The sequence below is a fragment of the Salmonella sp. SJTUF15581 genome, from assembly GCF_043356775.1.
Classification (GTDB): Bacteria; Pseudomonadota; Gammaproteobacteria; order Enterobacterales; family Enterobacteriaceae; genus Salmonella; species Salmonella enterica.
Window position 1 is genome coordinate 56,630 of record NZ_JBEUJY010000009.1, and the last position, 115,343, is coordinate 171,972.

104 protein-coding genes, 1 other RNA gene, 1 pseudogene and 1 other annotated feature (2 of these 107 running past the window's edge) are annotated in these 115,343 nt (G+C 52.9%); of the genes and pseudogenes, 59 read left to right on the forward strand and 47 right to left on the reverse strand.

Going from position 1 to position 115,343, the window contains the following annotated elements:
- The 4 genes from phnU to phnR all read right to left on the reverse strand — a co-directional run.
- Positions 1-503, reverse strand: partial view of a 2-aminoethylphosphonate ABC transporter permease subunit gene (gene phnU / locus ABVN36_RS16115; RefSeq protein ID WP_000052716.1) — the 5' portion only. 358 nt of this gene lie to the left of the window's left edge; 503 of the gene's 861 nt are visible here — the first part of the coding sequence; the start codon lies at positions 501-503; its stop codon lies off the left edge, out of view.
- Between the two features lie 2 nt (positions 504-505).
- Complete coding sequence (phnT, locus tag ABVN36_RS16120) at positions 506-1,615, reverse strand: 2-aminoethylphosphonate ABC transport system ATP-binding subunit PhnT (protein ID WP_023137932.1); 1,110 nt, start codon at positions 1,613-1,615, stop codon at positions 506-508.
- A 5-nt stretch (positions 1,616-1,620) separates the two neighbouring features.
- On the reverse strand, positions 1,621-2,634 hold the full coding sequence (gene phnS, locus ABVN36_RS16125) for a 2-aminoethylphosphonate ABC transporter substrate-binding protein (RefSeq protein ID WP_000778008.1): 1,014 nt from the start codon (positions 2,632-2,634) through the stop codon (positions 1,621-1,623).
- A gap of 197 nt (positions 2,635-2,831) precedes the next feature.
- On the reverse strand, positions 2,832-3,551 hold the full coding sequence (phnR, locus tag ABVN36_RS16130; RefSeq protein ID WP_000836268.1) for a phosphonate utilization transcriptional regulator PhnR: 720 nt from the start codon (positions 3,549-3,551) through the stop codon (positions 2,832-2,834).
- Between the two features lie 139 nt (positions 3,552-3,690).
- Between phnR and phnW the strand changes: the two genes are divergently transcribed.
- Both phnW and phnX read left to right on the forward strand, forming a co-directional pair.
- Complete coding sequence (gene phnW / locus ABVN36_RS16135) at positions 3,691-4,794, forward strand: 2-aminoethylphosphonate--pyruvate transaminase (protein ID WP_000203966.1); 1,104 nt, start codon at positions 3,691-3,693, stop codon at positions 4,792-4,794.
- Between the two features lie 9 nt (positions 4,795-4,803).
- Complete coding sequence (gene phnX, locus ABVN36_RS16140; RefSeq protein ID WP_023137933.1) at positions 4,804-5,613, forward strand: phosphonoacetaldehyde hydrolase; 810 nt, start codon at positions 4,804-4,806, stop codon at positions 5,611-5,613.
- Positions 5,614-5,709: 96 nt separating this feature from the next.
- Here the strand turns inward: phnX and yajL are convergent, their stop codons facing one another.
- Positions 5,710-6,300, reverse strand: coding sequence for a protein deglycase YajL (yajL, locus tag ABVN36_RS16145; RefSeq protein WP_001275809.1), 591 nt, complete (start codon positions 6,298-6,300; stop codon positions 5,710-5,712).
- The gene (gene panE / locus ABVN36_RS16150) at positions 6,263-7,174 is read right to left on the reverse strand and encodes a 2-dehydropantoate 2-reductase (protein ID WP_000705816.1); all 912 of its coding nucleotides are present in this window, start codon (positions 7,172-7,174) and stop codon (positions 6,263-6,265) included. The genes yajL and panE overlap by 38 nt, the downstream gene beginning before the upstream one ends.
- Before the next feature lie 125 nt (positions 7,175-7,299).
- On the opposite strand from panE, the gene ABVN36_RS16155 reads away from it, so the two are divergent.
- On the forward strand, positions 7,300-7,791 hold the full coding sequence (locus ABVN36_RS16155) for a YajQ family cyclic di-GMP-binding protein (RefSeq protein WP_001138913.1): 492 nt from the start codon (positions 7,300-7,302) through the stop codon (positions 7,789-7,791).
- Positions 7,792-7,837: 46 nt separating this feature from the next.
- Here the strand turns inward: ABVN36_RS16155 and ABVN36_RS16160 are convergent, their stop codons facing one another.
- Together ABVN36_RS16160 and ABVN36_RS16165 are read right to left on the reverse strand one after the other, a co-directional pair.
- Complete coding sequence (locus tag ABVN36_RS16160) at positions 7,838-9,202, reverse strand: MFS transporter (RefSeq protein WP_001000938.1); 1,365 nt, start codon at positions 9,200-9,202, stop codon at positions 7,838-7,840.
- 230 nt (positions 9,203-9,432) lie between these two features.
- A pseudogene (locus ABVN36_RS16165) lies at positions 9,433-9,564 on the reverse strand (IS5/IS1182 family transposase); the annotation flags it as partial.
- A 174-nt stretch (positions 9,565-9,738) separates the two neighbouring features.
- On the opposite strand from ABVN36_RS16165, the gene ABVN36_RS16170 reads away from it, so the two are divergent.
- Both ABVN36_RS16170 and ABVN36_RS16175 read left to right on the forward strand, forming a co-directional pair.
- Complete coding sequence (locus ABVN36_RS16170; RefSeq protein ID WP_023137934.1) at positions 9,739-11,250, forward strand: tetratricopeptide repeat protein; 1,512 nt, start codon at positions 9,739-9,741, stop codon at positions 11,248-11,250.
- A gap of 11 nt (positions 11,251-11,261) precedes the next feature.
- Complete coding sequence (locus ABVN36_RS16175) at positions 11,262-12,731, forward strand: tetratricopeptide repeat protein (RefSeq protein WP_023137935.1); 1,470 nt, start codon at positions 11,262-11,264, stop codon at positions 12,729-12,731.
- 47 nt (positions 12,732-12,778) lie between these two features.
- On the opposite strand, the gene cyoE is transcribed toward ABVN36_RS16175, so the two are convergent.
- From cyoE to ABVN36_RS16210, 7 genes are all read right to left on the reverse strand, one after another.
- On the reverse strand, positions 12,779-13,669 hold the full coding sequence (cyoE, locus tag ABVN36_RS16180) for a heme o synthase (protein ID WP_000971352.1): 891 nt from the start codon (positions 13,667-13,669) through the stop codon (positions 12,779-12,781).
- A gap of 11 nt (positions 13,670-13,680) precedes the next feature.
- Positions 13,681-14,010, reverse strand: a complete 330-nt coding sequence (locus tag ABVN36_RS16185) for a cytochrome o ubiquinol oxidase subunit IV (RefSeq protein ID WP_000019878.1) — start codon at positions 14,008-14,010, stop codon at positions 13,681-13,683.
- Positions 14,010-14,624 carry a cytochrome o ubiquinol oxidase subunit III gene (locus ABVN36_RS16190; RefSeq protein WP_000179833.1) on the reverse strand — a complete coding sequence of 205 codons (615 nt, stop codon included), beginning with the start codon at positions 14,622-14,624 and terminating at the stop codon, positions 14,010-14,012. Before ABVN36_RS16190 ends, ABVN36_RS16185 begins: the two co-directional genes overlap by 1 nt.
- Positions 14,614-16,605 carry a cytochrome o ubiquinol oxidase subunit I gene (gene cyoB, locus ABVN36_RS16195; RefSeq protein WP_000467158.1) on the reverse strand — a complete coding sequence of 664 codons (1,992 nt, stop codon included), beginning with the start codon at positions 16,603-16,605 and terminating at the stop codon, positions 14,614-14,616. The genes ABVN36_RS16190 and cyoB overlap by 11 nt, the downstream gene beginning before the upstream one ends.
- A gap of 10 nt (positions 16,606-16,615) precedes the next feature.
- Entirely contained in the window at positions 16,616-17,572 is a 957-nt protein-coding gene (cyoA, locus tag ABVN36_RS16200; RefSeq protein ID WP_001239448.1) for a cytochrome o ubiquinol oxidase subunit II, read from the reverse strand.
- A gap of 452 nt (positions 17,573-18,024) precedes the next feature.
- Positions 18,025-19,500, reverse strand: a complete 1,476-nt coding sequence (gene ampG, locus ABVN36_RS16205) for a muropeptide MFS transporter AmpG (RefSeq protein ID WP_023137937.1) — start codon at positions 19,498-19,500, stop codon at positions 18,025-18,027.
- 43 nt (positions 19,501-19,543) lie between these two features.
- On the reverse strand, positions 19,544-20,122 hold the full coding sequence (locus ABVN36_RS16210) for a lipoprotein (protein ID WP_001537832.1): 579 nt from the start codon (positions 20,120-20,122) through the stop codon (positions 19,544-19,546).
- A gap of 303 nt (positions 20,123-20,425) precedes the next feature.
- On the opposite strand from ABVN36_RS16210, the gene bolA reads away from it, so the two are divergent.
- The 9 genes from bolA to fadM all read left to right on the forward strand — a co-directional run bounded on the left by bolA (position 20,426) and on the right by fadM (position 30,990).
- Positions 20,426-20,743 carry a transcriptional regulator BolA gene (bolA, locus tag ABVN36_RS16215; RefSeq protein WP_000973433.1) on the forward strand — a complete coding sequence of 106 codons (318 nt, stop codon included), beginning with the start codon at positions 20,426-20,428 and terminating at the stop codon, positions 20,741-20,743.
- Between the two features lie 346 nt (positions 20,744-21,089).
- A complete protein-coding gene (gene tig, locus ABVN36_RS16220; protein ID WP_001198406.1) occupies positions 21,090-22,388 on the forward strand; it encodes a trigger factor in 1,299 nt (432 codons plus the stop codon).
- Between the two features lie 246 nt (positions 22,389-22,634).
- Positions 22,635-23,258 carry an ATP-dependent Clp endopeptidase proteolytic subunit ClpP gene (gene clpP, locus ABVN36_RS16225; protein WP_000122257.1) on the forward strand — a complete coding sequence of 208 codons (624 nt, stop codon included), beginning with the start codon at positions 22,635-22,637 and terminating at the stop codon, positions 23,256-23,258.
- 251 nt (positions 23,259-23,509) lie between these two features.
- Positions 23,510-24,781, forward strand: coding sequence for an ATP-dependent protease ATP-binding subunit ClpX (gene clpX, locus ABVN36_RS16230; protein ID WP_000130314.1), 1,272 nt, complete (start codon positions 23,510-23,512; stop codon positions 24,779-24,781).
- A gap of 185 nt (positions 24,782-24,966) precedes the next feature.
- A complete protein-coding gene (gene lon / locus ABVN36_RS16235; RefSeq protein ID WP_001067723.1) occupies positions 24,967-27,321 on the forward strand; it encodes an endopeptidase La in 2,355 nt (784 codons plus the stop codon).
- Positions 27,322-27,511: 190 nt separating this feature from the next.
- Positions 27,512-27,802, forward strand: a complete 291-nt coding sequence (hupB, locus tag ABVN36_RS16240) for a nucleoid-associated protein HU-beta (RefSeq protein ID WP_254888479.1) — start codon at positions 27,512-27,514, stop codon at positions 27,800-27,802.
- A 290-nt stretch (positions 27,803-28,092) separates the two neighbouring features.
- A complete protein-coding gene (gene ppiD, locus ABVN36_RS16245; RefSeq protein ID WP_000969432.1) occupies positions 28,093-29,964 on the forward strand; it encodes a peptidylprolyl isomerase in 1,872 nt (623 codons plus the stop codon).
- 149 nt (positions 29,965-30,113) lie between these two features.
- Positions 30,114-30,488 carry a helix-hairpin-helix domain-containing protein gene (locus ABVN36_RS16250; RefSeq protein ID WP_000680322.1) on the forward strand — a complete coding sequence of 125 codons (375 nt, stop codon included), beginning with the start codon at positions 30,114-30,116 and terminating at the stop codon, positions 30,486-30,488.
- A gap of 103 nt (positions 30,489-30,591) precedes the next feature.
- The gene (gene fadM, locus ABVN36_RS16255; RefSeq protein WP_001194543.1) at positions 30,592-30,990 is read left to right on the forward strand and encodes a long-chain acyl-CoA thioesterase FadM; all 399 of its coding nucleotides are present in this window, start codon (positions 30,592-30,594) and stop codon (positions 30,988-30,990) included.
- Between the two features lie 105 nt (positions 30,991-31,095).
- Here the strand turns inward: fadM and queC are convergent, their stop codons facing one another.
- Both queC and ABVN36_RS16265 read right to left on the reverse strand, forming a co-directional pair.
- A complete protein-coding gene (queC, locus tag ABVN36_RS16260) occupies positions 31,096-31,791 on the reverse strand; it encodes a 7-cyano-7-deazaguanine synthase QueC (protein ID WP_000817201.1) in 696 nt (231 codons plus the stop codon).
- Positions 31,792-31,855: 64 nt separating this feature from the next.
- Positions 31,856-33,556 carry an SgrR family transcriptional regulator gene (locus tag ABVN36_RS16265; protein ID WP_001238174.1) on the reverse strand — a complete coding sequence of 567 codons (1,701 nt, stop codon included), beginning with the start codon at positions 33,554-33,556 and terminating at the stop codon, positions 31,856-31,858.
- A 100-nt stretch (positions 33,557-33,656) separates the two neighbouring features.
- On the opposite strand from ABVN36_RS16265, the gene cof reads away from it, so the two are divergent.
- Positions 33,657-34,475, forward strand: coding sequence for an HMP-PP phosphatase (gene cof / locus ABVN36_RS16270; RefSeq protein ID WP_000113040.1), 819 nt, complete (start codon positions 33,657-33,659; stop codon positions 34,473-34,475).
- Between the two features lie 49 nt (positions 34,476-34,524).
- Here cof and cdsH read toward each other — a convergent pair whose 3' ends face one another.
- Positions 34,525-35,580, reverse strand: a complete 1,056-nt coding sequence (cdsH, locus tag ABVN36_RS16275) for a cysteine desulfhydrase (RefSeq protein WP_077908592.1) — start codon at positions 35,578-35,580, stop codon at positions 34,525-34,527.
- A 112-nt stretch (positions 35,581-35,692) separates the two neighbouring features.
- Here cdsH and decR point away from each other — a divergent pair, with 112 nt between their 5' ends.
- From decR to amtB, 5 genes are all read left to right on the forward strand, one after another.
- The gene (decR, locus tag ABVN36_RS16280; protein ID WP_000884593.1) at positions 35,693-36,151 is read left to right on the forward strand and encodes a DNA-binding transcriptional regulator DecR; all 459 of its coding nucleotides are present in this window, start codon (positions 35,693-35,695) and stop codon (positions 36,149-36,151) included.
- Positions 36,152-36,191: 40 nt separating this feature from the next.
- Positions 36,192-37,964 carry a SmdA family multidrug ABC transporter permease/ATP-binding protein gene (locus ABVN36_RS16285; RefSeq protein WP_001235559.1) on the forward strand — a complete coding sequence of 591 codons (1,773 nt, stop codon included), beginning with the start codon at positions 36,192-36,194 and terminating at the stop codon, positions 37,962-37,964.
- A complete protein-coding gene (locus tag ABVN36_RS16290; RefSeq protein ID WP_023137939.1) occupies positions 37,957-39,738 on the forward strand; it encodes a SmdB family multidrug efflux ABC transporter permease/ATP-binding protein in 1,782 nt (593 codons plus the stop codon). The genes ABVN36_RS16285 and ABVN36_RS16290 overlap by 8 nt, the downstream gene beginning before the upstream one ends.
- Positions 39,739-39,950: 212 nt before the next feature.
- Positions 39,951-40,289 (forward strand): P-II family nitrogen regulator, encoded by a 339-nt coding sequence (gene glnK, locus ABVN36_RS16295; protein ID WP_000780341.1) that lies wholly within the window; start codon positions 39,951-39,953, stop codon positions 40,287-40,289.
- Positions 40,290-40,320: 31 nt separating this feature from the next.
- Positions 40,321-41,607, forward strand: a complete 1,287-nt coding sequence (gene amtB, locus ABVN36_RS16300) for an ammonium transporter AmtB (RefSeq protein ID WP_023137940.1) — start codon at positions 40,321-40,323, stop codon at positions 41,605-41,607.
- 99 nt (positions 41,608-41,706) lie between these two features.
- On the opposite strand, the gene tesB is transcribed toward amtB, so the two are convergent.
- Positions 41,707-42,567, reverse strand: a complete 861-nt coding sequence (gene tesB / locus ABVN36_RS16305) for an acyl-CoA thioesterase II (RefSeq protein WP_000084176.1) — start codon at positions 42,565-42,567, stop codon at positions 41,707-41,709.
- Between the two features lie 214 nt (positions 42,568-42,781).
- Between tesB and ABVN36_RS16310 the strand changes: the two genes are divergently transcribed.
- A complete protein-coding gene (locus ABVN36_RS16310) occupies positions 42,782-43,351 on the forward strand; it encodes a YbaY family lipoprotein (RefSeq protein WP_000779802.1) in 570 nt (189 codons plus the stop codon).
- Between the two features lie 32 nt (positions 43,352-43,383).
- Here ABVN36_RS16310 and ABVN36_RS16315 read toward each other — a convergent pair whose 3' ends face one another.
- Complete coding sequence (locus ABVN36_RS16315) at positions 43,384-43,773, reverse strand: MGMT family protein (protein WP_000961285.1); 390 nt, start codon at positions 43,771-43,773, stop codon at positions 43,384-43,386.
- 84 nt (positions 43,774-43,857) lie between these two features.
- On the opposite strand from ABVN36_RS16315, the gene ffs reads away from it, so the two are divergent.
- Positions 43,858-43,954, forward strand: an RNA gene (gene ffs, locus ABVN36_RS16320) — signal recognition particle sRNA small type.
- Positions 43,955-44,003: 49 nt separating this feature from the next.
- On the opposite strand, the gene ABVN36_RS16325 is transcribed toward ffs, so the two are convergent.
- Complete coding sequence (locus ABVN36_RS16325) at positions 44,004-45,554, reverse strand: EAL domain-containing protein (protein WP_000213144.1); 1,551 nt, start codon at positions 45,552-45,554, stop codon at positions 44,004-44,006.
- A gap of 224 nt (positions 45,555-45,778) precedes the next feature.
- On the opposite strand from ABVN36_RS16325, the gene ABVN36_RS16330 reads away from it, so the two are divergent.
- The gene (locus ABVN36_RS16330) at positions 45,779-46,039 is read left to right on the forward strand and encodes a type B 50S ribosomal protein L31 (RefSeq protein WP_000801421.1); all 261 of its coding nucleotides are present in this window, start codon (positions 45,779-45,781) and stop codon (positions 46,037-46,039) included.
- Between the two features lie 5 nt (positions 46,040-46,044).
- Positions 46,045-46,185: a type B 50S ribosomal protein L36 gene (gene ykgO / locus ABVN36_RS16335; RefSeq protein ID WP_001197749.1), complete on the forward strand. Its 141-nt coding sequence runs from the start codon at positions 46,045-46,047 to the stop codon at positions 46,183-46,185.
- A gap of 54 nt (positions 46,186-46,239) precedes the next feature.
- Here ykgO and ABVN36_RS16340 read toward each other — a convergent pair whose 3' ends face one another.
- The 6 genes from ABVN36_RS16340 to acrA form a co-directional block, all read right to left on the reverse strand.
- A complete protein-coding gene (locus ABVN36_RS16340; RefSeq protein ID WP_000136183.1) occupies positions 46,240-46,710 on the reverse strand; it encodes a YlaC family protein in 471 nt (156 codons plus the stop codon).
- Between the two features lie 117 nt (positions 46,711-46,827).
- The gene (gene maa, locus ABVN36_RS16345; RefSeq protein ID WP_001278793.1) at positions 46,828-47,379 is read right to left on the reverse strand and encodes a maltose O-acetyltransferase; all 552 of its coding nucleotides are present in this window, start codon (positions 47,377-47,379) and stop codon (positions 46,828-46,830) included.
- Positions 47,380-47,557: 178 nt separating this feature from the next.
- Positions 47,558-47,776: an HHA domain-containing protein gene (locus tag ABVN36_RS16350; protein ID WP_001280991.1), complete on the reverse strand. Its 219-nt coding sequence runs from the start codon at positions 47,774-47,776 to the stop codon at positions 47,558-47,560.
- A 27-nt stretch (positions 47,777-47,803) separates the two neighbouring features.
- Complete coding sequence (tomB, locus tag ABVN36_RS16355) at positions 47,804-48,178, reverse strand: Hha toxicity modulator TomB (RefSeq protein WP_000344807.1); 375 nt, start codon at positions 48,176-48,178, stop codon at positions 47,804-47,806.
- 495 nt (positions 48,179-48,673) lie between these two features.
- Positions 48,674-51,823 carry an efflux RND transporter permease AcrB gene (gene acrB / locus ABVN36_RS16360; protein ID WP_001132508.1) on the reverse strand — a complete coding sequence of 1,050 codons (3,150 nt, stop codon included), beginning with the start codon at positions 51,821-51,823 and terminating at the stop codon, positions 48,674-48,676.
- Positions 51,824-51,845: 22 nt separating this feature from the next.
- Positions 51,846-53,039, reverse strand: a complete 1,194-nt coding sequence (gene acrA, locus ABVN36_RS16365) for a multidrug efflux RND transporter periplasmic adaptor subunit AcrA (protein ID WP_001039202.1) — start codon at positions 53,037-53,039, stop codon at positions 51,846-51,848.
- Between the two features lie 141 nt (positions 53,040-53,180).
- On the opposite strand from acrA, the gene acrR reads away from it, so the two are divergent.
- Both acrR and mscK read left to right on the forward strand, forming a co-directional pair.
- On the forward strand, positions 53,181-53,834 hold the full coding sequence (gene acrR / locus ABVN36_RS16370; protein WP_000101755.1) for a multidrug efflux transporter transcriptional repressor AcrR: 654 nt from the start codon (positions 53,181-53,183) through the stop codon (positions 53,832-53,834).
- A gap of 118 nt (positions 53,835-53,952) precedes the next feature.
- Positions 53,953-57,315, forward strand: coding sequence for a mechanosensitive channel MscK (gene mscK, locus ABVN36_RS16375; protein ID WP_000178232.1), 3,363 nt, complete (start codon positions 53,953-53,955; stop codon positions 57,313-57,315).
- Positions 57,316-57,356: 41 nt separating this feature from the next.
- On the opposite strand, the gene ABVN36_RS16380 is transcribed toward mscK, so the two are convergent.
- The 3 genes from ABVN36_RS16380 to priC all read right to left on the reverse strand — a co-directional run bounded on the left by ABVN36_RS16380 (position 57,357) and on the right by priC (position 59,058).
- Positions 57,357-58,280: an Rpn family recombination-promoting nuclease/putative transposase gene (locus tag ABVN36_RS16380; protein WP_023137942.1), complete on the reverse strand. Its 924-nt coding sequence runs from the start codon at positions 58,278-58,280 to the stop codon at positions 57,357-57,359.
- 69 nt (positions 58,281-58,349) lie between these two features.
- Entirely contained in the window at positions 58,350-58,517 is a 168-nt protein-coding gene (gene rsmS, locus ABVN36_RS16385) for a pleiotropic regulatory protein RsmS (RefSeq protein ID WP_000051161.1), read from the reverse strand.
- 13 nt (positions 58,518-58,530) lie between these two features.
- Positions 58,531-59,058 carry a primosomal replication protein N'' gene (priC, locus tag ABVN36_RS16390; protein WP_001519637.1) on the reverse strand — a complete coding sequence of 176 codons (528 nt, stop codon included), beginning with the start codon at positions 59,056-59,058 and terminating at the stop codon, positions 58,531-58,533.
- Positions 59,059-59,126: 68 nt separating this feature from the next.
- On the opposite strand from priC, the gene ABVN36_RS16395 reads away from it, so the two are divergent.
- From ABVN36_RS16395 to hemH, 8 genes are all read left to right on the forward strand, one after another.
- A complete protein-coding gene (locus ABVN36_RS16395; protein WP_001189860.1) occupies positions 59,127-59,504 on the forward strand; it encodes a DUF454 family protein in 378 nt (125 codons plus the stop codon).
- A 152-nt stretch (positions 59,505-59,656) separates the two neighbouring features.
- Complete coding sequence (gene apt / locus ABVN36_RS16400; RefSeq protein ID WP_000127350.1) at positions 59,657-60,208, forward strand: adenine phosphoribosyltransferase; 552 nt, start codon at positions 59,657-59,659, stop codon at positions 60,206-60,208.
- A 113-nt stretch (positions 60,209-60,321) separates the two neighbouring features.
- The gene (gene dnaX, locus ABVN36_RS16405; protein ID WP_000121967.1) at positions 60,322-62,250 is read left to right on the forward strand and encodes a DNA polymerase III subunit gamma/tau; all 1,929 of its coding nucleotides are present in this window, start codon (positions 60,322-60,324) and stop codon (positions 62,248-62,250) included.
- Positions 61,583-61,647: a sequence feature (DnaX frameshifting element), on the forward strand. (Overlaps the previous gene by 65 nt.)
- Positions 62,251-62,295: 45 nt before the next feature.
- Positions 62,296-62,625: a YbaB/EbfC family nucleoid-associated protein gene (locus ABVN36_RS16410; protein WP_000467098.1), complete on the forward strand. Its 330-nt coding sequence runs from the start codon at positions 62,296-62,298 to the stop codon at positions 62,623-62,625.
- Positions 62,625-63,230, forward strand: coding sequence for a recombination mediator RecR (gene recR, locus ABVN36_RS16415; protein ID WP_001195023.1), 606 nt, complete (start codon positions 62,625-62,627; stop codon positions 63,228-63,230). The genes ABVN36_RS16410 and recR overlap by 1 nt, the downstream gene beginning before the upstream one ends.
- Positions 63,231-63,340: 110 nt before the next feature.
- The gene (gene htpG / locus ABVN36_RS16420; protein WP_001523272.1) at positions 63,341-65,215 is read left to right on the forward strand and encodes a molecular chaperone HtpG; all 1,875 of its coding nucleotides are present in this window, start codon (positions 63,341-63,343) and stop codon (positions 65,213-65,215) included.
- Between the two features lie 357 nt (positions 65,216-65,572).
- Positions 65,573-66,217, forward strand: a complete 645-nt coding sequence (gene adk / locus ABVN36_RS16425) for an adenylate kinase (RefSeq protein ID WP_001220237.1) — start codon at positions 65,573-65,575, stop codon at positions 66,215-66,217.
- A gap of 228 nt (positions 66,218-66,445) precedes the next feature.
- Entirely contained in the window at positions 66,446-67,408 is a 963-nt protein-coding gene (gene hemH, locus ABVN36_RS16430; protein WP_241371386.1) for a ferrochelatase, read from the forward strand.
- Here the strand turns inward: hemH and aes are convergent.
- Positions 67,405-68,376, reverse strand: a complete 972-nt coding sequence (gene aes, locus ABVN36_RS16435; protein ID WP_112324581.1) for an acetyl esterase — start codon at positions 68,374-68,376, stop codon at positions 67,405-67,407. The genes hemH and aes overlap by 4 nt on opposite strands.
- Positions 68,377-68,528: 152 nt before the next feature.
- On the opposite strand from aes, the gene gsk reads away from it, so the two are divergent.
- Positions 68,529-69,833, forward strand: coding sequence for an inosine/guanosine kinase (gene gsk / locus ABVN36_RS16440; protein WP_000671592.1), 1,305 nt, complete (start codon positions 68,529-68,531; stop codon positions 69,831-69,833).
- A 122-nt stretch (positions 69,834-69,955) separates the two neighbouring features.
- On the opposite strand, the gene ybaL is transcribed toward gsk, so the two are convergent.
- On the reverse strand, positions 69,956-71,632 hold the full coding sequence (gene ybaL / locus ABVN36_RS16445) for a YbaL family putative K(+) efflux transporter (RefSeq protein ID WP_000546202.1): 1,677 nt from the start codon (positions 71,630-71,632) through the stop codon (positions 69,956-69,958).
- 214 nt (positions 71,633-71,846) lie between these two features.
- Positions 71,847-73,067 carry an MFS transporter gene (locus ABVN36_RS16450; protein ID WP_001251593.1) on the reverse strand — a complete coding sequence of 407 codons (1,221 nt, stop codon included), beginning with the start codon at positions 73,065-73,067 and terminating at the stop codon, positions 71,847-71,849.
- A 172-nt stretch (positions 73,068-73,239) separates the two neighbouring features.
- Here ABVN36_RS16450 and ushA point away from each other — a divergent pair, with 172 nt between their 5' ends.
- Positions 73,240-74,892: a bifunctional UDP-sugar hydrolase/5'-nucleotidase UshA gene (gene ushA, locus ABVN36_RS16455; RefSeq protein ID WP_000670398.1), complete on the forward strand. Its 1,653-nt coding sequence runs from the start codon at positions 73,240-73,242 to the stop codon at positions 74,890-74,892.
- 116 nt (positions 74,893-75,008) lie between these two features.
- On the opposite strand, the gene ybaK is transcribed toward ushA, so the two are convergent.
- The 4 genes from ybaK to copA all read right to left on the reverse strand — a co-directional run bounded on the left by ybaK (position 75,009) and on the right by copA (position 80,053).
- The gene (gene ybaK, locus ABVN36_RS16460; protein WP_000186618.1) at positions 75,009-75,488 is read right to left on the reverse strand and encodes a Cys-tRNA(Pro)/Cys-tRNA(Cys) deacylase YbaK; all 480 of its coding nucleotides are present in this window, start codon (positions 75,486-75,488) and stop codon (positions 75,009-75,011) included.
- Positions 75,489-75,689: 201 nt separating this feature from the next.
- Positions 75,690-76,484 carry a TraB/GumN family protein gene (locus ABVN36_RS16465; RefSeq protein ID WP_000421861.1) on the reverse strand — a complete coding sequence of 265 codons (795 nt, stop codon included), beginning with the start codon at positions 76,482-76,484 and terminating at the stop codon, positions 75,690-75,692.
- An 85-nt stretch (positions 76,485-76,569) separates the two neighbouring features.
- Complete coding sequence (locus ABVN36_RS16470; protein ID WP_050901218.1) at positions 76,570-77,397, reverse strand: lysozyme inhibitor LprI family protein; 828 nt, start codon at positions 77,395-77,397, stop codon at positions 76,570-76,572.
- Between the two features lie 154 nt (positions 77,398-77,551).
- Positions 77,552-80,053: a copper-exporting P-type ATPase CopA gene (copA, locus tag ABVN36_RS16475; protein ID WP_023137943.1), complete on the reverse strand. Its 2,502-nt coding sequence runs from the start codon at positions 80,051-80,053 to the stop codon at positions 77,552-77,554.
- Between the two features lie 109 nt (positions 80,054-80,162).
- On the opposite strand from copA, the gene cueR reads away from it, so the two are divergent.
- Complete coding sequence (cueR, locus tag ABVN36_RS16480) at positions 80,163-80,579, forward strand: Cu(I)-responsive transcriptional regulator (RefSeq protein WP_001026760.1); 417 nt, start codon at positions 80,163-80,165, stop codon at positions 80,577-80,579.
- Here cueR and ABVN36_RS16485 read toward each other — a convergent pair whose 3' ends face one another.
- Together ABVN36_RS16485 and ABVN36_RS16490 are read right to left on the reverse strand one after the other, a co-directional pair.
- Positions 80,580-81,032 carry an NfeD family protein gene (locus tag ABVN36_RS16485; RefSeq protein WP_000561177.1) on the reverse strand — a complete coding sequence of 151 codons (453 nt, stop codon included), beginning with the start codon at positions 81,030-81,032 and terminating at the stop codon, positions 80,580-80,582.
- Positions 81,029-81,946: an SPFH domain-containing protein gene (locus ABVN36_RS16490; RefSeq protein WP_000906146.1), complete on the reverse strand. Its 918-nt coding sequence runs from the start codon at positions 81,944-81,946 to the stop codon at positions 81,029-81,031. Before ABVN36_RS16490 ends, ABVN36_RS16485 begins: the two co-directional genes overlap by 4 nt.
- 146 nt (positions 81,947-82,092) lie before the next feature.
- Between ABVN36_RS16490 and fetA the strand changes: the two genes are divergently transcribed.
- A complete protein-coding gene (fetA, locus tag ABVN36_RS16495) occupies positions 82,093-82,770 on the forward strand; it encodes an iron efflux ABC transporter ATP-binding subunit FetA (RefSeq protein WP_023137944.1) in 678 nt (225 codons plus the stop codon).
- On the forward strand, positions 82,757-83,536 hold the full coding sequence (gene fetB / locus ABVN36_RS16500) for an iron efflux ABC transporter permease subunit FetB (RefSeq protein WP_001002130.1): 780 nt from the start codon (positions 82,757-82,759) through the stop codon (positions 83,534-83,536). The genes fetA and fetB overlap by 14 nt, the downstream gene beginning before the upstream one ends.
- An 85-nt stretch (positions 83,537-83,621) precedes the next feature.
- Here fetB and cnoX read toward each other — a convergent pair whose 3' ends face one another.
- The 3 genes from cnoX to tesA form a co-directional block, all read right to left on the reverse strand.
- Positions 83,622-84,476, reverse strand: coding sequence for a chaperedoxin (cnoX, locus tag ABVN36_RS16505; RefSeq protein ID WP_000116056.1), 855 nt, complete (start codon positions 84,474-84,476; stop codon positions 83,622-83,624).
- A 59-nt stretch (positions 84,477-84,535) separates the two neighbouring features.
- On the reverse strand, positions 84,536-85,306 hold the full coding sequence (locus tag ABVN36_RS16510) for an SDR family oxidoreductase (RefSeq protein WP_001172804.1): 771 nt from the start codon (positions 85,304-85,306) through the stop codon (positions 84,536-84,538).
- Between the two features lie 154 nt (positions 85,307-85,460).
- Positions 85,461-86,075 carry a multifunctional acyl-CoA thioesterase I/protease I/lysophospholipase L1 gene (gene tesA, locus ABVN36_RS16515; RefSeq protein ID WP_001010574.1) on the reverse strand — a complete coding sequence of 205 codons (615 nt, stop codon included), beginning with the start codon at positions 86,073-86,075 and terminating at the stop codon, positions 85,461-85,463.
- Between tesA and ybbA the strand changes: the two genes are divergently transcribed.
- The 6 genes from ybbA (at position 86,046) to ABVN36_RS16545 (ending at position 93,254) form a co-directional block, all read left to right on the forward strand.
- A complete protein-coding gene (ybbA, locus tag ABVN36_RS16520; protein ID WP_001110598.1) occupies positions 86,046-86,732 on the forward strand; it encodes a putative ABC transporter ATP-binding protein YbbA in 687 nt (228 codons plus the stop codon). The two genes, tesA and ybbA, sit on opposite strands and share 30 nt — an antisense overlap.
- Entirely contained in the window at positions 86,729-89,143 is a 2,415-nt protein-coding gene (ybbP, locus tag ABVN36_RS16525) for a putative ABC transporter permease subunit YbbP (protein WP_023137945.1), read from the forward strand. Before ybbA ends, ybbP begins: the two co-directional genes overlap by 4 nt.
- Before the next feature lie 185 nt (positions 89,144-89,328).
- Positions 89,329-90,462 (forward strand): porin, encoded by a 1,134-nt coding sequence (locus tag ABVN36_RS16530; RefSeq protein ID WP_000152869.1) that lies wholly within the window; start codon positions 89,329-89,331, stop codon positions 90,460-90,462.
- A 256-nt stretch (positions 90,463-90,718) separates the two neighbouring features.
- Positions 90,719-91,549: a MetQ/NlpA family ABC transporter substrate-binding protein gene (locus ABVN36_RS16535; RefSeq protein ID WP_000524311.1), complete on the forward strand. Its 831-nt coding sequence runs from the start codon at positions 90,719-90,721 to the stop codon at positions 91,547-91,549.
- 36 nt (positions 91,550-91,585) lie between these two features.
- On the forward strand, positions 91,586-92,602 hold the full coding sequence (gene sfbB / locus ABVN36_RS16540; RefSeq protein WP_000569660.1) for a virulence-associated ABC transporter ATP-binding protein SfbB: 1,017 nt from the start codon (positions 91,586-91,588) through the stop codon (positions 92,600-92,602).
- Positions 92,595-93,254, forward strand: a complete 660-nt coding sequence (locus tag ABVN36_RS16545) for a methionine ABC transporter permease (RefSeq protein ID WP_000342247.1) — start codon at positions 92,595-92,597, stop codon at positions 93,252-93,254. Before sfbB ends, ABVN36_RS16545 begins: the two co-directional genes overlap by 8 nt.
- A 38-nt stretch (positions 93,255-93,292) precedes the next feature.
- Here ABVN36_RS16545 and mnmH read toward each other — a convergent pair whose 3' ends face one another.
- Together mnmH and allS are read right to left on the reverse strand one after the other, a co-directional pair.
- Positions 93,293-94,387, reverse strand: a complete 1,095-nt coding sequence (mnmH, locus tag ABVN36_RS16550) for a tRNA 2-selenouridine(34) synthase MnmH (protein ID WP_001154075.1) — start codon at positions 94,385-94,387, stop codon at positions 93,293-93,295.
- 69 nt (positions 94,388-94,456) lie between these two features.
- Positions 94,457-95,383 (reverse strand): HTH-type transcriptional activator AllS, encoded by a 927-nt coding sequence (allS, locus tag ABVN36_RS16555; RefSeq protein WP_000460169.1) that lies wholly within the window; start codon positions 95,381-95,383, stop codon positions 94,457-94,459.
- Positions 95,384-95,609: 226 nt separating this feature from the next.
- Here allS and allA point away from each other — a divergent pair, with 226 nt between their 5' ends.
- The 10 genes from allA (at position 95,610) to glxK (ending at position 107,453) form a co-directional block, all read left to right on the forward strand.
- Positions 95,610-96,092 (forward strand): ureidoglycolate lyase, encoded by a 483-nt coding sequence (gene allA, locus ABVN36_RS16560; RefSeq protein WP_000764659.1) that lies wholly within the window; start codon positions 95,610-95,612, stop codon positions 96,090-96,092.
- Positions 96,093-96,170: 78 nt separating this feature from the next.
- A complete protein-coding gene (gene allR / locus ABVN36_RS16565; protein ID WP_000141265.1) occupies positions 96,171-96,989 on the forward strand; it encodes an HTH-type transcriptional repressor AllR in 819 nt (272 codons plus the stop codon).
- A gap of 84 nt (positions 96,990-97,073) precedes the next feature.
- The gene (gene gcl / locus ABVN36_RS16570) at positions 97,074-98,855 is read left to right on the forward strand and encodes a glyoxylate carboligase (protein ID WP_001096868.1); all 1,782 of its coding nucleotides are present in this window, start codon (positions 97,074-97,076) and stop codon (positions 98,853-98,855) included.
- Positions 98,856-98,867: 12 nt separating this feature from the next.
- Entirely contained in the window at positions 98,868-99,644 is a 777-nt protein-coding gene (hyi, locus tag ABVN36_RS16575) for a hydroxypyruvate isomerase (RefSeq protein ID WP_000943591.1), read from the forward strand.
- Positions 99,645-99,743: 99 nt separating this feature from the next.
- A complete protein-coding gene (glxR, locus tag ABVN36_RS16580; protein WP_000765815.1) occupies positions 99,744-100,622 on the forward strand; it encodes a 2-hydroxy-3-oxopropionate reductase in 879 nt (292 codons plus the stop codon).
- A gap of 65 nt (positions 100,623-100,687) precedes the next feature.
- The gene (locus ABVN36_RS16585) at positions 100,688-101,935 is read left to right on the forward strand and encodes an MFS transporter (RefSeq protein ID WP_000005070.1); all 1,248 of its coding nucleotides are present in this window, start codon (positions 100,688-100,690) and stop codon (positions 101,933-101,935) included.
- Between the two features lie 95 nt (positions 101,936-102,030).
- Entirely contained in the window at positions 102,031-103,485 is a 1,455-nt protein-coding gene (locus ABVN36_RS16590) for a putative allantoin permease (RefSeq protein WP_000401063.1), read from the forward strand.
- A 78-nt stretch (positions 103,486-103,563) separates the two neighbouring features.
- The gene (gene allB, locus ABVN36_RS16595) at positions 103,564-104,925 is read left to right on the forward strand and encodes an allantoinase AllB (protein WP_000006865.1); all 1,362 of its coding nucleotides are present in this window, start codon (positions 103,564-103,566) and stop codon (positions 104,923-104,925) included.
- 58 nt (positions 104,926-104,983) lie between these two features.
- The gene (locus ABVN36_RS16600; protein ID WP_023138421.1) at positions 104,984-106,282 is read left to right on the forward strand and encodes a uracil/xanthine transporter; all 1,299 of its coding nucleotides are present in this window, start codon (positions 104,984-104,986) and stop codon (positions 106,280-106,282) included.
- Between the two features lie 22 nt (positions 106,283-106,304).
- Positions 106,305-107,453 carry a glycerate 3-kinase gene (gene glxK, locus ABVN36_RS16605; protein ID WP_023138422.1) on the forward strand — a complete coding sequence of 383 codons (1,149 nt, stop codon included), beginning with the start codon at positions 106,305-106,307 and terminating at the stop codon, positions 107,451-107,453.
- Between the two features lie 79 nt (positions 107,454-107,532).
- Here the strand turns inward: glxK and allE are convergent, their stop codons facing one another.
- From allE to allD, 3 genes are read right to left on the reverse strand one after another with little or no spacing between them, the layout of a single operon-like run.
- Positions 107,533-108,318, reverse strand: coding sequence for a (S)-ureidoglycine aminohydrolase (gene allE / locus ABVN36_RS16610; protein WP_000540985.1), 786 nt, complete (start codon positions 108,316-108,318; stop codon positions 107,533-107,535).
- 10 nt (positions 108,319-108,328) lie between these two features.
- Positions 108,329-109,564 (reverse strand): allantoate deiminase, encoded by a 1,236-nt coding sequence (gene allC / locus ABVN36_RS16615; RefSeq protein ID WP_000589769.1) that lies wholly within the window; start codon positions 109,562-109,564, stop codon positions 108,329-108,331.
- A 21-nt stretch (positions 109,565-109,585) separates the two neighbouring features.
- The gene (gene allD / locus ABVN36_RS16620) at positions 109,586-110,635 is read right to left on the reverse strand and encodes an ureidoglycolate dehydrogenase (protein WP_000703936.1); all 1,050 of its coding nucleotides are present in this window, start codon (positions 110,633-110,635) and stop codon (positions 109,586-109,588) included.
- Between the two features lie 315 nt (positions 110,636-110,950).
- Between allD and ABVN36_RS16625 the strand changes: the two genes are divergently transcribed.
- The 4 genes in view from ABVN36_RS16625 to ABVN36_RS16640 are tightly spaced (at most 11 nt apart) and all read left to right on the forward strand, a layout consistent with a single transcriptional unit that may run on beyond the window.
- Positions 110,951-112,615 carry an acyl-CoA synthetase FdrA gene (locus ABVN36_RS16625; protein ID WP_017441721.1) on the forward strand — a complete coding sequence of 555 codons (1,665 nt, stop codon included), beginning with the start codon at positions 110,951-110,953 and terminating at the stop codon, positions 112,613-112,615.
- 9 nt (positions 112,616-112,624) lie between these two features.
- Positions 112,625-113,884, forward strand: a complete 1,260-nt coding sequence (locus tag ABVN36_RS16630; protein WP_000495330.1) for a DUF1116 domain-containing protein — start codon at positions 112,625-112,627, stop codon at positions 113,882-113,884.
- 11 nt (positions 113,885-113,895) lie between these two features.
- Positions 113,896-114,705 carry a DUF2877 domain-containing protein gene (locus ABVN36_RS16635; protein ID WP_023138423.1) on the forward strand — a complete coding sequence of 270 codons (810 nt, stop codon included), beginning with the start codon at positions 113,896-113,898 and terminating at the stop codon, positions 114,703-114,705.
- Positions 114,706-114,708: 3 nt separating this feature from the next.
- Positions 114,709-115,343, forward strand: partial view of a carbamate kinase gene (locus ABVN36_RS16640; protein WP_000855337.1) — the 5' portion only. Its footprint extends 259 nt past the window's final position; 635 of the gene's 894 nt are visible here — the first part of the coding sequence; the start codon lies at positions 114,709-114,711; its stop codon lies off the right edge, out of view.

Consider the following 115,343-nt stretch of genomic DNA (forward strand, 5'->3'; position numbering starts at 1 on the left):
AGCGGAGTGAACACCGTGATCTCCGCCAGAATGACGCCCTGCATCGAGTAGAGAAAATCTACCGGCGGTAGCTCAAAGGCAAACAGGCTCATCAGCGTACCGTTGAGCAGACCCGCTGACCCATAAATAAAGGTGAACGCCAGCGTAATCAGGAAGGTCGGCAGCGCAATAAAAGTATCGACGACCCGACCAATCAACTCGCTGCCGGGGAAAGGAATAAACACCAGAATCAGCGACATCACGCTGCCCAGCAGCAGGCAACCGGCGGTGGCGAAAAAGGCGATTTGCAACGTGTTCAGTAACGCGCCGACAAAGCGTTTCGAGTCGACCACCTGGCGGAAGGTCTCGAGCCCGATCTCGCCATTGGCACCGCGTAGCGCCTGTTCAACGATGAGCGACAGTGGCCAGAAAAACAGCGTCGCCAGCACCAGCAACGGGAGCAGCAGCCACAGCAGCGGGCGTAGGTTAAGCGCCGGTTTTTCCAGAGGTAAAATGAGTGACATGGTTATACCTCAATCAGGACCGCATCATCCGGTTCGAACCACAGCGCCAGCTTGTCGCCCACGCGCGGCAGCGGATTGACATGCGTCAACACCATCCGCACCGTTTCGCCAGCAATGTCACACAGCAGATGGGTTAAATCGCCCTGCCAGTGCACCGATTGCAGTGTGGCGTTGAAGCGGTTGCTGTAGGCCGAACGCGGCGTCAGGCTGAGGTGCTGAGGACGAATGCACAGCAGTTTGTTGTAACCGTGGTGGCTGCCCCGGCTGAACGCGCGAATCACCGCACCGCCGCAGCTGACGTCCACCAGCCCCGGAACCTCCGTTATCCCCAGCGCGATGGCGGAGAGAATATTGGCGCGGCCTAAGAATTCGGCGGCAAAACGATTGGGCGGATGCTGATATAGCGCGCGGGTTTCGCCGTGAGCAATCAGCGAGCCATCCTTCATAATGCCGATTTTATCGGCCAGGGTGAGCGCTTCCGTTTGATCGTGGGTGACGTAGAGAATAGTGAGTTCCGGCAGCTCACGGTGAAGACGGGCGATTTCTTCCACCATATTATGACGAATCTGTGCGTCCAGCGCTGACAGTGGTTCATCCAGCAACAGCACGCGTGGGCGCACGGCAATCGCGCGGGCGATGGCCACGCGTTGCTGCTGGCCGCCGGAAAGTTGATGCGGATAACGGGTGGCGTAATCACTCATGCCAACCGTTTTCAGCGCCTGCGTTACACGCTCATTAATTAGCGCCTTTGGCTGCTTCTGCGCACGCAGGCCAAAAGCGACGTTGTCTTCCACTTTCAGATGCGGGAACAAGGCGTAGTTCTGCACCACCATCGCCAACCCGCGTTTATAGGGTGGCAGATGGGTGACGTCCGTATCGCCAATCAGAATACGACCGCCTGCAGGTTGCACAAAGCCCGCAACCGCACGCAGCACCGTCGTTTTTCCAGATCCTGATGGGCCAATCAGCGCCAGCACTTCGCCAGGTTCAATCGTCAAAGAGAGCGGTTTAAGCACCACGTTGCCGTGATACGCAACGCGCAGCGAGTCGAGGACTATCCCCGATGTCCCCTGCGATGCAGGGGCGTGAACGGCAGTCGTTTTCATCAGCATCAGGCTTACTCGCTTTCGGTCACTTTGTGCCAACGGCTAATATCTGCCGACAGCGAAACGGCTACGTCATCCCAATTTGGCTGCCAGCTCTGCACGCCTTCTAACGCGGCAGTGGCGGCCTTGTAATGTTCGTCGCTCGGCGTCACGTCGCTGCGTACCGGCATTCCCCAGGAGAGTTCGCTGACGCGAGTCTGCGCTTCTTTACTCAGCAGGAAGTTAATCAGCTTTTTACCATTTTCACTCTGCGGCGCCCCCTGGACCAGGCCAATGACATAAGGGATGGCCAGCGCGCTGCGCTCGCCTTTGTCGTTGGCCGGCCAGAAGATTTTCACGTTCGGGTTACGTTCCATCTGCGCGAGGTTCATTTGCAGGTCGCCGTTAGCGACGTAGATTTCACCTTTATTAACCAGCGCGGTTAGCTTGCCGGTAGAGGCAGATGGCCCGACGTTATTGGCCTGCAGCTTGCCGAGATACGCAAAACCGGCATCTTTACTGCCGAAGCTGTGGAAAGCCTGCAGCATCACCGCCGTGCCGTCAGCGGCCTGACCTGGCGTGGAATACTGGAGTTTATTTTTGAATTTACCGTCAAGCAGATCCTGCCAGCTCGCCGGGGCAGTTTTCAGCAGCTTGCTGTTGTAGATAAAGCTCAGATAGTTCTTTACCAGCGGCGAATAAAGGTTGTTGGCATCGGGGATAGCCGATGCGGCGTCGGTGTTAAAGTTCGCCAGCAGCTTTTCGGCGGCGGCGCGCTGAATGAATGGCGGCGCGGTTACCAGCACGTCGGCCTGCGGATTCGTACGCTCTTTTGCCAGACGTTCCACTACCACGCCACCACCGCCTTCAACATAGCGTACGGTAATGCCGGTCGCTTTGGTGAACGCGTCAAACTGCACCTGGTACCAGCTGTTATCGCCATCGTGCAGCCCGTCGATGGAGTACACCGTGACCACCGATTCCGCCCATGACGGGGCGCTGGCGAGAGCGAAGACAGACAGCAGAGCAAGTCGGGAAAGTTTCATCGTAATAGCCTCATAGCGTACGTTGCATTTTCTGGCCTATACCAGGTTTGCTTTTTACGCTAAACGGCTTATATGACAAAACGATGAAAGAGAAATAAATCAGTCCACGCCGGATGATGCTGCGCTTATCCGGATAGCCGTGAGACGATACGATTGGTAGGCCGGATAAGTCCCGCAGCCAACATCCGGCGCATCCGCTAGTGGGTATCTACCTCAATACGCAGGCTGTCGTGACGCCAGTATTCGATATCCAGATCCAGCACTCGCCCGTGTTGATCGTAGTTCAGACGGCGCAGCAACAGCGCCGGGCGTCCTTCCATAACTCCCAGCGCCTGTGCGGCCTGCGCAGGCATGGCGGTGGGGTAGAACGACAGATGCATGCTGGTATAGACGAGGTTGTAGTGCGACTCGTATACCTCGGTCAGGCTGCCGTTGAGATCGTACTGCAGCAGCTCAGGCACGCGGGCGGGCAAACAATGGTTTTCGCAGTAGCACACGGCGCGGCCATCGGCGTAACGCAGACGGGTCAGCAGATAGATTTGATCAAACGGCTGGAGCTGGAGGGGCTCCATGACCTCGACAGGCACGGTGGTTAACACGCCGCTCAGTAGCGCGGTTTTTGGCTCCCGCCCCTGCTCGCGGCAAAGCTTATGGAAGTTGGTATTCTGGGTCGGATCCAGCCACAGGCGTTCCGGCGTAACGAACCAACCGCGACGATCGGCGCGCCAGATAAGCCCACTGGACTCCAGCTGCGCCAGGCTTTCGCGAATAGTAATGCGCGTGGTGTTGAAGATCGCGCACAGTTCGCGTTCAGACGGCAGTTTATCACCGCTTTTCAACGCACCGCTCTGAATACGCGCCTGAAGCTGCGCCTTGATCAACAGGTACTGCGGGATATCACCCGGGATAGATTTCATGCTTACTCGTTTCCGTTTTGCCTGCCGCCATTATACAAGCAGAGATGAATTTTTTGTTGCAGCGCGATTTTCTCTTTGACCCATCGCGGCAAAGATCGTCATGATAAATGCAATCTGGTATAGACCAAAGGTAAATAACATGACTTCGCGTAACTATCTGCTGCTGACTCCTGGCCCGCTCACCACCTCTCGTACCGTGAAAGAAGCGATGTTGTTCGATAGCTGTACCTGGGATGATGATTACAATATCGGCGTGGTGGAACAGATCCGCCAGCAGCTAACCGCACTGGCAACGGCCTCCGAAGGCTACACCTCCGTACTGCTGCAAGGCAGCGGCAGCTATGCTGTGGAAGCCGTACTGGGCAGCGCATTGGGGCCGCAGGATAAGGTGCTGATCGTCAGCAACGGTGCATACGGCGCACGAATGGTCGAGATGTCCGGCCTTATGGGTATCGCCCATCACGCTTACGACTGCGGCGAAGTTGCGCGCCCGGACGTGCAGGCGATCGACGCGATCCTCAACGCCGACCCGACGATCAGCCATATCGCCATGGTGCATAGCGAAACGACCACCGGGATGCTCAACCCCATTGATGAGGTGGGCGCTCTGGCGCATCGCTATGGCAAAACCTACATCGTTGACGCCATGAGCAGCTTCGGCGGCATCCCCATGGATATTGCAACATTACACATCGACTATCTGATCAGCTCCGCCAATAAATGCATTCAGGGCGTGCCGGGTTTTGCCTTCGTGATTGCCCGCGAGCAAAAACTGGCCGCGTGCAAAGGGCGTTCCCGCTCGCTGTCGTTAGATCTCTACGCCCAGTGGCGTTGCATGGAGGATAACCACGGCAAATGGCGTTTTACTTCGCCCACACATACCGTCCTGGCGTTTGCACAGGCGCTGAAAGAGCTGGCGAAAGAAGGTGGCGTGGCGGCACGTCATCAACGCTATCAGCAAAATCAGCGCAGCCTGGTGGCCGGAATGCGGGCGCTGGGCTTTAACACGCTGCTGGATGACGAACTTCACTCGCCCATTATCACCGCCTTTTATTCACCGGAAGACCCGCAGTATCGCTTTAGCGAATTTTATCGCCGCCTCAAAGAGCAGGGCTTTGTTATCTATCCAGGCAAAGTGTCGCAAAGCGACTGCTTCCGCATCGGCAACATTGGCGAAGTATATGCCGCCGATATCACGGCCCTGCTGACCGCCATTCGTACCGCCATGTACTGGATGAAATAAGGAACCATGATGAACCGTATTCACGCTGTTATTCTCGACTGGGCGGGCACCACCGTCGATTTTGGCTCCTTCGCGCCGACGCAAATTTTCGTCGAGGCGTTCCGTCAGGCATTTGATGTGGAGATCACCCTCGCCGAAGCACGCGTGCCAATGGGGCTGGGTAAATGGCAACACATTGAAGCGCTGGGAAAATTACCTGCTGTTGACGCGCGCTGGCAGGCAAAGTTTGGCCGCTCCATGAACGCAGCAGATATTGATGCCATCTATTCCGCCTTCATGCCGTTACAGATTGCTAAAGTTGTCGATTTTTCTTCTCCTATTGCCGGAGTTATCGACACGATCGCGGCGCTACGAGCCGAGGGTATCAAGATAGGCTCCTGCTCCGGTTACCCACGAGCGGTGATGGAGCGCCTGGTCCCTGCCGCCGCTGAGCATGGTTATCGTCCGGATCATTGGGTGGCAACGGACGACCTGGCCGCGGGTGGCCGCCCGGGGCCGTGGATGGCGCTGCAAAACGTGATTGCGCTGGGCATTGATGCGGTCGCGCACTGTGTGAAGGTAGATGATGCCGCGCCGGGCATTAGCGAGGGGCTTAACGCGGGGATGTGGACGGTGGGGTTGGCGGTATCGGGTAACGAATTCGGCGCAACATGGGACGCCTATCAGACAATGTCGAAAGAGGACGTTGCGGTCCGCCGCGAGCACGCGGCCAGCAAGCTGTACGCCGCCGGGGCGCATTACGTGGTGGATTCACTGGCGGATTTACCTGGGGTGATTGCGCATATTAATGCGCGTCTGGCGCAGGGCGAACGTCCGTAAAATAACTGCCGGATGGCGCTGCCGCTTATTCGGCCTACAGACTGTACCGTTTTGTAGGCCGAATAAGGTGTTTACGCCGCCATCCGGCAATCATTCTTATTCGTAGTAGTTATAAATCCCCGCCGCCATCACCAGTTGCGAAGCCACTTCATGCGCTTTTTCACGACCAACCAACAGGTCGATGATTTTCAAACCAAAATCGATAGCGGTACCCGGTCCCTGGCTGGTTAATAATTTTACCCGCGCATCCCACACCACACGCTTATCCTGCCACTGTTCGGCGGGGATCTTATCTTTCAGCGCCGGAAAACCGGTCATATTGCCGATAGGGAAGATATCGTGCGGCACGAGCACTGTGGCGGCTGCGGCACAAATGGCTGCGACAATGCGCCCGGAGCGGTGAAACTGTTTTACGGTTTCGACCAGCAGCGGGCTGTCGCGAAAGCACTCGGCGCCTTTAATTCCGCCGGGCAACACGATGATGTCATAATCGCCGTCGGCAACTTCAACCAGCGGCGCATCCGCCAGCAGCTTTACACCGCGCGAGCAGACAATCGTCAGGTTGCCATCGCTGGCGACGCTGGCGGTAGTGACGTGGATTCCGCCGCGAACCAGCAGATCGATAGTGGTGACCGCTTCGGTCTCTTCACTACCAGGGGCGAGGCATACCAGTGCCTGAGCGCTCATACTCACTCTCCTTTCGCTTTACCATTTCAAACAGGCGGCTATTTTCCGGAACGGCGAGACCGTGCACGCGGGCGCGCTTGAGTAAATAACCGGTAATGTAGTCAATTTCGGTATGGCGCATGGCACGCACGTCCTGCAACATGGATGAGATGTTTTCTGCCGTACTGTCAATCACTTGCTCAACATAATAGCGTAAATCGTCTGCCGATGTGTGGTAGCCTTCACGTTCAATCACGGCGGCGACCTCTTCGCAAATCGCGTTAATTTCATCAGTATGATGGCGCAGCTCGCCGTTCGGGCAGTTCCAAAGCGCGGTGAGCGGGTTGATAACACAGTTGACCGCCAGTTTGCGCCACATCTCTGCGCGGATATTGTTATGCCAGGCGACATCGGGCAGTACCCCCTGCAGGATATCGGCGAGATAACTGTAATCGCCGTCTTGCTCGCGTGCCGGGCCAATATGCGTAGTACCGTTAGCGACATGAATAATGATATTACCGTCGCGGCGCGCAGCATGGGTGATAGTCCCCATCAACATCGGCTGTTGGATATTTTGCAGTTCTTCTATGGTTCCCATTCCATTATGAATGAGCAGAATAGGCGACGTCACCGGTAGGGTTGACGCCAGGGTTCGTACTGCGTCGGAAACCTGCCACGCTTTCAGCGTGACTAACAACAGTTCGCTCTTCGCCAAAAAATCCGGATCGTTTGCCGTCAGTGATTCGTTGAAAAAGGAACCATCGGTATCGATCAGATTTACGCTGCAATAAGGTTGTGGCACCCGTAGCCAGCCCTGTACGTCATGTCCGTGTTTGCACAGTGCCGAAAGCCAAAGTTGTCCTAAGGCTCCGCATCCCAGTACAGTAATTTTCATTGTTCCTCCTCACCTGCAACAGCGCCAGGTGTTATGGCGCTAATTATAGCGTCATCAGCTAAGCTTCTCGTTAAGCCTCGTTGCAGGTATTATGCAACGCAACGAAAATGAAGGGAGAAGAAAAGATGCCATCTTTCGATATTGTTTCTGAAGTTGATCTGCAGGAAGCGCGTAACGGCGTGGATAACGCGGTTCGCGAGGTTGAGTCTCGTTTTGACTTTCGTGGCGTAGAGGCGACTATTGAACTGAACGATGCCAATAAAACCATCAAGGTGCTGAGCGAGTCTGATTTCCAGGTCAATCAGTTGCTCGATATTCTGCGCGCCAAGCTGCTTAAACGCGGTATTGAAGGCGCTTCGCTGGATGTACCGGACGAGTTCGTGCATAGCGGTAAAACCTGGTATGTGGAAGCGAAGCTGAAGCAGGGCATTGAAAGCGCCGTGCAGAAGAAAATCGTCAAGCTGATTAAAGACAGCAAACTGAAGGTGCAGGCGCAAATTCAGGGGGAAGAGATTCGCGTGACGGGCAAATCACGTGACGATCTGCAATCGGTAATGGCGCTGGTTCGCGGCGGCGATTTGGGCCAGCCGTTCCAGTTCAAAAACTTCCGCGATTAAGTTGTTATGCCGGATAGAGCCTCGCCGCCATCCGGCAATGCAGCATTCATCCTTTGCTGATAAGCTGTTCAACTTCAAAGCGATTGGTCACTTTGCTGTCGATTTTGACGTAAGCGGAATGCTCTTCCGCCACGATCAGCGCTTCGCTTACGCCTTTCATTGCCAACAGCCGCTGTTTTAGCCTGTCGTCAGCAACGATATCCGCTGGAATTTCCACGCGCAGGCTGCTGACATAGGGCGGCTCTTTCATGGTACTTGCCACTGCCAGCCATACCATCGCCAGTACGGCCCCGGCAAGGAAAACGGTTTGCCCATCAAACGTGCCGTCTATCCAGCCGCCCAGCGAGCCGCCAAGCGCCACGCCAAGAAACTGACTGGTAGAATAGACGCCCATCGCCGTTCCTTTATACCCCGCGGGCGACTCTTTGCTAATAAGCGAAGGCAGCAGCGCCTCCATCAGATTAAAGGCGAGGAAAAAGAGTTGTACGCCAATCACCAGCTCCCAGAAATGTTGGCCCGCTCCCCACAACACGATTTCTGCGACGACAATGAGCCCCACGCAGAACAGGAATACCTGCTTCATCCGCCGTTTGACTTCAGCATAGATAATAAAAGGCACGACGGCGGCAAAGGCGATCACCATGGTTGCCAGATACACCTTCCAGTGTTCGGCGGCAGGGAAACCGGCATCGGCAAGCTGGCCGGGCAGGGCGACAAAGGTGGACATCAATAAAATATGCAGACACATAATGCCGAAATTGAGCTTGAGCAGCCTCGGCTCCGCCAGCACTTTACTGAAGCTGCCTTTGACCATCCCGGATTCGCGATTCAGCACATGGTTGGTACTGTTGGGAACCACCCAGATCGTCAGAAGAATGCCCAGGGTGGCGAGGGCGGCGATCATCCAGAACAACGCGTTCAATCCCAGACTATGGGTAACGATCGGCCCTAATACCATCGCAATCGCGAAAGTGATACCAAAGCTGACGCCGATAAACGCCATCGCTTTGGTACGGTTTTGTTCTCGGGTGAGATCAGACAGGAGCGCCATGACGGCGGCGGCAATAGCGCCGGACCCTTGTAGCGCTCGCCCCAGAATAATGCCCCAGATTGAGTGAGAGAGCGCGGCAATGACGCTGCCCGCGACAAATACCGCCAGTCCGCCGACAATCAGCGGCTTACGGCCAATGCGGTCGGACAGCAGCCCAAAGGGAATTTGAAAGATAGCCTGCGCCAGCCCGTAAATGCCGATCGCAATGCCGATTAATGCTTCGCTGGCGCCCTGTAGCGCCATACCGTATGTGGTCAGTACTGGTAGAACCATAAACATACCCAGCATACGCAACGAAAAGACGGTCCCTAAACCCCATGTGGCGCGCAGCTCCCCTGGCGTCATTTTATAATCGTTCATTGCCACCTCTGTATAAAAGCTGGGAGTAGTGTAGTGCGGGGAGTGTGCCGGGTAAATAGAGGGTTAATTAGCAAATATTATGTTTTTGAAACAGTTGAGCTAAAAAAGAGATAAATTGTTAACACGATAGGGGCGATCGGGAGAGTCAGCATAGCCTTGTGCTCATTCATATTCCGATCTCCTTGAGCTGTAGTGGCTATCTGAGCCATATCAGTATAGTGTAGCGGTTAGCCACGGCCTTCAGGCGGTGTGCGCTGTTGCTCCATATCGCAATAGCAGAACTCGTCAAGCCAGACTGTCAGCGAACCGCGCTGCCTGAGTGTGGCTGGCCGGTGGGTGACTTTAAACTTTTGCTTTGCCATAGGAAGCCGATTCTGAAACGACTGCGATGATCAGAACCGCCCATCTTCTGAAAATTTGATTTATTCAACAACGCCGAGACTGATAGCAAACTTTCTGCGTGATGGCGCGCGTTTATCAGGCAGAAGATTCGTCAGCAGTCGCATTTATTATATTATTCAAGGAGTGAATTCGTTATGGAAATTAAATATTTATCATTATGTATTTTGGCGGGTATTTTATTTGTTAGCCAGGTAAATGCATCAGAGAACAACGGTAAAGATGATGTAAAATATGCTGCGCTTACCCAGAAGGATCTTGATGCTTTGCCTGTGGAAAAAAGAGCTTCGGTTCTGGATGAACTGGGGTTTATTCATGAATACGGCCTTGGTGTGCCGATGAATCGCGAACAGGCGTTGCAGTATTACAAGCAGGCCTGTGAACTTGGCGGTAACTATGGTTGCTATAATGTGAAGTATGCTTATCAGTATGGCGACGGAGTGGCGAAAGATAGTGCTCAGGCCAATAAGTATGCTAAAAAAATGAATCTGGATAATTTATTGATTGAGCAAGACTATATCGATAAGTTTTCGCAAGAAATTTTCACGGCAAAAGTATTGGCCGATACGGATAAATCGCAGCGACCAGAATTTATTAATGCACTATTTAATCGTCTAAATAATAGGCCAGAGAGCGATGCGCTTTTTTTTAGTCGTATCGGATTTAATCAGGAAAAAACGTTCCGACTTGCTACGCTATGGGTACAGGACGGCGATCCACAAATGGATTATCAACTGGGGTTACTCACCCTTAATGATTTCTCTGGTCATTATGTGGATGAGCCTTATAAGGCCAGGCCAGCCTCGTTGAAATGGTTTCGCGCCGCCGCGGAAAAAGGCGTCGTTGAGGCCCAATCTCTCTTGGGGGGTATTTATTCGGGGGGAGAGGGCGATGAGTGGGGGATTAAGCCAGACATTCAGGAAGCACAAAAATGGTATGGGCAGGCGGCTGAGCAGGGTGACAGCGATGCACAGATTGCGCTAGGTAAAATCTATTATTCTGGCGCAACAGGGCGCACTGATTACGCTAAAGCGCTGGCATTATTTACGCAGGTTGAAAATGATGGTACTAATTCGCGCTCAACGATGCCGTTGAGTTGGATGTATTATAACGGTTTAGGTACTGCACCTGACTGTGATAAAGCCTGGTCGTATTACAAGAAAGCATCTCGATATGTAGGTAAGAAAGTTGAGGAAAAAATATTTTTGAGTAAATGCGAAGCGGATATTCAGAGTCGAAAAAACAACGCGGATGCTTTACCCAAAGTAACCCTAAAAAAAGAGAGTATTTTCTCTCGCGGGATAACGGCTAAACCGAAAGAATGCGCACTAATTTTTCAGATTGGCACAGATAAAATCCGTAACATGGCGAATTTGCATATTACGCTTGAGCTGAAAAATGATGATGGAATGGCAACTGAGGAAACGTTAATGATTCCGCCATTCGGTTTGAATACCCTGGGGATAGATATGCAAAATCATGATGTTGATCCTCTCATTACCACATACGATCTCCCGCTGTATACGCAAGATTTTTGTCACGGGATCGGCGATATCCATTTTACGCTGAAATCCGCTACGGCAACGATTAACGGTAAGAATGTCGATTTACTGAAAGCTGACAGTGTGCGCTTTTTAGATAAAGAATAAGGGAATGAAAAATGATAAAACGGAAATGGAATCTTTTGCTTCTGCTTGGGCTTTCTTTCGCATCGGTATGCCAGGCAGGTGATGATATTGACGCGTTGTATAGCCGTATTGCGCAGAAAGATATTCAGGCGCTAAATGAGCTAAAAGCGTTAGCTAAGGATAATAATGCCCAAGCGCTGGCAGAACTGGGGTTTATTTATGAGTACGGCGTTGCTGTGCCGAAAGATACGATACAGGCTATCAAGTATTATGAGCAGGCTTGTCATGTTGAAGAACCCTATGGCTGCTACAACGCTCGTTATTTTTATCTGCATGGCCTGGGGGTGATGCAGGATGACGTTTTGGCAAAAGAGCTTGCGGATAAAACCAGTAAAGCAGACATCGATACTGATGCGCAGACGGTGACGCGCCTGATAGCCGACGAAATAGATACGGCAAAGCAAGCCGCGGAAAGCGATATTACTCAGCGTTCCCGGTTTATTGAAACATTACGCCAGTATGCCGGCGGCGGGAGCGCGATGGCCGCGCGCATCACGCGCCTGGGTTATTCAAAGGCGGATATCCTGCACCTTGCGGAGCTGTGGGCGCAGGAGAGAGACCCTGAACTTAACTTTATCGTTGGTAGCCTCTATGACTCTGGTTTTGTTGAGGTCGACGATAAAGAGGCGCGTTCGTTGCAATGGTTCCGCAAGGCTGCTGAATTGGGCCAGGCTGATGCGCAGAATATACTCGGTTACTTCTACTTGAATGGAAAACGAGGGATTAAGCGCGATCTGCAGAAGGGGGTGCAGTGGTACGAGTTGGCGGCTGCGCAGGGGAATGCCGATGCGCTCATAAATCTTGGTGAGAGCTATTACTCCGGGACGCAGGTTCCGCTTGATTACGCTCGGGCGTTTGAATTCTTTGAACGGGCGGCGAAGATGGGCAAGTCTCGCGCTTTAAACTATCTTGCCTGGATGTATACCAACGGTCAGTTTGTCGACACGGACTGCCGGAAGGCAGCGGAGTTGTTTGCTCAGGGGCGAACAAGTTTTGCAGACGATCCCCATTTTCAGGTGACCTGCGAAAAAGACCGACAGGCCCGCGCTGAGGCTGTGGCAATGCGTGAAAAGAATTTGCCGAAGTTAACCTTCAATCGTGATCGTGTTTTCGGTGCGAGCCAGGGCAGCGGCTATGCATGCGAGCTGGAGTTTGTCGTCAAAACGGACAGAATCAGCAGTATAGAGAATTTACGCGTCTCACTGGCGCTGAAAAATAAGGCCGGGGCGATGTCACAGCAGGTTATCGCATTTGAGCCTTTTGGGCTAAATACGCAGAACCGCAATTTACAAGGGTATAAGTCTGATACGCTCCGTGAATCGACATTACAACCTGTCTATCAGCCGGAATTTTGCGATGTTGATAGCTATAGCGTGACTGCTGTGACGGGAATGGTTAACGGTAAAGAGATGGATATGCTTAAGGCAGGCATTTTTCTGTAACTGCGAGCGAAAATAATGGCGTATCAAGCGATACGCCATCAAAAGTCTTACCAGACGTAAGTCAGCAGATTCTGCGAATTCGGCACCATAAAATCAACGGACATCATGATACTCAGCGCGGTAATCGCAATGATAGAGAAGCCGAACAGCTTGCGCGCCCAGACCTTATCATCTTCCACTTTGTAACCGCGTAGCGCCATGCCGAGCCACCAAACGCTGACCGCCGCGGCGACCACCAGGTATTTGTAACCGGCATAACCGCCCAACGTGAGCATTAGCGTTGCAACGGCAAACGCAATGATATACAGCGTGATGTGGTTTTTAGCGACTGAGATTCCTTTTACCACCGGCAGAACCGGGATATTGGCCGCCTGATAGTCCTTAAAGCGGAAAATGGCGATGGCGTAAGAGTGCGGCATCTGCCAGAGGCTGAAAATAGCCAACAGGATCGCCGCGCCGCTGTCAAAGTCGCCCGTTACGGCGCAGTAGCCAATCACCGGCGGCGCTGCGCCGGAGAGAGAACCAATCAGCGTTCCGTAAACGGAGTGACGCTTCATGTACAAGCTGTACACGCCAACGTAGACCACGAAGCCCATTACCCCCAGCCAGCAGGCCAGAGGATTGGCGCCAAACCACAACAGCATAAAGCCAGCAATACCCAGCAGGGTGGCGTATACCAGCGAGACGCCAGGAGAAATCAGGCCTTTGACCAGCACCCGATTCTTGGTCCTTTCCATCTTCCTGTCGATATCCCTGTCGATGTAGTTGTTAAATACACAACCCGACGCCACAACCAGTGACACCCCGACCAGCGTATAAATGAACAGGGGATAGTCAATGCTGCCCTTTGAGGCCAGCAGAAATCCCCCGATCACCGAGATCAGGTTGCCAAAGATGATGCCTGGTTTCGTTACTTGCAGGTATTGCTTAAACATCATACTCGCCGCTCTTAGTGCATCATCATGTTGTAGTTGAGGTTCCACATAATCCAGATGGAGCCCACAACCAGGATGGCGATGATCAGCACGGTAAAGATGAAGGCCGTCATGTTCCAGCCTTCATCAGATTTGGTGTTCATGTGCAGGAAACACACCAGATGCACCAAAATCTGCACCACTGCCATTGCCAGGATAGATCCCAGAATAACGGCCGGAGAGGCAGCGCCGGTCATCACCATCCAGAATGGAATAACCGTCAGGATGACCGACAGGATAAAGCCGGTCATGTACGTTTTTACGCTGCCGTGGGATGCGCCGCCGCTCTCGGTAGAATGACTCATTACATCGCCCCCATCAGATAAACAACAGTGAATACGCAAATCCAAATCACATCCAGGAAGTGCCAGAACAGGCTCAGGCACATGATGCGGGTACGGTTAGTGCTGGTCAGACCGCGACGGGCAACTTGCACCATCAGCACCGCCATCCAGATCAAACCGGAAGTGACGTGCAGACCGTGCGTGCCGACCAGCGCGAAGAACGCAGACAGGAAGCCGCTGCGATCCGGGCCCATACCGTTAACAATCAGGTGATGGAATTCATAGAGTTCCATCCCGATAAATCCGGCACCGAACAAGAAGGTCAACGCCAGCCAGGAGATAACCTGGCTCTTGTTGTTCTTGTGCATGGCGATCGCCGCCATGCCGTAGGTAATGGAGCTAAATAACAGCAGGAAGGTTTCAACCAGAACGAACGGCAGTTCGAAAATGTCCTTACCTGTCGGGCCGCCAGCGGTGCCGTTCACCAGAACGGCATAGGTAGCAAACAGAATAGAGAACAGAATGCAGTCGCTCATCAGGTAGACCCAAAATCCGAAGATTTTGTTCTGGCCTGCGTCATGGTGCCCGTGTTCGTGCGCGTGGGCAGTCGCGTGCGTTAAAGTATCAGTTGCCATTTTTCAGCCCTGCCTTAGTAATCTCATCGAAATGCTGGTTTTCCAGTTTTTCGACTTCCGGGACCGGCACGTAGTAATCCACATCTTCATCAAAGCTTTTTACAATCCAGCTGATGATCATGCCTGCGAAACCCACTATCGCCAGCCACCAGATATGCCAGATCATGGCGAAGCCAAATACCGTCGCGAAGGCGGCGATAACAATACCGGCACCGCTATTTTTCGGCATATGAATCTCTTCATACTGTCCAGGCTGTTGGTACGCTTCGCCTTTTTCTTTCATTTCCCAGAAGGCGTCACGTTCGTGAACGTGCGGCACAACGGCAAAGTTATAGAACGGCGGCGGAGACGAGGTTGACCACTCCAGCGTACGGCCACCCCATGGGTCGCCGGTCAGATCGCGGTTCTGATCGCGGTCGCGAATAGAAACGAAGATCTGAATCAGTTGGCACAGGATACCCAGCGCAATCAGCGCGGCACCGGCAGCGGCAACCATCAGCATCGTATGGAACTGCGGATCAATTTGCTGGCTGAGGCGACGGGTCATGCCCATGAAGCCCAGTACGTACAGCGGCATAAAGGCTACAAAGAAACCGATAATCCAGAACCAGAAGGCGCGTTTACCCCAGGTTTCGTTCAGCTTGAAGCCAAACGCCTTCGGCCACCAGTAGGTCATACCCGCGAAGCAGCCAAACACCACGCCGCCGATGATCACGTTATGGAAGTGCGCAATCAGGAACAGACTGTTGTGCAGGACGAAGTCCGCGCCCGGTACCGCCAGCAGCACGCCGGTCATACCGCCGACCGAGAAGGTCACGATAAAGCCGATGGTCCACATCATTGCGGAATGGAAGACGATACGGCCCTGATACATGGTGAACAACCAGTTGAAGATCTTCACCCCGGTCGGGATGGCGATAATCATGGTGGTGATACCGAAGAAGGCGTTAACGTTCGCGCCTGCGCCCATCGTGAAGAAGTGGTGCAGCCAAACGATAAACGACAGTACGGTAATACAGACGGTCGCCCAAACCAGCGAGGTATAGCCGAACAGACGTTTACGCGAGAAGGTCGCTGCGATTTCGGAGAATACCCCGAAGACCGGCAGAATCAGAATGTACACTTCCGGATGGCCCCAGGCCCAAATCAGGTTGATGTACATCATCATGTTGCCGCCCATATCGTTGGTAAAGAAATGGGTGCCCAGATAGCGATCCAGGGTCAGCAACGCGACGGTAACCGTCAGAATCGGGAAAGAGGCGATGATCAGTACGTTGGCGCACAAAGAGGCCCAGGTAAAGACCGGCATCTTGAACATTGTCATACCCGGCGCACGCATCTTCAGGATCGTCACGAAGAAGTTGATACCGGTTAACGTCGTACCAATACCCGAGAGTTGCAACGCCCATATCCAGTAATCGACCCCGACGCTGGGACTGTACTCTATTCCCGATAGCGGCGGATAAGCCAGCCACCCTGTCTGCGCGAATTCACCCACGCCCAGCGAGAGGTTAACCAGGATAACGCCGACAACGGTGAACCAGAAGCTCAGGTTGTTCAGGAAAGGGAAAGCAACGTCGCGCGCGCCGATCTGCAGCGGAACCACCAGGTTCATCAGACCGATAACGAAGGGCATCGCCACGAAGAAGATCATGATTACGCCGTGAGCGGTAAAGATCTGATCGTAGTGGTGCGGCGGTAGAAAACCCGCTTCGCCTGCGGAGGCAAGCGCCTGCTGGCTACGCATCATGATGGCATCGGCGAAACCACGTAACAGCATCACAATCGCGACGATGATATACATGATGCCGAGGCGTTTATGGTCAACTGACGTTAACCACTCTTTCCATAGGTAGGTCCACTTACCGAAGTAAGTAATCGCTGCCAGTATCGCCAGTCCCCCGACGATAATTGCAGCGATCGTTACCATGACGATAGGTTCATGGAACGGTACTGCATCCAGTGATAATTTTCCGAACATCTTATCTTCCTCAACCCTTGGAGTTGGCGGATTCCGCGTGGCTCATGTCCATACCTTCCATTCCTTCATGCGAGCTGTGCTCACCTTCAGGTTGGGTCATGTCCATGCTCTTACCGTGGTCCATGAATTTGTTAATAACGTCCTTGAACAAATCTGGTTTCACGCTGGAGAAATATTCCACCTTGTTGTACTCGCTTGGCATAGCCACTTTCTCGAACGCCGCCATATCATTCATGGTGTTCGGAGACTGCTTCGCTTTTGCGACCCATTGGTCGAATTCTGCGCGGTCTTTGGTGGCGATAGCTTTAAACTTCATACCAGAGAAGCCCGGGCCGCTATAGCTGGCGGAGATGCCATCGTAGGTTCCGGGTTCGTTGGCGATCAGATGCAAACGTGTTTGCATACCGGCCATGGCATAAATCTGGCTACCCAGACGCGGGATAAAGAAGGAGTTCATCACGGAGTTGGAGGTCACTTTGAAATAAACCGGCGTGTTCGCCGGGAAGGCGATCTCGTTGACGGTGGCGATACCCTGCTCCGGATAGATGAAGAACCATTTCCAGTCCATGGAAACCACTTCGATGGTGATCGGTTTTTCGTCATGCGCCAGCGGCTTGCTTGGTTCAAGCGCGTGCGTGGTTTTCCAGGTCAGTACGGCAAGGAAAATGATGATTAAGATAGGCACCGTCCAGACCACGGCTTCCACTTTATTGGAGTGTGACCAGTTCGGGCTATACTTCGCATCCTTATTACTCGCACGATACTTCCAGGCGAAACCAACAGCCATCAAGATGGCGGGAATAACGACGATCAACATCAGGCCAAATGCCGTCAGTATCAGCGAACGTTGCTCCAGTCCAATCTGTCCTTTGGGATCCAGCAGCGCAGAATTACAGCCACTGAGTAATGCAGTGCCTGCAATTAATGACAACCATCCCAAACTTTTATTGTATTTCCTGAGTCTCATTTAACGACCTCAATTCCACGGGACCTGGTGGCGTTTAAAGTGTAGGGGCATTTTACGGTAAGGTTACATTACTGTAAACATGATTGGTTCTGTGTTACCAAGTTCTGCCGCGCATGTCACATATGTTGCCAAGTATGTCGAAATAACTTTAAGACACTGTTGAAACTTTGCGTTATAACGGATGAGGTCTGTAAGTGGGATGTTGAGGGATAATTGGTATAACCAATGTAAAAATAAAACAATTACTTAACAATTTATTATCAATAAAAGGACAATCAACGGCAGAAATTTAAATTTAATCGGCTGAATCGTGTAAAGAAAATAGGTAGCGTAGAAATTACCAATAATTTCCAAAATTCTGTTGCGCACAAAAAGACAAATATATTTTTTATCAATTGATGGTTATTTAGCCGTTATAATTCCGGGTCGTTATTACAACGGCAAATAATGTTTTAGAGCAGGCGTGTTTTTCGTAGCGCCAGGTAGTCCAGCAACCCGCCAAAGACAATGCCGCACACGGCAATCGCTACCGCAGTTTCAAGCAATCCGGACAGGAATGAGAAGTTAGTGTAATCCAACGCGTTCATGGTCAGCAGGAGTACCCAGACCGCCAGCAAAGCGACGCCCGCGAGCAGGATTGAAAGCGCGAAATTGTAGGCGCCACGGTATTGCGTGCGGGGAATGAAACGCTCGTTCTGCCAGCTATATTCCAGCGTTTGCCGACAGACCAGCAACAGTAACAGCCCGGGAACGGCGGCGACAACCGAGAAGAGGTAGAATGTCGGCCAGCCGTGCGCTTCAACGAACCAGCCCGCTACAGGACCAACATAAACCCGGCCTACTGCGGAGAGGGCCGACAGTAGGGCAAACTGTGTTGCGGAAAACGACTTATTACATAGCGTCATTAATAAGGCGACAAAGGCGGCAGTACCCATCCCGCCGCACAGATTTTCGAAAAAGACCGCCGCGCCCATGCTGAGCATGTTTTTATCGGTAATGGAGAGCAACCAGTAACCGGCGTTGGACGCGCCTTGCAAAATGCCGAAAATCAGCAGCGCGCGAAACAGCGAAAGACGCTGCATTAATATGCCGCCGTATAACGCGCCGACGATCGTCGCCAGCAGGCCCAGCGTTTTATTGACCACGCCGACTTCGCCGGCGTCAAAGCCGACGCCGCGAATCAAAAAGGTGGTGGTCAGGCTCATAGCGAAGGCATCACCCAGTTTATAAAGCACAATGAGCAGTAAAATCAGCCAGGCGTTATTACGGCCAAAGAAATCGCGTAGCGGCGCGACGACGGCCTGTTCCAGCGATTTCGGGGAGGGGATAGTATCGGTCGGTTCCGGCGCCAGTAAGGTGGCGATAATGCAGGGGATCAGCAATGCCGCCATCAGCCAGTACATGCCCTGCCAGCCGAGCCAGCGATCGGCCAGCCATAGCGCCAGTCCGCCGGAAACCAGCATTCCCAACCGGTAGCCAAGCACGCTGATTGCCGCGCCAGCGCCGCGTTCTTCTGCGGGTAAAACATCGGTTTTCCAGGCGTCGAACACGATATCCTGCGAGGCGGAGCAAAAAGCAATCACCACCGCCAGCGCCGCCATCCAGCGTAGCTGCGTGCCGGGTTCAAGAAAGCCCATCGCCGCAATCGCCGCCAGTAACAACAGTTGGGTGGCGAGTAACCAACCGCGACGACGACCTAAAAAAGGCGGCGTGTAGCGGTCCATCAGCGGGGACCAGAGAAACTTAAACACATAGGCCTGACCAACCAGCGAGAAGAAGCCAATCGTTTTAAGATCGATATTCTCGACGGTCATCCACGCCTGTAGCGTACCGGAAGTGAGCGCCAGCGGGAGACCGGAGGCAAAACCCAATATCAGCAGAATGGCTGAGCGCGGTTGCTGGAAAATACGTAAATATTGACTTGACATAGGCATCTAAAGACCCGGCTTCTGCCGGGTCTTGTTGTTGCTATTAACGGGCGTTTTGCTTGATAAAATCGTGAATACTGGTGTCCTGAGACATATCAGCAATGGTATCGGTCAGAACGCTGTTCACCGCGTCGGCAATATTCTGGTTAGAGGCCTGGAACGCCCCTTCAATAGAGTAGTTGGCGCGATAGTTTTTGGTCATCTTGCTGCCATTTGCCGCGGTCGCAATAATCGCGATATCCGCTTTGGTCGCGATGTTGTAGCGCACGCTGCCCTGGGAAACATCAGCATACAGTTGGTTAACAATAATCTGCAGATTAACCGCGCCGTTAGGCCCGATCATATAGCCCCGCGCCGTCATCTGTTTTTCCAGGACTTCTTGTAACAGGAAGCGTAAATCGCGGGAGGCGGTTAACGTTACCAGCTGGTTGTTACGCGTGACTTTCGCTAACGCTTGATCCTGGCGTTGGTCCGCGCCGGTAATGCTAACGGTGACGCCCATCAGGCTCGGGTCCTGCTGTGGCAAGGTGATCTTCGGCGCGACGTCAATGGTCGTCGGCGGTGTGGCGCATCCTGCCAGCATAAACAGAGCGACTAACGGAAAGAGAAGTTTTTTTAACATATTCAGGCTCTCAATGACGCTTAAAACGTGATAGGTAAAAATTCCCGCCATCATAACACCGCTAACGGCGAGGGGAAGTGGTCAACGCAGGTAAATTCGTTGTAATGTCCGATTTGGTATTGATAACGGCGCGAGCGGGGATTTTGAGCGCTAAAAGAATGATTAAGGCAGTAAACTTCATACGTTTGGCTGAAATAATCAGACGAAAGCTAAATTTTTGTTGTCATGCTGTAATGGAAACGGTAAAAGCGGCTAGTATTTAAAGGGATGGGTGACATCACAGCGTTGTCGGAGGAGATTTTCATGATGATACGTGAGCAAATAGAAGAAAAATTAAGGACAGCGTTCGACCCCGTGTTTCTCGAAGTTGTGGATGAAAGCTATCGTCACAATGTTCCTGCAGGATCGGAAAGCCATTTTAAGGTCGTGCTGGTGAGCGATCGCTTTACAGGCGAACGTTTTCTTAATCGTCATCGGATGATTTACGGTACGTTAACGGCGGAACTCTCCACAACCGTACATGCGCTGGCACTGCATACTTATACCCTCAAAGAGTGGGAAGGGTTGCAGGATACTATCTTCGCGTCGCCTCCTTGTCGCGGCGCGGGAAGCATCGCGTAGCAAAACGGATTTGCAACTACCTCCGCTTTTCCAGTATGTTGCTACAGAATTATGTGAAAACGGCCTGCGGGCCGTTTTGTTTTGTCTGAATTTTGAGCGTGTCGTACAGTATTCAGACAAAAATTAGCCGAGAATTGTGAAAACCGCCGCAGCATCGCACAATCACCGTTCTCGACTCACAAAAGTGATGCCGCTATAATGCGCCGTCTTATATATGAACGTCTTCGGGATGATTCTGACGACAGGGAATGTGATTGATTATGAGAACATCCCGGTTCCGCGAAGCAAATAGCACGTGCTTGCGGAGTAGAGTTGACCGAGCACTGTGATTTTTTGAGGTAACAAGATGCAAGTTTCAGTTGAAACCACTCAGGGCCTTGGCCGCCGTGTAACGATTACAATCGCTGCTGACAGCATCGAGACCGCTGTAAAAAGCGAGCTGGTCAACGTAGCGAAAAAAGTACGTATTGACGGCTTCCGTAAAGGCAAAGTACCGATGAATATCGTCGCTCAGCGTTATGGCGCTTCTGTTCGCCAGGACGTGCTGGGCGATCTGATGAGCCGCAACTTCGTTGACGCGATCATCAAAGAAAAAATTAACCCGGCAGGCGCGCCGAACTATGTTCCGGGCGAATACAAAGTGGGTGAAGACTTCACTTACTCCGTCGAGTTTGAAGTCTATCCGGAAGTTGAGCTGACTGGCCTCGAGTCCATCGAAGTTGAAAAGCCGGTTGTTGAAGTCACCGACGCTGACGTTGATGTGATGCTGGACACCCTGCGTAAGCAGCAGGCGACCTGGAAAGAAAAAGACGGCGCTGCTGATGCGGAAGACCGCGTGACCATCGATTTCACCGGCTCTGTAGACGGCGAAGAGTTCGAAGGCGGCAAAGCGACCGATTTCGTTCTGGCGATGGGCCAGGGTCGTATGATTCCGGGCTTTGAAGACGGCGTTAAAGGCCACAAAGCTGGCGAAGAGTTCACTATCGATGTGACCTTCCCGGAAGAGTACCACGCTGAAAACCTGAAAGGTAAAGCGGCTAAGTTCGTTATCAACCTTAAGAAAGTTGAAGAACGCGAACTGCCGGAACTGACCGAAGAATTCATCAAACGTTTCGGCGTTGAAGATGGTTCCGTAGCCGGTCTGCGCGCTGAAGTACGTAAAAACATGGAACGCGAGCTGAAAGGCGCGGTGCGTAACCGCGTTAAGTCTCAGGCGATCGAAGGTCTGGTAAAAGCTAACGACATCGACGTACCGTCTGCGCTGATCGACAGCGAAATCGACGTTCTGCGTCGTCAGGCTGCGCAGCGTTTTGGTGGTAACGAGAAACAGGCTCTGGAGCTGCCGCGCGAACTGTTCGAAGAACAGGCTAAGCGTCGTGTAGTTGTCGGTCTGCTGCTCGGCGAAGTCATTCGTACCAACGAGCTGAAAGCGGACGAAGAACGCGTTAAAGGCCTGATCGAAGAGATGGCGTCTGCTTACGAAGATCCGAAAGAAGTGATTGAGTTCTACAGCAAAAATAAAGAGCTGATGGACAATATGCGTAACGTCGCTCTGGAAGAACAGGCTGTTGAAGCGGTTCTGGCAAAAGCGAAAGTGTCTGAAAAAGCCACTTCCTTCAATGAGCTGATGAACCAGCAGGCGTAATTTTTCGCGTTAAAAGCACGAAATTTGCACAAAAACCCGTCACCTTTCAGTGACGGGTTTTTTTTGTCACGCATTTTGCATGGTAAGGGTGCGAAAACCGCGTTTCAGTGTTAGCGTTAGAGCAAAAGATTGTTATGCTTGAATTATGGCGATGCCGTACCCATTACAGAGGGACTGGCTGATAATCCGTCCATCAGGTTACAATCAGTACAGCAGATTTTTTCAATTTTTATCCAGGAGACGGAAATGTCATACAGCGGAGAACGAGATAATTTGGCCCCTCATATGGCGCTGGTGCCGATGGTCATTGAACAGACCTCACGCGGTGAGCGCTCTTTTGATATCTATTCTCGTCTACTTAAGGAACGCGTCATATTTCTGACCGGCCAGGTCGAAGACCATATGGCTAACCTGATCGTGGCGCAGATGCTGTTCCTGGAAGCGGAAAACCCGGAAAAAGATATCTATCTGTACATTAATTCTCCTGGCGGCGTAATTACTGCGGGGATGTCCATCTATGACACCATGCAGTTTATTAAGCCAGACGTCAGCACCATTTGTATGGGACAGGCGGCCTCTATGGGGGCGTTTCTGCTGACTGCCGGGGCGAAAGGCAAACGTTTCTGCTTGCCGAACTCTCGCGTCATGATCCACCAGCCGCTGGGCGGCTACCAGGGCCAGGCGACGGATATTGAAATTCACGCCCGCGAAATTTTGAAAGTAAAAGGGCGCATGAATGAACTTATGGCGCATCATACGGGTCAATCTCTTGAGCAGATTGAACGTGATACTGAGCGCGATCGCTTCCTCTCCGCGCCTGAAGCGGTAGAGTACGGTTTGGTTGACTCAATTTTGACCCATCGTAATTGATGCCCTGGACGCAAGTGTGCCGCTATACACTTCATCCTTCACACTACCTCGGTGTTGGCTGCCAGCGCGCCTCCCGGTGACTTACTTATGTAAGCGCCTGCGGAGTCGCCGAGTTGCCGCCTTGATGTAGCTCGAATGATTTTGTGTATATACTAATGAAGGGCGGCACAACGCTGATTAGCGGCTTGCGCCTGAGAATGGCATTTGCGTCGTCGTGTGCGGCACAAAGAACAAAGAAGAGGTTTTGACTCATGACAGATAAACGCAAAGATGGCTCGGGCAAATTGTTGTACTGCTCTTTTTGCGGCAAAAGCCAGCATGAAGTGCGCAAGCTGATTGCCGGTCCATCCGTGTATATCTGCGACGAATGCGTCGATTTATGTAACGACATTATTCGCGAAGAAATTAAAGAAGTTGCTCCGCACCGTGAACGTAGTGCGCTGCCGACGCCGCATGAAATTCGTACCCACCTGGACGATTACGTTATCGGCCAGGAGCAGGCGAAAAAAGTGCTGGCAGTGGCGGTCTATAACCACTACAAGCGTCTGCGTAACGGCGATACCAGCAATGGCGTCGAGTTAGGCAAAAGCAACATTCTGCTGATTGGACCGACCGGTTCCGGTAAAACGCTGCTGGCGGAAACGCTGGCGCGCTTGCTGGATGTGCCGTTCACTATGGCGGATGCGACCACGCTAACCGAAGCTGGTTACGTGGGGGAAGACGTCGAGAATATCATTCAGAAACTGTTGCAGAAATGCGACTACGACGTGCAAAAAGCGCAGCGTGGGATTGTCTACATTGATGAAATCGATAAGATTTCGCGTAAATCAGACAATCCGTCCATTACCCGCGATGTTTCCGGCGAAGGCGTACAGCAGGCGTTGCTGAAACTGATCGAAGGTACTGTCGCCGCGGTTCCACCGCAGGGCGGTCGCAAACATCCGCAGCAGGAGTTCTTACAGGTAGATACCTCTAAGATTCTGTTTATCTGCGGCGGCGCGTTTGCCGGTCTGGATAAAGTGATCGCTAACCGTGTTGAAACCGGCTCCGGCATTGGTTTTGGCGCGACGGTGAAAGCGAAGTCCGACAAAGCCAGCGAAGGCGAGCTGTTGTCGCAGGTTGAACCGGAAGATTTGATCAAATTTGGTCTGATTCCTGAGTTTATCGGTCGTCTGCCAGTGGTGGCGACGCTGAACGAACTCAGCGAAGAAGCGCTGATTCAAATCCTGAAAGAGCCGAAAAACGCCCTGACCAAGCAGTATCAGGCGCTGTTTAACCTGGAAGGCGTCGATCTGGAATTCCGTGACGAAGCGCTGGACGCTATCGCCAGGAAAGCAATGGCGCGTAAAACCGGTGCCCGTGGCCTGCGTTCTATCGTCGAAGCGGCGCTGCTGGATACCATGTACGATTTGCCATCTATGGAAGACGTCGAAAAAGTGGTGATCGACGAGTCCGTTATTGCCGGTCAGAGTAAGCCGTTGCTGATTTACGGCAAACCGGAAGCGCAGGCTTCTGGCGAATAATTAAACATTCATACAATCAGTTAGCCAAAAAAGGGGGGATTTTATCTCCCCTTTCGTTTTTCCTGTAAACACGCCGTTGAATGTGTGGGAAACATCCCCATATACTGACGTACATGTTATAGGTGGTATGGAGCACAGCTATACTATCTGATTACCTGGCGGACACTAAACTAAGAGAGAGCTCTATGAATCCTGAGCGTTCTGAACGCATTGAAATCCCCGTATTGCCCTTGCGCGATGTGGTGGTTTATCCGCACATGGTCATACCCTTATTTGTAGGGCGGGAAAAATCTATCCGTTGTCTGGAAGCGGCTATGGACCATGATAAAAAAATCATGCTGGTCGCCCAGAAGGAAGCATCAACGGATGAGCCGGGTGTAAACGATCTTTTCACCGTCGGGACCGTGGCCTCTATTTTGCAGATGCTGAAACTGCCTGACGGCACCGTAAAAGTGCTGGTCGAGGGGTTACAGCGCGCGCGTATTTCCGCGCTGTCTGACAACGGCGAACATTTCTCCGCGAAGGCGGAGTACCTTGATTCGCCAGCCATTGATGAGCGTGAACAAGAAGTGCTGGTGCGTACCGCTATCAGCCAGTTCGAAGGCTACATCAAGCTGAACAAAAAAATTCCGCCGGAAGTGCTGACGTCACTCAATAGCATTGACGACCCTGCACGTCTGGCTGACACCATCGCCGCGCATATGCCGCTGAAACTGGCGGATAAACAGTCCGTACTGGAGATGTCCGACGTTAACGAACGTCTGGAATATCTGATGGCGATGATGGAATCTGAAATCGATCTGCTGCAGGTTGAGAAACGCATTCGCAACCGCGTGAAAAAGCAGATGGAGAAATCCCAGCGCGAGTACTATCTGAACGAGCAAATGAAAGCGATTCAGAAAGAACTTGGCGAGATGGACGACGCGCCGGACGAAAACGAAGCGCTGAAGCGTAAGATCGACGCGGCGAAAATGCCGAAAGAGGCGAAAGAGAAAGCGGAAGCGGAACTGCAGAAGCTGAAAATGATGTCTCCGATGTCGGCGGAAGCGACCGTGGTGCGCGGCTACATCGACTGGATGGTGCAGGTGCCGTGGAATGCGCGTAGCAAGGTCAAAAAAGACCTGCGTCAGGCGCAGGAAATCCTCGATACTGACCATTATGGTCTGGAGCGCGTGAAAGACCGCATCCTTGAGTATCTCGCGGTTCAAAGCCGTGTAAATAAAATCAAGGGGCCGATCCTGTGTCTGGTGGGGCCGCCGGGGGTAGGTAAAACCTCGTTGGGCCAGTCCATCGCTAAAGCAACAGGGCGTAAATACATCCGTATGGCGCTGGGCGGCGTGCGTGATGAAGCGGAAATCCGCGGTCATCGCCGGACTTACATTGGCTCTATGCCGGGTAAACTGATCCAAAAAATGGCCAAAGTGGGGGTTAAAAACCCACTGTTCCTGCTCGATGAGATCGACAAAATGTCTTCTGACATGCGCGGCGATCCGGCTTCCGCACTGCTGGAAGTGCTGGATCCGGAGCAGAACGTGGCGTTCAGCGATCATTACCTGGAAGTGGATTACGATCTCAGCGATGTGATGTTTGTCGCCACTTCCAACTCCATGAACATTCCGGCGCCGCTGCTGGATCGTATGGAAGTGATCCGTCTGTCCGGTTATACCGAAGATGAGAAGCTGAATATTGCTAAACGTCACCTGCTGCCGAAGCAGATCGAGCGTAACGCGCTGAAGAAAGGCGAACTGACGGTCGACGATAGCGCGATTATCGGTATTATCCGCTATTACACGCGTGAAGCGGGCGTGCGTAGTCTGGAGCGTGAAATCTCCAAACTGTGCCGCAAAGCGGTTAAACAACTGTTGCTCGATAAGTCGTTAAAACATATCGAAATTAACGGTGATAATCTGCACGACTACCTCGGTGTCCAGCGCTTTGATTATGGCCGCGCGGATAGCGAAAACCGCGTAGGTCAGGTGACGGGGCTGGCGTGGACGGAAGTGGGCGGCGATCTGTTGACCATCGAAACCGCCTGCGTCCCGGGCAAAGGCAAGTTGACCTACACCGGCTCGCTCGGTGAAGTGATGCAGGAATCCATTCAGGCGGCGCTGACCGTGGTGCGCGCGCGCGCGGAAAAACTGGGTATTAATCCGGACTTTTACGAAAAACGCGATATCCACGTTCACGTGCCGGAAGGCGCAACGCCGAAAGACGGTCCAAGCGCCGGTATCGCGATGTGTACCGCGCTGGTTTCCTGCCTGACCGGTAATCCGGTGCGCGCAGATGTGGCAATGACCGGCGAGATCACGCTGCGTGGTCAGGTATTGCCGATCGGCGGCCTGAAAGAAAAACTGTTGGCGGCGCATCGCGGCGGGATTAAAACGGTCTTAATTCCGTTCGAAAATAAACGTGACCTGGAGGAGATTCCGGACAACGTGATTGCCGATCTGGATATTCACCCGGTTAAGCGCATTGAGGAAGTTCTGACGCTTGCTCTGCAAAACGAACCGTCTGGAATGCAGGTTGTAACCGCAAAATAGTGACCTCGCGCAAATAGCGCTAATAAAAACAGGGCTGGCAGGCTATTTCGGACTTGCCAGCCTTTTTTTGTATAGCTAATTTAGATGGTTGATTGGGTCTGCCACCATTAACGGGTGTTGTAAGGGCGTGGCAGGCCTGATATAACTGCTGCGCGGTCGTACTTCGAAGGATTCAGGTGCGATATAAATTATAAAGAGGAAGAGAAGAGTGAATAAATCTCAACTGATCGAAAAAATTGCTGCAGGGGCTGATATCTCTAAGGCTGCGGCTGGACGTGCGTTAGATGCGATTATTGCTTCTGTTACCGAATCTCTGAAAGAAGGGGATGACGTTGCACTGGTAGGCTTTGGTACTTTTGCTGTTAAAGAGCGTGCTGCCCGTACTGGTCGCAACCCGCAAACAGGTAAAGAGATCACCATCGCCGCTGCCAAAGTGCCGAGTTTCCGTGCAGGTAAAGCGCTGAAAGACGCGGTAAACTAAGCGTGATCCCCTCGGGGGATGTGACAAAGTACAAGGGCGCATCAACTGATGTGCCTTTTTTATTGGCGATTCGGGACTTTCTGTGCGTTGCGGGCTGACAATTGCCCTCGTTTCTTGTCACAATAGGCTTTTGTGCGCCGCGTTCAGAAAATGCGATGCGCGTGAAGTCTCTATACGCAAATCATTCAGGTTGCGTCGACGCGGCGACTGAGCGAATCACTCGGTAGCCAGCAGAGAAGCCGCCTGAAAGATAAAGTGTAAAGTCACCTACAGCGGAGTGTGGTTACACCATGATGGACAGCTTACGCACGGCTGCAAACAGTCTCGTGCTCAAGATTATTTTCGTTATCATTATCGTGTCGTTCATTTTGACCGGCGTTAGTGGTTACCTGATTGGCGGAAGCAATAACTACGCCGCAAAAGTGAATGGCCAGGAAATCAGCCGGGCACAGTTTGAGAATGCGTTTAATAACGAACGTAACCGTATGCAGCAGCAGTTGGGTGACAGGTATTCTGAACTGGCGGCCAACGAAGGTTACATGAAAAGCCTGCGCCAGCAGGTGCTGAATCGTCTGATAGATGAAGCGCTGTTGGATCAATATTCCCGCGAACTGAAACTGGGCATCAGCGATGAGCAGGTAAAGCAGGCGATTTTCGCCACTCCCGCTTTTCAGGTGGACGGTAAGTTTGACAACAACCGCTATAACGCGATTGTGAATCAGATGGGAATGACCGCCGATCAGTACGCTCAGGCGCTGCGTAACCAGCTTACCACTCAGCAACTGATCAACGGCGTGGCCGGTACTGATTTTATGCTGAAAGGGGAAACCGACGAACTGGCGGCATTAGTCTCTCAACAGCGCGTGGTGCGTGAAGCCGTTATTGATGTCAACGCGCTGGCGGCGAAGCAGCAGGTGACCGATCAGGAAGTGTCCAGCTACTACGATCAGAATAAAGTCCGCTTTATGACGCCGGAACAGTTCCGCGTAAGCTATATCAAGCTGGATGCCGCGACGATGCAGGCACCGGTCAGCGATGCGGATATTCAGGCCTATTATGACCAGCATGTAGATCAGTTTACTCAGCCGGAGCGTATTCGTTACAGCATTATTCAGACCAAAACGGAAGATGATGCGAAAGCGGTACTGGATGCGCTGAACAAGGGCGAAGATTTCGCCACGCTGGCGAAAGAGAAATCTACCGATATCATCTCTGCGCGTAATGGCGGCGATATGGGCTGGCTGGAAGAGTCTGCCACGGTGCCGGAACTGAAAAACGCCGGATTAAAAGAAAAAGGCCAGATATCTGGCGTGATTAAGTCGTCTGTCGGTTTTCTGGTGGCGCGTCTGGATGATATTCAGCCTGCCAAAGTGAAACCGTTAAGCGAGGTTCGCGACGACATTGCCGCGAAAGTGAAACAAGAAAAAGCGCTGGATGCTTACTATGCGTTGCAGCAGAAGGTGAGCGATGCGGCAAGCAACGACAATGAGTCGTTAGCAGGCGCTGAACAGGTCGCTGGCGTAAAAGCCGTTGAAACCGGCTGGTTTAGTCATGACACCTTACCGGAAGAGCTGAACTTCAAACCGGTAGCCGATGCTATCTTTAATGGCGGCCTGGTAGGCGAAAACGGTACGCCGGGGCCGAATTCAGACATTATCACCGTAGATGGCGACCGGGCTTTTGTTGTGCGCGTGAGCGAACATAAACCTGAAGCCGTGAAGCCGTTGGCAGAAGTGAAAGAACAGGTCACTGCCCTGGTGAAGCATAACAAAGCGGAACAACAGGCGAAGCTGGATGCGGAAAAACTGCTGGTCGAGCTGAAAGCGGGCAAAGGCGCGGAAGCGATGAAAGCGGCGGGTCTGAGTTTTGGCGAGCCTAAAACGTTAAGTCGTACCAGTCAGGATCCGGTGAGTCAGGCGGCCTTTGCGTTAAGCCTTCCGACGAAAGATAAGCCAGTTTATGGCGTGGCGAACGATATGCAGGGTAACGTCGTTCTGCTGGCGTTTGACGAGGTGAAAGCGGGCGCCATGCCGGAAGCGCAGAAAAAAGCGATGGTGCAGGGCATCACGCAGAACAATGCGCAAATTGTCTTTGAGGCGCTGATGAGCAATCTGCGTAAAGAGGCGAAAATCAAAATCGGCGACGCTCTGGAACAGCAGTAATCGTCGAGGCGCTTCGCAAAAAATTGCAAAACGTTGTATCCCACAAAGGCCGCTTTCGCGGCCTTTTCCATTTCTGAGAATTGCCGTTTGTTCGTTTTTCTCCGCCCCGCTATCGTGGCTGCACTGTTAACAAACAAGGAGAAAACAGTATGAAACACGGAATTAAAGCACTGCTTATTACACTTTCTTTAACCTGCGCGGGCATGGCCCATAGCGCGCTGGCGGCGACGCCTGTCGCAAAAAATGCAGCGGTGGAAACAAAAGCGGATACGCCTTCTTCATCCTCCGCCAAAGCGGCATTACCTGCTAAAGCCAGCGATGATGAAGGTACCAGGGTGAGCATTAATACCGCGTCTGCGGAGGATCTGGCGCGGGTGATGAACGGCGTTGGGCTGAAAAAAGCGCAGGCTATTGTGAGCTATCGGGAGGAGTATGGTCCTTTTAAAACGGTGGATGATTTAAAACAGGTGCCGGGAATGGGAAGCGCGCTGGTGGAGCGTAATCTGGCAGTTTTAACATTGTAATCACTTGCACAGTGGCAAAAATTTGCCAGACTGTAGAGGTCATACCAGTTATGACCTCTGTACTTGTCGTTTACTTATAACAACAACGTAAGGTTATTGCGCTATGCAAACACAAATCAAAGTTCGTGGATATCATCTTGATGTTTATCAACATGTTAATAATGCCCGCTATCTGGAATTTCTGGAAGAGGCCCGTTGGGATGGGCTGGAAAACAGCGACAGCTTTCAGTGGATGACGGCCCGCAATATTGCCTTTGTGGTGGTAAACATCAATATAAATTACCGTCGCCCGGCGGTATTGAGCGATCTACTGACCGTGACCAGCCAGGTACAACAGCTTAACGGTAAAAGCGGCGTATTAAGCCAGACGATTACGCTGGAGCCAGAAGGGCAGGTGGTGGCCGATGCGCTCATCACGTTTGTTTGTATTGATTTAAAAACGCAAAAAGCGCTGCCGCTGGAAGGCGAATTGCGTGAAAAGCTGGAACAGATGGTGCAATAACGCTTCGCAGTCTGATGGCGTTGAACTTGTCCGGCCTGGCGATATTGACCATGGTGCATATCGCCAGGCCGGATAAGGTGCATGCGCCGCCATCCGGCAAAACAATCACCTTAACCCGGTTTTTTGCTTCATCGCCGCCATCACCGCCGCTTTATTCGACAGATAATGATTCAAGCCGTTAGCGCGCAGATTACAGGCTGCGCAATGACCACAGCCATCGCCTTTAATGCCGTTATAGCAGGTCAGCGTCTCTTCGCGAACTAAATCCAGTTGGCCCCAATAATCGGCCAGCGCCCAGGTTTCAGCTTTATCAATCCACATTAAGGGCGTTTCGAAACGGATATCTTTCGCCATGCCCAGATTCACCGCGTGATTCAGCGCTTTGACGAACTCATCGCGACAGTCTGGATAGCCGGAAAAATCGGTCTCGCAAACGCCGGTGATCACCGCTTCGGCTTTGACCTGATAAGCGTAAATCGCCGCCAGCGTCAGAAAGAGAATATTGCGTCCCGGTACGAAAGTATTGGGGATACCGTCAGCGTTCGGTTCATAGTCCGGCACCGGAATGCTATCCCGCGTCAGGCTACTGACCGCCAGTTCGTTCAGCAAAGTGACATCCAGCACTTTATGCGCGCGTGCGCCAAGTTTTAACGCCAGTGCGCGCGCGACATCAATCTCTGCGCGGTGGCGCTGACCATAATCAAACGTGACACAATGCACTTCATCATACTGATGCCGCGCTTGCGCCAGACAAGTGGTGGAGTCCTGACCTCCACTAAATACAACAACGGCGCGTTTCATAGTTATCCTGATCAATGACGAAAGCCAATATGGTAACGCGTACGGATAATCCCGACCAGCTTCTTCACGGCGAAGGCGGCGGAAGCCAGGCTTCGCTAAATTCAAACCAGCCGCGAGGGGTCAGTCGAACACCGTTAACGCCCGGTGGGGCGCTGATGCGATAGTGATAATTAAACAGCGGCGTAAGTGTGGCGTCATCCATCAGGTTGGCAAAAACTTGTTGTAGCGCGGCGCGGCGATCTTTTTCATTGGGCTGAATTTGCAGAGCGTCAAGCGTAGCCTGCAGATGGGAAAACGCAGGCGCGTCAAGGACATGCGGCCAGATCTGATCGCAACGTAGCCACTGCTCCAGCGTATATTCCGGCGCTTCGCCGATCAGCCTGTCGCCCATCATCAGATCCGCTTGCGCCAACGCAGGGCAGTTATCCCAGTTTTTGGCATTATGAAAAATCAACGTTAACTCACAGCCGAGCGTCGCCAGGTAATGTCGAAGCTGTTCCGCCATCGTATGCAGCTCTACGGGAAGGTGATACGCCAGGGTAAGTTTTTTCGGCAATGGCGTTTCATCAACGTCCTGCCATTGCGGGATTGTCCAGCCGGGTAGCAGCCCCTGACTTGGCATAATCAAGTTCTCATCTACCGGTAAGGTTTTCAGCAGCGAAGTATGATGGATAATATGTATCAGACGCCGCGCCTGCTGTACGTTGAGCCGTGAGCCCTTTTTGAGGGTTAAATAACAAAAGCCAAGACTGATACCACTACTTACCTGACTCAGCGTCGCCAGCTCTTCCGGTTTGCCGATGGCAATCTGCACCGGATGGCGGCAACTGGTGCCCAGATCCTGGGCAAACAGTTGCGGGGTGATCCAGAATTCAATCGCTTTCAGCAGCGGATGGCTGAGGTGATAATGGTCATGACTTTCCAGACGCACCAGTTCCGGCGTGAACAACGCCAGGCGAAAAGGACCGGTGCCGATAAGCGGCAGGTCAGGATGCGCCAGACCGCTACAATAGCTCGCCAGACGATGCGCCAGCCAGTAATCAGGTCGGTGAAGGAGAAAGGTCAGGCACTGAGGATGCGTTACTTCGATCCGTGCGACGCTAATAAACAATTTGCTTAGCGCCGGTAGGGTAAGCAGCCTTTCCAGGCGTTCGTGTAGCTGCGCGGTATCCACCGCATCGCCATTATGCCAGTGCAGCGTGGAGCGAATATAAAAATCCCAGCGTAAACCGTCGGCGGAAACCTTCCAGTGATGCGCCAAATCCCCGCAAGGATATTGGCTATCGCGGTCGAAGCGCGTTAACCCGGAAAAAACTTGCCCTGCGAGATGCTGTTCCGCGCGGCCTGGCAGGAAACCCGGCTGCAGCGGATCAAGCGGACGATAGTAGGGAATACGCAATGTCGGCGTATCGTTTTGCCATTGGCCGCCCATAAAAGGCTGGAGCATCGCCCGTAACTCGCCCGGCGCCAGCTGCGCCAGTTCCAGTACGTTGAGCTGCTGCCCTTTTTCCAGCGCCTGTTCCATCATGGCGGTGCGGAGCGATTCCGGCGTGACCAGAAACTGGAGCCGTCCACGTTTCCCGCGCCCGGACTGCGCCTCCCATCTTAGCCAACCCGCCTGCTGGGCCTGACGCAGCAGCGTTCGCAGATGGCGCTCGCTACAAAAACAGCGTTCGGCCAGTTCGCTAACGGTGACATGTTGCGTTTCCCCGGCGGAAGGCTGCCAGAGGCGTTGATATTGATTAAGCCGATTCAGTAGCCTCATAGAAACCCGGAACACTTCCTTTTATCTGTTCACTATTACTTCCGTATATCTCAGGTAATACTGAACAACAAGTTAACCGCGTCACAGTGTGGAGAAAGAGATGGCCCGTCTGGCAGCATTTGATATGGATGGCACGTTATTAATGCCCGATCACCATTTGGGTAGAGAAACGATCGCCACGCTGTCGCGTCTGCGCGAACGCGATATCACTCTGACATTCGCTACGGGTCGTCACGTGCTGGAGATGCGGCATATTCTGGGGACGCTTTCACTGGATGCTTATCTTATTACCGGTAACGGGACGCGAATTCACTCGCTGGAAGGCGACGTGCTGCATCGTCAGGATCTCGATCCTCAGGTTGCCGATACGGTGATGCATCATGCCTGGGATACCCGAGCCAGTATGCATGTGTTTAATGACAACGGCTGGTTTACAGGCCAGGAGATCCCCGCGCTACTCCAGGCGCACGTCTACAGCGGCTTTCGTTATCAGGTTATCGATATAAAAAGTATTCCGGCCCATCAGGTGACGAAGATCTGTTTTTGCGGCGATCATGACGATCTGATCCGTTTGCGCATTCAGCTCAATGAGGCGCTGGAAGAACGCGCGCACCTCTGTTTCTCTGCCGTCGACTGCCTGGAAGTGCTACCGCTGGGGTGCAATAAAGGATCGGCGCTGGCGGTATTGAGCAACCATTTAGGGCTTTCACTGGCAGATTGCATGGCGTTTGGCGACGCGATGAACGATCGGGAAATGCTGGGCAGCGTCGGGCGGGGGCTCATTATGGGCAATGCCATGCCGCAGCTTATCGCCGCGCTGCCACACCTTTCGGTTATCGGACATTGTGGTAATCAAGCGGTATCACACTTTTTGACGCATTGGCTGGACAATCCGCATCTACCTTATTCCCCCGAATGAGAGATCTCTTCCAGCAAGCCAGACATTCAGTCTGGCTTTTTTTTGGTTTTTAGTCGCCGGTAAGTAATTTTGCGATGGCCGCTGACCACGGCGTCAAATCGCCGATATGGTCGCTAACCCAGGACGGATGGTAATAGGTATCCAGATAGCGATCGCCGCTATCGCACAATAACGTCACGATAGCGCCGGTTTCTCCAGCCTCGCGCATCCGGGCCGCAAGCTGCAGCGCTCCCCACATATTCGTGCCGGTAGAGGCGCCGACTTTACGGCCTAGCTGCGTTTCCAGCCAGTGTGCGGTGGCAACGCTGGCGGCGTCCGGCACGCGCAGCATCTCATCCACGACATCCGGAATAAAAGAAGGCTCTACTCGCGGACGACCAATTCCTTCAATTTTACTGCCCGCCGGGCTGCGTAATGAAGCGTCGCGATCCTGCCAGTAAGGTAAAAAGACGGAATTTTCCGGATCCACCACCATGAGCTGAGTATCATAGCCCTGGCAGCGAATATAGCGCCCAATCGTCGCAGAGGTTCCGCCCGTTCCGGCGCTCATGACGATAAATCGCGGTACTGGATGGGGTTCGTTGCGCATCTGGCGGAAAATACTGTCGGCAATATTATTGTTGCCCCGCCAGTCGGTAGCTCGTTCTGCGTAGGTAAACTGGTCCATATAGTGACCGTTCAGTTCATGCGCCAGCCGCTCGGAGGCGGCATAAATTTCGCAGGCGCTCTCCACAAAATGACAGTGGCCGCCGTAAAATTGAATCTGTTCGATTTTACGTTTTGCGGTACAGGCGGGCATGACGGCGATGAACGGCAGTCCCAGTAAACGCGCGAACCAGGCTTCGGAAATCGCCGTTGAGCCTGATGACGCTTCAATAATCGGAGTGCCTTCTTTAATCCAGCCATTGCACAACCCATAAAGGAACAGCGAGCGCGCCAGACGATGCTTGAGGCTACCGGTGGGATGCGTGCTTTCGTCTTTCAGGTAAAGCTGGATACCTGGAAATGCCGACAGGGGCAAACGAATAAGATGCGTATCCGCCGAGCGCTGGTGGTCAGCGTTAATTTCATTAATGGCATTTTTAACCCAATTGCTACTCATCATTAATATCCATTTATCATTTTGTGCCAAGAGTAGCGAAAAGTACGGAAAAAATTGTTGCTATTTGACCTTTAAATTACAATGTAAGGAGAAAAATATTCTCTATGGAGTGGGTATGTTAGATAAAATTGACCGTAAACTGCTTTGCTTATTGCAGCAGGACTGTACCCTCTCTTTGCAGGCGCTGGCGGATGCCGTTAATCTGACGACAACGCCTTGCTGGAAGCGGCTTAAACGCCTGGAAGATGACGGTATCCTGCTTGGCAGGGTCGCGCTGCTGGACCCGGAAAAACTGGGGCTGGGATTAACCGCTTTTGTGTTGATAAAAACGCAGCACCACAGCAGTGAATGGTACTGTCGGTTCGTGACCGTCGTCTCTGAGATGCCGGAAGTGCTTGGCTTCTGGCGGATGGCGGGGGAATACGACTATCTGATGCGAGTTCAGGTGGCCGACATGAAGCGGTATGACGACTTCTATAAACGTCTGGTCAATAGCGTCCCAGGACTGTCAGACGTCACCTCCAGTTTTGCGATGGAACAGATTAAGTACACCACCTCTCTGCCCATTGAATAATTCTCCCGGTATTGCCGGAAATCATATCAGGAAATAACGCGTGCGATTATTTGCTCAATTAAGCTGGTACTTTCGCCGGGAATGGCGTCGCTATCTTGGCGCGGTGGCCCTGCTTATGCTTATTGCGATGCTTCAGCTGATCCCGCCCAAAGTGGTGGGGATTGTCGTGGATGGCGTAACCGCACAGCATTTTACTCCAGGCCGAATAGCGATGTGGATTGGCACCATTGCCCTGATCGCCGTAGTGGTCTATTTGTTGCGCTATGTCTGGCGCGTGCTGCTGTTTGGCGCTTCTTATCAATTAGCCGTCGAACTGCGTGAAGATTATTATCGCCAGCTGAGTCGTCAGCATCCCGAATTTTATCAGCGCCATCGGACGGGCGATCTGATCGCGCGTGCGACGAATGATGTGGATCGCGTCGTATTTGCGGCGGGCGAGGGCGTTCTGACGCTGGTTGACTCGCTGGTAATGGGCTGCGCGGTACTGATTGTCATGTCGACGCAAATTAGCTGGCAGCTAACGCTATTAGCGCTGTTGCCGATGCCGATTATGGCGCTGATGATCAAACGTTACGGCGATCGGCTGCATGATTATTTCAAACTGGCGCAGGCCGCCTTCTCCAGCCTGAACGACCGCACGCAGGAGAGTCTGACCAGCATCCGCATGATCAAAGCGTTTGGTCTGGAGGACCGCCAGTCTTCGCTGTTTGCGGCGGATGCCGAAGATACCGGCAAGAAAAATATGCGCGTGGCGCGTATTGACGCGCGTTTTGATCCAACCATTTACATCGCCATTGGCATGGCGAACCTGCTCGCGATTAGCGGCGGAAGCTGGATGGTGGTTAACGGCAGCCTGACGCTGGGCGAACTCACCAGCTTTATGATGTATCTGGGGTTGATGATTTGGCCGATGCTGGCGCTGGCCTGGATGTTTAATATCGTGGAGCGGGGTAGCGCCGCTTACAGCCGCATCCGCGCCATGCTGGCGGAAGCGCCGGTAGTTAAGGATGGCGAAGAGCCGGTCCCGGCGGGGCGCGGCGAACTGACGGCGGCCATTCGTGAGTTTTGCTATCCGCAAACGACGCATCCGGCGCTGGAGAATGTGAACTTTCGTCTTAAACCGGGTCAGATGCTGGGGATATGCGGTCCGACCGGCGCGGGGAAAAGCACAATATTGTCGCTTATCCAGCGCCATTTTGATGTGACGCAGGGAGAAATCCGTTTCCATGACATGCCGTTGACGCATCTGCAACTGGATAGCTGGCGTAGCCGACTGGCGGTCGTCAGCCAGACGCCGTTTTTGTTCTCGGACTCTATTGCCAATAATATTGCGCTCGGACGCCCGGAGGCGACTCAGGAGGAGATTGAACAGGTGGCGCGTTTAGCCAGCGTACATGAGGATATTCTCCGTTTGCCTCAGGGCTACGACACGCAGGTAGGTGAACGTGGCGTCATGTTATCGGGAGGGCAAAAACAGCGTATCTCGATTGCCAGAGCGCTGCTGTTAAATGCGGAAATTCTGCTTCTCGATGATGCGCTTTCAGCAGTAGATGGTCGTACGGAGCATCAGATTTTGCATAATTTGCGCCAGTGGGGCGAAGGGCGTACGGTCATCATCAGCGCGCATCGTTTATCCGCGCTGACCGACGCCAATGAAATTATCGTTATGCAACATGGTCATGTTGTTCAGCGCGGCGATCACGATCAACTGGCGCAGCAGATTGGCTGGTATCGCGATATGTATCGCTATCAGCAACTGGAGGCCGCTCTGGATGACGCGCCGGAACGCGGCGAGGAGGCGGCGAATGCGTAGTTTTGGACAGCTATGGCCGACGCTGAAACGGTTGCTGGCGTATGGCTCGCCATGGCGAAAACCGCTCTCTGTCGCGGTGATGATGCTGTGGATTGCGGCAGCGGCGGAGGTTAGCGGTCCGCTGCTGATCAGCTATTTCATTGATAACATGGTGGCCCGCCACCATTTACCGTTGGGCAAGGTCGCGGGGCTGACGGCCGCCTATGTGGGGCTACAGTTTCTGGCGGCGGGTCTGCATTACGCCCAGTCTTTATTATTTAACCGGGCGGCCGTTGGCGTGGTTCAGTCCTTGCGCACGGACGTCATGGATGCCGCCTTGCGCCAGCCGCTAAGCGCCTTCGACACGCAGCCTGTCGGACAATTAATTTCACGTGTGACCAACGATACGGAAGTCATCCGCGATCTGTACGTCACGGTCGTCGCAACGGTATTACGTAGCGCGGCGTTGATCGGCGCCATGCTGGTCGCTATGTTCAGCCTTGACTGGCGGATGGCGCTGGTGGCGATTTTGATTTTTCCGGCGGTATTGACCGTGATGGTCATTTATCAGCGCTACAGCACGCCGATTGTACGCCGCGTGCGGGCATACCTGGCGGATATTAACGACGGCTTTAACGAAATCATCAACGGGATGAGCGTAATCCAGCAGTTTCGCCAGCAGGCGCGCTTCGGCGAACGCATGGGCGAGGCCAGCCGCTCGCACTACATGGCGCGGATGCAGACACTACGCTTAGACGGCTTTTTATTGCGTCCGCTGCTTAGCCTCTTTTCTGCGCTCATTTTGTGCGGTCTGTTGATGCTTTTCAGCTTTACGTCTGCCGGCACGATTGAGGTCGGGGTGCTGTATGCGTTCATTAGCTATTTGTCACGTCTGAACGAGCCGCTCATTGAACTGACCACCCAGCAATCCATGCTACAGCAGGCGGTTGTGGCGGGAGAGCGTGTTTTTGAACTGATGGATCGCCCGCGCCAGCGCTATGGCAGCGACGACAGGCCGTTGCAAAGCGGGGCGATTGATATTGATCATCTGTCGTTTGCTTACCGCGACGATAATCTTGTTTTACAGGATATTACGCTATCAGTACCGTCCCGTAGCTTTGTGGCGCTGGTGGGGCACACCGGCAGCGGGAAGAGCACGCTCGCCAGCTTATTAATGGGGTATTACCCCCTGACACAAGGCGAAATTCGGCTGGATGGGCGAGAGATCGCCTCTCTTAATCATCGCGTTTTACGCCAGGGCGTGGCGATGGTTCAACAGGACCCGGTAGTGATGGCGGATACCTTTCTGGCTAATGTGACGCTGGGGCGCGATGTCTCCGAGGCGCAGGTGTGGCAGGCGCTGGAAACGGTACAACTGGCAGATCTGGCGCGCGGCCTGAGCGACGGGCTGCATACGCATCTCGGCGAGCAGGGAAATACGCTGTCCGTCGGGCAAAAACAGCTATTGGCGCTGGCGCGCGTGCTGGTTGACGCCCCGCAAATATTAATTCTTGATGAAGCGACGGCCAGCATCGATTCCGGCACTGAGCAGGCGATACAGCAGGCGCTGGCGGCGATTCGCGAGCGCACCACGCTGGTGGTTATTGCCCATCGGCTATCGACAATCGTGGAGGCGGATACCATTCTGGTTCTCCATCGCGGCCAGGCGGTGGAGCGCGGGACGCATCAACAATTGCTGGCGGCGCAAGGGCGCTACTGGCAAATGTATCAATTACAGTTAGTTGGCGAGGAGTTAGCCGCCAGCGTACACGAAGAATCCGGCCCTGCGGCGTAAGGTTTGGCGCCACAGAGCAAAACCTCGCCCATCATGCACCGTCATGGTGCGTTTTTCTTTCCCTGCTTCGATTTTGGGGCGCGTCAATATAAAGACGCGCCGCTAACCGCGCTTTTCCTCGCTCGCCAGCTTCTGGCACATCCTTTGCAATATCCATCCTGAAGAGTCCATGCGCGGCGGCAGCCGTTACCTAATTCTGACTGGAGGGTTCTATGAAGCTGGTTACCGTGATTATCAAACCGTTCAAGCTGGAGGACGTGCGGGAGGCGCTTTCTTCCATTGGCATTCAGGGACTGACCGTCACCGAAGTGAAAGGGTTTGGCCGTCAGAAAGGACACGCCGAACTGTATCGCGGCGCGGAGTACAGCGTGAATTTCCTGCCGAAGGTCAAAATTGATGTGGCTATCGCCGACGACCAACTGGAAGAGGTGATCGATATCATCAGTAAAGCGGCTTACACCGGAAAAATTGGCGACGGCAAAATTTTCGTCGCGGAGCTCATGCGCGTTATTCGGATTCGTACCGGCGAAGCTGACGAAGCAGCGCTGTAAGACCCGCCACACAGCAACAGGAAATGAAAAAATGAAGATAGCGATGATAAAAACCACACTGGCTTCACTGGCGCTGCTGCCTGGGTTAACGATAGCCGCGCCAGCGGTTGCCGATAAAGCGGATAGTGCTTTTATGATGATTTGCACCGCGCTGGTGCTGTTCATGACGATACCGGGTATCGCGCTGTTTTACGGCGGATTAATTCGCGCCAAGAACGTGCTGTCAATGTTAACGCAAGTGACCGTCACCTTTGCGCTGGTCTGTATTTTATGGGTGGTGTACGGCTATTCGCTGGCTTTTGGCGAAGGGAATCATTTCTTCGGTAATGCCGATGGGGCGATGTTGAAGAATATCGCGTTGACGGCGGTAACGGGTACGATTTATCAGTATATTCATGTCGCGTTTCAGGGATCTTTCGCCTGTATTACCGTCGGGCTGATTGTCGGCGCGCTGGCGGAGCGTATTCGTTTTTCGGCGGTACTGATTTTTGTCGTGGTGTGGTTCACGCTCTCTTATGTTCCGATTGCGCACATGGTGTGGGGCGGCGGCCTGCTGGCTGCTCACGGCGCGCTGGATTTTGCCGGTGGTACGGTGGTGCATATTAACGCCGCTATCGCCGGGCTGGTGGGGGCTTATTTAATTGGCAAACGCGTCGGCTTTGGGAAAGAAGCATTTAAACCCCATAACCTGCCGATGGTCTTTACCGGTACTGCGATTCTGTATATCGGCTGGTTTGGATTTAACGCGGGTTCTGCGGGGAGCGCAAACGAGATAGCAGCGCTGGCCTTTGTGAACACCGTGGTGGCGACCGCCGCCGCGATTCTGGGGTGGATTATCGGCGAGTGGACGCTACGCGGTAAGCCTTCCCTGCTGGGAGCCTGTTCCGGCGCGATTGCCGGTCTGGTCGGCGTGACGCCAGCCTGTGGCTATGTTGGCGTTGGCGGCGCGCTGGTTATCGGCGTTATTGCGGGTCTGGCGGGATTGTGGGGAGTCACCATGCTTAAACGTCTGCTACGGGTAGATGATCCGTGCGACGTATTTGGCGTTCACGGCGTTTGCGGAATAGTCGGCTGTATCCTGACCGGCGTTTTTGCCGCCAGTTCGCTGGGCGGCGTTGGCTTTGTCGACGGCGTTACGATGGGACATCAGGTGATGGTACAGCTGGAAAGTATTGCTATTACGGTCGTCTGGTCCGGCGTTGTCGCGTTTGTTGGTTACAAACTGGCGGATATCCTTGTTGGACTGCGTGTACCGGAAGAGCAGGAGCGCGAGGGGCTGGATGTGAACAGTCACGGCGAGAATGCGTATAACGCGTGATTGCGCAACATGCCTGATGGCGCTGCGCTTATCCAGTTTACCGTAGGCCGGATAAGCGCAGCGTCATCAGGCCATTAACGCCGCATAGCGGCATGTTTTTTAATTGTGATTACGCATTACCCCTTCCTGCACGGTTGAAGCGACCAGCGCGCCATCCTGAGTATAAAACTCGCCGCGAACAAAGCCCCGGGCGCTGGAGGCGGAAGTGCTCTCCACGCTATAAAGTAGCCATTCATTAAAATTGAACGGGCGATGGAACCACATAGAGTGATCGATAGTGGCGATCTGAATGCCCTTTTCCAGAAAACCGATGCCGTGAGGCTGAAGCGCGACGGGAAGGAAATTCAGGTCAGAGGCATATCCCAGTAAATATTGATGGACGCGAATGTCATCCGGAACGGTGCCGTTGGCGCGAATCCATACCTGACGCACAGGCGCGGCGACGTGACCTTTCAACGGATTGTGAAATTCGACGGGACGAATTTCCAGCGGGCGATCGCAGAGAAACTTTTCTTTCAGAATCGGCGGCAGTAAATGCGCCAGCGATTGCGCGATTTCCGTTTCTGACGGTAGTCCTTCCGGCCCGACTGCCGTCGGCATGGTTTTTTGATGTTCAAAACCCGGTTCCGGCGCCTGGAATGAGGCGGTCATGTAAAAGATGGGTTTCCCGTTCTGAATAGCGGCAACGCGGCGGGCGCTGAAGCTATTCCCATCGCGCAGCACTTCTACGTCATAGATAATGGGTTTTTGGCTGTCGCCTGGCCGCAGAAAATAACTGTGGAATGAATGCACCAGTCGTGCTTCCGGCACCGTTTCTTTGGCGGCATAGAGTGCCTGGCCCACCACCTGACCGCCAAATACCTGGCGCAGCCCTAAGTCTTCACTTTGGCCCCGAAAGAGTCCTTCTTCAATTTTTTCCAGATTCAATAATGTCAGCAAATTATTCAGTGTCTGACTCATACATACTCTCCAGGTGACAACGATGCCGAAGCGAGGTAGGGCAGAGTATAACGCAATTTTGCAAGTGGTCCGATGGGTACAAAAGTCTGAATAACAGACCAATTCCAGGCAAAAATGAGTGACATGTGCCACACTTAATCACGTTATGTTTCTGTTAACCACTCTTCCGGCGGGGGGAAAGGCCTGCTGGTGCATTGATGATAAGGAGAATTGAATGAAACTCGTGCACATCGTAAGTGGTTTAGCGGTTGCGATATCTCTGGCGGCCTGCGCTGATAAAAGCGCTGATATCCAGACGCCTGCGCCAAACCCTAACATGTCGATTACAGCTAACCAGTCTACTATTCAGCAACCCAATGTTTCCGGTACCGTCTGGATCCGCCAGAAGGTCGCTCTGCCGCCAGATGCGGTGCTGACCGTGACGCTTTCAGATGCTTCGCTGGCTGATGCGCCGTCTAAGGTGCTGTCGCAAAAAGCGGTACGTACCGAAGGTAAACAGGCGCCTTTCAGTTTTGTGTTGCCGTTTAACCCATCAGATATTCAACCTAACGCGCGTATTCTCCTGAGCGCGGCCATCACCGTTGACAATAAGCTGGTATTTATTACCGATAGCGTGAAACCGGTGATTAACAATGGTGGCACTAAAGCGGATCTGACGCTGGTACCGGTACAGCAAACGGCGGTGCCTGTGCAGGCCAGCGGTGGTGCGACGACGACGGTTCCATCGACTTCGCCGACCCAGGTCAATCCGTCTTCTGCCGTTCCTGCGCCTACCCAGTATTAATCCTGCGCCAACCCTCTCCGTTACGGAGAGGGTTAATACACCCAGCGATAGCGTTGTAAATCGATTTGTCCGCTTCCCGACACCACCACGCCTTCCGCCAGTAATGCCTGACGTTGCCGCTGTAGATCCGGCCCGGTAAGTGATATTGCGCCGTGGCGGTTCACCACCCGATGCCATGGTAAAGTGCTGCCTTCCGGCAGACGTTTTAAAACTCCGCCGACCTGACGCGCTGCCCGAGGCGAACCGGCAAGCCGGGCGACATCACCGTAGGTCGTGACAAATCCTTCCGGGATCGAAGCGACGATTTGCCAGACGCGTTGAGGAAATGTGTCCTGAATATCCATAATAGAATCCTGCGTTAATGCTTCAGGATAATCTGGAATAAGGGGGGAGGAAAGCCCGGATGCGCAAGAAACCAGCATCCGATGCCTGATGGGTTGCAATTGCACGATATAGCAGTGATAATGCGCCTGCGCGTTGGTTCACAACGCTCTCAATGGGGGCTCTGTTGGTTCTCCCGCAACGCTACTCTGTTTACCAGGTCAGGTCCGGAAGGAAGCAGCCAAGGCAGATGACGCGTGTGCCGGGATGTAGCTGGCAGGGCCCCCACCCATTTGTGCCTCTCCACACTGTTCTTTTCTGCTGTGCGACGTTATAGCCGCTGTTCCGCCCAAAGAATAAATGCCGTAGCGGGTAGGGGTTTACTGTATAACCAGCCCTGACCATAATGTACGCCATGCTGGCGTAGCCACTGTTCTTGCCTGGCCGTTTCGATGCCTTCTGCGACCATCTTAAGTTTGAGCGTTTTCGCCATTTCAATAATATGCGGCGTGACGTTTTTATATTCCAGCGCATCGACAAAAGATTTATCAATTTTAAGGACATCCACATCCAGATTTTGTAAGTAGCTGAGGCTGGAATAGCCGGTGCCAAAGTCATCAATATAAATTGAATGTCCCGCGTTACGGTATCTGGCGACAATTGGCGCGCTGGTTTTCGGATCGGCGAACTCGCGCTCCGTTAACTCAAGCGCGATTTGCGACGGAGAAATTTGGCTACGGTTCAGCAGCGTGCTTAACAGCGTCGGCAACGTTTCCGACGCCAGATCGGATGCCTCAAGATTGATTGAAATATGTTGTTCGGGATGGGACTTTAACCAACTCCCCATGTCTTCAAAAACGGTTTCGATGATTAGCCGGGTTAGCGGCTCCGTGAGCCCGGTTTGTTCAGCCAGCGCGATAAAAATTTCCGGCGAAAGGAAGGTGCCGTCCGCCTGTTGCCAGCGAGCTAAAGCTTCGGCACCGACAATTTTTCCGCTGCTCAGGGAGACAATAGGCTGATAGTGTACGTTAATTTCGCGATTGTCTATCGCATCCTGGAGACGGTGGCGGGGCGACTGTAGCCGACGCAAAATACGCAGAATAAAGGCCGCGGCCAGCAGACCCGTTACGATGCCCGCCGGTAGCCAGATAAACGCCTGTCGATACCAGCTCCTTTCCAGCGGAGCGGTCGGTGCCCAGCTTACGATAGTAATGCCCATTTCCGGAAAGGGGTGGATAGCATACTGAATGCCTCGGTTTTCCAGCCGCAGGGGCGTCTCATGGTGAATGAGCGGAAGAATAGCGGGGTCAAGGTTACCGCTGCTGGCAACCACAGTATTGCGTTCCCGGCCAATAATAGCGACGTCAATCGGCCATGCGCCAAACGGAATCACATCGATAAAGGACGCCGGGTCGATCATCACGATATAGCTGTCGCTCCCGAGTGCCGCCATATAGCGTTTTATACCCAGATCGTTTTGCGCCGTAAACCAGGCGCGATAACCGTCGCGAGTGATTTTCATGGGCGGAGGGAAAGCGGGAATATGGCTCTCTTTTTCAAGTGAGGAGCAAACGGGAATCGAATTTTTAAGATACAGAACTTCCTGGACATACCGAAAGCTATAAGACACGCGGCGCATGGCGAGTAAATGGGCGCTGCTGCAGGGCTCGCCTTTAAAGGAGGCAATATGCGTTAACGCGGCTTTTGCCTGGTCACTGACCCTTTCTGTACGTAGCGCCACCCGGGACGAGAAGATATCCAGCTCTTCGTTAAACCTTTTTTCAACTTGACGGTGCGCCAGCCACAGGCTCAATCCTATCGGGAAAAGGACAGACAGGATAAGCACTCCCGTTACCAGGCTGACCAGATGTCGTGTTGTCACAGTGATGTCCTTATAAACACAGCGTAGAGAAAGTATATCCGATCGTAAATCGCGCCCTCGAATGATAAAGCTATTTTATCGATTTTACAGATACAGGGGCCAGACTAACGCGTTACGCCACGTTGCTTTTGCCGCCAGGAAGAGATCGTGAATGTTTACCGGTTGAAAAAGGAGCGTTGATAGCGTATTTTATTGTTATGTTATAACATAATTGAGGGGGCGCAATGAAACCTGATATTCATCCTGTATACCGCACCGTCGTATTTCACGACACCAGCGTAAATGAATATGTGAAAGTGGGATCAACTATCAAAACTGAACGTGAAATCGAACTGGACGGCGTGACATATCCGTATGTCACTATTGATGTGTCATCAAAATCGCATCCTTTTTATACCGGTAGACAGAAAACGTTTGATAGCGAAAGTAGCGCCGCACGCTTCCAGAAACGTTTTGGTCATTTTATCGGCGCTAAACGGGGGTAAATGAAATGCAGGTGTTAAACTCACTTCGCAATGCAAAACAACGGCATCCGGATTGCCAGATAGTCAAACGCAAAGGACGCTTATACGTGATTTGTAAAACAAATCCGCGTTTTAAGGCGGTTCAGGGGCGTAAAAAAAGACGTTAAAAACCAACAGTTCAGGGAAAGCAGTGCGTACCAGGGAGGGTGCGCACTTTTTTATTACCGACTGGCTTCTGCGCGGGCCAGCGTAAAAATATCGTAGAAGGAAAGTTCGCCCTTACGGGCAACCATTTTTTGCAGCTGGACTTTATGTTCATTATCCACCTGTGGAGACTGAAGAATCGTCTCAATGAGCGTGGGGGGAACAAAGCGGGTGTTGTACCATTCGCCGTTGTAACAGACCCGGAGGTCCAGCACATCGATGTCGTTATAGTGATAACGCGGGGCGATGTCGAAAAAGAAGAAGCCATTAAATGCGATAAATAACACCACTAACAGCCACACTGACCCCACCAGCGTTTCTGATTGCAGCATGACCGCCAGCGTCGCAAACCAGGCTGCATACATCGCGATAAATAACCCAGGATGCTTGCGGATAAAACTGATACTAAAACGCGGCCTGTTATCGCGTTTTTCACGGACGTTTAAGTCATCAATAGTTTCGCTAAGCAGGCGCTGTATCTCTGTCATCTTTTGCCTTCATGATTTCTGCGACATAGGGGGTAGTAACAGCCCATTTTAAAGGGAGGTGTAACGTGAAAAAAGTAACAGATTAACCACGAATTAGCATAACAGTTATCATTTTAACTACAATTTTTTAATGATTCGCGCCGGATTTCCGCCTACCACGACGTCTGGCGGTACGTTTTTTGTCACCACAGCGCCTGAAGCGACGACGACGTTATCGCCGATGGTTACGCCAGGATTAACGACGGCTCGTCCGCCTATCCAGACGTTATTTCCGATAGTGACGGGTTTACCTAATTCTCTGCCGCTGTTGCGTTCGACGGCGTCCAGCGGGTGCGTGGCGGTATAGATATGTACCCCTGGCGCGAGCATACAATTATCGCCAATATGAATTGGGCAAACATCAAGCATGACGCAGTCGAAGTTAGCGTAAAAGGAGTGACCAAGAAAAATATTATAGCCGTAGTCGCAACGGAAGGAAGGTTCAATATAGGCGTCTTCGCATCGACCCAACAGGTCGCGTAAAATCGCCTGACGCTTATTTATTTCATCAGGCGTAGTATAATTGTATTGATGGATGAGTTGACGCGCCCGCAGTCGATCCTGGCATAAAGTTTCATCGGTCGGGCAATACAGTGCCCCAGCGATCATTTTTTGTTTTTCGTCACTCATCGCGCGCTCCCCTTGGTGGATATTATCGCAATAGAAGCAATAATAGAGTATTAGAGGGAACGTTCCCTGCTATTGGTATGTGATCTATATCACTGTTCTATAATAGCCCGTTGTGTTATTAGCCAGAACGAGGAGGCAGATAACACCTGCGTGTTCTCTAAAAAGTAATGTAGCGTGATTAACGAATGAATTTCCATACTGAAGAGGGGATCTTGTCGTAGAGTTTGTTCATCGTCAATTCTGCAAGACGGTGATCCGCAGCTGAGTAAAATACAGCCAGCTCATTGTCGGACAATTCATATTTATTTTTCTCAATGACGCGCTCCAGAGTGTCAATTGTCTGACAGCGCCGTAAACGCATCAAATAATCAGTTTTAGTTAATGGTTTATCAGACATAAATTCTACCTATGATTGTAATAATTTTTAACAAGACAAACTAACAGGATTAGCCCTGGTGGCGTTGACGAAACAACGGAACAGGCGGTTGCCCGATTTACGCCATTTTTGCAAATCCTGCGTATTAATACCATAGCTGCTGAACAACATAAAGGTGTCGTCCAGGTATTCATCTATCTGCGCAATCAATTTATTGTCTTCATTGTACTTAATTTTATAATTAAGCGCGAAAGTTGCAATATGCTCTATCAGCTCATTGAGCTGCAGGTTGACTGCTGAGGTCGGGTCATTAACCCAGCCATGGTTGCTTTCTTCAAGGTTTGCAAGACAGTCATGATACAGGGTTTCGCAAAGAAATTTAAGCTGTGCTATATCATGTCTTTTGGGTGAGTATTCGTCCATAATGCATCCCCTTTTTAGTGGCTTAAACTAACCGAACACCTTCGGGATGGATACAACTAACTAACCTGGTACTTCCCACGTCACCTTATGATTTAACTATAATCTACTCTAAAAAACTTTTCATCGTCATATTACGAAAAATTACAATTGCGTGAAAGCCGCGTGTTGCCATACTTTTTCGAATTTTAACAGTGATCGTCGGTCGCCTAAAAAGGAACCAGTTTTATTGTTTGTGTAATCATTGGGTTAACGTTTTTTAGCTTTTCAGGCTAAAACAATAGACTCTGACAGGAGAAAATAGCTAGGAATATTCTTAATATTTCTTAATTAATGGCTGAATTAAGAAATGGCCAACTTTCCTAAGAAAAGCCTTTAACGCAGTAAGGATTATACCTTTTATTAATATGGCAAAAAATAATCAATCTAACAATAAGCGTATTTTATGATTTTTGCGTAAAAAAGGCCGCTTGCGCGGCCTTATCAACAGTGAGCAAATCAGCGATGTTCTGTCGAATGACTATGCTCAATATCTTCGCTTTTACGGCTAAAGCGGCGGCGTACCACCACGAAGAAGACCGGTACGAAGAAAATAGCCAGTACGGTTGCCGTTACCATCCCGCCCAGTACGCCAGTACCTACCGCATTCTGCGCGCCGGAACCCGCGCCGGAACTGATAACCAGCGGCATAACCCCCAGCATGAATGCTAACGAGGTCATCAGAATCGGGCGCAAACGCATCCGGACGGCCTCCAGCGTCGCTTCTACCAGACCTTTCCCTTCTTTATCCATTAAGTCTTTGGCGAATTCGACGATAAGTATCGCGTTCTTCGCCGACAACCCAATGGTTGTGAGCAGGCCCACCTGGAAGTAAACGTCGTTAGTCAGTCCGCGGAAGGTCGCGGCCAGCAGCGCGCCGATAACCCCAAGCGGAACAACCAGCATTACGGAGAACGGGATAGACCAGCTCTCATACAATGCCGCCAGACACAGGAAGACGACGATCAGCGAGATAGCATACAGAGCAGGGGCCTGGTTGCCGGACAACCGCTCCTGGTAGGACATCCCGGTCCAGTCATATCCAATGCCTGACGGCAGCTTGCTGGCCAGTTCCTCCATCATCGCCATCGCTTCACCAGTACTCTTGCCTGGCGCCGCCTGACCCAGAATTTCCATCGAAGGCAGACCGTTATAGCGTTCCAGACGCGGCGAACCATATTCCCAGCGGGAAGAGGAGAATGCGGAGAACGGCACCATCTGACCATCGCTACCACGAACGTACCAGTCGTTAATATCATCCGGCAACATGCGGTATTTCGCTTCGGACATCACGTAAACTTTCTTCACACGACCGCGATCGATAAAGTCGTTTACATAGCTGCCGCCCCATGCTGCGCCCAGCGTGGTATTAATGTCGCTAATAGACACGCCCAGCGCCTGAGCTTTTTCCTGGTCGATATCGATTTTAAACTGCGGCGTATCTTCCAGGCCGTTAGGTCGAACGCCGACCAGCAGATCAGGATATTTCGCCACCTCGCCGAACAACTGATTACGTGCCTGGGTGAGTTTTTCATGACCAAGTCCCGCCTGGTCAATCAACTCGAAGTCAAACCCGGTTGCGGTGCCCAGTTCAACAATCGCCGGCAGGTTAAAGGCGAAGACCATCGCATCTTTAATTTGTGAAAACGCTGCGGTTGCCCGCTGGGTAATCGCTTCAACCTTGTTTTTTTCGCCTGGACGATCGGCCCAGTCTTTCAACGACACGAATGCAATACCGGTATTCTGACCGCGCCCTGCAAAACCGAAGCCGTTGACGGCGAATACCGATTCAACGTTGGCTTTCTCTTTGTTCAGATAGTAATCCGTGACCTCATCCAGCACTTTTTGCGTGCGCTCTTGCGTCGCGCCGGCGGGGAGCTGGACCATTGTCAGGAATACGCCCTGGTCTTCATCCGGCAAGAAAGAGCTTGGCAGACGAACGAACAGATAAGCCATACCGACGACGATAATGAGATAGAGCAGCAGATAACGCCCGGTGCTGCGCAGAATATTGCCTACGCTATCGGTGTAGTGATGCGTGCTCTTATCAAACAGGCGGTTAAACCAGCCGAAAAAGCCTTTTTTCCCTTCGCCATGATCTCCTTTGGCGACGGGTTTGAGCATCGTCGCGCACAGCGCGGGCGTCAGGATCAGCGCGACCAGCACCGACAGCGCCATCGCCGATACGATGGTGATAGAGAACTGACGATAAATTGCCCCGGTTGAGCCGCCAAAGAAGGCCATCGGAATAAATACCGCCGACAGTACCATCGCGATACCCACCAATGCGCCCTGAATCTGGCCCATGGATTTGCGCGTCGCTTCCTTCGGCGGAAGGCCTTCTTCCGTCATAACACGTTCGACGTTCTCGACCACCACGATGGCGTCATCCACCAGCAAGCCGATGGCGAGCACCATCCCGAACATCGTCAGCGTGTTTATCGAGAAACCGAATGCCGCAAGCACGGCAAAGGTTCCCAACAACACCACCGGAACCGCAATAGTCGGAATCAATGTCGCGCGGAAGTTCTGCAGGAACAGGTACATCACCAGGAACACGAGGATAATCGCTTCGACCAGCGTTTTTACCACTTCATGAATAGAGATCTTCACGAACGGCGTGGTGTCATACGGGTAGACGATTTTCATCCCTGGCGGGAAGAACGGTTCCATTTTTTTCAGTTCGGCGCGAATAGCGGTAGCGGTATCCAGCGCGTTGGCGCCGGTAGCCAGTTTGATGCCAAGACCTGACGCTGGCTGACCGTTAAATTTCGCGATGACGTCGTAGTTTTCGCCGCCAAGCTCAATTTTCGCTACATCCCGCAGACGAACCTGAGAGCCATCCTGATTCACCTTCAGCAGGATTTTGCCAAACTCATCCGTTGAGGTCAGACGCGTTTGGGCAATAATCGATGCGTTAAGCTGCTGGCCTTTTACCGGCGGCGTACCACCGAGCTGACCTGCCGCGACCTGGGCGTTCTGCGCTTTGATCGCGTTAATCACGTCGACCGGCGTCAGTTGGTATTTGGTCAGCTCTGTCGGATTCATCCAGATACGCATCGCATACTGCGAACCAAACAGCTGGACGTCGCCCACCCCAGAGGTACGGCTGATCGGATCTTTCATATTGGCGGCAACGTAATCCGAAATATCCTCCTGGGTCATGGTGCCGTCGGTGTTAATGACGCCCACTACCATCAGGAAGCTACTTGAGGACTTCTCAACGCTCACGCCCTGTTGCTGTACTTCCTGGGGAAGTAACGGCATTGCCAGTTGCAACTTGTTCTGAACCTGAACCTGCGCGATATCCGCATCGGTGCCGGATTCAAAGGTCAGCGTGATCTGCACGGTCCCCGTGGAGTCACTGTTGGAGGACATATACATCAGATTATCGATACCGTTCATATTCTGTTCGATAACCTGCGTGACGGTATCCTGTACCGTTTTCGCATCAGCGCCAGGGTAGGTTGCGGAGATCGTCACTGCTGGTGGCGCAATCGTCGGATATTGCGCTACCGGCAATTTGAGGATCGCGAGCCCCCCTGCCAACATGATGATGATGGCGATCACCCACGCAAATATAGGGCGATCGATAAAGAAATTAGGCATGTCTTAACGGCTCCTGTTTAAGTTAAGACCTGGGCTGAGCAGGTTGATCACCGCTTGCGGCTTGCTGTTTGTTATCCGCGGTAATTTCCTGCACTTTAACCTGTGCGCCAGGACGTACTTTTTGCAGCCCGCTGACGACTACGCGGTCGCCCGCTTTCAACCCGTCAGTCACCAGCCACTTATCGCCGATCGCCTGGCTTGCGACGATTTGGCGGGTTTCCACTTTGTTATCAGCGCCAACCACCAGCACCGTGGCATCGCCGCGTGGAGTACGGGTAACGCCCTGTTGTGGAACCAGTAATGCCGTCGGTTTTGTCCCTTCCTGCAGACGTGCGCGAACGAACATTCCTGGCAATAAGGTGTGATCCGGGTTAGGGAAGATGGCGCGCAAAGTAATAGATCCGGTGGTTTGGTCAACGGTCACGTCGGAGAACTCAAGCGTACCGGACTGCGGGAATTTGATACCGTCGCTGGTCACCAGGTCGACCTTCGCTTTGCCGTTTTCCTGCTTCAGCGAACCATTTGCCAGCTCCTGCTTCAGGCGCAGGAAATCATTGCTGGACTGGGTCACATCGACATAAATAGGGTCCAACTGCTGCACTGTCGCCAGCGCCGACGCCTGACCGTTCTGTACCAGCGCGCCTTCCGTTACGGATGACTTACCAATACGACCGCTAATCGGTGAGGTGACTTTGGTATACGCCAGGTTGATACGTGCGGTTTCAACGGCGGCTTTTGCTGCGACAACGGCGGCAGTCGCTTGTTGCGCGTCAGCCAGCGCCTGATCGTATTCCTGCTTACTGATGTACTGCGTACCCAGCAGCTTTTGATAACGCTTCACCGTCAGTTCAGCGATATTCGCGGCGGCCTGCGCTTTTGCCAAATCGCCCTTAGCGCTGTCGTAAGTCGCCTGGTAGGTCGCAGGATCAATCTGATAGAGAGAGACTCCCGCTTCGATATCACTTCCCTCAACGAAATTACGCTTCAGGATAATGCCGCTTACCTGTGGGCGAACTTCGGCGATACGGTAAGCAACGGTACGACCCGGAAGTTCAGTTGTGATTTGCAGTGGTTCCGTTTTTAGTGTGACAACTCCAACTTCTGGCATCTGCTGGCCGCCTTGCTGGTCCTGTTTGTCGTCACATCCTGTTAGCGCTAAGCTGCCTGAGAGCATCAGAACGACCGCCAGAGGCGTTAACCCTCTGTTTTTGTTCATATGTAAACCTCGAGTGTCCGATTTCAAATTGGTCAATGGTCAAAGGTCCTTAAACCCATTGCTGCGTTTATATTATCGTCGTGCTATGGTACATACATCTATAAATGTATGTAAATCTAACGCCTGTAAATTCACCGACATATGGCACGAAAAACCAAACAACAAGCGCTGGAGACACGACAACACATCCTGGATGTGGCCCTGCGTTTGTTCTCGCAGCAAGGCGTATCGGCAACCTCGCTGGCGGAGATTGCGAACGCTGCTGGCGTGACGCGCGGCGCAATCTATTGGCATTTCAAAAATAAGTCGGATTTATTCAGTGAGATCTGGGAGCTATCAGAATCCAATATTGGTGAGCTTGAGATTGAGTATCAGGCAAAATTCCCCGACGATCCACTATCTGTATTAAGAGAAATTTTAGTTCATATTCTTGAAGCTACTGTAACAGAAGAACGACGCCGCTTATTGATGGAGATTATATTCCATAAATGTGAGTTTGTCGGAGAAATGGTTGTGGTTCAACAGGCGCAACGTAGCCTTTGTCTGGAAAGTTACGATCGGATTGAACAAACGTTAAAACATTGTATTAATGCTAAAATGCTGCCTGAAAATCTGCTGACCCGTCGTGCGGCGATACTGATGCGCAGCTTTATTTCAGGGCTCATGGAAAACTGGTTATTTGCTCCGCAATCGTTTGATTTAAAAAAAGAAGCTCGCGCCTACGTCACGATCCTGCTGGAGATGTATCAATTGTGTCCGACGCTGCGCGCGTCGACGGTCAACGGCTCCCCCTGATAATATTCCAGGAAAACTCCTGGACATTTTCTGTGTCGCTATTCTGTTTGTTACAGGCGTGATATTCTTGCGACTCAATTATTTCCGGTCTGCTTGCCGGTTCAGACACTTCATTCTCATGACTATGTTGCAGCTTTATAAACGTTCACAGCATTTTGTTTTTATTACAATTAGCGTCCTTATTATCCTGCTGTCCTGTCAGTCTCTGGCATTTGCCCGGGGGCAAACGAATGGCGACCTGCCGTCAAAAGCGGATGTGCAAAACCAGCTGGATACGCTGAATAAGCAAAAAGATCTCTCCGCCCAGGATAAGCTCGTCCAGCAGGACCTTATTGATACGTTAGCTACGCTGGATAAAATCGAGCGGGTAAAAGAGGAAACCGTACAGTTACGGCAGAAGGTGGCGCAGGCGCCTGAAAAAATGCGTCAGGCGACGGCTGCGTTGAATGCGCTGAGCGACGTCGATAATGATGATGAAATGCGAAAAACGCTGAGTGCGCTTTCGCTACGTCAGCTTGAGCTGCGCGTGGCGCAGGTACTGGATGATTTGCAAAATTCGCAAAACGATCTTGCCGCTTATAACAGCCAGCTTGTTTCGCTACAGACCCAGCCTGAGCGCGTGCAAAACGCCATGTATACCGCCTCACAGCAAATACAGCAAATCCGTAACCGTCTGGACGGCAATAACGTCGGCGAAGCCGCGCTTCGCCCCAGCCAACAGGTGTTATTACAGGCACAACAGGCGCTGCTTAATGCGCAGATCGACCAGCAACGTAAGAGTCTTGAAGGAAATACCGTTTTGCAGGACACCCTGCAAAAACAGCGGGATTACGTGACGGCCAACAGTAATCGCCTTGAACATCAGCTTCAACTTTTACAGGAGGCGGTCAACAGTAAACGACTTACGCTAACGGAAAAAACGGCCCAGGAGGCCATTTCGCCGGACGAAACGGCGCGTATCCAGGCAAACCCACTGGTAAAACAGGAACTGGATATTAACCATCAACTCAGCCAGCGTCTGATTGTCGCGACCGAAAACGGCAATATGTTGATGCAGCAAAACATTAAAGTAAAAAACTGGCTCGATCGCGCGCTGCAGTCGGAAAGAAATATCAAAGAACAGATTGCCGTCTTAAAAGGCAGCCTGTTGCTGTCGCGTATTCTTTATCAACAGCAGCAAACACTGCCCTCCGCCGACGAACTCGAAGATATGACCAACCGCATTGCGGATTTGCGTCTGGAGCAGTTTGAAATCAACCAGCAGCGTGATGCCTTATTCCAAAGCGATGCCTTTGTCGACAAGCTGGAGGAGGGGCATACCAGCGAGGTGAATGATGAAGTTCATGATGCGTTGCTTCAGGTAGTGGAGATGCGCCGTGAGCTATTGGATCAGCTAAATAAACAGTTGGGTAACCAGCTGATGATGGCGATTAACCTGCAAGTTAACCAGCAGCAGTTGATGAGCGTCTCGAAAAATCTGAAAGCCATTCTGACGCAGCAGATTTTTTGGGTGAACAGTAACCGCCCTATGGACTGGGACTGGCTTAAAGCGTTCCCCCAAACGTTAAAAGAGCAATTCAGCGCCATGAAAATCACGGTGAACTGGCAAAAAGCCTGGCCCGCGGTATTTATTGCTTTTTTGGCCGGGTTGCCGCTCTTGCTCATCGCCGGTTTAATCCGCTGGCGTCTGAAATGGTTAAAAGCGTATCAACAGAAGCTGGCCGCCGCCGTGGGATCGCTGCGTAACGATAGTCAGCTCAATACGCCAAAAGCTATTCTGATCGATCTGATCCGCGCGCTGCCGGTGTGCCTGATTATCCTCGCGCTTGGACTGATCCTGCTGACCATGCAGCTAAATATCAGCGATCTGCTCTGGGCCTTTAGTAAAAAGCTCGCGATGTTCTGGCTGGTCTTTGGGCTGTGCTGGAAGGTGCTGGAAAAAGAGGGCGTGGCAATACGCCATTTCGGTATGCCAGCGCAGTTGACCAGCCACTGGCGTCGCCAGATTGTACGCATTAGCCTCGCATTGCTGCCGCTGCACTTTTGGTCTGTGGTGGCGGAGTTGTCGCCGCTGAATCTGATGGATGACGTGCTGGGGCAGGCGGTTATTTTCCTCAATCTGCTGGTCATAACATTGCTGGTGTGGCCACTGTGCCGGGAAAGCTGGCGCGATAAAGAATCTCACGGCATTCGACTGGTGACCGTGACGATTCTTTCCATTATTCCGGTGGCGTTAATGGTATTAACGGCGACCGGCTATTTCTATACCACGCTGCGCCTGGCGGGACGCTGGATTGAAACCGTCTATCTGGTCATTATCTGGAACCTGCTTTATCAAACGGTGCTGCGCGGGTTAAGCGTAGCGGCGCGCCGGATTGCCTGGCGACGCGCGCTGGCTCGTCGTCAGAACCTGGTAAAAGAGGGAGCGGAAGGCGCGGAGCCACAGGAAGAACCCGCCATCGCGCTGGAGCAGATTAACCAGCAAACATTACGTATCACGATGCTGCTAATGCTTGCCCTGTTCGGCGTTATGTTCTGGGCGATTTGGTCCGATTTGATCACCGTATTCAGCTATCTTGATAGCATCACGCTGTGGCACTACAACGGCTCCGAAGCTGGCGCTGCGGTGGTGAAAAGCGTGACGATGGGCAGCTTGCTATTCGCCATTATTGCCGCGATGGTGGCCTGGGCGCTCATCCGCAACTTACCCGGCCTGTTGGAAGTGCTGGTACTTTCACGTCTGAATATGCGCCAGGGGGCTTCGTATGCGATCACCACGATCCTTAACTACGTCATTATCGCTGTTGGCGCGATGACAGTATTCGGATCGCTCGGCGTCTCGTGGGATAAACTCCAGTGGCTGGCGGCGGCGTTGTCGGTGGGTCTCGGTTTTGGGCTACAGGAGATCTTCGGTAACTTTGTCTCGGGTTTAATCATCCTCTTCGAACGTCCGGTACGCATTGGCGATACGGTAACGATCGGCACCTATTCCGGCACGGTCAGTAAGATTCGTATTCGCGCCACCACTATTACCGATTTTGATCGTAAAGAAGTGATCATTCCGAACAAAGCGTTCGTAACGGAGCGGCTGATTAACTGGTCCCTCTCCGATACCACGACCCGTCTGGTGATCCGGCTTGGCGTGGCCTATGGCTCGGATCTGGAAAAAGTGAAAAGAGTCCTGCTACAGGCGGCGATGGAGCATCCGAAGGTGATGCACGATCCGGAACCTGCCGTATTCTTCACCACCTTTGGCGCCAGCACTCTGGATCATGAACTGCGTCTGTATGTGCGTGAATTGCGCGATCGTAGCCATACGGTGGATGAACTGAACCGCGCGATCGATCGACTGTGCCGTGAAAATGATATCAATATCGCCTTTAACCAGCTTGAGGTGCATCTGCATAACGCGAAGGGCGACGAAGTCACTGAAGTGAAGCGCGATCTCAACGGCGGCGATCTGGCGCCTACGGCAAGCTAAAAGGCGGTGGGCCGCGCGCTTTATGAGTGCGCGCGGCGCCGCTAATGCGACAGCGTAGAAAGCTCTTCCGGCGTAATGCCGGTGACGCTGGCGATGAGCCCGGGTTCCAGCCCGTTGGCAAGCATTTTGCGGGCAATAGCGCGCGCTTCGGCCTCACGGCCTTGTGCTAACCCTTGCTCAAGGCCTTTTTGCAACCCTTCCGTTCGGCCTTTTTCTTCCAGCCATTCCGCTATTGTCATCAGTTGTTCCTTATACTGCGGCGCGCCCTGCGCCAGTTGACGAATTAGCGCCCCGGGTTCTGCGGCGTTTCCTGCTTTCAACATATAGTTGATTAGTACACTGAGCTGCGTGTCCGTCAAATGATCCTGCGTTAAAAGCGTGATAAGGGGGTCGAGCAGTTCGCTTAAATCGCGTTGACGAATATGTTTTTGCAGGAGCTCTAACATCGCTATCCGCCGATGCTGCAAAAGCTGATTATCCGGCATTATCGTCAGGTCGACCAGCGCAAATTCATGACTGTATAAGGCCTTCGCCATATCCGGTTTCACAAACATATTATGCCAGTTAAGGCTATAGGGCCACGGGCTTTCCGGACCGTGATAAAAGAGGATTGGTACCACCAGCGGCAAGGTATCATGACCGGCATCCAGATGACGCTGCATGGCGGCAATGGCGTACCGCATCAGGCGAAAAGCCATCAGCCGGTCTGATTTGCTCTGATGTTCAATGAGCGCGTAAACATACCCGGGGCCGTGTTGGGTATGCAGAGAGTAGAGAATATCTGAATAGCGGCTGCGTAAATTGTCTTCAACAAAACTCCCTGACTCCAGCTTCAGTGAATCCAGATCGCAGATTGCAAGAAAGGCTTCTGGCAAGTGGATAGCCAGAAAGTCGCGGGCGACCTCTTTTTGCATCAGCATTTGTCGAAATACCGCATCGTGCGGCGTGGTGGGTAGACGTTCCATGACCTGTCCCTTGTTGCCTGACTGTAGCGACCACTCTGTCAGCGACAACGAGGACAAACCAGAGGGCAATTACTCTGTTTGCGAGTCGTCTTCCGTACTTTTTAACTTGTTTTCATAATCACGCATAACTATTTCCAGCGCGCGTAGCACCGTTCGTGCCGGTAAGCGATTCTCTTCAAGCAGCACAATTAAATCCACGGCCAGTTTGACTTCATCAGGGGCATTTTCAAGCGACATACTTTCTCCAGGGTTAACGGGTTAAACGCGCCAGTACGTTTTCTATTTTCTCCAGCGCATGTCGGCAGCGCGCCAGCCGTCCTTCATAGATCTCGACTTCCTTTTGCAGCGTTTGTTGTTCGACAAGGCCAGTCGCCTGCGCCAGACGAATTTTGCGCTCCTGTGTCATCGCCAGTAGTCGACGTTCAAACTCCTGATGCTGTATTCGTCTGCGCTGCCAACGGCCAAGCCCTGGCGCGGCGGTGTCCCACTGGCGCAGCGACCAGGCGGCGGTTTCACGCGATATCGCCTCCAGTTGCGAAGCCAGATGTTCCGCCAGCCAGGCGACTTGCGGCAGTTGCTCATGTTTTACCGCCTGACGCAACGCGGCGAGATTGGCGTCAGCCTCTTCCAGATATCCCTGCAACAGAGTACTGCGGGTACGGAAAAGATGTCGGTCAAAGCGCGCGCTTAACGTCGCATGTTGCGCCAGCGGCGCGCAGCGTTGGCGTAGCGTCGCCAGCCTCTCTTCCAGCGTCTGTAACAGCATAGCGGTTTTCAATTCAACACCCCGATGAAAATAAGACAGGCTGTGCTACAGTAGCCTTCTGTTTGATAACGATTCGCATTATGCAACGTACTATTTTAATCATCATTGGCTGGCTGGCGGTAGTATTAGGGACATTGGGCGTGGTTTTGCCCCTGTTGCCGACTACGCCGTTCATTTTACTGGCGGCCTGGTGTTTCGCCCGCTCGTCGCCGCGTTTCCATGCCTGGTTGTTATACCGCTCATGGTTTGGCGGTTATCTGCGCCACTGGCAGCGCTATCGGGCCATGCCGCCGGGAGCGAAACCGCGAGCGATCGCGTTGATATTGCTGACCTTTGGTATATCGCTGTGGCTGGTGAATATGATGTGGGTGCGGGTGCTGCTGTTAGTTATTTTGGCCTGTCTGCTGATTTTTATGTGGCGGATACCGGTGATTGATGAAAAGCAACAAAAGCGCTGAAGCACACGAATCGCTGTTGCAATTGTCGTTCACAGCCAGTAAATTCGACCGTTTTCGAGCACAGGCGCAGGCGGTCAAAGAGTAACCGAGCGTTACCCCTGACCGAAAAGTATTGCGCCGTGAGTAACACCGTACTTAGCAGGCATATATCCATGACCGCGACTGCACAGCAGCTTGAGTTTCTCAAAAACAGCATCAAAAGCATTCAGGATTACCCGAAACCGGGCATTCTTTTCCGTGATGTCACCAGCTTACTGGAAGACCCGAAAGCCTACGCGCTCAGTATTGAACTGTTGGTTGAGCGTTATAAAAATGCGGGTATCACCAAAGTGGTCGGCACCGAAGCGCGTGGCTTCCTGTTTGGCGCGCCGGTTGCGCTTGGGCTGGGCGTTGGTTTTGTTCCGGTACGTAAACCGCGCAAATTACCGCGTGAAACTATTGCCGAGACCTATGAATTAGAGTACGGCACCGATCAGCTGGAAATCCATGTCGACGCGATTAAACCTGGCGACAACGTGCTGGTCGTGGACGATCTGCTGGCGACTGGCGGCACCATTGAGGCGACCGTGAAGCTGATCCGTCGTCTGGGCGGGAAAGTCACCGATGCGGCGTTCATCATCAATTTGTTCGATCTGGGCGGCGAGCAGCGTCTGGAAAAGCAGGGGATTACCTGTTATAGCCTGGTGCCGTTTCCGGGGCATTGATTCAGGCTATTCGCACTGCTATTTTAGCCAGAGAGACAACCTCGCTGTATCGGCGAGGTTGTGTTAGCATTACCCTTCTATGAATCCACCTTCCAGCGTTTCAGAGCCTGCCAATGAGTTATCAGGTCTTAGCCAGAAAATGGCGCCCACAAACCTTTGCTGACGTCGTCGGCCAGGAACATGTGCTGACCGCACTGGCGAACGGCTTGTCGTTAGGGCGCATTCATCACGCATATCTTTTTTCCGGCACGCGCGGCGTCGGTAAAACCTCTATCGCCCGACTGCTGGCGAAGGGGCTGAACTGCGAAACCGGCATTACCGCGACGCCGTGCGGCGTTTGCGATAACTGTCGGGAAATTGAGCAAGGGCGTTTTGTCGATCTCATTGAGATTGACGCCGCATCGCGTACCAAAGTCGAAGACACCCGCGACCTGCTGGATAACGTCCAGTACGCGCCTGCGCGCGGTCGCTTTAAAGTCTATCTGATCGATGAAGTCCACATGCTGTCGCGCCACAGCTTTAATGCGCTACTTAAAACGCTTGAAGAGCCGCCAGCGCATGTGAAATTTTTACTGGCGACCACCGATCCGCAGAAGCTGCCGGTGACCATTTTGTCGCGCTGCCTACAGTTTCATCTCAAAGCGCTGGATGTTGAACAGATTCGCCATCAGCTTGAGCATATTCTCAATGAGGAACATATCGCTCACGAACCCCGCGCGTTGCAGTTGTTATCACGTGCGGCTGACGGCAGCCTGCGCGATGCATTAAGTCTGACTGACCAGGCGATCGCCAGCGGCGACGGGCAGGTTTCGACGCAGGCGGTAAGCGCCATGCTCGGTACGCTGGACGACGACCAGGCTTTGTCATTAGTCGAGGCAGTGGTTGACGCTAACGGCGAACGCGTCATGTCGCTTATCAACGAGGCGGCGGCGCGCGGTATTGAATGGGAAGCGCTGCTGGTCGAAATGCTTAGCCTGCTGCACCGTATTGCGATGGTGCAACTTTCGCCTGCCGCGTTAGGCAGCGATATGGCGGCTATCGAGCAACGGATGCGCGAACTTGCCCGGACGGTGCCTCCCGGCGATCTTCAGCTCTATTATCAGACGTTGTTGATTGGTCGCAAAGAATTGCCCTGGGCGCCGGACCGGCGGATGGGCGTTGAAATGACGTTACTGCGTGCGCTGGCGTTTCACCCGCGTATGCCCTTGCCGGAGCCTGAAACGCCGCGGCAGTCTTTTGCGCCCGTGGCCCCAACGGCGGTAATGACGCCGCCGCAGGTGCAGCAGCCGTCGGCGCCCGCGCCGCAGACATCGCCAGCGCCGCTGCCGGCGTCTACCAGTCAGGTGCTGGCGGCGCGCAATCAGCTACAGCGCGCGCAGGGAGTAACCAAAACAAAAAAGAGTGAACCGGCAGCCGCATCCCGCGCGCGGCCGGTGAATAACTCTGCGCTGGAGCGGCTGGCCTCGGTTTCGGAGCGCGTACAGGCGCGCCCGGCGCCGTCTGCGCTGGAAACGGCGCCAGTAAAGAAAGAGGCTTATCGCTGGAAGGCCACCACGCCGGTAGTGCAAACCAAAGAAGTGGTGGCTACGCCAAAAGCGCTTAAGAAAGCTCTGGAGCATGAAAAAACGCCGGAGCTGGCGGCTAAACTGGCGGCGGAAGCGATTGAGCGCGATCCGTGGGCGGCGCAGGTAAGCCAGCTTTCTTTGCCTAAGCTGGTGGAGCAGGTGGCGCTCAATGCCTGGAAGGAGCAGAACGGCAACGCGGTTTGTCTGCATCTGCGCTCGACGCAGCGGCACCTCAATTCCAGCGGCGCGCAGCAAAAGCTGGCGCAAGCGCTCAGCGATCTGACGGGAACGACGGTTGAACTGACCATCGTTGAAGATGATAATCCCGCGGTGCGTACGCCGCTGGAATGGCGTCAGGCCATTTATGAAGAGAAACTCGCGCAAGCGCGTGAGTCAATTATTGCGGATAATAACATTCAGACGCTGCGTCGATTCTTCGACGCCGAGCTGGATGAAGAGAGTATCCGCCCCATTTGATCGTAAGCCTGGCTTGCGATTGTGAACCATCAAGAGAGAGAGCTTATGTTTGGAAAAGGCGGTCTGGGCAATCTGATGAAACAGGCCCAGCAGATGCAGGAAAAAATGCAGAAAATGCAGGAAGAGATTGCGCAGCTGGAAGTGACCGGCGAATCCGGCGCGGGTCTGGTGAAGGTTACCATCAACGGCGCGCATAACTGCCGCCGCGTGGAAATTGACCCAAGCCTGCTGGAAGATGACAAAGAGATGCTGGAAGATCTGGTCGCTGCGGCCTTCAACGATGCGGCGCGCCGCATTGAAGAGACGCAAAAAGAGAAGATGGCTTCCGTCTCTTCCGGTATGCAACTGCCGCCAGGCTTTAAGATGCCATTCTGATGCAAACCAGTCCGCTGTTAACTCAGCTTATGGAAGCGTTGCGCTGCCTTCCGGGCGTCGGCCCTAAGTCGGCGCAGCGGATGGCGTTTACCCTGTTGCAGCGCGATCGCAGCGGCGGAATGCGTCTGGCGCAGGCGCTGACCCGGGCGATGTCGGAAATCGGCCACTGCGCCGACTGCCGCACCTTTACCGAGCAGGATGTTTGTAATATCTGTTCGAACCCGCGGCGTCAGGAAAACGGCCAGATTTGCGTGGTGGAGAGTCCTGCGGATATCTACGCCATTGAGCAGACCGGGCAATTTTCCGGGCGGTATTTCGTGCTGATGGGCCACCTGTCGCCGCTGGACGGCATCGGGCCGGATGATATCGGTCTCGATCGTCTGGAACAGCGGCTGGCGTCAGAAAAAATCAGTGAGCTGATCCTCGCGACCAACCCGACGGTTGAAGGGGAGGCTACCGCGAACTATATTGCCGAGCTGTGCGCGGAGGCCGGCGTCGAAGCCAGTCGTATCGCCCACGGCGTGCCGGTTGGCGGCGAACTGGAGATGGTCGACGGTACGACGCTGTCCCACTCGCTGGCGGGACGTCATAAGATTATTTTCTGAACAAACGGAGGCGGCATTCGCGGCCTCCGCTTGAAATCACACCCGCTTGTCCCCATCTCACCCTCAACGTATTTTTACCATTAAAAATGGCATTGTTGAGGTCTATCCACATGAAAGGACAAGAAACGCGTGGTTTTCAGTCAGAAGTTAAACAACTTCTGCACCTGATGATCCATTCTCTTTATTCCAATAAAGAAATCTTCCTGCGTGAACTCATCTCTAACGCCTCAGATGCGGCGGACAAGCTGCGTTTCCGCGCTCTGTCAAACCCGGACCTGTATGAAGGAGATGGCGAGCTGCGTGTGCGCGTCTCTTTCGATAAAGATAAGCGTACGTTGACCATTGCCGATAACGGCGTGGGGATGAATCGTGATGAGGTGATTGACCACTTAGGCACCATTGCCAAGTCCGGCACCAAATCTTTCCTCGAATCAATGGGGTCCGATCAGGCGAAAGATAGCCAGCTCATCGGTCAGTTTGGCGTAGGCTTCTACTCCGCGTTTATTGTGGCCGATAAAGTGACCGTACGTACCCGTGCGGCAGGCGACAAGCCGGAAAATGGCGTGTTCTGGGAATCGGCAGGCGAAGGCGAATACACCGTTGCCGATATCACCAAAAATGACCGTGGTACGGAAATCACCTTACACCTGCGTGAAGGCGAAGATGAATTCCTCGATGACTGGCGCGTACGCTCGATTATCAGTAAATATTCCGATCACATCGCATTGCCGGTAGAGATTGAAAAACGGGAAGAAAAAGACGGCGAAACCGTGATTTCCTGGGAGAAAATCAACAAGGCTCAGGCGTTGTGGACCCGCAACAAGTCGGAAATTAAAGACGACGAGTACAACGAGTTTTACAAGCACATCGCGCATGATTTCACCGATCCGCTGACCTGGAGCCACAACCGCGTGGAAGGTAAGCAGGAGTACACCAGCCTGCTGTATATCCCGTCGCAGGCGCCGTGGGATCTGTGGAACCGCGATCACAAACATGGTCTGAAGCTGTACGTACAGCGCGTGTTCATTATGGACGATGCCGAGCAGTTCATGCCGAACTATCTGCGTTTCGTGCGCGGCCTGATTGATTCTAATGACCTGCCGTTGAACGTCTCCCGTGAAATCCTGCAGGACAGCACGGTAACGCGTAATCTGCGTAGCGCTCTGACCAAACGCGTCCTGCAAATGCTGGAAAAACTGGCGAAAGACGACGCGGAAAAATACCAAACCTTCTGGAAACAGTTCGGTCTGGTGCTGAAAGAAGGCCCGGCGGAAGATCACGCCAACCAGGAAGCGATCGCTAAACTGTTGCGCTTTGCCTCCACCCATACCGACTCTTCCGCCCAGACCGTGTCGCTGGAAGATTACGTCTCCCGGATGAAAGAAGGGCAGGAAAAAATCTACTACATCACCGCAGACAGCTATGCGGCGGCGAAAAACAGCCCGCACCTGGAGCTGCTGCGTAAGAAAGGCATCGAAGTGCTGCTGCTCTCCGATCGCATCGACGAGTGGATGATGAACTACCTGACCGAGTTTGACGGTAAAGCATTCCAGTCGGTCGCTAAAGCCGATGAGTCCATCGAAAAACTGGCGGATGAAGTCGACGAAAACGCGAAAGAAGCGGAAAAGGCGCTTGAGCCGTTCGTGGAGCGTGTCAAAACCCTGCTGGGCGATCGCGTGAAAGAGGTGCGTCTGACGCATCGTTTAACCGACACGCCGGCGATTGTCACCACCGATGCGGATGAAATGAGCACCCAGATGGCGAAACTGTTCGCCGCGGCCGGTCAGTCCGTGCCGGAAGTGAAATACATCTTTGAGCTCAACCCGGATCATGTGCTGGTCAAACGCACTGCCGATACCGAGGATGAAGCGCAGTTTAAAGAGTGGGTCGAGCTGCTGCTGGATCAGGCGCTGTTCGCTGAACGCGGTACGCTGGAAGATCCGAACCAGTTTATCCGCCGTATGAACCAGTTGCTGGTGTCCTGATAACGCTCATCTGATTGCCGGATGGCGACGTGAAACGTCTTATCCGGCCTACGGACGGGTACTGTTTTGTGACTGCCGGATGGCGACGCGAAGCGTCTTATCCGGCCTACGGGCGAGTACTGTTTTGTGACTGCCGGATGGCGACGCGAAGCATCTTATCCGGCCTACGGGCGAGTACTGTTTGTAGGCCGGATAAGCGCCAGCGCCATCCGGCATTTTTTATAATGCCTTCTCTTTTCTCGATTTCTCTTCGTTAACCGTTTCAGCATCAGGCGGCTTCCTTGAGCGAAATGCGTGATGGTGGTATCGTTTAGCGCTTTTTAAAAAATATCGACAACCTTTGAGGGGATTTTCGTAATGCGTATTATTCTGCTTGGCGCTCCGGGCGCGGGTAAAGGAACTCAGGCTCAGTTCATCATGGAGAAATATGGTATTCCGCAAATCTCCACTGGCGATATGCTGCGCGCCGCAGTGAAATCAGGCTCCGAGTTGGGCAAACAGGCGAAAGATATCATGGACGCCGGTAAACTGGTGACCGATGAACTGGTGATTGCGCTGGTTAAAGAGCGTATCGCCCAGGAAGACTGCCGTAACGGTTTTCTGCTGGACGGTTTCCCGCGCACGATCCCGCAGGCTGACGCGATGAAAGAAGCGGGTATTGTCGTGGATTACGTGCTGGAATTCGACGTACCGGACGAACTGATCGTTGACCGTATTGTGGGCCGTCGCGTACACGCCGCCTCTGGCCGCGTTTACCACGTAAAGTTTAATCCGCCGAAAGTGGAAGGCAAAGATGACGTCACCGGCGAAGATCTGACGACCCGTAAAGACGATCAGGAAGAGACCGTTCGCAAACGTCTGGTGGAATATCATCAGATGACCGCGCCGCTGATTGGCTACTACCAGAAAGAAGCGGAAGCGGGCAACACCAAATACGCTAAAGTTGACGGTACGCAGGCCGTTGCCGACGTGCGCGCAGCGCTGGAAAAAATCCTCGGTTAATTTTTTCGCGTAGTGAACCGCTTATCAGGCCTGCCATTATCCCGCAAGCCTGATAAGCGTAGCGCCATCAGGCAATCGGTGCCGGATGGCGGCCTGAACGCCTTATCCGGCCTACTGGCATCGTGAGCGCCATTCGGCGAATTCTCGTCTTACCTCTCGCAGCAATTAGTTCTTCTTTATCGCTTTTCCGCTACAATTATCAACAATTTGAATAGATAAGAGGCGGCAATGCGTCAGACGAAAACCGGTATCCTGCTGGCTAACCTTGGCACGCCAGATGCCCCAACTCCCGAAGCGGTAAAGCGCTACCTGAAACAATTTTTAAGCGACAGACGCGTGGTGGATACTCCTCGTCTGCTGTGGTGGCCGCTGCTGCGTGGCGTTATTTTACCGCTGCGTTCGCCGCGCGTCGCGAAACTCTATCAATCTATCTGGATGGATGGCGGTTCGCCGCTCATGGTATATAGCCGCGAACAGCAACAGGCGCTGGCCGCGCGGTTGCCAGACACGCCCGTCGCGCTGGGGATGAGCTACGGCTCGCCCTCGCTGGAAAGCGCTGTCGATGAACTGTTAGCAAGCGACGTCGACCATATCGTCGTGCTGCCGTTGTACCCGCAATACTCTTGCTCAACGGTGGGCGCAGTCTGGGACGAACTGGGGCGGATACTGGCGCGTAAACGTTGTATTCCCGGTATCTCATTTATTCGCGATTACGCGGATGACGGCGCTTATATCGATGCGCTGGCGAAAAGCGCGCGTGAGTCGTTCGCCAGACACGGCGAGCCGGATGTGCTTCTGCTCTCTTATCACGGCATTCCACAACGTTATGCGGATGAAGGCGATGACTACCCGCAGCGCTGTCGCGATACCACGCGCGAACTGGTTTCCGCATTGGGGCTGCCGCCGGAAAAGGTAATGATGACGTTCCAGTCGCGCTTTGGCCGTGAACCGTGGCTGACGCCGTACACCGATGAAACGCTAAAAATGTTGGGTGAAAAGGGGACTGGCCATATTCAGGTCATGTGTCCGGGGTTTGCCGCGGATTGTCTGGAGACGCTGGAAGAGATAGCGGAACAGAACCGCGAGATTTTCCTTGAAGCGGGCGGTAAAAAGTATGCGTACATTCCGGCGCTGAACGCGACGCCGGAACATATTGATATGATGCTGAAACTCACGGCGCCGTACCGTTAACGCGGCGTCTTCATCCTCGCCATAAAGAATCGCGCGCCGTCCTGCAAGGCATCGTCGGCGATTGTCATCATTCGCGAATAGTGCAGAAAGGCGTGCAGCGTGCCGGGATACATTTTGTATTCGCAGGGCTGCTGGTGCGCCTGTAATGTCTGGTGCAGCAAGCGGCTGTCATCAATGAGCGGATCAAACTCCGCGCTGGCAATAAAGCAGGGCGGCACATCGCGCGTGAGATCGTTATTAAACAGACAATACCAGGGCGATTCCCGATCTTCATCGTTACGCAGATAGGCCTTTTCGTACATGTCCAGATCTTCACGCGTCAGGCCGTCCCACGCGCCGCCGAACAGACGGCGGCTTACCGAGTCCTGCAACCCATACAGCCCATACCACAACAGAATCGCGATAACGTTACCGCAGCGAATGTGCTTATCACGTAACCAGAGCGCGCTGGCAAGCGCCAGCATGGCGCCTGCGGAATCTCCGGCGAAACCGATTTTCTCCACGTTGAGCGAGTATTCATCGGCATGTTGAGAGAAGTAGCTGCATACCGCGACGGTTTCTTCAATGGCCTGCGGATAACGCGCTTGCGGCGACAGCGAATAATCAATACCGATCACGGTGCAGCCGGTATAACGCGCCAGCAGACGCATTATCCGGTCATGCGTATCCAGATTACCGAGGATAAATCCGCCGCCGTGCAGATAGTATAAGGTGGCCTGACTGGTCGGCTGCGGCGAGTAGAGCCGGGTTGTTACATCGCCATAAGGCGTAGGGACGGCGCAGGTGCGGGTGGCCATGGACGGCGCGTCGGCATTCCAGAAACGGCGCTCAAGAAGATAATACTGACGCTGGGTCTCAATATCGCCATCGGCAGGCCAGGGGGGAAGGCCTGGTTGCTGGAAGTTTACGACGGCTTTCATTTCGTCAGACAGTCGGGTGAGTACGGGAATTTTATTTTCCGGCTTCATAAAACGCTCCTTGTGAAAGTGAACCATTGTAAAAAACGCGGCTGGAGAAACTGCGATCTCGTCGTCCGATATTGAAACGCCATCGTCCGTCGCGCGCAGCAGGGGGAATGTGCTACCATGCAGCGCTCCGTTATTCATCCGTAAGCACAATCATGAAATTTCCCGGTAAACGTAAATCCAAACACTATTTTCCCGTCAATGCGCGTGACCCGTTGTTGCAACAAATTCAGCCAGAACAGGAAACCAACGCCTCCTGGGTCGTCGGTATCGACCAGACGTTGGTGGATATTGAGGCGAAAGTGGATGACGATTTTATTACACGCTATGGATTAAGCGCCGGGCATTCTCTGGTGATAGAAGACGAGGTGGCGGAGAAGCTGTATCAGGAACTGACGCGGGAAAATCTGATCACCCATCAGTTTGCTGGCGGCACCATAGGCAATACGATGCACAATTATTCGGTACTGGCGGATGACCGTTCGGTGTTACTGGGCGTGATGTGCAGCAACATTGAGATTGGCAGCTACGCTTATCGCTACCTGTGTAATACTTCCAGCCGTACCGACCTGAATTATCTGCAAGCGGTAGATGGCCCGATTGGCCGCTGTTTCACGCTGATTGGCGAATCCGGCGAGCGTACCTTCGCTATCAGCCCCGGCCATATGAATCAGCTACGGGCGGAAAGTATTCCGGAAGCGGTGATCGCTGGCGCTTCCGCGCTGGTGTTGACTTCATATCTGGTGCGCTGTAAGCCTGGCGAACCGATGCCTGACGCGACGATGAAAGCGATCGAATACGCGAAAAAGCATAACGTGCCGGTTGTCATGACGCTGGGCACCAAATTTGTGATCGCCGATAATCCGCAGTGGTGGCAGGCGTTTCTCAAAGAGAATGTCTCGATTCTGGCAATGAATGAAGAAGAAGCGGAAGCGCTGACCGGCGAAAACGACCCGCTGCTGGCGGCGGATAAGGCGCTGGACTGGGTCGACCTGGTGTTATGCACCGCCGGACCGATAGGGTTATATATGGCAGGCTTCACCGAAGAGGAAGCAAAACGTAAAACCCAGCATCCGCTGCTGCCGGGGGCTATTGCTGAATTTAACCAGTATGAATTTAGCCGGGCAATGCGCCATAAAGATTGTATTAATCCGCTGCGCGTTTATTCGCATATTGCGCCGTATATGGGCGGGCCGGAAAAAATCATGAACACCAACGGCGCGGGCGATGGCGCGCTGGCGGCGCTGCTGCACGATATTACGGCGAACAGTTACCATCGTAGCAACGTACCGAACTCCAGTAAGCACAAATTCACCTGGCTGACCTATTCGTCGCTGGCGCAGGTGTGTAAATATGCTAACCGTGTCAGTTATCAGGTACTGAACCAGCATTCTCCGCGTCTGACACGCGGGCTGCCGGAGCGTGAGGACAGCCTGGAAGAGTCGTACTGGGATCGCTAATCTGGCTTGCCCGATGGCGCTGCGCGCATCGGGCCGTCCGGCGTTGATTGCCTGATAGCCCGGTCTACGTAAAGTGGGACGTTCCATGCCGGATAAGACGTTTGTTGTCGTCCGGCAAACCCTTAACTGGCGACGACTTCACCTGCGGGCGGCGTTTCAAGCAGTTCCAGCATCGCCCGGGCAATTTCTCGCTCGCCCATCACTACCTGATTGGCTCCCCGCTCGGTAATATATTTCACTTCATCATCATAGTGCGCGCGGGCGATTATCTCGATATCAGGACTTTTTTCCCGCGCTGAGGCGACAATCTCGCCGGCTTCGTAACCGTTGGGGATGGTCAATAATAGCCAGCGAGCGCAGTCCAGATGCGCCAGATTCATGATTTCTTCGTTAGCGGCGTTGCCCAGCACGGCGCGAATCCCGCGTTCGCGCAGCTCATCCACGCGGGTACGGGACGTTTCGATAACCACCAGCGGAATCCCCGCCGCCAGTAATTTTTCTCCCAGCAGACTGCCTACGCGGCCAAAACCCACCAGCAGGGCATGATTACAGATATCCACCGGAATTTGCTTCTCTTCTTCGATAGCCTCTTCCAGAGTTTGCTCTTCCAGCGTTTCGGTTTTCGCCAGATACTTCTCCAGCAGGGTAAACAGTACGGGATTAAGCATAATCGACAAAATAGCGCCTGCCAGCACCAGGTTCTGTCCCGCTTGCGGCAGCAGGTTGAGCGCCATGCCGAGTCCGGCGAGAATAAAGGCGAACTCGCCGATTTGCGCCAGGCTGGCGGCAATGGTCAGCGCGGTTCGCGGCGAGTGGCCGAACATACGCACCAGGAAAAACGCAGCGATCGATTTACCAAAGACGATAATGGCAAGCGTCGCCAACACCGCCAGCGGCTGTTGGATCAAGACTAACGGATCGAACAACATGCCGACGGAAACAAAAAACAGGACGGCAAAGGCGTCGCGCAGCGGCAACGTATCGTGCGCCGCCCGGTGACTCAGTTCCGACTCATTAAGCACCATTCCAGCGAAGAACGCGCCCAGCGCAAAAGAGACGTCAAACAGTTCTACCGCGCCAAACGCAATGCCTAACGCCAGCGCCAGTACGGAAAGGGTAAATAATTCGCGCGAGCCGGTGGCGGCGCTGCGGGCCATAATCCACGGCACCAGGCGGCGTCCGACCAGCATCATGATGGCGATAAATGCCACCACTTTACCAATGGTTATCCCCATATCGACTGCCAGCGAGGCTATGCCGACATCGCCTTTTTCCACCATGCCGGCAACGGCGGGCAGCAAGACCAGCGTCAGCACCATCACCAGATCTTCGACAATCAGCCAGCCGATGGCGATTTGTCCGCGCTGGCTATCAAGGAGTTGTCGCTCCTCAAGCGCGCGCAGCAGGACGACGGTACTGGCGGTAGACAGACAGAGCCCAAAAACGATGCCGGTCATTAATGACCATCCCAGCACGGCGGAAAGCGCCATACCCAGCAGCGTCGCCACCGCTATCTGAGCGACAGCGCCGGGAATGGCGATAGACTTTACCGCCATCAAATCCTTCAGCGAAAAATGCAGCCCGACGCCGAACATCAATAGAATCACGCCGAGCTCCGCCAGCTCCGGCGCCAGTTTGGTATCCGCAACAAAACCCGGGGTAAAAGGTCCCGCCAGAACGCCCGCTAACAGATATCCCACCAGTGGAGAAATACGCAATTTGTTGGCAATCATGCCGAGAATAAAAGCGAGCACAAGGCCGCCGACAATGGTGGTGATAAGCGGGGTAGCGTGATGCATTCCGTCTCCTTTGGTTGCTGGACTCCAAAACTCCGGGTAATAGTTTATGACAATTTCAATCAGGATGTTTATAAAAAATGGTTGTGTTTTATAAAAAGATACAATCTGACGGTAAAAAGAGCACGGAACGGAAAAGTGATAAGTATGGGATGGGCAAAGCATGATGGCATCGGGATGTACAGGCGGTTAAAGCGTACCTTTAACCGCCATAAAATCACGCTTTATGTCGATTATCAGGTAAGAATATGGTCAGTATCCCCAGAAGCGGCAGGAAAGCACAGATTTTATAAACTAAATAGATACTGGTATGGTCGGCAATCAGCCCCAGCACCGCTGCGCCCAGGCCTCCCATCCCGAAGGCAAACCCGAAAAACAGGCCGGAAACCATACCGATGCGTCCTGGCAGCAGCTCCTGGGCATACACCAGAATGGCGGAAAACGCCGACGCGAGAATAAAGCCGATAATCACCGTTAAAATCCCCGTCCAGTACAGTGTGGCGTAGGGTAAAACAAGGGTAAACGGCGCGACGCCGAGAATAGAGCCCCAAATCACATATTTCCTGCCGATTTTATCGCCCACCGGCCCGCCGATTACCGTCCCGGCAGCCACCGCAAACAGGAAGGCAAACAGATGGAGCTGCGCGTTTTGTATTGATAATCCGAATTTTTGCATCAGATAAAAGGTGTAATAGCTACTGATGCTCGCCATATAGAAATATTTCGAGAAAATGAGTAGCAATAATACGCTGACCGCCAGCACGACTTTATTGCGCGGCAGCGGGTTAGCGATTATCGCTTTTGGCTTGCCTTTCGCTATCCGGTGCTGGGCTGCATACCAGCGGCTGATCTGCGCCAGCACCACGATCGCCAGCAGCGCGGCCAGCACAAACCAGGCGACATTCCCTTTGCCATAGGGCGCGATAATCACGGCGGCCAGCAGCGGGCCCAATGAACTGCCGAAGTTACCGCCGACCTGGAAGATAGACTGCGCCAGACCATGACGTCCGCCGGAGGCCATGCGCGCCACGCGGGACGATTCCGGGTGAAAAACGGACGAGCCGGTACCCACCAGCGCCGCAGCGAGCAATACGCCGCCAAAACTTCCCGCCATTGCCAGCAGTACCAGCCCGCTCAGGGTAAAACACATGCCGACAGGCAGCGACCACGGCATGGGATACTTATCCGTCCAGTAGCCGACGACCGGTTGCAGTAGCGATGAGGCGAGCTGGAACGTCAGGGTGATCAAACCTATCTGGACGAAGGTCAGCGAGAACTCCGCCTGCAACAGGGGATAAATGGCTAAGATTAGCGACTGGATCATATCGTTCAGCAGATGGGAAAGACTGATCGCGCCCAAAATACCAAACGAAGTACGTGCTTTAGCGGCCGCTGCGGGCGCGCCGGCTAACGGCTGGGTTGGTTCACTCATGGCCATAGAAAGTCACTTAAATTTTATGCGATGTTGGAGATAGTAGGATGTGTAATTATTACCTGCCTAACATACCTGTGAAATGTGTTTGAAGGAAGTCTCAATTCTGAAAACATATTTGTCTATTATTGCAAGGAAAGGTAATTTCTGCGGTTGATATTGAGTCAGGGAGAGAAAGATGAAATTTTTGAAACGGGGTGTGGCGCTAGCGTTACTGGCGGCGTTCGCGCTGACGACTCAGCCTGCACAGGCTTACGAAAAAGATAAAACCTATAAAATTACTATCCTGCATACCAACGATCACCACGGTCACTTCTGGCGCAGCGAATATGGCGAATATGGTCTGGCGGCGCAAAAAACGCTGGTGGACAGTATCCGTAAAGAGGTGGCGCAAGAGGGGGGAAGCGTCCTGTTGTTATCCGGCGGCGACATTAATACCGGGGTGCCGGAATCCGATCTCCAGGATGCGGAGCCCGATTTCCGCGGGATGAATCTGATTGGCTACGACGCTATGGCCGTCGGTAATCATGAATTTGATAACCCGCTCACCGTATTGCGCCAGCAGGAAAAGTGGGCGAAGTTTCCCTTTCTTTCCGCCAATATTTATCAAAAAAGTACCGGCGAGCGTCTGTTTAAGCCGTGGGCTATTTTTACACGCCAGGATATAAAAATCGCGGTAATCGGCTTAACCACCGATGACACGGCGAAAATAGGCAACCCGGAATATTTCACCGATATTGAGTTTCGTAAACCTGCTGAAGAAGCAAAGGTGGTGATTCAGGAACTTAATATGAATGAAAAACCGGACGTGATTATCGCGACCACGCATATGGGACATTATGACAACGGCGATCACGGTTCGAATGCGCCGGGCGACGTTGAGATGGCGCGTAGCCTGCCTGCCGGTTCGCTGGCGATGATTGTGGGCGGTCACTCACAAGACCCGGTATGCATGGCGTCGGAAAATAAAAAACAGGTGAATTACGTACCGGGAACTCCCTGCGCGCCGGATAAGCAAAATGGCATCTGGATCGTGCAGGCGCATGAGTGGGGTAAATATGTGGGCCGCGCGGATTTCGAATTCCGTAACGGCGAGATGAAAATGGTTAACTACCAGCTTATTCCGGTAAATCTCAAGAAAAAAGTGACCTGGGATAACGGGAAAAGCGAGCGTGTACTTTACACGCCGGAAATCGCCGAAAATCCGCAAATGCTCTCGTTATTAACGCCGTTCCAGAATAAAGGTAAAGCGCAACTGGAGGTGAAAATTGGTAGCGTGAATGGCCTTCTTGAAGGCGATCGCAGTAAGGTCAGATTTGTCCAGACCAATATGGGACGGGTGATTCTGGCTGCGCAGATCGCGCGCACCGGCGCCGATTTTGGCGTGATGAGCGGCGGCGGTATTCGCGACTCGATTGAGGCGGGAGATATTACCTATAAAAGCGTGCTCAAGGTACAGCCGTTCGGCAACATTGTGGTGTATGCCGATATGAGCGGCAAAGAGGTGGTTGATTATCTCACCGCCGTAGCACAGATGAAACCGGACTCCGGCGCCTATCCACAGTTCGCCAATGTGAGCTTTGTCGCCAAAGAGGGCAAGCTCACCGATCTGAAAATCAAAGGCGAGCCTGTTGATCCGGCTAAAACCTATCGCATGGCGACGCTGAGTTTCAACGCCACGGGCGGCGATGGTTATCCGCGCATCGATAACAAACCGGGATACGTGAATACCGGGTTTATTGACGCGGAAGTGCTGAAAGAGTTTATTCAGCAGAATTCACCGCTGGATGCGGCGGCGTTTACGCCAAAAGGCGAGGTGAGCTGGCTGTAGCGGTACGGATAGCCATCACTGCCTGATGGCGCGCAGCCTTAAGGCCTACGGATTATGTCTGCTGTAGGCCGGATAAGGCGTTTGCGCCGCTATCCGGCAATGTATTTTACGCAGGCTTAATCCCGACGCGCGATATCAGCGAATTTAGCACCCAGTATGGCGGCCAAATCGTCAGCCGCCAGTTCAATATCCAGCCCGCGTTTACCACCGGAAACATATATAGTGGCAAACGTGCGGGCTGGCGCGTCAATCAGCGTAGGCAGCCGTTTCTTCTGTCCCAGCGGACTGATCCCGCCGACCAGATATCCCGTGGTGCGTTGCGCCACCATCGGGTCGGCCATATCGACCTTTTTCGCGCCCAGAGCTTTGGCGACTTTTTTCAAATCCAGCTGTCCGGCTACAGGCGTCACGGCGACGGCCAGTTGCTTCATATCGCCATTCACGGCAACCAAAAGCGTTTTATACACCTGATCGGCGTTTAGCCCGAGCTTGCGCACCACTTCATCGCCAAAGTTAGTTTCATTCGGATCGTGATCGTAGGTGTGAATGTTAAACGGAATCTTGTTTTTTTCGAGTAACTTAACTGCGGGTGTCATAACGTTCCTTCTTACTACAGACGTGATTTGCCATCAGCATACGCCCGAAAGCGGACTAAAAAATAGTATAATCTTGTGCATTAGGTCTTGGCAGTTGCGGCAACTTTGAGCGACAATCTGAAGATCCGAAGCGAAAGCGTCGGGATAATAATAACGATGAAATTCCTCTTTGACGGGCCAATAGCGATATTGGCCATTTTTTTATTTCAATATTTGCGGTAGGTTGCCTTCGCCGTACAGATGTAGCGCCCCTACGGCTACCACGTAGCGTCCCGGCGGCAGTGCCAGCAGCGCGTCGCGCCAGGCTTCATTGCGTTTCACCATCAGTACATCATACAGCGGTTGGCTAAACGTTCTGGGGAGCGAAGCGCCGACGCTGGTCGGCGGCTGTTCAAGCCACCAGCCGATCATCACCTGCAAAAGCCGTGCGTTGGTGTGCCAGTGCGTCAGCGTGTCGTCGAGCAGCGCCATCCCGCCATCGGGCAGATCGCAGAGTAGTTCGAGCTGGTGTTTCGCCCCTTCCAGCTCTTGCACCGGCAGCGACATTTCGCGGGCAGCCTGTAATAGCTGATAATCAATGCCATAGTCCGGACGCAATCCCAGCCGTTGCGCCTGCGTGGCCTGTAGCACCATAGCTATCTGCCATAAAGGTTGATTATCAAAATGGATCAGCGGCATACCCAACTCGCTGACCCGTTTTTCCAGTGCGCTTAACTGCCCGGCGCTGAGACGTTCGACCAACGGCGGGCATTTGGGGAGATTGCTGAATGGCGTTTCGTTACCAGAAATATCCGCTTCAACGACCAGCGCGTCGGCCTGGCGTAGTTTTTTCACCAGCTTTGCTGGAAGAGGAGCCATATCGCGCGTCCCCATATGAATACTGCCAACCAGATGCAGATGACGACCGCCGGGCAGGGAGAGATCGATAGCAGGCCAACTATTTGGGGTACCACGCAGCGCGCGCCATAAACGTTTAAGTTGATTTAATAACTCCATACGCGCTCCCTTTGAAAAAGCTCATGCTAGCGCGTTGGAGAAAAGGGCGCAATGCGCCCTGACGGGACGTCAACGATCGGTCGGGTTATTCGCTGCCGTTGAGATAGGCCGTTCTGGCGATGGTCATTTCAAGCTGGCATTTATAAATACTGATGCGCTTTTCAGCGGGTATGGCCTCGGATTTGGCATCGCTAAGTTTGCCGCACTGCTGCTCTTTTTTTGTCACCCAGACTCGCTGCTCTTGTTTTAATGCCGTTCGGGCAGAAGCGGGTAGCGATTTCCAGACCTGATTAAGCTCGCGATCTCTACTCTCAAATTTCTTTGCTGCGATTTCAATCAGTGAGTTATTTTTTTTCTTTATAATACTATCACCAGATACCGTCATTCTTGCCATTACATAAATAGATCGCGCCAATTTATCGGTTTTTTGCACAGAGGTGACAACAATATCTTTGTTGTTGTCTGCTAGCTGAATATTGTAGTTAACCTGTTTCCAGGTCACCGTATTGTTTATTACCTGTCCATCCCCTTGTGAAATATAGAATAGAGTGTTTGGTAAGTCTTTCATTAATTTAAATAATGGCTGAGGAATACCCATGGCGACGGTAGCCGAGCAAGTTCGTAAGTTGGCATTTTCTGCTTGAGGGTTCTGCGTGATTACATCACTGAATTGAACAGGAATAGCCCGGAGTTGTTGCTCGTATTGAGTCTGGGGGATATCGAAGAAAAGCGTGGAGGGCTCTTTAATATAGTCTTGCTGTAAACGACCTAATGCTTCATTGTAAATCCATTCTTTTGCCGCCGTGACTGCATTATCGTTGCCACATTTTAACTCTGGAGTGGAATCAAATAACCCTGCATAACTGACGGCGGGAGAAAGCAGGAAAAGAAGCGTAACTGCTTTTCTAAACATAAATAACACATCCTTATGATTCAAAAAAACATTATAAAATGTTGATTTTTATTTTTCTACAGGATGTGCGGTTAAATTTTATATATATTGATACGGTAAATTACTGATGGCTTAATAATATATCAGGCAGCTGATGCTGCCTGATAGAGACTTTTTACGCTTTCGGTTTAAAGCGTAATAGCCGGTTGGCATTGCTGACGACGGTAATGGAAGACAGCGCCATTGCCGCGCCCGCTACTACCGGGTTTAACAAGGTACCGGTAAACGGCCACAGAATACCGGCGGCCACCGGGATACCAATGCTGTTGTAGATAAATGCGCCAAGCAGGTTTTGCTTCATATTGCGCAACGTCGCGCGCGAAATGGCCAGCGCATCCGCCACGCCCATCAGACTATGGCGCATCAGCGTAATCGCCGCGGTTTCAATCGCCACATCGCTGCCGCCGCCCATCGCGATACCGACGTCCGCCTGCGCCAGCGCGGGCGCATCGTTGATACCATCGCCGACCATCGCAACCTGACGACCCTGGCTTTGCAGACGTTTAATCGCATCGGCTTTGCCATCCGGCAGAACGCCCGCAATCACTTCATCAATGCCCGCTTCTTTGGCAATCGCGTTAGCCGTCGTTGGGTTATCCCCGGTGAGCATTACCAGACGGTATCCGGCGTTGTGCAGGCGTTCAAGCGCGGCAATACTATCGCTGCGCAATGGATCGCGTACCGCCAGTAACGCCGCCGCTTTACCGTCAATCGCCAGCAGGACCGGAGTCGAGCCTTGCGAGGCCTGCGCGGTGATTTCTGCCGTCATATCATCCGTGGCGACGTGCTGTTCGTTCAGCAACGCCTGGTTCCCCAGAAGCAGTTGATGACCTTCCGCTTCACCGCTGACGCCCAGTCCGCGTAGCGTTCTGAAACCGTTCACCTGCGGCAGTTTATCGTCGCCGGCTTTTTCCAGAATCGCATGGGCCAGCGGGTGGCTGGAGCCTTGTTCGAGCGCGGCTGCCAGACGTAATGCCTGAGCTTCATCAACGCCGTTAAAGGTTTTTACCGCCACCACTTGCGGCTTGCCTTCCGTCAGCGTCCCGGTTTTATCAAAAACGAGGGTATCCAGCGTACTGGCGCGTTGCAGGGCATCGGCGTCGCGTACCAGCACGCCGAATTCGGCAGCGCGGCCTACGCCGGAAATAATCGACATTGGCGTCGCCAGGCCTAATGCGCAAGGGCAGGCGATAATCAGTACGGTGGTGGCGATGACCAGCGTATAAACAATTTGCGGCGCCGGTCCGAAGAAATACCAGATAGCGGCGCTGAACAGCGCAATGGCCACGACGACGGGAACGAATACCGCGGAGATTTTATCGGCCAGTTGGCCAATTTCCGGTTTACTGCTCTGCGCCTGGCGTACCATGCGAATAATGCGTGACAGCGTGGTATGACTGCCCACCGCGCTGGCGCGGAACAGGACGCTGCCGTCCTGGACGACGGTGCCGGCATGAACGCTGTCGCCTTCGCCTTTTTGCTGCGGAATGGGTTCGCCGGTCAGCATGGCTTCATCAAGCCACGCTTCGCCCTGGGTAATTTCGCCATCCACCGGCACGCGATCGCCGGTAGTGAGCCGCAGCAGCATCCCTGGCTGAACGTCCGCCAGCGGGACGCTTTTTTCGCCGTCTTCTGTCACGACGCGTGCGGTGGGCGGGGTGAGATCGAGTAATTTTTCCAGCGCTTTTGAGGAACGCTGACGGGCGCGCGCTTCCAGCATGTGTCCGAGATTAATCAGACCGATAATCATCGCGCTGGCTTCGTAATAGAGGTGCCGTGCTTCCATCGGGAACCACTGCGGCCACAGGTTGACGCTCATGGAGTAGAGCCAGGCGACCCCGGTGCCGAGCGCCACCAGCGTATCCATCGTCGCTGTGCCGTTCAGCAGGCTTTTCCACGCGTTACGGTAAAAGTGACCGCCCGCAAAGACCATCACCGCAAGCGTGATCAGGCCAATAGCCAGCCACAGGCTGCGGTTGTCGCCGGTCACCATCATGTTATCGCCGATCATCCCCCAGACCATGACCGGTATACCGACCGCCAGAGCGACGATGGCCTGCCAGCGAAAACGTTTCATGGTGGCGATGGCGGTTTCCTGCTGGCGCTCGCGGCGTTTGATGTCATCTTCAATCGCCTCTGCGCCGTAGCCGGCTTTTTCCACCGCCTGCACTAAATCAGCGGCGGACGCGCTGCCCATCACCAGCGCAGTGCGTTCCGCCAGGTTTACCCGTGCCTGTGTGACGCCCGGTACGCTTTGTAGCGCATGTTGTACGCGGGTGACACAACTGGCGCAGCTCATGCCGCTTAACAGCAACTGTTGGCTTTCTTCATCGGCCGTCGCTACCGGAAGCTCATGAGGAACCGCTGCCAGTGCTTCCGACGGGATTGATGACTCCGTCAGCGGTTTAGCCTTTGGGTGGCTTAACGTCGCGCCATACCCGGCCTGTTTGATGGTTTCAATTAACGAGTCCGCACTGGCGGTACCGGTAACGTGCGCTTCGGTTACGGTGACGTCCGCCAGCTCAACATCCGGACGTTGTTCAAGACTTTCTTTCACGCGTTTAACGCAATGACCGCAGGACAAACCGTCCAGGGTCAGGTCGATAGTTTGAGACATAGTAAAAACTCCTTTATGATTGGTCATCAATTCATTGACCTTAGTAATCGTAGTGACTCACTGTGATAAAGGTTAAACCTTCCAGCAAGGTTAAGGTCAAGGGGGAAATATGAATATTAGCGATGTGGCGAAAAAAACCGGTTTAACCAGCAAAGCCATTCGGTTTTATGAAGAGAAAGGGCTGGTGACGCCGCCATTACGTAGCGAAAATGGTTATCGCACCTACACGCAGAAGCATTTAAACGAGCTGACGTTGCTGCGACAGGCGAGGCAGGTGGGGTTTAATCTGGAAGAGTGTGGCGAACTGGTCAATCTGTTTAACGATCCGCGACGCCATAGCGCAGATGTGAAAAAGCGGACGCTGGAAAAGGTCGCGGAGATCGAGCGCCATATCAGCGAGCTGCAATCAATGCGCGATCAACTGCTGGCGCTGGCGGAGAGTTGTCCCGGCGATGACAGCGCCGACTGCCCGATTATTGATAATCTTTCCGGCTGCTGTCATCACAAGGCGCAAAAGCCACGTTGATTAAACGGCACGAATGCGTAAGGTGATGCCTTCCACGGCGATCACTTCGACATGCGTACCTGCGCGCAGGTCTTCGTCAGCGCATACCGGCCACGAGCTGTCGCCGACACGCATATGACCCCGTCCGTTCACTAACGCGGCATCAAGCATAAACCGGCGGCCTACCAGTTGTTGTCCGCGTTGGTTAAGGCGGCTGTCGGTCGGCTTTTGTTCCCGCACGCGACGCGCCAGCCAGCGCCACCAAAGCCAGGCCGCCAGTAACGTTAAGGCCGCAAACAGCACGCCCTGCCATTCCCAGCCGAGCGGTAAGAGCCAGACGGTTAAGCCGGTAATCACTGCCGCCACGCCGCTCCACAGCAAATAGCCGTTACCGCCGAGCATTTCCGCAGCCAACAACAGGCCGCCGAGGCTAAGCCAGAAGATATGCGGATGCACCAGAATCATCGCTATCATGCTTTTTTCCGTTCGCTGGCGCTGTCCTTAACCAGCTCGCTGATCCCGGCGATAGCGCCCATCAGACTGCTGGCATCCAGCGGCATCATGACCACTTTGCTGTTATTCGCCGAGCCGATTTGCTGTAACGCTTCGGTGTATTTCTGCGCCACGAAGTAGTTTATCGCCTGAATATCCCCGGCGGCGATGGCTTCAGACACCATCTGCGTAGCGCGGGCTTCCGCTTCGGCGGAACGTTCGCGCGCTTCCGCCTGCAGGAAAGCGGACTGACGTTCGCCTTCGGCTTTCAGAATCTGCGACTGTTTTTCCCCCTCGGCTTTCAGGATTTCCGCCTGACGTACCCCTTCGGCCTCAAGGATATAGGCGCGTTTGGTACGTTCCGCTTTCATCTGGGCGTTCATAGAGGAGATCAATTCCGCGGGCGGGCGGACATCGCGAATTTCGATACGGGTAACTTTAATTCCCCACGGGTTGGTGGCTTCATCGACAATATGCAGCAGCCGCGTGTTGATGCTGTCGCGCTGGGAGAGCATTTCATCCAGCTCCATCGAACCGAGCACCGTACGGATATTGGTCATGGTCAGGTTAATGATCGCCAGTTCCAGGTTACTGACTTCATAAGCGGCGCGCGGCGCATCGATAACCTGAATAAAACAGACCGCATCGATAGTGACGTTGGCGTTATCTTTTGAGATAACCTCCTGCGACGGAATATCCAGCACTTGCTCCATCATATTGATCTTGCGACCAATTCTGTCCATAAACGGTACAACAAGGCTTAATCCCGGCTGCAGGGTTTTGGTGTAACGTCCAAAGCGCTCCACCGTCCACTGGTATCCCTGCGGAACGATTTTGACGCCCGCGCCGACGATCACCAGCGCGACGAAAATGAGAATAGGGATAAGAATGAGCATAGCTAAACCTCCTGTTGCGTTGTCCATAAACCGATTTTGCTGACGAATTAAGCGAATTATACCTGATTCAGTAAAGCATGTTCCCCCCTTATTAATTACAGGGATACACTATCGCTATAAAAATATGAACAACGGATGCGCAATAAATGACAGAACGTAGCATGTTGCTTGAGTTAAAGCAGGTCGGTTACCGGACTGCGACGACAAAAATAGTGAATAACATCAGTTTTACGCTGCAACGCGGCGAATTTAAGTTAATTACCGGTCCTTCTGGCTGCGGAAAAAGTACGTTGTTGAAAATGGTGGCCTCGTTAATAAGCCCTGATATCGGCGTGATTCTTTTTGAGGGGCGGGATATTACTACTCTGAGTCCGGAAGCCTATCGCCAGCAGGTTTCTTATTGCGCTCAGACGCCAGCGCTATTTGGCGATACGGTTTACGATAACCTGATTTTTCCCTGGCAAATTCGTCATCAGCGCCCGCAGCCGACAGCCTTCGCAGACGATCTGGCGCGTTTTGAACTGCCGGAGACGATTCTGCAAAAACCGATTGCCGCGCTTTCCGGCGGGGAAAAACAGCGTATTGCTCTAATTCGTAATCTACAGTTTCTGCCGAAAATACTGTTACTCGACGAAATAACCAGCGCGCTGGATGAACATAACAAACGGAATGTGAATGATATTATTCATCGCTATGTTCGCGATAAGCAGGTCGCTGTCTTGTGGGTAACGCATGATAAAGATGAAATTCAACACGCGGATAAGGTGATAACGTTAACGCCATCTGCCGGAGAGATGCAGGAGGCGCGTTATGAACGAGCATAATATTACCAATACCTCGCTGGCGTTATCGATGCTGCTGGTGGTGGTCGCGATGCTCATCAGTCACAAGGAAAAGCTGGCGCTGGAAAAAGATATTCTGTGGAGCGTATGCCGGGCGGTGATACAGCTCATTATTGTCGGCTATGTACTGAAATACATCTTTGGCGTTAATCATGCCGCCCTGACGCTGCTGATGGTGCTGTTCATCTGTTTTAACGCCGCCTGGAACGCGCAAAAGCGCAGTAAATATATCGATAAGGCATTTCTCTCCTCGTTTATCGCCATCACCGTCGGCGCCGGACTAACGCTGACGGTACTGGTGCTTACCGGTTCGATTGAATTTGCGCCGATGCAGGTGATTCCCATCGCTGGCATGGTCGCCGGTAATGCGATGGTAGCGGTAGGGCTGTGCTACAACCAACTGGGGCTACGTTTTCACAGCGAGCAGCAGCAAATCCAGGAAAAGTTAAGTTTGGGCGCAACGCCGAAAATGGCCTCCGCCGGGCTTATCCGCGATAGTATCCGCGCATCGCTTATCCCGACGATCGACTCGGCAAAGACCGTTGGGCTGGTGAGCCTGCCGGGGATGATGTCCGGGCTGATTTTTGCCGGGATCGATCCGGTAAAAGCGATTAAATATCAAATTATGGTAACGTTTATGCTGTTGTCGACAGCCAGCCTGTCTACCATCATTGCCTGCTATTTAACCTACCGGAAGTTCTATAATTCGCGTCATCAGTTGGTAGTGATGCCGCTCAAGAAATCATGATAGTTGCCGGATGATGGCGCAAGCGCCTTATCCGGCCTGAGGACGACAGGTAGGCCAGATAAGCGCGCCATCAGGCAAGAGAGGATTAATACAGTAGCGCGTACAACTGGCGGCGGTATTTCGACGCCAGCGCGTCGCCGGTGCCGAGCGCGGCAAGGATCTCCTGGAAGGTTTTGCGCGTCTGTCCCTCGGCGGCGGTAAGATCTTTTCTCAAATGGCTGAACAGCAATTCCAGCGCTTCTTCATTACGTCCGACCTGGTGCAACTGCAACGCCAGTTGCGTTGCCAAAGCCGCATCCTGCGGGTTCTCCGCGACTTGCTGCTGAAGTTGCTGAATTTCCGGCGTATCCGCCGCCTGTTTAAGCAGTTCGATCTGCGCGACCAGCCCCTGATAACGGGTATCCTGATCCTGTAGCGGGATAGTTTTTAACACCGCTTCGGCCTCTTCAGAGCGGTTCAGCGCAATTTGCGCTTCCGCCAGTAACAGGCCAATCTCACCGTTCTGCGAAGAGAGCTGCCAGGCGTCTTTGAGCAACGGCAGCGCGTCAATGTAGTTGCCCTCCTGCATTAACTGCATCGCTTGTTGCGCTTTTAGCTCTTCTTCACGCGGCAGTACTTTATCCAGCAGAGCGCGGATTGCCTCTTCCGGCTGCGGCCCCTGGAAACCATCGACCGGTTGGCCATTCTGGAACAGATAGACAGTCGGGATGGCGCGCAGACCAAACTGAGCGGCGATCATCTGTTCGGCGTCGCAGTCCAGCTTTGCCAGAATAAACTGACCGTGGTACTGGGCAGCCAGACTTTCCAGCACTGGCGTTAATTGCAGACAGTGTTGGCTGCGTTCAGACCAGAAATAGAACAGTACCGGCGTGGTCATGGACTGCTCTAAGGTCTGTTGCAGGTTGGATTCATTAATATTGACAATGTTCTGTACGGACATGGCGTCGCTCTCTTTTGTCTGTGTCACGTTTACATGGGGGCTGACTGGCGCGCTTCAACTCAGCTTTGTAAAATTTTATCCAGCATCCGGCCCGGCAATAGGCGTTTCAGCGCCATCACCGCCCAGGTGACCAGCGTAACGGGGTAGCGCAGCCTGGGTTTATCGCTTGCAAAAGCATGACGCACTTTCGCTACTACCGCGTCAGGATCGCGGGTGAAACGTGCGGCGATGCCGGGATTTTCTACCGGTTTATCACGCTGCGTCTGGTTAACGTTATCCGTAAAACGGGTACGAATCGGCCCCGGTTCTATCAGGCTCACTTTAATGCCTGTGTGCCGTAGCTCCATACGTAGCGCGTCAGACCAGGCTTCGAGCGCATATTTGCTGGCGGCGTAAGCGCCGCGCCCTGGGGTGGAAATCAGCCCCATCACCGATGAGGTCATCACAATGCGTCCTTCGCCATGCGGCAACATGGCGGGAAGTAAGCGCATAGTAAGCTGATGCGCGCCGAAGAAATTACTGGAAAACTGTTGCTCCATCTGCTCACGGCTGATGGTGGAAAGGGGGCCATATACGCCGTAGCCGGCATTGTTAAAGATCCCATACAGACGATTATCGGTCAGGGCGATCACTTCATCGGCGGCACGATCCACGCTTTCAGGGGAGTCGAGATCGATCAACACGCCGGTAAATCCCATACTGTTCATCCGGGCGACATCATCAGGTTTGCGGCAGCCCGCCAGGATTTGAAAGCCCTGGCGTTTAAGTTCAAGCGCGCTGTCCAGACCGATTCCGCTGGAACATCCTGTTATTAAGACCGATTTTTGCATAACTTTACCTGTCAGGATCTCCGTTGATTTAAGAGTCGTGGTTAACTATATCCGTCATACTTCAAGTTGCCTGTGCGTTCGTTTACTCCAGTCACATAGGTATCTATGCTCCTGGAAATTCTCTTACGTGCCGCCTTCATGCAACTCGAATTATTCAGGAGAGAAAAGGGGTCAACTGCTTCGCCATCCAGTCGGCAATAAACGGCTGGGCGTCGCGGTTGGGATGAATGCCGTCATCCTGCATCCACTGCGGTTTCAGATATACCTCTTCCATAAAAAACGGTAACAGAGGAATATCGAACTCTTTGGCGAGCTTAGGATAAATGGCGCTAAAGGATTCATTATAACGGCGACCGTAGTTAGCGGGCAGATGAATTTGCATCAGTAACGGTTGGGCATCGGCGGCTTTCACCGTCTGAATGATTTTACGTAGCGTCTGTTCGGTTTGCGCAGGCGCAAAACCGCGTAGGCCATCGTTGCCGCCAAGTTCCACCACTACCCAGCGCGGGTGATGCTGTTGCAACAGCGCCGGCAAACGCGCCAGTCCCTGCTGTGAGGTATCACCGCTTATACTGGCATTAACGACCGACGTTTTGTTTTGCCATTTATCATTAAGGAGCGACGGCCATGCCGCGCTGGCGGCCATACGGTAACCGGCGCTGAGGCTATCGCCCAGAATTAATAAGGTGTCTGCGGCGGCGGCACGGAAAGTTAACAGGATCAAAAACAGGAAGGGCAAATGCCAGCGGAAAACAGTGTTGAAGTTCATCGTCTCAGGAAGTCCGTCGGTCAGGGTGAGCATGAGCTTTCCATCCTTACCGGAGTTGAACTGGTTGTCAAACGCGGTGAAACCATTGCGCTGATTGGCGAATCAGGATCGGGAAAATCTACGCTGCTGGCGATTCTCGCCGGACTGGATGACGGCAGTAGCGGAGAGGTCAGTCTGGTCGGGAAACCGCTTCACCAGATGGACGAAGAGGCGCGGGCGCAGCTTCGCGCTCAGCATGTCGGTTTTGTTTTTCAATCCTTTATGCTTATTCCTACGCTTAACGCGCTGGAAAACGTTGAGCTACCGGCCCTGCTACGCGGTGAAAACAGCGGTCAGAGTAAGGCGGGGGCGAAAGCGCTGCTCGAACAACTGGGACTGGGAAAACGGCTTGACCACCTTCCGGCACAGCTTTCCGGCGGCGAACAGCAGCGCGTAGCGCTGGCGCGCGCGTTTAACGGGCGTCCTGATGTGCTGTTTGCCGATGAGCCGACGGGCAACCTTGACCGTCAGACCGGAGATAAAATCGCCGACCTGCTATTTTCGCTTAACCGCGAACACGGCACCACGCTGATTCTGGTGACGCACGACCCGGCGCTGGCGGCGCGCTGCGACCGGCGGCTGCGGTTGGTCAACGGTCAGTTACAGGAGGAGGCATGATAGCTCGCTGGTTCTGGCGCGAATGGCGCTCGCCGTCGCTGATTATTGTCTGGCTGGCGTTGAGTCTGGCGGTGGCCTGCGTACTGGCGCTCGGCAGTATCAGCGACCGGATGGAAAAAGGGTTAAGTCAGCAAAGCCGCGAGTTTATGGCAGGCGATCGGACGCTGCAAAGTTCGCGGGAGGTACCGAAGGCCTGGCTTGAAGAGGCGCGTAAACGCGGCCTTAACGTGGGCGAGCAGTTAACCTTTGCGACCATGACGTTTGCCGGCGATACGCCGCAACTGGCCAGCGTGAAGGCGGTAGATAGCGTTTATCCGATGTACGGCGAATTGCAAACCCGTCCTGACGGAGTGAAACCGCAGCCGGGTAGCGTACTGCTGGCGCCGCGTCTGATGGCGCTGCTTAATTTGAAAACGGGCGATACCATTGATGTCGGCGACGTGACCTTGCGTATTGCCGGTGAAGTGGTGCAGGAGCCGGATTCCGGATTTAACCCTTTTCAGATGGCGCCGCGTCTGATGATGAATATGGCCGATGTGGCAAAAACCGGTGCGATACAGCCGGGGAGCCGCGTGATGTGGCGGTATAAATTCGGCGGAACGCCGCAACAGCTTGCTGGCTATGAAAGCTGGCTGTTACCGCAGCTTAAACCGGAACATCGCTGGTACGGACTGGAGCAGGATGACGGGGCATTGGGGAAATCGCTCGAACGTTCGCAGCAGTTTTTGCTGCTTTCGGCGTTATTAACGCTACTGCTGGCGGTAGCTGCCGTCGCGGTGGCGATGAGCCATTACTGCCGTAGCCGCTACGATCTGGTGGCGATTTTAAAAACGTTGGGCGCGGGCCGGGCCCAGTTACGTAAACTTATCATCGGACAGTGGTTGATGGTGCTGGGGCTTTCCGCCGTCACGGGAGGCGCGATTGGGTTACTGTTTGAAAACATATTGCTGGTGCTGCTAAAACCGGTACTGCCCGCCGATTTGCCGCCCGCCAGCCTGTGGCCCTGGCTGTGGGCGCTGGGCGCGATGACGGTCATCTCTCTGCTGGTCGGTTTACGGCCTTATCGATTGTTGCTGGCGACCCAGCCGCTACGGGTGCTGCGCCGCGACGTTGTCGCTCGCGTCTGGCCGTTAAAAATTTATTTGCCTGTCGCCTGCGCCGTCGTGGTGGCGCTGCTCGCCGGATTGATGGGCGGAAGTATGCTGTTGTGGGCGGTTCTGGCGGGCGCCGTGATACTGGCGCTGCTGTGCGGTCTGGTGGGCTGGATGCTGCTTAACGTGCTGCGCGGCATGACGTTGACGTCGCTACCGCTGCGTCTGGCCGTCAGCCGACTTCTGCGTCAGCCGTGGTCAACGTTGAGTCAGCTTTCGGCGTTTTCGCTTTCGTTTATGCTGCTGGCGCTCTTGCTGGTGCTGCGCGGCGACCTCCTTGATCGCTGGCAACAGCAGCTCCCGCCGGAAAGTCCGAACTATTTCCTTATCAATATTGCTTCAGAGCAGGTCGTGCCGCTGAAAGCCTTTTTGGCGGAACATCAGGTGATTCCGCAGACGTTTTATCCGATTGTGCGGGCGCGGTTAACCAGGATAAACGGTAATCCGACGGAAGGTCAGCAGGATGAGTCACTCAACCGTGAACTGAATTTGACCTGGCAGGATACGCGCCCGGCGCATAATCCGCTGGTCGCCGGTCACTGGCCGCCAAAATCGGGCGAAGTCTCTATGGAAGAGGGGCTGGCGAAGCGGCTGAACGTCAAACTCGGCGATAGCGTAACCTTTATGGGCGATACCCAGGCATTTAGCGCTAAAGTCACCAGCCTGCGTCAAGTGGACTGGGAAAGCCTGCGGCCCAACTTTTTCTTCATTTTTCCTTCCGGGGCGCTGGACGGGCAACCGCAAAGCTGGTTGACCAGTTTTCGCTGGGAGAATGGCAACGGCATGTTAACGCAGCTTAACCGCGAGTTTCCTACCGTCAGCCTGTTAGATATCGGGGCGATCCTGAAACAGGTGGGACAGGTGCTGGAGCAGGTCAGTCGGGCGCTGGAGGTGATGGTTGTGCTAGTCACCCTCTGCGGCATGTTGCTATTACTGGCCCAGGTACAGGTCGGTATGCGTCAGCGCCATCAGGAGCTGGTGGTGTGGCGCACGTTAGGAGCCGGAAAGAAACTGTTGCGTACCACACTCTGGTGCGAATTCGCCATGCTGGGGTTAGTTGCCGGGTTGGTCGCCGCGATTGGCGCGGAGACGGCGCTGGCGATCTTACAAATTAACGTTTTTGATTTCCCTTGGGAGCCGGACTGGCGTTTATGGGGCGCACTGCCGTTTTGCGGCGCGCTGCTGCTTTCCGTATGCGGCGGCTGGCTTGGCGTTCGTTTGCTGAAAGGCAAAGCGCTATTCCGACAGTTTAGCGGATGATTCATGATGTGAATAATTTCGCGCCGGTTTTTAAAACGGCGCGTACTTTTTTAGTCGCACAAATTGATAACTCCTTGATTTTTAGTAGCACAAATCATTAAAAAATACACAACACGTAAGGTTTTATAACAGTTATTATTTGCCTGCTAAATGATTTGGATTGGCTATCTATCAAGGAAAATATAATGACAATTAAAATAACAGCGTTGGCGGCATCGATCGGCGCGGCAGTGGCTTTCATGCCTTTCGCCACTCAGGCGGAAATCACCGTTTTAAAACAAGATCCCCAGGCGGGTAATCCACTCAGCCGACTCAATTTCACCGTTGGCGGGAGTATTCGTCCGCAGTTCCAGAATATGACCGGCAATGACGGCGCGAACGGTTATAAACGTAATGGTTTTGATGGCGGGACGCGTTTCCGCTTCGCCGCGGATTACTATCTGTTTGATGATATCAGTTGGATTAGCTATTACGAGCTGGGCGTCAATATCCCTGCGGTATTTGACTGGGATAATCATTATGCGAAGGGCGCGACTGATACCACTCGCCGTATGCTGTATACCGGCTTCAAGAGCGCGACGTGGGGAACGCTGACCTTCGGTCAACAGAACAGCATTTATTACGATGTGGTGGGCGTAAAAACCGATATCTGGGATTACGACATGATAGGTCAGGCGCCGGGCAACGGGATTAACGGCGACTACGATGGTTCTTATCGCACGCGTAAGTCCTTGAAGTATAAGAAAAGCATTGGCAATGTCGATCTCTACGCATCTTATCTGTTCAGCGACGATTATAATGCCAATAACGGCCTGAATTACAAGCGTAAAGGCGGCGGTTCTTTAGGCGCGGATTACCATCTCACCGACGATCTGACCTGGGGGACGGCATGGAACTATACCCGTGCGGAGATGCGCGGCAACGGCAATAAAACTTACGATCAAAATATTGTCGGTACCGCGTTAAGCTGGACGCCGGAAAACTGGACTATCGCCGCAGGCGGCGGTTGGTATCAGAACTTTATGACGACCAAAAAAGTGTCTGTGAATGATTACTTTGCCGGCGATGCGTGGGGTCTGGAATATTTTGTCGGTTACGCTTTCCCGATTGGTCAGTATGCCGTGAAAGCTATTCAACCGTACTTTATGGGCGACCGCATTGAATATGTGAATGGCCGCGACTATCTGCGCACCGATAACGGCGTGGGGATCACCTTCCAACTGGATTATGGTTTCCGCGTTGATTATGAACATGTTTTCACCTCCAGCACTGACAATCTGGGCGATATGAACCTGGTGCGTCTGCGTTACGATTTCTAAAGCGTTTTCCTCTGCCGGATGTTGGCGTTAAGACCTCTTATCCGGCATTTCCCTCTACGCTATTCCCGCCTGACACACGCCTGAGCGCCTGCCTCGTACATTTAACGACACACCAGGAAACATCATGAAATAATTTCAAGGACAGCAGGCTGTGATCTGTGTCATGTTAAGAAATAGCCTTTCGTTTGGGCCAAAACAGACGATGCCGCATGAACGGCATCCGGCACAGCATCACACTATTTAAAATGGAGAAATTATGGGATTGCGTCAGAGTTTACGCATTGCGGCCAGCACGCTATTACTGGCCTGCGGATTACAGTTTGCCCATGCCGATGGTTCCCCGCAAACGATCGTATTTGGCGTCGCGCCAGGGCCGTATGGCGACATGGTGAAGCAGGCGATTGCGCCGACATTAAAAGAAAAAGGGTATAAGGTCGTGGTGCGCGAGTTTAGCGACTATGTCCAGCCCAATATGGCGTTAGCTAACGGCAGCATTGACGCCAACCTCTTTCAACATACCCTCTATTTTGACAAATTCACCGCTGACAAAGGGCTGAAGCTCAGCAAACTTATTGTGGTACCGACCGCCGGGATGGGCTTCTATTCACGTAAAATCAACAGTCTGGATGCGCTTAAAAAAGGGGACATTATTACCCTCTCCAACGATCCGACTAACCTGGCGCGCGGCCTTCGCTTCCTGCAATCGTTGGGGCTGATCACGATTAAGGACAATATCGATCCGACCAAAGCCTCTGAACGAGATATCGCCAGCAATCCAAAAGGACTGGTTTTCAAACCGCTGGAAGCCGCACAGCTACCACGCACGCTGGATGGCGTGACCGGCGCGCTGGTTAACGGGAACTTTGCGGTGGCGGCAGGACTCGATCTCTCCAGCGCGATTAAGCAGGAACACCTGGATGAGAACCTGAAAAATATCATTGCGGTACGCAGTGAAGATGCCGATAAGCCGTTTGCCAAAGATATTGTCGAGGCGGTGAAATCGCCGGCTTATCGCGCGGTCATCGACGATCCAAAGAATATTTATAGCGCCTTCCAGAAACCGGAATGGATGACCGCGACACCCTGATCGCAGCGGTGGCCATCCCCAATTTCTGAGGTGAATATGATTGAAATAGAAAAAGTCTGCGTCGATTTTACCGCCGGTCGCGGTACCCCCACGCGCGCGGTGGATGATGTGAGCCTGCATATCGCCGCGGGCGAGATTTTTGGCATTGTCGGTACCAGCGGCGCAGGAAAAAGCACTCTGCTGCGTACCCTGAACGCCTTAACGCGTCCCAGTCAGGGGCGCGTCAACGTCAACGGCGTGGAAATTTCGGCGCTGGACGGAAAAGCGTTACGCCAGGCGCGGCAGCGTATTGGTATGATTTTCCAGCATTTTAACTTAATGCATACCCGGACAGTGGCGCAAAACGTGGCGTTTAGCCTGAAAGCGGCTGGCTGGGAACGCAGCAAAATCGCGCCACGGGTGGCGGAAATTTTAACGCTGGTGGGCCTTGCCGATAAAGCGAACCGTTTCCCGGTACAGCTCAGCGGCGGGCAAAAACAGCGGGTGGGGATAGCCCGCGCCATCGCTAACCATCCGGATGTGTTGTTGTGTGACGAACCGACTTCCGCTCTGGATCTGGAAACTTCCGCCACGATTCTGGCCCTGCTCAGACAGATCAACGCACAGCTTGGGATTACTATTGTGCTGATCACCCATGAAATGAACGTGATCAAATCTATTTGCGATCGCGTGGCGGTGATGTCGGGCGGTAAGGTTGTGGAATCGGGCGAGGTGTTTGATGTGTTTGCCCACCCGCAACACGCTTTCACACAGCAACTGGTGTCTCATACCCTTAATTTGACCCTGCCGGAACGCTTACGGGAACACCTGCCCGGGCAGTTGCTGAAAATTTTGTTTATCGGCGATTCGGCGGAGCAGCCGGTACTGTCGGAGGTGGCGATCAAGTTTGGCGTCGCGGTCAATATCCTGCATGGCAAGATTGAGTATATCGGCGAACGCGCGTTGGGCATTCTGGTGGTGCAATTAACCGCGCCGCATAATCCAACGGCGGTGGCCGCCGCCGTGGAGCATATCCGTCAACGTACCGCACAGGTGGAGGTGATCCGTGGATGATTTATTGCCGGATTTAACGCTGGCGTTCAATGAAACTTTCCAGATGTTGAGTATTTCAACGGTGCTGGCGATTCTTGGCGGTCTACCGCTCGGTTTTCTGATTTTTGTCACCGATCGTCATCTGTTCTGGCAGAACCGTTTTATTTATCTCGTCGCCTCGGTTCTGGTGAATATTATCCGCTCGGTGCCATTTGTTATTTTACTGGTGCTGTTACTGCCGCTAACGCAGCTTTTGCTGGGCAATACCATTGGCCCGATTGCAGCCTCCGTCCCGCTGTCGGTGGCCGCAATCGCGTTTTATGCACGCCTGGTAGATAGCGCGCTCCGTGAAGTCGATAAAGGGATTATTGAGGCGGCGCTGGCATTCGGCGCTAGTCCGATGCGTATTATCTGTACCGTACTGTTGCCGGAAGCCAGCGCAGGGCTGCTGCGCGGCCTGACGATTACGTTGGTAAGCTTAATCGGCTACTCGGCGATGGCCGGGATTGTCGGCGGCGGCGGGGTAGGCGACCTGGCGATTCGCTATGGCTACTACCGTTACGAAACCGAAGTGATGGTTGTTACCGTGGTGGCGCTGATTGTGCTGGTTCAGGTCGTTCAGATGCTGGGTGACTGGCTGGCAAAACGTGCCGACAAGCGCGACAGACACTAAGCCGGCTCAATGTAGCGTCAGCCGGCAATAAAAATAAGCTATTGCGCTTTTAGCCAGTTGGCAACCTCTTGCCATGGGCCGCGAAAAACGATATTCGCGGCTTTTTTCTCCAGTTGATAGCGATACATCGGGTCGTAATATTCGTTAAGTAGCGGAACCAGCCATGCCATATGGCCGTCGGTGCTGCCGCTGGATAATTGCTCTGCCAGCGCCCTATCCAGCGTGTCCGTCAGTTCGGCAAAGCGTTGCAACCCCAGACGGCGGCGAATAGCGAACAGTCCATGATGAAGATATTCACTATACGCCTGCCAACCGGCTTCATCGCCGTAGGCGTGGGTGAAGTCGTGATGCATACGGATGAAATACTCTTCACGCAGTCGTTCCAGACGAAGCGCAAACGGATCTTCCACTACCGCAATGGGGGCCTGCGCCATTCTTTCGCGTAAACACTCAGGCAGATGGTTGGCACCGATCGTTCGCCCTTCATCTTCCAGTACCCACCTTTTTAGCGTCTGATGCGCGTTAATTTTCAGCAATTCAACGGCAAGTTTGTTTTCAAAACTGGCCTGGCTGAGCTGGGGGTTCAGCGTGCGGCCAAAAGAGGAGCCGCGATGACGCGCGAGACCTTCCAGATCCACGCCGTTGGGCTGTTGTCGTACCAGTTGCGTTTTGCCGCTGCCCGTACAGCCGCCAATTAAAAGTATCGGTTTTTGCGCCAGTTGCCAGGTCGCCTGAATTGCTGTCTGGCGCAGCGCTTTATAGCCGCCTTCAATAAGCGGGCAGTCAATCCCTGTTTCTTGCAGCCAACGTTGTACGATATGTGACCGCTGACCGCCGCGCGCGCAGCACAGATACCCGTTGGGGAAACGTTGATACGCGGCTTTCCAGGCCTCAAGCCGCTGCTGGCGAATGTCGCCGCAAACCAGCCGATGCCCCAGCGCTAACGCCGCATCCGCGCCCTGACGTTTGTAGCAGGTGCCGACGGCGGCTCGCTCGTCATCCATCATCAATGGCAGGTTGATAGCGCCCGGCATGGCGCCCTGTTCAAACTCAATCGGCGCGCGTACATCAATTAAAGGCGTATCGGCAAGGAGGAGCGCGCGATAGTCCTGTGCTTTTTGTCTGTCTTGCATAACGTAAAACGTAACCTCAAATCATCCCTTGCGTTATTTTACGCGCCAATTCGCAAAGTGGCTTGATTTTTAACAGCGTACCGTGTTGAAAATGGATAAAAAACCGGCTATTTCGGGTTGCCGTTGGGTAAATAATTTCACAATGTCTTCTACCGCTTTGCCTCCGCCAAATTTATGCCAGGCGAGGCTTAACGGTGAGGGCGGACGCATCGTAGGGATGGTACAGCTCACCAGTTCGTTTTTGTCGATCAGCGTTTGACAGAGCGGCTGCGGGACAAAACCGATACCGACGCCTGCCAGATGAGCGGCGATTTTGGTTTCCATATCAGGCACGATAATTTCCTTCTGCCCCGGAAGGCGCCAGGCTACCCGTTTGGTCAGCGTACGCGCGCTGTCTTCGATATTAATTGCCGGGAAACGGCGCAACTGCGCTTCTGTTAGAGGCCCGCTGACGTGAGCTAAAGGATGATCCGCGGACATCACAAAACGCCATTGTACGGAACCTAAAGGGTCGAGCATAAAGGTATTAGCCAACGGCTCGGTGCCAGTTACGCCAATCGCCAGCGAAAAACCTTCATACAGGAGCGAATCCCAGACGCCCATATAAATTTGCCGGGAAAAGTGAAACTGAGTGAAAGGGTAACGCGCATTAAGCCACGATAAGAGACTGGCGACCGCTTGCGGGCTATAGAGCAGGTTATTCACCACAATATTGACCTGACGCTCTACGCCGTCGTTAACCTGGCGTAGCTCGTCAGGCATGCTGTCCAGCCACGCAAGCCAGTCTTTTGCCTGAGAGAGAAGGTGAGAGCCCGCCGCCGTCAACGAGACGCTTCGCGTTGTGCGAAAGAACAGCCCTACGCCGGTATTTTCCTCCAACAGTTTGATGCGGTAGCTAATGGTTGCCGTGGTTTTACACAGGCGCTCCGCCGCTTTGGAGAAACTCCCCGTTTCGGCAACGCTGATAAAGGTACGCAGTGTTTCCGGGTCAAACATCGTCAGACGCCTCCTTACGATCCTGATAAAACCAGAATTGTTTTCCTATGATTTTTAAGTAGTTTTACATAATAGCCATGTTTGATTTGTGGTCTAAATCTACTTTTGGAAAAATATTCCAACTTTTATGTTGATGTTAAATCCCGAAGGTTTTAGATTGCATGGTATTGAAACCGGACAGAGTCCACACCGCGGTTAAACGGAATCGAGCTACAAGGGAAAAATAATGAAACTTGAGGTATTACCGTTAGATCAGAAGACGTTCAGCGCCTATGGCGATGTTATTGAGACGCAGGAACGTGACTTTTTTCATATAAACAACGGGTTAGTTGAGCGATATCACGACCTGGCGAAGGTTGAAGTTCTGGAGCAGGATCGCACGCTGATCAGTATTAACAGGGCGCAACCGGCCGCGATGCCTATTGTGGTACATGAACTGGAACGTCATCCTTTAGGTACGCAGGCGTTTGTGCCGATGAACGGCGAGGCTTTTGTCGTTATTGTCGCGCTCGGCGATGATAAACCCGATCTCTCCACGCTGCGGGCGTTTATTAGCAATGGACGGCAGGGCGTCAATTATCACCGTAATGTATGGCATCACCCGCTGTTTGCGTGGCAGACGGTTACCGATTTTCTGACGGTGGATCGCGGTGGCAGCGATAACTGTGATGTTGAAAGTATCCCGACACATGAACTCTGTTTTGCGTGACGCTATTGGCCTTCTTGCATAAGATGAACATATTGTTCATTGTTTATGCTCATATTTTGGGCCGGAGTTAACGTAAATATGACGGAAGTAAGACGACGCGGCAGGCCAGGACAGGCAGAGCCGACTGCGCAGAAAGGCGCTCAGGCGCTGGAGAGGGGCATAGCGATATTGCAATATCTCGAAAGAAGCGGCGGCAGTTCATCAGTTAGCGATATTTCCGGCAGCCTGGATTTACCGCTTTCTACGACGTTTCGCCTGTTAAAGGTACTGCAAGCGGCTGATTTTGTGTACCAGGATAGCCAGCTTGGCTGGTGGCATATTGGTTTAGGCGTATTTAATGTGGGCTCTGCGTATATTCATAATCGCGATGTCCTCTCGGTGGCCGGACCCTTTATGCACCGACTTATGCTGCTTTCTGGCGAGACGGTCAACGTAGCGATTCGCAACGGTAATGAAGCGGTGTTAATCGGTCAAAAGGAGTGCAAATCGATGGTCAGAATGTGCGCGCCCTTAGGGAGTCGTCTGCCGTTACATGCTTCCGGCGCCGGAAAAGCGCTGCTTTACCCGCTCACCGAAGAAGAGCTGGTGGGGATCGTCGTCAATACCGGTTTGCGGCGGTTTACGCCGACCACTCTGGTGGATTTACCTATCCTGCTTAAAAATCTGGAACAGGCGCGTGAACAGGGCTACACCGTTGACCAGGAAGAACATGTTGTCGGGCTGAATTGTATCGCCTCCGCTATCTATGACGATGCGGGCAGCGTGGTCGCCGCTATCTCAATATCGGGACCGGCTTCCCGGCTGACGGAAGATCGCTTTATCAGCCAGGGTGAACTGGTACGGGATACCGCGAAAGACATCAGTACGGCGCTTGGGCTAAAACCCCCTGTAGCCTGAGCCGCATCCCGCTCGCTGGAGCGGGACTTTTTTAAAATTTTTAAAAGTTGGAAACTTTTTCCAATAAAAAGAGGTAGCAATAAAATGGCAAAAATGAGAGCCGTGGATGCGGCAATGTATGTGCTGGAAAAAGAAGGTATCACCACAGCATTCGGCGTTCCTGGGGCTGCAATCAACCCCTTCTATTCTGCAATGCGTAAGCATGGAGGCATTCGCCATATACTGGCGCGTCATGTGGAAGGCGCTTCACATATGGCTGAGGGCTACACACGTGCGGCGGCAGGTAATATTGGGGTTTGCCTGGGCACTTCCGGCCCGGCGGGAACCGACATGATCACCGCGCTCTATTCCGCTTCTGCCGACTCTATCCCGATTTTATGCATTACCGGCCAGGCGCCACGAGCGCGTCTGCACAAGGAAGATTTCCAGGCAGTCGATATTGAAGCGATTGCAAAACCAGTCAGCAAGATGGCAGTGACGGTTCGTGAGGCGGCGCTGGTGCCGCGCGTATTACAGCAGGCTTTTCATCTGATGCGCTCAGGCCGCCCAGGTCCTGTACTGGTTGATTTACCGTTTGATGTCCAGGTTGCGGAGATCGAATTCGATCCGGATATGTATGAGCCGCTGCCGGTATATAAGCCAGCCGCCAGCCGCGTACAGATTGAAAAGGCGCTGGAGATGCTGATTCAGTCCGAGCGTCCGGTAATTGTCGCGGGCGGCGGGGTTATTAACGCCGACGCCGCGCCACTGCTGCAGCAGTTTGCCGAACTGACCAGCGTACCGGTGATCCCTACTCTGATGGGCTGGGGCTGTATCCCGGACGATCACCCCTTAATGGCGGGGATGGTCGGCCTGCAAACGGCGCATCGCTACGGCAACGCCACTCTGCTGGCATCCGATATGGTTTTTGGCATCGGTAACCGTTTTGCTAACCGTCATACGGGGTCCGTTGAGAAATATACTCAGGGGCGAAAAATCATCCATATCGATATTGAACCGACGCAAATTGGCCGCGTGTTGTGCCCGGATCTGGGCATCGTTTCGGACGCCAAAGCGGCGCTAACGTTGCTGATCGATGTCGCGCAGGAGATGCAAAAAGCGGGGCGTTTGCCATGCCGGAAAACCTGGGTGGACGAATGCCAGCAGCGTAAACGGACTTTGCTGCGTAAAACCCACTTTGACAACGTGCCAGTGAAGCCGCAGCGCGTCTATGAAGAGATGAACAAAGCCTTTGGTCGCGATGTGTGCTATGTCACCACCATTGGATTGTCGCAAATCGCGGCAGCGCAGATGCTGCATGTGTTTAAAGACAGACACTGGATCAACTGCGGCCAGGCGGGGCCTCTTGGCTGGACAATCCCGGCGGCATTAGGGGTTTGTGCTGCCGATCCGCAACGCAATGTGGTGGCGATTTCCGGCGATTTCGACTTCCAGTTCCTGATTGAAGAGTTAGCCGTCGGCGCGCAGTTTAACATTCCGTATATCCATGTGCTGGTTAACAACGCTTATCTTGGTCTGATTCGCCAGTCGCAACGCGCATTTGACATGGACTACTGCGTACAGCTCGCCTTTGAAAATATCAACTCCAGCGAAGTGAATGGCTATGGCGTTGACCATGTAAAAGTGGCGGAAGGGTTAGGCTGTAAAGCCATTCGTGTCTTTAAACCGGAAGATATTGCGCCTGCATTTGAACAAGCCAAAGCGCTAATGGCGCAATATCGCGTTCCGGTGGTGGTGGAAGTCATTCTGGAACGCGTAACCAATATTTCCATGGGCAGCGAACTGGATAACGTAACCGAGTTTGAAGAGGTTGCGGATAGTGCGAAAGATGCGCCAACAGAAACCTGTTTTATGAAATATGAGTAAGGGAGGTAATCGATGTTACGTTTCTCTGCCAATCTTTCTATGCTGTTTACGGAATATGATTTCCTGGAACGCTTTGATAAAGCGGCGTTGTCGGGATTTCGCGGCGTGGAATTCATGTTTCCCTACGATAACGATATCGAAGTGTTAAAACGTAAGCTCAGGGATAATAATCTGGAACATACGTTACATAATTTACCGGCTGGCGACTGGGCGGCTGGCGAACGTGGAATTGCCTGTATTCCTGGGCGCGAAGAAGAGTTTCGCGATGGCGTAGCGGCCGCAATCCGCTATGCACGTGCGTTAGGTAATAAGAAAATAAATTGTCTGGTGGGTAAAACGCCGTCAGGATTCTCCGCAACGGAGATCCACGACACGTTGGTCGAAAACCTGCGCTATGCGGCAAATATGCTGGCGAAAGAAGACATTTTATTACTTATCGAACCTATTAATCACTTTGATATGCCGGGATTCCATCTCACCGGCACTCAACAGGCGTTAGCATTAATTAAGGATATCGGCAGCGATAATATCAAAATTCAGTATGATATTTATCACATGCAACGCATGGAAGGGGAATTAACGCAAACCATGACGGCATGGGCCGATAAAATAGGCCATTTACAGATTGCTGATAACCCGCGTCGCGGCGAGCCGGGGACCGGGGAAATTAATTATGACTTTATTTTTAATGTCATTAAACAGTCTGGTTATGATGGCTGGGTTGGCTGTGAATATAAACCACTGACTACCACGGAAGCGGGATTATCGTGGATTAATCAGTACCGTTAAAACGCAGAATAATTCGGGCAGCGCTTTTTTTCCACTGTGTTGGAAGGGGATTGTGTTGCCTGAATCTGGAAACACCGAAAGCAATAAAAGAGGTTGTATATGAAACTGGGATTTATTGGCCTGGGAATTATGGGCTCGCCAATGGCTATCAATTTGGCACGCGCCGGTCATCAATTACACGTTACGACTATTGGTCCGGTCGCGGACGAACTGCTCTCGCTGGGGGCAGTAAATGTTGAGACTGCACGTCAGGTAACTGAATTTGCAGACATTATCTTCATAATGGTGCCGGATACGCCGCAGGTTGAAGAGGTGTTATTTGGCGAACACGGTTGCGCTAAAACATCGCTTCAGGGAAAAACCATCGTCGATATGAGTTCTATTTCTCCTATCGAAACCAAACGTTTTGCCCAGCGCGTTAATGAAATGGGCGCTGATTACCTGGATGCCCCGGTTTCCGGGGGAGAAATCGGGGCGCGTGAAGGCACTCTGTCGATTATGGTTGGCGGCGAGCAGAAAGTCTTTGACCGCGTTAAACCGCTCTTTGACATCCTGGGAAAAAATATCACCCTGGTGGGCGGCAATGGGGATGGGCAAACCTGTAAGGTGGCTAACCAAATTATTGTTGCGCTGAATATTGAAGCGGTTTCTGAAGCCTTAGTGTTTGCTTCAAAAGCAGGTGCCGATCCGGTACGCGTGCGCCAGGCGTTAATGGGCGGGTTCGCCTCTTCACGCATTCTGGAAGTTCACGGCGAGCGGATGATCAACCGGACGTTCGAGCCTGGTTTCAAAATCGCGCTTCATCAGAAAGACCTTAATCTTGCATTGCAAAGCGCAAAAGCGCTGGCGCTGAATTTACCGAATACGGCGACCTGCCAGGAATTATTCAATACCTGTGCGGCAAATGGCGGGAGCCAGCTTGATCATTCGGCAATGGTACAGGCGCTGGAATTAATGGCCAATCATAAATTGTCCTAATTATGTGTATCGCTGCGGCTGCAGCGATACCTGTTCACAAGGAACACTCTGTAAAGGTGAAGAACATGAGTGAAACTAAAAAATCCGGGATTGATTACTGGAAACAAATTGTTGTCGTAATGAGTCTGGGCTGGGTAGCGATTTGGATCTATCGCACCGTGCTTACGCCAATTTATCCAGAAATTCAGGCATCTTTAGACAATGTAAGTAATGCTGAAATAGGCGCCATTGCAAGTTTTTACTTTTTTGCTTACTGCAGTATGCAAATCCCTTGCGGAATATTGGTCGATAAATTCGGTCAAAAAATCATGCTGATGGCCGGATTTACGCTTTTTATTATTGGTACACTCTGTATCGCGAAAGCCAATGGCCTGACCATGATCTATATAGGGTCGCTAATGGCAGGTGGCGGATGCGCTTCTTTCTTTAGCTCGGCTTATTCACTCTCTTCGGCAAACGTGCCGCAGGCCCGTCGGGCATTAGCCAACGCGATTATCAACAGCGGGTCGGCTATAGGGATGGGGATTGGCTTAATCGGTTCCAGCGTATTAGTAAAAAACATGAGCATGGCCTGGCAAAATGTACTGTATATCGTGGCCGCGATATTAGTAATCATGCTGTGCGTCTTTACGCTGATCATTCGCGGTAAAGCCAAAAGCGACTCTGCGCAAGCGGAAAAGCAAACCCAAACCGTTACGGAAGATGAGAAACGCGCACCTTTATTCTCTGGTTTATTGTGTAGCGTTTACTTCCTCTATTTCTGTACCTGCTACGGTTATTATTTGATAGTGACCTGGCTGCCCTCTTATCTCCAGACTGAAAGAGGATTTGATGGCGGAGCTATCGGGCTGGCATCAGCGCTGGTAGCGGTGGTTGGCGTACCGGGAGCGTTATTTTTTAGCCATCTGTCAGATAAATTCCGTAACAGTAAAGTTAAGGTTATTCTCGGTCTGGAAATTGTGGCGGCTGCAATGTTGGCGTTTACGGTTTTGTCCCCGAATACCACGATGCTGATGGTCAGTCTGACGCTATACGGCTTGCTGGGGAAAATGGCAGTAGACCCGATCCTGATCTCCTTTGTATCTGAACAGGCTTCGGCAAAAAGTCTGGGAAGAGCTTTCAGCCTTTTTAACTTCTTTGGCATGAGTTCAGCGGTTGTCGCTCCAACGTTGACCGGATTTATTTCGGATGTAACGGGGTCGAAGGAGATCAGTTTTGTGATTTCAGCATGTTTAGTGGTTACCGGAACGCTGATCTTTGCTGTCGTCACTTTATATAAAAAGAAAGCAACGCAACGTATTGCTTCAGCTTAAAAATAATTATATCTACTGTTTCTTTATTTTATATTTATTTGTTCCTCATAGCTAAACCCATAACAACGTTATCCGATGCGTGAAAAGAGGGATTTATGGAACATCAAAGAGAGCTATACCAGCAGCGCGGTTATAGCGAAGACTTATTACCTAAAACAGAAACCCAACGAAACTGGAAGGCATTTAACTATTTCACCTTATGGATGGGATCTGTACATAACGTGCCAAATTACGTTATGGTCGGCGGTTTTTTTATACTGGGGCTATCAACATTTAATATCATGTTGGCCATTATTATCAGCGCATTATTTATTGCGGCGGCGATGGTAATGAATGGCGCGGCAGGCAGCAAATATGGCGTTCCTTTTGCTATGATATTGCGAGGTTCTTACGGCGTCCGCGGCGCGCTATTCCCTGGATTATTGCGAGGGGGAATCGCGGCAATTATGTGGTTCGGCTTGCAGTGTTACGCGGGATCGCTGGCATTTCTTATTTTGATTGGGAAGATCTGGCCAGGATTTCTGACATTAGGCGGAGATTTCAAGCTGCTGGGTCTTTCACTGCCAGGGCTAATTACTTTTCTAATTTTTTGGATTATTAACGTTGGCATCGGTTTTGGCGGTGGTAAAGTATTAAATAAATTTACCGCTATCCTCAATCCATGTATTTACATTGTCTTTGGCGGCATGGCTATTTGGGCAATATCGCTGGTCGGCATTGGCCCGATTCTGGACTATCTGCCTTCAGGCGTGCAAAAAGCAGAGCACAGCGGCTTTCTGTTCCTGGTGGTGATTAACGCCGTAGTCGCCGTCTGGGCAGCGCCAGCGGTGAGCGCGTCCGATTTCACGCAAAACGCGCATTCATTTCGCGCTCAGGCATTGGGACAAACATTGGGGCTTATCGTAGCGTATATATTATTCGCCGTAGCCAGCGTGTGCATTATTGCCGGAGCCAGTATTCATTATGGTATGGATACCTGGAACGTGCTGGATATTGTGCAGCGCTGGGACAGCCTGTTTGCTTCATTCTTTGCGGTGCTGGTGATTCTGATGACGACAATTTCAACCAACGCCACCGGTAATATTATACCTGCGGGGTATCAAATTGCGGCGCTTGCCCCGACAAAGCTTAACTATAAAAATGGCGTAATGATTGCCAGTATTATCAGTCTACTGATTTGCCCATGGAAATTAATGGAGAATCAGGACAGTATTTATCTGTTCCTCGATATTATCGGCGGTATGCTTGGCCCGGTAATCGGCGTAATGTTAGCTCATTATTTTGTGGTAATGCGTGGAAAAATTAATCTTGATGAGCTGTACACCGCCAGCGGTGATTACAAATATTATGATAATGGATTTAACCTGACTGCATTTTCAGTCACCCTGGTCGCAGTCATTCTGTCATTAGGCGGCAAGTTTATACCATTTATGGAGCCTTTATCCCGCGTGTCCTGGTTTGTAGGCGTAATAGTTGCGTTCGTTGCTTATGCGCTATTGAAGAAACGCACGGGTTTTGAAAATACAGGAGAGAAAAAACTCGCAGGTTAAATATTGAGAAAGCATTAAGCGTATTTAATGAAGTGTGCGCTATTTAAAAACTATCTGTATCCATACAAGGAGTTTGTTATGTCTTTTGATTTAATTATTAAGAACGGTACTGTCATCTTAGAAAACGAAGCGAGAGTTATCGATATCGCCGTCCAGGGCGGAAAAATCGCCGCGATTGGCGAGAACCTGGGGGAAGCGAAAAATGTGCTGGATGCGACGGGATTGATCGTTTCGCCGGGCATGGTTGACGCGCATACCCACATTTCTGAACCGGGCCGTACCCACTGGGAAGGCTATGAAACCGGTACGCGCGCGGCGGCGAAAGGCGGTATTACCACGATGATTGAGATGCCGCTCAATCAGCTGCCGGCGACGGTCGATCGTGAGACGATTGAACTCAAGTTTGACGCGGCAAAAGGTAAATTGACCATCGACGCCGCGCAGTTGGGCGGTTTGGTTTCTTATAACCTGGATCGGCTGCATGAGCTGGACGAAGTGGGCGTTGTCGGCTTCAAGTGCTTTGTTGCCACCTGCGGCGATCGTGGCATCGATAATGATTTTCGCGACGTTAATGACTGGCAGTTTTACAAAGGCGCGCAAAAACTGGGGGAAATGGACCAGACGGTACTGGTACATTGCGAAAATGCTCTGATTTGCGATGAGCTGGGTGAAGAAGCTAAACGCGAAGGACGCGTAACGGCGCATGATTATGTCGCCTCACGTCCGGTATTTACTGAAGTGGAAGCCATTCGTCGCGTGCTGTATCTGGCGAAAGCGGCAGGTTGCCGTCTGCACGTTTGCCATATCAGCAGCCCGGAGGGGGTAGAGGAAGTAACGCGCGCGCGTCAGGAAGGTCAGGATGTCACCTGTGAATCGTGCCCGCACTATTTTGTCCTCGATACCGATCAGTTCGAAGAGATTGGCACCCTGGCAAAATGTTCTCCGCCAATTCGCGACCAGGAAAACCAGAAAGGGATGTGGGAAAAACTGTTTAACGGCGAAATCGACTGCCTGGTATCCGACCACTCTCCATGCCCTCCGGAAATGAAAGCAGGCAATATCATGCAAGCATGGGGCGGAATTGCCGGACTGCAAAACTGCATGGACGTCATGTTTGATGAAGCGGTGCAAAAACGCGGTATGTCGTTGCCGATGTTTGGCAAATTAATGGCGACCAACGCCGCCGATATTTTTGGTCTGAAACATAAAGGACGTATTGCCCCCGGCAAAGATGCTGACCTGGTCTTTATTCAGCCTGACAGCAGCTATGTTCTGAAAAATGAAGATCTGGAATATCGCCATAAAGTCAGTCCGTATGTTGGCCGTACTATTGGCGCGCGTATTACCAAAACGATTTTGCGCGGCGATGTTATTTATGACATCGAGCATGGCTTCCCTGTGCCGCCAAAAGGTCAGTTTATCCTTAAACATCAGCAGTAATCCGGTGTGATTTAATGCCCGTCGTCACGACGGGCATTCTCTATTTTAAGGTGTGGATATGTTCCCTGTTATTAACCGCGAAAGTGTGTTGTCCGGCTTTCAGTGGTTTTTCTTTATTTTCTGTAACACGGTTGTGGTTCCCCCTACCTTGCTGTCCGCTTTTCATCTTCCCGCTGATAACCTGTTAATGCTCACACAATACGCTTTTTTGACCACCGCGTTGGCCTGCCTGGTTCAGGCATTTTGCGGCCATCGCCGGGCCATTATGGAGGGGCCGACAGGGCTGTGGTGGGGCGCTATTCTTACGATTACGCTTGGCGAGGCGTCTCGCGGCACGCCGTTGAACGATATCGCCTCCAGCCTGTCGGTCGGGATTGCGATCTCCGCGATGGTGACGATATTTATCGGCATTAGCGGCTTAGGACACCGTCTGGCTCGCCTGTTTACGCCGGCGGTAATGGTTTTTTTCATGCTGCTTTTGGGCGCGCAGCTGACCTCAATATTTTTTAAAGGCATGCTGGGGCTGCCTTTTGGCATTGCCGATACCAGCGCCAGAATCAAATTGGCCCCCTTTGGGTTGGCGGTCGCGGTGATGTGTTTTATCCTCGCAATGATTATTTTCCTGCAACAGCGTATCTCCCGTTACGCGTTACTGGTAGGGACCGTGGTCGGGTGGGGGCTATGGCGGTTATGCTTTCCTTCATCACACTTACCGCCGGGTGAATTAAGCTGGCGATGGTTTCCGCTGGGCAGCCACGGCACGCTGATGCCGGGTATTATTGTGACGGCGGTGATGACGGGGTTAGTCAACATCAGCAACACTTACGGCGCCATCCGCGGTACCGATATCTTTTATCTGCATCAAGGGTCGGGCAGTTCTCGTTATCGCCGAAGCTTTATGATTTCCGGACTGATGACGTTAATGACGGTGCCTTTCGCGGTCGTGCCTTTTTCGCCTTTTGTGTCTTCCATTGGTTTATTAACGCAAACCGGCGACAGTTCTCGCAAATCCTTTATCTGCGGTAGCGCGCTGTGTCTGCTGGTTGCCATTATAACGCCGTTAACCCGCTTATTTTGCGCTATTCCACTGGCGATCAGCAGCGCCGTTATGCTGGTCTCTTATTTACCTTTACTTTATTCCGGTTTGGTTTTTAGCCAGCAAATTACGTTTACCGCGCGGAATATTTATCGCCTGGCATTACCGCTTTTTGTCGGCATTTTTTTGATGGGGCTTCCTCCGGTCTATTTACAGGATCTTCCACTGATGGTTCGTCCTTTGCTTAGCAACGGATTACTGGTGGGAATCTTACTGGCAGTGCTTATGGAAAATCTTATTCCGTGGGAACGCATTAAATAACATGAGAAAACAAGGAGACATGATGAAGATTGTAATTGCGCCAGATTCATTTAAAGAGAGCTTAAGCGCTGATAAATGCTGTCAGGCTATTAAAGCGGGATTTTCAACCGTATTTCCTGATGCGCGCTATGTCTGTTTACCGATCGCCGATGGTGGAGAAGGAACCGTGGACGCGATGGTGGCAGCGACCGGCGGGAAACGGGTTTCTGTGGACGTTAGCGGGCCGATGGGGGAAAAAGTAAACGGATTTTATGGCCTGACCGGCGACGGCAAAACGGCGATTATTGAAATGGCGGCGGCGAGCGGATTGATGCTGGTGGCGCCCGAGGCGCGTAATCCGCTGCTGGCATCCAGTTTCGGCACCGGCGAATTGATTCGTCACGCCCTGGACGCGGGGATTCGCCATATTATTCTGGGTATCGGCGGCAGCGCCACGGTGGATGGCGGAATGGGAGTAGCGCAGGCGCTCGGTGTGCGTTTTCTGGACGCGCAGGGAACGCCGCTTGGCGCCGGAGGGGGCAATTTATCGCGCCTGGCGAGCATTGACCTGCAGGGGTGCGATCCGCGAATTTCAGAGTGTCGTATTGAGGTCGCCTGTGATGTTGATAACCCGTTGGTGGGGCCACGCGGCGCGGCGGCGGTATTCGGTCCGCAGAAAGGGGCGACGCCTGAAATGGTTGAGACGCTGGAAAATGGATTACGTAATTATGCCCGTGTTTTACATGCCCTGACCGGACGCGACATGTCTCAAATACCGGGCGGTGGAGCGGCCGGAGGAATGGGGATTGCCGCTATCGTCTTCCTGGAAGCGGAAATGAAGCCCGGTATTGAGATTGTTATGCAGGCGGTGAAGCTGGAGGAGGCGGTAAAAGAGGCTTCGCTGGTGATTACCGGAGAAGGGCGAATCGACTCGCAAACGGCGGGAGGAAAAGCGCCGATAGGCGTCGCGTCAGTGGCGAAACGGCATCACGTCCCGGTTATCGGCATTGCCGGCGTACTGGGCGACGGCGTGGAAGTGGTCCATCGCCACGGTATTGATGCCGTATTCAGTATTTTGCCGCGGCTGGCGCCTTTGCCGGAAGTTCTGGCGAACGGTGAACAAAATCTCTACCACAGCGCCTGTAATATTGCCCGCGTCATCAAACTTGGCCAGAATATCGGGACTCGTTAAGCATAAAAAAAGCCACGGTTCTCACCGTGGCAAAATCCAACATAGCTAAATTAAAAATAATCAGGAGGGCTGTCCGCCGTTAAATCATAACGTCGCGGTTACAGTCTTTGGAGTAGATGTAGCTGAATGCTTCGCCACGACCTACACCGTATCCGGCCTGCAGGGAATAAGCGCCCATGAAGATGTAGTCGCCTTTTTTCACCGGCACCCAGTTGTTGTCGAGGTTATAAACCCCCTGGCCGGAAAGGATATAAGCGCCATGTTCCTGGACGTGGGTTTCAATATAGCCGTGGCTGGCGCCCGGTTCGAAAGACAGAATATGCATATTCATATCGAAGCCCAGCTCTTTAGGCAGGAAATCCAGCAGAATAACATCTTCCATGCCTTCATAATGAATACGCTCCAGCTGGCTGGCATTGCCGGAAACCAACCACGGGGCATGCCCCTCGACAGGAGTATAGCGGCGTTTATATAAAAATAGCTGGCTGTCTTCCGTTTGAGCGTTGCTAAAGGTCATCATCTCGCCCGGTGGACAATAGAGGTATCCGCCCTGAGTTAAAGAGAATGTTTTTCCTTCTGCTTTAGCTTCAATATTTCCCGTAATGACATAGAGAAAAGTTTCAATCCCCTCGCCGCCAAAGCCCTGCTGGTTGCCGCCATTCTGATGTAAGGTAACCAGATAATCGACGAAAGAAGCACCCAGCTTCGGCGTCGAAAGGATGGTGACGTCACAGTTTTCAAAGCCGGGAATAATATTTTTCACCAGACCGTCCGGCGTTAAGAGCGCATAGTTACCGTGTTTTACAATGGCGCGGTTCGCCAGTAAATCATCGCGGTAACCCGTGACGTTATTCAGATATCCCATTGATGGCTCCTTATTTTTGCCAGGCAAGTTGATGCAGCATTAATGCCAGAGTTTTGACCCCTTCAGCAAGATCATTAATGTTGGTACGTTCCGCCGGGTTATGGCTGATACCATTAATGCTGGGGACGAAAATCATACAGGTAGGGACGCGCGGCGCGAAAATTTGCGCGTCATGACCTGCGCCGCTATGCATTATGCGATAGTTCAGTTGTTCGGTTTCACACAGCCTGGTGAGGGCCGCGACCAGTTCGGCGTTCATCGGCACCGGCGCTTCGTCCATCCACAAATCGATATCGATGCTGATATCCATTTCATCGCAGATGGCGCGCATATCGTTTTCCAACTGTTCGGTAAATTCGCGAAGTACCGCGGCGTCCGTATGCCGGCAATCGATTGTAAATGTGGTTTTCCCAGGGACAACATTGACCGTATTCGGCTGCGGCTCAACTTTGCCGAACGTTAATACCAGGGGATCGCCATGCTGTTTGGCTTTTTCAATGGACTGACTGCAAATACGACTGAAGGCATGCACCGTATCGCGACGATAGCCCATTGGCGTTGTGCCTGCATGGTTGGACTCGCCGTTGAGCGTCACCGTGTAGCGACGTTGCCCGACGATGGCGTTGACGACGCCAATCGACTGTCCGTTGCTCTCCAGAACACAGCCTTGCTCAATATGCAATTCAACAAAGGCGCGGATATCGGTTCGCGCGGCGAGCGGCGCGGCGGGAAGGGTAAATCCGCACGCCTGCATAGCGTCGACAAAGCCTGTGCCTTTGGCGTCCTGGATATGGCGTACCTCTTCAGGATTCGCCAGGCCAAAAATGTTCTTGCTGCCCCAAAAAACGTAAGGGAAACGGCTGCCTTCTTCCTCAGCCATTGATACTACCTCGACGGTGCGCAGCGGCGCGCCGTAGGTCGCTTTTAGCCAGTCGAGCGCCAGCCAGGCGGCAAGCGCGCCGAATTGCCCGTCCAGATTGCCGCCGTTGACGACCGTATCAATATGCGAACCGCTTAAAATCACCTGCTCCGGAAATTGTGTGCCGCAAAGGCGGCCATATAAATTTCCGACGTCATCAAAGCGTGTTTCCAGACCGCTTTCTGCCATTCGCTTTTTAAACTGCTGCTGTGTTTCCAGCCACTCAGGCGAATAAAGTAAACGCGTCATTCCACCCGTAGGATCGGCTCCAATGGAGGAGAGCCAGGGCAATGTTTCTTCTATCGCGTGGCGAAAATGCTTTATCATAGAAAATTCCTGTTTCAATAATTATTGGGCAAAGGGATTTTTTGTTTCGTATGACTTGAGATAGAGGGCATCGGAAATCAGATATTGATAAATATCATCAACAATATCGATACCATTCATATCGGCATTTTTCTGTTTAATATCCTGATCCTGTCCAGGATAATAAACCTGTTTAAAACCGGGGGCGGGCTTCACGGAATTGAGTTCCTGCATGGTCTGACTAATATGTTTGCGGAATAATTCACAGGAAGAAAAGAACGCCGGATTAATGACCAGATGAAGTTGTCCTAAATTGCGTCCGGCGTGTAAATCTTCATACATCGAACTGACCTGGCGGCCAAACGGCAGCCCCAGCAGAATACCGGACAGAATATCGATCATCATCATCAGGCCGTAACCTTTCGGGCCTGCGGCGGGTAATAACGCATTGACGGCAAAAGGATCATGTGTCGGCGCGCCATTTTTATCGACGGCCCAACTCTCCGGAATGGACTCATTGCGGGACCGTGCATCGAGGACTTTTCCCCATGCCTGCACGGTGGTGGCCATATCAAAGGTAATGATGTCATCGCCTTCGCCCGGCGCGGCAAAGGCCAGCGGATTAGTGCCATAGTAAATATCCGCCCCGCCAAACGGCACGACCATAGGATCGGACTGACAGATAGACAGACCGATCAGGCCTTCGCGAGCAGCCTGGCGGACGAAATAAGAGATGGCGCCGCTATGGCCCATTCTGCTAATGCCGACAACCGCGACGCCATTTTTTTTGGCTATTTCAATAGCATGCTCCATTCCCATTTTGGCTGCGACCTGTCCGGCAGCATTATCGGCATGCAGTATCGCCGTACAGGGACCGGTATTCTCAATGCGGAACGTCGGCTCCCGGTTGGTGCCGCCTTTTGAAATTCGTTCGGCATAATATTCAACGCGTACGGCGCCATGTGAGTGAATACCTCTGGCATCTGCATAAACCAGTACGTCGGCGACGATGGCGGCGTGCTCACGTTTTAGTCCGGCTTTATAAAGCTTATTTTCGATAAGCTGATGGAGTGTTTCCCGACTGATTTTCATCTGTCTTCCTTTTTAACGACGGTGTGAAGCATGACTGCGATTAACATACCGGGAAAATAAAATGATTATGTGATCCAGACAGGCAAAAAAATATAATTAGAATTTATTTGATAATCAGGCGGGTTTTATCTTTTTGCTTAAATAAAAAGCTTTTTTAGAAAATCATAACTAATCCTTTAGCCGTTGTTTGAATTCTTTTGTTAATAAATTTGATGTGACGTTAATCACTCTATTTACCCTCCCGGATATATACCGTGAAGCGCACATTAACACTGCTCGTGCAATTGCAATGGGTGCAATTATTAAGGAGTTGTTATGATCCACGCCTTTATTAAAAAAGGGTGTTTTCAAGACTCTGTCAGCTTAATGATTATTTCTCGAAAGCTGAGTGAGTCCGAAAATGTTGATGATGTATCGGTAATGATGGGAACGCCTGCGAATAAGTCGCTGCTGGAAACTACCGGTTTCTGGCATGACGATTTTCATGGCGCTACGCCCAATGACATTTGCGTGGCGATTCGTACCGAAGCGGTAGATGACGGCATTACGCAGGTGATTGTGCAACAGCTCGAAGAAGCATTGCAGCAGTTGGCGCAGGGAAGCAGCGGCAGCCAGTCGTTAATCCAGGTCAGACGCTGGGAAAGCGCCTGTCAGAAACTGCCAGAGGCGAATCTGGCGCTGGTATCGGTGGCCGGCGAATATGCGGCGGAACTGGCGGAGCAGGCGCTGGATCGTTCGTTGAACGTGATGATCTTCTCCGATAATGTCACGCTGGACGATGAAATCAGACTAAAACGCCGGGCGCGTGATAAAGGACTGCTGGTCATGGGGCCGGATTGCGGCACCGCTATGATCGCCAATACGCCGCTGGCTTTCGCTAACGTCATGCCAGAGGGCAACATCGGGGTGATTGGCGCTTCCGGCACCGGTATTCAGGAGCTCTGTTCACAGATTGCGCTGGCGGGGGAAGGGATTACCCATGCTATCGGGCTTGGCGGACGCGATTTGAGCGCCGAGGTCGGTGGGATCAGCGCGCTAACGGCACTGGACATACTCAGCGCGGATGAAAAGAGCCAGGTGCTGGCCTTTGTCTCCAAACCGCCTGCCGATGCGGTTCGTCAGCATATTATCGCGGCGATGAAAGCCACCGGGAAACCCGTTGTAGCGCTGTTCTTAGGGTTTTCCTCCCCCGTTGCGCGTGAGGAAAACGTCTGGTTTGCCTCGACGCTGGATGAAGCCGCCCGACTGGCATGTTTATTGTCTCGCGTGACGTCGCAGCGTAAAGAAATGGTTTCAACAGGCGGCGTGATTCGTGGTCTCTATACCGGCGGAACGCTGGCGGCGGAAGCGGCGGGGCTGCTGGCTGGCTATCTGGGCGTCGCGGCGGATACGGAACATCACCATGGCATGATGCTTGACGCTGACGGCCACCAGATTATCGATCTGGGCGATGACTTTTATACCGTTGGGCGACCACATCCGATGATTGACCCGGCGTTACGTAATCAGCTTATCGCCGGGCTTGGCGCACAGCCGCAGGTACGCGTGTTATTAGTGGACGTCGTTATTGGTTTTGGCGCGACTGCCGATCCCGCCGCATCGCTGATTCAGGCCTGGCAGAAGGCATGTGCCGCACGCGCCAGCGACCAGCCGCTGTTCGCCATCGCAACCGTCACCGGAACGGAACGCGATCCTCAGTGCCGCTCGCAACAAATCGCCGCGCTCGAAGATGCCGGTATCACGGTAGTGGATTCTCTTCCCGAAGCCACTCTGTTGGCCGCGGAACTGATTCGACCAACCCTCTCTTCAACTCATCCATCAGCTCCCCGGTTACTGGAAGCGGTAGCGGTGATTAATGCCGGGTTACGTAGCTTCGCGCTGGATTTACAGGCTGCCGGTATGCCCGTGGTGCACTACCAGTGGGCGCCTGTCGCTGGCGGTAATAAAAAACTGGCTCGTCTGTTAGAACGTTTGCAATAAGGGGTTCCCATGTTTACATCAGTGGCGCAAGCCAACGCTGCAGTCATCGAACAAATTCGTCGCGCACGTCCGCACTGGCTGGATGTGAAGCCAGCTTCTTCATTAATTAGCGTGCTCAATCAGGGGAAAACGCTTCTTCATGCCGGGCCGCCGATGCGCTGGCAAGAGATGACCGGCCCGATGAAAGGCGCCTGTATCGGCGCATGCCTGTTTGAAGGATGGGCCAAAGATGAAATGAGCGCGCTCGCGCTGTTAGAGCAGGGAAAGGTCAACTTTATTCCCTGCCATCACGTTAACGCCGTGGGGCCGATGGGCGGTATTACCTCAGCCAGTATGCCGATGCTGGTCGTGGAAAATATCACCGACGGCAATCGTGCGTACTGCAATCTCAACGAAGGGATCGGCAAAGTGATGCGTTTCGGCGCCTATGGCGAGGATGTTCAGCAACGTTTGCGCTGGATGCGTGATGTGCTGATGCCGGTATTAAGCGCGGCGCTGGGACGTCTGGAGCGGGGCCTCGACCTGACCGCAATGATGGCGCAGGGCATTACGATGGGAGATGAATTCCACCAGCGCAATATCGCCTCTTCCGCATTGCTGATGCGCACGTTGGCGCCGCATATCGCCCGTCTGGAACACGATAAGCAGCAGATAGCGGAAGTGATGGATTTTCTGAGCGTCACCGATCAATTCTTCCTTAATCTGGCGATGGCCTACTGTAAAGCCGCCATGGACGCGGGCGCGCAGATTCGCGCCGGCAGTATTGTGACGGCGATGACCCGCAATGGCGATATGTTTGGCATTCGGGTTAGCGGTCTGGGCGACCGTTGGTTCACCGCGCCTGTTAATACGCCACAGGGGCTATTTTTTACCGGTTTTTCGCAGGATCAGGCCAACCCGGACATGGGCGACAGCGCCATTACTGAAACATTTGGTATTGGCGGCGCTGCGATGATTGCCGCGCCTGGCGTAACGCGTTTTGTCGGTGCCGGGGGAATGGAAGCGGCGAAATCTGTTTCTGAAGAGATGGCTGAAATTTATCTCGAACGCAACATGCAGCTACAAATCCCCGGCTGGGATTTTCAGGGGGCCTGTCTGGGACTGGATATCCGCCGCGTGGTCGAGACCGGAATTACGCCGCTGATTAACACGGGTATCGCGCATAAAGAGGCGGGGATTGGCCAGATTGGCGCGGGAACCGTCCGTGCGCCGCTGGCCTGTTTCGAGCAGGCGCTGGAAGCGCTGGCGGAAAGCATGGGCGTAAGTTAAGAGAGCGTCTCATGAAACGTATCCATCCTCTTATGGCAAGCCGACAATCGGCGGATTATCGGCAACCCTGGCAGATGTCAGGGGTATGGCGTCGCTCTATTAATTTTGTGGCGAAAAGCGGTGAGTTATTAACGCTTCACCGTCGGGGGAGCGGCTTCAGTCCGGGAGGGTGGATACTGCGCGGCGGCGATTTTGACGCATTGCGCGATGTGCTCACCGATGGCGAAAAACCGCAGTCAACCGCTGCCGGTATTCAGATTGGCGAGTTTCTTTTATGCGAGCCGGAGAGGCGCTGTTCGCTGCGGGTTCCACGCTATCTTGCGTCGCCGCGTCTTAACGCGACGTACATGCAGCGTAGTGAGGAGACGGGACTGTTTGGGCCGTTAACCGTCGCCGCAGCTCAGCCTCTATGTCCGGAACTTCGCCAGTTTTGTCACTGCTTTCAGTCGGCGCTTGCAGGTGCTGCGACTGACTGGCGGCTATGGCTGGGTAAAGGGCCGGGCTTAACGCCCAGTCATGACGACACGCTGACGGGAATGTTGCTGGCGGCCTGGTATTTTGGCGCCATAGATGAACGCGCCGGGCGTAATTTTTTTGCCCAATCCGGCAGCCTTGATCGGGCGACGACGCTCGTGAGCGTCAGCTATTTACGCTATGCGGCTATAGGTTATTTCGCGTCGCCTTTACTCCACTTTATTCATGCGCTGCGACGAGATGTTCGCACAGAAACGGCGATTGACGGACTGCTGGCGCTGGGGCACACCTCTGGCGCGGATACGCTGCTGGGGTTCTGGCTTGGACAACAAATAGTAAAAGGATAGGGAATGAAAACGTTGGTAGTTGCTCTTGGCGGCAACGCATTATTGCAGCGCGGAGAAGCGCTAACGGCAGAGAATCAATATCGCAATATTGCCGACGCGGTGCCTGCGCTGGCGCGACTTGCCCGCTCGTATCGGCTGGCGATAGTACATGGCAACGGCCCCCAGGTCGGCCTGTTGGCTTTACAGAACCTTGCCTGGAAAGCCGTTGAGCCTTATCCGCTGGATGTGCTGGTAGCAGAGAGTCAGGGAATGATCGGCTATATGCTGGCGCAGCGTCTGGCGCTTGAACCCGATATGCCGCCGGTGACTGCAGTATTAACGCGGATAAAGGTATCGGCGGACGATCCTGCTTTTCTTGAACCGGAAAAGTTTATTGGTCCCGTTTATTCGCCAGAAGAGCAAATGGCGCTGGAAGCGACTTATGGCTGGCATATGAAACGTGATGGAAAATATCTGCGCCGTGTCGTCGCTTCCCCGGCGCCGCGTCAGATTATCGAAAGCGCCGCTATTGAGTTATTGCTAAAAGAGGGCCATGTGGTGATTTGCAGCGGCGGTGGCGGGGTACCTGTTGCCGGCGAGGGCGAAGGGGTCGAGGCGGTGATAGATAAAGACCTGGCGGCGGCATTGCTGGCGGAGCA

Excerpts from the sequence above, each read along its gene's own strand:
- phnT (WP_023137932.1), bottom strand. The coding sequence starts at position 1,615 with ATGCTGATGAAAACGACTGCCGTTCACGCCCCTGCATCGCAGGGGACA.
- phnS (WP_000778008.1), bottom strand. The coding sequence starts at position 2,634 with ATGAAACTTTCCCGACTTGCTCTGCTGTCTGTCTTCGCTCTCGCCAGC.
- phnR (WP_000836268.1), bottom strand. The coding sequence starts at position 3,551 with ATGAAATCTATCCCGGGTGATATCCCGCAGTACCTGTTGATCAAGGCG.
- phnW (WP_000203966.1), top strand. The coding sequence starts at position 3,691 with ATGACTTCGCGTAACTATCTGCTGCTGACTCCTGGCCCGCTCACCACC.
- phnX (WP_023137933.1), top strand. The coding sequence starts at position 4,804 with ATGAACCGTATTCACGCTGTTATTCTCGACTGGGCGGGCACCACCGTC.
- yajL (WP_001275809.1), bottom strand. The coding sequence starts at position 6,300 with ATGAGCGCTCAGGCACTGGTATGCCTCGCCCCTGGTAGTGAAGAGACC.
- panE (WP_000705816.1), bottom strand. The coding sequence starts at position 7,174 with ATGAAAATTACTGTACTGGGATGCGGAGCCTTAGGACAACTTTGGCTT.
- ABVN36_RS16155 (WP_001138913.1), top strand. The coding sequence starts at position 7,300 with ATGCCATCTTTCGATATTGTTTCTGAAGTTGATCTGCAGGAAGCGCGT.
- ABVN36_RS16160 (WP_001000938.1), bottom strand. The coding sequence starts at position 9,202 with ATGAACGATTATAAAATGACGCCAGGGGAGCTGCGCGCCACATGGGGT.
- ABVN36_RS16170 (WP_023137934.1), top strand. The coding sequence starts at position 9,739 with ATGGAAATTAAATATTTATCATTATGTATTTTGGCGGGTATTTTATTT.
- ABVN36_RS16175 (WP_023137935.1), top strand. The coding sequence starts at position 11,262 with ATGATAAAACGGAAATGGAATCTTTTGCTTCTGCTTGGGCTTTCTTTC.
- cyoE (WP_000971352.1), bottom strand. The coding sequence starts at position 13,669 with ATGATGTTTAAGCAATACCTGCAAGTAACGAAACCAGGCATCATCTTT.
- ABVN36_RS16185 (WP_000019878.1), bottom strand. The coding sequence starts at position 14,010 with ATGAGTCATTCTACCGAGAGCGGCGGCGCATCCCACGGCAGCGTAAAA.
- ABVN36_RS16190 (WP_000179833.1), bottom strand. The coding sequence starts at position 14,624 with ATGGCAACTGATACTTTAACGCACGCGACTGCCCACGCGCACGAACAC.
- cyoB (WP_000467158.1), bottom strand. The coding sequence starts at position 16,605 with ATGTTCGGAAAATTATCACTGGATGCAGTACCGTTCCATGAACCTATC.
- cyoA (WP_001239448.1), bottom strand. The coding sequence starts at position 17,572 with ATGAGACTCAGGAAATACAATAAAAGTTTGGGATGGTTGTCATTAATT.
- ampG (WP_023137937.1), bottom strand. The coding sequence starts at position 19,500 with ATGTCAAGTCAATATTTACGTATTTTCCAGCAACCGCGCTCAGCCATT.
- ABVN36_RS16210 (WP_001537832.1), bottom strand. The coding sequence starts at position 20,122 with ATGTTAAAAAAACTTCTCTTTCCGTTAGTCGCTCTGTTTATGCTGGCA.
- bolA (WP_000973433.1), top strand. The coding sequence starts at position 20,426 with ATGATGATACGTGAGCAAATAGAAGAAAAATTAAGGACAGCGTTCGAC.
- tig (WP_001198406.1), top strand. The coding sequence starts at position 21,090 with ATGCAAGTTTCAGTTGAAACCACTCAGGGCCTTGGCCGCCGTGTAACG.
- clpP (WP_000122257.1), top strand. The coding sequence starts at position 22,635 with ATGTCATACAGCGGAGAACGAGATAATTTGGCCCCTCATATGGCGCTG.
- clpX (WP_000130314.1), top strand. The coding sequence starts at position 23,510 with ATGACAGATAAACGCAAAGATGGCTCGGGCAAATTGTTGTACTGCTCT.
- lon (WP_001067723.1), top strand. The coding sequence starts at position 24,967 with ATGAATCCTGAGCGTTCTGAACGCATTGAAATCCCCGTATTGCCCTTG.
- ppiD (WP_000969432.1), top strand. The coding sequence starts at position 28,093 with ATGATGGACAGCTTACGCACGGCTGCAAACAGTCTCGTGCTCAAGATT.
- ABVN36_RS16250 (WP_000680322.1), top strand. The coding sequence starts at position 30,114 with ATGAAACACGGAATTAAAGCACTGCTTATTACACTTTCTTTAACCTGC.
- fadM (WP_001194543.1), top strand. The coding sequence starts at position 30,592 with ATGCAAACACAAATCAAAGTTCGTGGATATCATCTTGATGTTTATCAA.
- queC (WP_000817201.1), bottom strand. The coding sequence starts at position 31,791 with ATGAAACGCGCCGTTGTTGTATTTAGTGGAGGTCAGGACTCCACCACT.
- ABVN36_RS16265 (WP_001238174.1), bottom strand. The coding sequence starts at position 33,556 with ATGAGGCTACTGAATCGGCTTAATCAATATCAACGCCTCTGGCAGCCT.
- cof (WP_000113040.1), top strand. The coding sequence starts at position 33,657 with ATGGCCCGTCTGGCAGCATTTGATATGGATGGCACGTTATTAATGCCC.
- cdsH (WP_077908592.1), bottom strand. The coding sequence starts at position 35,580 with ATGATGAGTAGCAATTGGGTTAAAAATGCCATTAATGAAATTAACGCT.
- decR (WP_000884593.1), top strand. The coding sequence starts at position 35,693 with ATGTTAGATAAAATTGACCGTAAACTGCTTTGCTTATTGCAGCAGGAC.
- ABVN36_RS16290 (WP_023137939.1), top strand. The coding sequence starts at position 37,957 with ATGCGTAGTTTTGGACAGCTATGGCCGACGCTGAAACGGTTGCTGGCG.
- glnK (WP_000780341.1), top strand. The coding sequence starts at position 39,951 with ATGAAGCTGGTTACCGTGATTATCAAACCGTTCAAGCTGGAGGACGTG.
- amtB (WP_023137940.1), top strand. The coding sequence starts at position 40,321 with ATGAAGATAGCGATGATAAAAACCACACTGGCTTCACTGGCGCTGCTG.
- tesB (WP_000084176.1), bottom strand. The coding sequence starts at position 42,567 with ATGAGTCAGACACTGAATAATTTGCTGACATTATTGAATCTGGAAAAA.
- ABVN36_RS16310 (WP_000779802.1), top strand. The coding sequence starts at position 42,782 with ATGAAACTCGTGCACATCGTAAGTGGTTTAGCGGTTGCGATATCTCTG.
- ABVN36_RS16315 (WP_000961285.1), bottom strand. The coding sequence starts at position 43,773 with ATGCTGGTTTCTTGCGCATCCGGGCTTTCCTCCCCCCTTATTCCAGAT.
- ABVN36_RS16330 (WP_000801421.1), top strand. The coding sequence starts at position 45,779 with ATGAAACCTGATATTCATCCTGTATACCGCACCGTCGTATTTCACGAC.
- ykgO (WP_001197749.1), top strand. The coding sequence starts at position 46,045 with ATGCAGGTGTTAAACTCACTTCGCAATGCAAAACAACGGCATCCGGAT.
- ABVN36_RS16340 (WP_000136183.1), bottom strand. The coding sequence starts at position 46,710 with ATGACAGAGATACAGCGCCTGCTTAGCGAAACTATTGATGACTTAAAC.
- maa (WP_001278793.1), bottom strand. The coding sequence starts at position 47,379 with ATGAGTGACGAAAAACAAAAAATGATCGCTGGGGCACTGTATTGCCCG.
- ABVN36_RS16350 (WP_001280991.1), bottom strand. The coding sequence starts at position 47,776 with ATGTCTGATAAACCATTAACTAAAACTGATTATTTGATGCGTTTACGG.
- tomB (WP_000344807.1), bottom strand. The coding sequence starts at position 48,178 with ATGGACGAATACTCACCCAAAAGACATGATATAGCACAGCTTAAATTT.
- acrB (WP_001132508.1), bottom strand. The coding sequence starts at position 51,823 with ATGCCTAATTTCTTTATCGATCGCCCTATATTTGCGTGGGTGATCGCC.
- acrA (WP_001039202.1), bottom strand. The coding sequence starts at position 53,039 with ATGAACAAAAACAGAGGGTTAACGCCTCTGGCGGTCGTTCTGATGCTC.
- acrR (WP_000101755.1), top strand. The coding sequence starts at position 53,181 with ATGGCACGAAAAACCAAACAACAAGCGCTGGAGACACGACAACACATC.
- mscK (WP_000178232.1), top strand. The coding sequence starts at position 53,953 with ATGACTATGTTGCAGCTTTATAAACGTTCACAGCATTTTGTTTTTATT.
- ABVN36_RS16380 (WP_023137942.1), bottom strand. The coding sequence starts at position 58,280 with ATGGAACGTCTACCCACCACGCCGCACGATGCGGTATTTCGACAAATG.
- rsmS (WP_000051161.1), bottom strand. The coding sequence starts at position 58,517 with ATGTCGCTTGAAAATGCCCCTGATGAAGTCAAACTGGCCGTGGATTTA.
- ABVN36_RS16395 (WP_001189860.1), top strand. The coding sequence starts at position 59,127 with ATGCAACGTACTATTTTAATCATCATTGGCTGGCTGGCGGTAGTATTA.
- apt (WP_000127350.1), top strand. The coding sequence starts at position 59,657 with ATGACCGCGACTGCACAGCAGCTTGAGTTTCTCAAAAACAGCATCAAA.
- dnaX (WP_000121967.1), top strand. The coding sequence starts at position 60,322 with ATGAGTTATCAGGTCTTAGCCAGAAAATGGCGCCCACAAACCTTTGCT.
- ABVN36_RS16410 (WP_000467098.1), top strand. The coding sequence starts at position 62,296 with ATGTTTGGAAAAGGCGGTCTGGGCAATCTGATGAAACAGGCCCAGCAG.
- recR (WP_001195023.1), top strand. The coding sequence starts at position 62,625 with ATGCAAACCAGTCCGCTGTTAACTCAGCTTATGGAAGCGTTGCGCTGC.
- htpG (WP_001523272.1), top strand. The coding sequence starts at position 63,341 with ATGAAAGGACAAGAAACGCGTGGTTTTCAGTCAGAAGTTAAACAACTT.
- adk (WP_001220237.1), top strand. The coding sequence starts at position 65,573 with ATGCGTATTATTCTGCTTGGCGCTCCGGGCGCGGGTAAAGGAACTCAG.
- hemH (WP_241371386.1), top strand. The coding sequence starts at position 66,446 with ATGCGTCAGACGAAAACCGGTATCCTGCTGGCTAACCTTGGCACGCCA.
- aes (WP_112324581.1), bottom strand. The coding sequence starts at position 68,376 with ATGAAGCCGGAAAATAAAATTCCCGTACTCACCCGACTGTCTGACGAA.
- gsk (WP_000671592.1), top strand. The coding sequence starts at position 68,529 with ATGAAATTTCCCGGTAAACGTAAATCCAAACACTATTTTCCCGTCAAT.
- ybaL (WP_000546202.1), bottom strand. The coding sequence starts at position 71,632 with ATGCATCACGCTACCCCGCTTATCACCACCATTGTCGGCGGCCTTGTG.
- ABVN36_RS16450 (WP_001251593.1), bottom strand. The coding sequence starts at position 73,067 with ATGGCCATGAGTGAACCAACCCAGCCGTTAGCCGGCGCGCCCGCAGCG.
- ushA (WP_000670398.1), top strand. The coding sequence starts at position 73,240 with ATGAAATTTTTGAAACGGGGTGTGGCGCTAGCGTTACTGGCGGCGTTC.
- ybaK (WP_000186618.1), bottom strand. The coding sequence starts at position 75,488 with ATGACACCCGCAGTTAAGTTACTCGAAAAAAACAAGATTCCGTTTAAC.
- ABVN36_RS16465 (WP_000421861.1), bottom strand. The coding sequence starts at position 76,484 with ATGGAGTTATTAAATCAACTTAAACGTTTATGGCGCGCGCTGCGTGGT.
- ABVN36_RS16470 (WP_050901218.1), bottom strand. The coding sequence starts at position 77,397 with ATGTTTAGAAAAGCAGTTACGCTTCTTTTCCTGCTTTCTCCCGCCGTC.
- copA (WP_023137943.1), bottom strand. The coding sequence starts at position 80,053 with ATGTCTCAAACTATCGACCTGACCCTGGACGGTTTGTCCTGCGGTCAT.
- cueR (WP_001026760.1), top strand. The coding sequence starts at position 80,163 with ATGAATATTAGCGATGTGGCGAAAAAAACCGGTTTAACCAGCAAAGCC.
- ABVN36_RS16485 (WP_000561177.1), bottom strand. The coding sequence starts at position 81,032 with ATGATAGCGATGATTCTGGTGCATCCGCATATCTTCTGGCTTAGCCTC.
- ABVN36_RS16490 (WP_000906146.1), bottom strand. The coding sequence starts at position 81,946 with ATGCTCATTCTTATCCCTATTCTCATTTTCGTCGCGCTGGTGATCGTC.
- fetA (WP_023137944.1), top strand. The coding sequence starts at position 82,093 with ATGACAGAACGTAGCATGTTGCTTGAGTTAAAGCAGGTCGGTTACCGG.
- fetB (WP_001002130.1), top strand. The coding sequence starts at position 82,757 with ATGAACGAGCATAATATTACCAATACCTCGCTGGCGTTATCGATGCTG.
- cnoX (WP_000116056.1), bottom strand. The coding sequence starts at position 84,476 with ATGTCCGTACAGAACATTGTCAATATTAATGAATCCAACCTGCAACAG.
- ABVN36_RS16510 (WP_001172804.1), bottom strand. The coding sequence starts at position 85,306 with ATGCAAAAATCGGTCTTAATAACAGGATGTTCCAGCGGAATCGGTCTG.
- ybbA (WP_001110598.1), top strand. The coding sequence starts at position 86,046 with ATGCCAGCGGAAAACAGTGTTGAAGTTCATCGTCTCAGGAAGTCCGTC.
- tesA (WP_001010574.1), bottom strand. The coding sequence starts at position 86,075 with ATGAACTTCAACACTGTTTTCCGCTGGCATTTGCCCTTCCTGTTTTTG.
- ybbP (WP_023137945.1), top strand. The coding sequence starts at position 86,729 with ATGATAGCTCGCTGGTTCTGGCGCGAATGGCGCTCGCCGTCGCTGATT.
- ABVN36_RS16530 (WP_000152869.1), top strand. The coding sequence starts at position 89,329 with ATGACAATTAAAATAACAGCGTTGGCGGCATCGATCGGCGCGGCAGTG.
- ABVN36_RS16535 (WP_000524311.1), top strand. The coding sequence starts at position 90,719 with ATGGGATTGCGTCAGAGTTTACGCATTGCGGCCAGCACGCTATTACTG.
- sfbB (WP_000569660.1), top strand. The coding sequence starts at position 91,586 with ATGATTGAAATAGAAAAAGTCTGCGTCGATTTTACCGCCGGTCGCGGT.
- mnmH (WP_001154075.1), bottom strand. The coding sequence starts at position 94,387 with ATGCAAGACAGACAAAAAGCACAGGACTATCGCGCGCTCCTCCTTGCC.
- allS (WP_000460169.1), bottom strand. The coding sequence starts at position 95,383 with ATGTTTGACCCGGAAACACTGCGTACCTTTATCAGCGTTGCCGAAACG.
- allA (WP_000764659.1), top strand. The coding sequence starts at position 95,610 with ATGAAACTTGAGGTATTACCGTTAGATCAGAAGACGTTCAGCGCCTAT.
- allR (WP_000141265.1), top strand. The coding sequence starts at position 96,171 with ATGACGGAAGTAAGACGACGCGGCAGGCCAGGACAGGCAGAGCCGACT.
- gcl (WP_001096868.1), top strand. The coding sequence starts at position 97,074 with ATGGCAAAAATGAGAGCCGTGGATGCGGCAATGTATGTGCTGGAAAAA.
- hyi (WP_000943591.1), top strand. The coding sequence starts at position 98,868 with ATGTTACGTTTCTCTGCCAATCTTTCTATGCTGTTTACGGAATATGAT.
- glxR (WP_000765815.1), top strand. The coding sequence starts at position 99,744 with ATGAAACTGGGATTTATTGGCCTGGGAATTATGGGCTCGCCAATGGCT.
- ABVN36_RS16585 (WP_000005070.1), top strand. The coding sequence starts at position 100,688 with ATGAGTGAAACTAAAAAATCCGGGATTGATTACTGGAAACAAATTGTT.
- ABVN36_RS16590 (WP_000401063.1), top strand. The coding sequence starts at position 102,031 with ATGGAACATCAAAGAGAGCTATACCAGCAGCGCGGTTATAGCGAAGAC.
- allB (WP_000006865.1), top strand. The coding sequence starts at position 103,564 with ATGTCTTTTGATTTAATTATTAAGAACGGTACTGTCATCTTAGAAAAC.
- ABVN36_RS16600 (WP_023138421.1), top strand. The coding sequence starts at position 104,984 with ATGTTCCCTGTTATTAACCGCGAAAGTGTGTTGTCCGGCTTTCAGTGG.
- glxK (WP_023138422.1), top strand. The coding sequence starts at position 106,305 with ATGAAGATTGTAATTGCGCCAGATTCATTTAAAGAGAGCTTAAGCGCT.
- allE (WP_000540985.1), bottom strand. The coding sequence starts at position 108,318 with ATGGGATATCTGAATAACGTCACGGGTTACCGCGATGATTTACTGGCG.
- allC (WP_000589769.1), bottom strand. The coding sequence starts at position 109,564 with ATGATAAAGCATTTTCGCCACGCGATAGAAGAAACATTGCCCTGGCTC.
- allD (WP_000703936.1), bottom strand. The coding sequence starts at position 110,635 with ATGAAAATCAGTCGGGAAACACTCCATCAGCTTATCGAAAATAAGCTT.
- ABVN36_RS16625 (WP_017441721.1), top strand. The coding sequence starts at position 110,951 with ATGATCCACGCCTTTATTAAAAAAGGGTGTTTTCAAGACTCTGTCAGC.
- ABVN36_RS16630 (WP_000495330.1), top strand. The coding sequence starts at position 112,625 with ATGTTTACATCAGTGGCGCAAGCCAACGCTGCAGTCATCGAACAAATT.
- ABVN36_RS16635 (WP_023138423.1), top strand. The coding sequence starts at position 113,896 with ATGAAACGTATCCATCCTCTTATGGCAAGCCGACAATCGGCGGATTAT.